The organism is Nocardiopsis sp. B62 (genome assembly GCF_018070675.1).
Taxonomy (GTDB): domain Bacteria; phylum Actinomycetota; class Actinomycetes; order Streptosporangiales; family Streptosporangiaceae; genus Nocardiopsis; species Nocardiopsis prasina.
The window spans coordinates 1-98,975 of record NZ_JAGPXK010000021.1 but is presented as its reverse complement, the minus strand read 5'-3'; the positions used below and the strand labels follow the sequence as shown (position 1 = coordinate 98,975).

The 98,975-nt window shown below is 68.7% G+C and carries 84 protein-coding genes, 1 pseudogene and 1 CRISPR repeat array; of the genes and pseudogenes, 40 read left to right on the top strand and 45 right to left on the bottom strand.

Features of this window, described 5'->3' with window-relative positions; genetic code table 11:
* Together KBX21_RS20270 and KBX21_RS20265 are read right to left on the bottom strand one after the other, a co-directional pair.
* Nucleotides 1–1,516, bottom strand: a 1,516-nt coding sequence (locus KBX21_RS20270; protein ID WP_307869242.1) for a trehalase-like domain-containing protein, incomplete at its 3' end; no start/stop codon positions are given.
* A 410-nt stretch (nt 1,517–1,926) separates the two neighbouring features.
* Nucleotides 1,927–2,643, bottom strand: coding sequence for a class I SAM-dependent methyltransferase (locus KBX21_RS20265; RefSeq protein ID WP_049570986.1), 717 nt, complete (start codon nt 2,641–2,643; stop codon nt 1,927–1,929).
* Between the two features lie 172 nt (nt 2,644–2,815).
* Here KBX21_RS20265 and KBX21_RS20260 point away from each other — a divergent pair, with 172 nt between their 5' ends.
* The 5 genes from KBX21_RS20260 (at nt 2,816) to KBX21_RS20240 (ending at nt 7,562) form a co-directional block, all read left to right on the top strand.
* Complete coding sequence (locus KBX21_RS20260) at nt 2,816–3,646, top strand: SDR family oxidoreductase (RefSeq protein ID WP_210843072.1); 831 nt, start codon at nt 2,816–2,818, stop codon at nt 3,644–3,646.
* A gap of 99 nt (nt 3,647–3,745) precedes the next feature.
* Complete coding sequence (locus KBX21_RS20255) at nt 3,746–4,009, top strand: phosphoribosyl-ATP diphosphatase (protein ID WP_017546893.1); 264 nt, start codon at nt 3,746–3,748, stop codon at nt 4,007–4,009.
* An 87-nt stretch (nt 4,010–4,096) separates the two neighbouring features.
* Complete coding sequence (gene hisG, locus KBX21_RS20250; protein ID WP_210843064.1) at nt 4,097–4,951, top strand: ATP phosphoribosyltransferase; 855 nt, start codon at nt 4,097–4,099, stop codon at nt 4,949–4,951.
* A gap of 70 nt (nt 4,952–5,021) precedes the next feature.
* Nucleotides 5,022–6,857: a PQQ-binding-like beta-propeller repeat protein gene (locus tag KBX21_RS20245; RefSeq protein WP_210843062.1), complete on the top strand. Its 1,836-nt coding sequence runs from the start codon at nt 5,022–5,024 to the stop codon at nt 6,855–6,857.
* A 192-nt stretch (nt 6,858–7,049) separates the two neighbouring features.
* A complete protein-coding gene (locus KBX21_RS20240) occupies nt 7,050–7,562 on the top strand; it encodes a hypothetical protein (RefSeq protein WP_049571002.1) in 513 nt (170 codons plus the stop codon).
* A 59-nt stretch (nt 7,563–7,621) separates the two neighbouring features.
* Here KBX21_RS20240 and KBX21_RS20235 read toward each other — a convergent pair whose 3' ends face one another.
* Nucleotides 7,622–8,029 (bottom strand): DoxX family protein, encoded by a 408-nt coding sequence (locus KBX21_RS20235; RefSeq protein ID WP_049571006.1) that lies wholly within the window; start codon nt 8,027–8,029, stop codon nt 7,622–7,624.
* A 95-nt stretch (nt 8,030–8,124) separates the two neighbouring features.
* Here KBX21_RS20235 and KBX21_RS20230 point away from each other — a divergent pair, with 95 nt between their 5' ends.
* Complete coding sequence (locus tag KBX21_RS20230) at nt 8,125–8,844, top strand: spermidine synthase (protein ID WP_234003908.1); 720 nt, start codon at nt 8,125–8,127, stop codon at nt 8,842–8,844.
* A gap of 2 nt (nt 8,845–8,846) precedes the next feature.
* On the opposite strand, the gene KBX21_RS20225 is transcribed toward KBX21_RS20230, so the two are convergent.
* From KBX21_RS20225 to trxA, 7 genes are all read right to left on the bottom strand, one after another.
* Nucleotides 8,847–9,065: an EF-hand domain-containing protein gene (locus KBX21_RS20225; protein WP_049571013.1), complete on the bottom strand. Its 219-nt coding sequence runs from the start codon at nt 9,063–9,065 to the stop codon at nt 8,847–8,849.
* Between the two features lie 309 nt (nt 9,066–9,374).
* Nucleotides 9,375–10,283: a phosphate ABC transporter permease PstA gene (gene pstA / locus KBX21_RS20220; RefSeq protein WP_210843060.1), complete on the bottom strand. Its 909-nt coding sequence runs from the start codon at nt 10,281–10,283 to the stop codon at nt 9,375–9,377.
* Complete coding sequence (gene pstC, locus KBX21_RS20215) at nt 10,280–11,290, bottom strand: phosphate ABC transporter permease subunit PstC (protein WP_049571018.1); 1,011 nt, start codon at nt 11,288–11,290, stop codon at nt 10,280–10,282. Before pstC ends, pstA begins: the two co-directional genes overlap by 4 nt.
* A gap of 105 nt (nt 11,291–11,395) precedes the next feature.
* Nucleotides 11,396–12,541: a phosphate ABC transporter substrate-binding protein PstS gene (pstS, locus tag KBX21_RS20210; RefSeq protein ID WP_049571020.1), complete on the bottom strand. Its 1,146-nt coding sequence runs from the start codon at nt 12,539–12,541 to the stop codon at nt 11,396–11,398.
* Nucleotides 12,542–12,942: 401 nt separating this feature from the next.
* Nucleotides 12,943–13,728, bottom strand: a complete 786-nt coding sequence (locus KBX21_RS20205) for a response regulator transcription factor (protein WP_210843058.1) — start codon at nt 13,726–13,728, stop codon at nt 12,943–12,945.
* Nucleotides 13,729–13,784: 56 nt separating this feature from the next.
* Nucleotides 13,785–14,657, bottom strand: coding sequence for a phosphate ABC transporter ATP-binding protein PstB (gene pstB, locus KBX21_RS20200; protein ID WP_049571031.1), 873 nt, complete (start codon nt 14,655–14,657; stop codon nt 13,785–13,787).
* 304 nt (nt 14,658–14,961) lie between these two features.
* A complete protein-coding gene (gene trxA, locus KBX21_RS20195) occupies nt 14,962–15,336 on the bottom strand; it encodes a thioredoxin (protein ID WP_049571034.1) in 375 nt (124 codons plus the stop codon).
* A 273-nt stretch (nt 15,337–15,609) separates the two neighbouring features.
* Between trxA and KBX21_RS20190 the strand changes: the two genes are divergently transcribed.
* Together KBX21_RS20190 and KBX21_RS20185 are read left to right on the top strand one after the other, a co-directional pair.
* Nucleotides 15,610–15,957, top strand: a complete 348-nt coding sequence (locus KBX21_RS20190) for a YidH family protein (RefSeq protein ID WP_049571037.1) — start codon at nt 15,610–15,612, stop codon at nt 15,955–15,957.
* A complete protein-coding gene (locus KBX21_RS20185; RefSeq protein ID WP_049571040.1) occupies nt 15,954–16,325 on the top strand; it encodes a DUF202 domain-containing protein in 372 nt (123 codons plus the stop codon). The genes KBX21_RS20190 and KBX21_RS20185 overlap by 4 nt, the downstream gene beginning before the upstream one ends.
* Nucleotides 16,326–16,424: 99 nt before the next feature.
* On the opposite strand, the gene KBX21_RS20180 is transcribed toward KBX21_RS20185, so the two are convergent.
* From KBX21_RS20180 to KBX21_RS20170, 3 genes are all read right to left on the bottom strand, one after another.
* A complete protein-coding gene (locus KBX21_RS20180; RefSeq protein WP_049571043.1) occupies nt 16,425–17,408 on the bottom strand; it encodes an NAD(P)-dependent oxidoreductase in 984 nt (327 codons plus the stop codon).
* A gap of 107 nt (nt 17,409–17,515) precedes the next feature.
* Entirely contained in the window at nt 17,516–18,229 is a 714-nt protein-coding gene (locus KBX21_RS20175; RefSeq protein WP_210843056.1) for a PIG-L deacetylase family protein, read from the bottom strand.
* A gap of 105 nt (nt 18,230–18,334) precedes the next feature.
* Nucleotides 18,335–19,045, bottom strand: a complete 711-nt coding sequence (locus tag KBX21_RS20170; protein ID WP_049571179.1) for a WbqC family protein — start codon at nt 19,043–19,045, stop codon at nt 18,335–18,337.
* Nucleotides 19,046–19,421: 376 nt separating this feature from the next.
* Between KBX21_RS20170 and KBX21_RS20165 the strand changes: the two genes are divergently transcribed.
* Together KBX21_RS20165 and KBX21_RS20160 are read left to right on the top strand one after the other, a co-directional pair.
* Complete coding sequence (locus KBX21_RS20165; protein WP_210843054.1) at nt 19,422–20,966, top strand: glycosyltransferase; 1,545 nt, start codon at nt 19,422–19,424, stop codon at nt 20,964–20,966.
* A 119-nt stretch (nt 20,967–21,085) separates the two neighbouring features.
* Nucleotides 21,086–21,520 carry a DUF3817 domain-containing protein gene (locus tag KBX21_RS20160; protein WP_199776542.1) on the top strand — a complete coding sequence of 145 codons (435 nt, stop codon included), beginning with the start codon at nt 21,086–21,088 and terminating at the stop codon, nt 21,518–21,520.
* Here KBX21_RS20160 and KBX21_RS20155 read toward each other — a convergent pair.
* From KBX21_RS20155 to KBX21_RS20145, 3 genes are all read right to left on the bottom strand, one after another.
* Nucleotides 21,496–22,266: an SURF1 family protein gene (locus tag KBX21_RS20155; RefSeq protein WP_049571055.1), complete on the bottom strand. Its 771-nt coding sequence runs from the start codon at nt 22,264–22,266 to the stop codon at nt 21,496–21,498. The genes KBX21_RS20160 and KBX21_RS20155 overlap by 25 nt on opposite strands.
* 442 nt (nt 22,267–22,708) lie before the next feature.
* On the bottom strand, nt 22,709–22,906 hold the full coding sequence (locus tag KBX21_RS26970; protein ID WP_049571059.1) for a type II toxin-antitoxin system VapB family antitoxin: 198 nt from the start codon (nt 22,904–22,906) through the stop codon (nt 22,709–22,711).
* Between the two features lie 91 nt (nt 22,907–22,997).
* Nucleotides 22,998–23,528 carry a DinB family protein gene (locus KBX21_RS20145; RefSeq protein ID WP_049571062.1) on the bottom strand — a complete coding sequence of 177 codons (531 nt, stop codon included), beginning with the start codon at nt 23,526–23,528 and terminating at the stop codon, nt 22,998–23,000.
* A gap of 147 nt (nt 23,529–23,675) precedes the next feature.
* On the opposite strand from KBX21_RS20145, the gene KBX21_RS20140 reads away from it, so the two are divergent.
* Entirely contained in the window at nt 23,676–24,443 is a 768-nt protein-coding gene (locus tag KBX21_RS20140) for an alpha/beta fold hydrolase (protein WP_210843053.1), read from the top strand.
* A gap of 1 nt (nt 24,444) precedes the next feature.
* On the opposite strand, the gene KBX21_RS20135 is transcribed toward KBX21_RS20140, so the two are convergent.
* Nucleotides 24,445–24,855: a VOC family protein gene (locus tag KBX21_RS20135; RefSeq protein ID WP_049571066.1), complete on the bottom strand. Its 411-nt coding sequence runs from the start codon at nt 24,853–24,855 to the stop codon at nt 24,445–24,447.
* Between the two features lie 276 nt (nt 24,856–25,131).
* Here KBX21_RS20135 and KBX21_RS20130 point away from each other — a divergent pair, with 276 nt between their 5' ends.
* From KBX21_RS20130 to KBX21_RS20120, 3 genes are read left to right on the top strand one after another with little or no spacing between them, the layout of a single operon-like run.
* On the top strand, nt 25,132–26,097 hold the full coding sequence (locus KBX21_RS20130; RefSeq protein ID WP_210843083.1) for an ABC transporter ATP-binding protein: 966 nt from the start codon (nt 25,132–25,134) through the stop codon (nt 26,095–26,097).
* Nucleotides 26,094–26,948, top strand: coding sequence for an ABC transporter permease (locus KBX21_RS20125; RefSeq protein ID WP_210843051.1), 855 nt, complete (start codon nt 26,094–26,096; stop codon nt 26,946–26,948). Before KBX21_RS20130 ends, KBX21_RS20125 begins: the two co-directional genes overlap by 4 nt.
* Nucleotides 26,938–27,204 carry a helix-turn-helix transcriptional regulator gene (locus tag KBX21_RS20120; protein WP_049571074.1) on the top strand — a complete coding sequence of 89 codons (267 nt, stop codon included), beginning with the start codon at nt 26,938–26,940 and terminating at the stop codon, nt 27,202–27,204. The genes KBX21_RS20125 and KBX21_RS20120 overlap by 11 nt, the downstream gene beginning before the upstream one ends.
* 55 nt (nt 27,205–27,259) lie before the next feature.
* Here the strand turns inward: KBX21_RS20120 and KBX21_RS20115 are convergent, their stop codons facing one another.
* The 3 genes from KBX21_RS20115 to KBX21_RS20105 form a co-directional block, all read right to left on the bottom strand.
* Nucleotides 27,260–27,925 carry a class II aldolase/adducin family protein gene (locus KBX21_RS20115; RefSeq protein ID WP_049571079.1) on the bottom strand — a complete coding sequence of 222 codons (666 nt, stop codon included), beginning with the start codon at nt 27,923–27,925 and terminating at the stop codon, nt 27,260–27,262.
* 103 nt (nt 27,926–28,028) lie between these two features.
* Nucleotides 28,029–28,682 carry a response regulator transcription factor gene (locus KBX21_RS20110; protein ID WP_210843049.1) on the bottom strand — a complete coding sequence of 218 codons (654 nt, stop codon included), beginning with the start codon at nt 28,680–28,682 and terminating at the stop codon, nt 28,029–28,031.
* Nucleotides 28,679–29,815, bottom strand: a complete 1,137-nt coding sequence (locus KBX21_RS20105; RefSeq protein ID WP_049571184.1) for a sensor histidine kinase — start codon at nt 29,813–29,815, stop codon at nt 28,679–28,681. The genes KBX21_RS20110 and KBX21_RS20105 overlap by 4 nt, the downstream gene beginning before the upstream one ends.
* A 178-nt stretch (nt 29,816–29,993) precedes the next feature.
* Between KBX21_RS20105 and KBX21_RS20100 the strand changes: the two genes are divergently transcribed.
* The 7 genes from KBX21_RS20100 (at nt 29,994) to KBX21_RS20070 (ending at nt 40,639) form a co-directional block, all read left to right on the top strand.
* Nucleotides 29,994–30,932, top strand: coding sequence for an alpha/beta fold hydrolase (locus KBX21_RS20100; protein WP_210843047.1), 939 nt, complete (start codon nt 29,994–29,996; stop codon nt 30,930–30,932).
* 281 nt (nt 30,933–31,213) lie between these two features.
* Nucleotides 31,214–32,740 carry an aldehyde dehydrogenase family protein gene (locus tag KBX21_RS20095; RefSeq protein ID WP_049571087.1) on the top strand — a complete coding sequence of 509 codons (1,527 nt, stop codon included), beginning with the start codon at nt 31,214–31,216 and terminating at the stop codon, nt 32,738–32,740.
* A 208-nt stretch (nt 32,741–32,948) separates the two neighbouring features.
* On the top strand, nt 32,949–34,526 hold the full coding sequence (locus KBX21_RS20090) for a GMC family oxidoreductase (RefSeq protein WP_210843045.1): 1,578 nt from the start codon (nt 32,949–32,951) through the stop codon (nt 34,524–34,526).
* A complete protein-coding gene (locus KBX21_RS20085; protein ID WP_049571093.1) occupies nt 34,523–35,695 on the top strand; it encodes a glycine betaine/L-proline ABC transporter ATP-binding protein in 1,173 nt (390 codons plus the stop codon). The genes KBX21_RS20090 and KBX21_RS20085 overlap by 4 nt, the downstream gene beginning before the upstream one ends.
* A 1-nt stretch (nt 35,696) precedes the next feature.
* Nucleotides 35,697–37,658 carry a proline/glycine betaine ABC transporter permease gene (locus KBX21_RS20080; protein ID WP_210843043.1) on the top strand — a complete coding sequence of 654 codons (1,962 nt, stop codon included), beginning with the start codon at nt 35,697–35,699 and terminating at the stop codon, nt 37,656–37,658.
* Complete coding sequence (locus KBX21_RS20075) at nt 37,651–38,622, top strand: glycine betaine ABC transporter substrate-binding protein (RefSeq protein WP_210843041.1); 972 nt, start codon at nt 37,651–37,653, stop codon at nt 38,620–38,622. Before KBX21_RS20080 ends, KBX21_RS20075 begins: the two co-directional genes overlap by 8 nt.
* A gap of 112 nt (nt 38,623–38,734) precedes the next feature.
* On the top strand, nt 38,735–40,639 hold the full coding sequence (locus KBX21_RS20070) for an endonuclease/exonuclease/phosphatase family protein (RefSeq protein WP_210843039.1): 1,905 nt from the start codon (nt 38,735–38,737) through the stop codon (nt 40,637–40,639).
* Nucleotides 40,640–40,670: 31 nt separating this feature from the next.
* On the opposite strand, the gene KBX21_RS20065 is transcribed toward KBX21_RS20070, so the two are convergent.
* The 3 genes from KBX21_RS20065 to KBX21_RS20055 are packed head-to-tail and all read right to left on the bottom strand — an operon-like array spanning nt 40,671 to nt 43,248.
* Entirely contained in the window at nt 40,671–41,675 is a 1,005-nt protein-coding gene (locus KBX21_RS20065) for a GNAT family N-acetyltransferase (protein WP_210843032.1), read from the bottom strand.
* A gap of 20 nt (nt 41,676–41,695) precedes the next feature.
* The gene (gene tdh, locus KBX21_RS20060) at nt 41,696–42,742 is read right to left on the bottom strand and encodes an L-threonine 3-dehydrogenase (RefSeq protein ID WP_247666042.1); all 1,047 of its coding nucleotides are present in this window, start codon (nt 42,740–42,742) and stop codon (nt 41,696–41,698) included.
* Nucleotides 42,739–43,248, bottom strand: a complete 510-nt coding sequence (locus KBX21_RS20055) for a pyridoxamine 5'-phosphate oxidase family protein (RefSeq protein WP_049571108.1) — start codon at nt 43,246–43,248, stop codon at nt 42,739–42,741. Before KBX21_RS20055 ends, tdh begins: the two co-directional genes overlap by 4 nt.
* Before the next feature lie 280 nt (nt 43,249–43,528).
* On the opposite strand from KBX21_RS20055, the gene KBX21_RS20050 reads away from it, so the two are divergent.
* Nucleotides 43,529–44,257, top strand: coding sequence for a class I SAM-dependent methyltransferase (locus KBX21_RS20050; RefSeq protein ID WP_210843030.1), 729 nt, complete (start codon nt 43,529–43,531; stop codon nt 44,255–44,257).
* 110 nt (nt 44,258–44,367) lie between these two features.
* Here the strand turns inward: KBX21_RS20050 and KBX21_RS20045 are convergent, their stop codons facing one another.
* Entirely contained in the window at nt 44,368–44,613 is a 246-nt protein-coding gene (locus KBX21_RS20045) for a hypothetical protein (protein WP_049571120.1), read from the bottom strand.
* Between the two features lie 131 nt (nt 44,614–44,744).
* Between KBX21_RS20045 and KBX21_RS20040 the strand changes: the two genes are divergently transcribed.
* Nucleotides 44,745–45,254, top strand: coding sequence for a hypothetical protein (locus KBX21_RS20040; protein ID WP_210843028.1), 510 nt, complete (start codon nt 44,745–44,747; stop codon nt 45,252–45,254).
* Nucleotides 45,255–45,334: 80 nt separating this feature from the next.
* Here the strand turns inward: KBX21_RS20040 and purL are convergent, their stop codons facing one another.
* From purL to purS, 5 genes are all read right to left on the bottom strand, one after another.
* Nucleotides 45,335–47,629, bottom strand: a complete 2,295-nt coding sequence (gene purL / locus KBX21_RS20035) for a phosphoribosylformylglycinamidine synthase subunit PurL (protein ID WP_210843026.1) — start codon at nt 47,627–47,629, stop codon at nt 45,335–45,337.
* An 81-nt stretch (nt 47,630–47,710) separates the two neighbouring features.
* Entirely contained in the window at nt 47,711–48,238 is a 528-nt protein-coding gene (locus KBX21_RS20030) for a hypothetical protein (protein WP_210843024.1), read from the bottom strand.
* 43 nt (nt 48,239–48,281) lie between these two features.
* On the bottom strand, nt 48,282–48,971 hold the full coding sequence (purQ, locus tag KBX21_RS20025; protein ID WP_210843023.1) for a phosphoribosylformylglycinamidine synthase subunit PurQ: 690 nt from the start codon (nt 48,969–48,971) through the stop codon (nt 48,282–48,284).
* A 346-nt stretch (nt 48,972–49,317) separates the two neighbouring features.
* A complete protein-coding gene (locus KBX21_RS20020) occupies nt 49,318–49,797 on the bottom strand; it encodes an ATP-binding protein (RefSeq protein ID WP_049571136.1) in 480 nt (159 codons plus the stop codon).
* Between the two features lie 224 nt (nt 49,798–50,021).
* Nucleotides 50,022–50,264, bottom strand: coding sequence for a phosphoribosylformylglycinamidine synthase subunit PurS (gene purS / locus KBX21_RS20015; protein ID WP_017546939.1), 243 nt, complete (start codon nt 50,262–50,264; stop codon nt 50,022–50,024).
* Between the two features lie 277 nt (nt 50,265–50,541).
* On the opposite strand from purS, the gene KBX21_RS20010 reads away from it, so the two are divergent.
* The gene (locus KBX21_RS20010; protein WP_049571140.1) at nt 50,542–51,177 is read left to right on the top strand and encodes a sigma-70 family RNA polymerase sigma factor; all 636 of its coding nucleotides are present in this window, start codon (nt 50,542–50,544) and stop codon (nt 51,175–51,177) included.
* A gap of 268 nt (nt 51,178–51,445) precedes the next feature.
* Here the strand turns inward: KBX21_RS20010 and KBX21_RS20005 are convergent, their stop codons facing one another.
* Nucleotides 51,446–52,543 (bottom strand): CPBP family intramembrane glutamic endopeptidase, encoded by a 1,098-nt coding sequence (locus KBX21_RS20005; RefSeq protein WP_210843021.1) that lies wholly within the window; start codon nt 52,541–52,543, stop codon nt 51,446–51,448.
* 399 nt (nt 52,544–52,942) lie between these two features.
* Here KBX21_RS20005 and pdhA point away from each other — a divergent pair, with 399 nt between their 5' ends.
* Genes pdhA through KBX21_RS19990 form a run of 3 tightly spaced genes read left to right on the top strand, consistent with a single transcriptional unit; the run spans nt 52,943 to nt 56,486 of the window.
* Nucleotides 52,943–54,058 carry a pyruvate dehydrogenase (acetyl-transferring) E1 component subunit alpha gene (gene pdhA / locus KBX21_RS20000; protein ID WP_210843019.1) on the top strand — a complete coding sequence of 372 codons (1,116 nt, stop codon included), beginning with the start codon at nt 52,943–52,945 and terminating at the stop codon, nt 54,056–54,058.
* A gap of 3 nt (nt 54,059–54,061) precedes the next feature.
* Nucleotides 54,062–55,042: an alpha-ketoacid dehydrogenase subunit beta gene (locus KBX21_RS19995; protein ID WP_049571150.1), complete on the top strand. Its 981-nt coding sequence runs from the start codon at nt 54,062–54,064 to the stop codon at nt 55,040–55,042.
* 19 nt (nt 55,043–55,061) lie between these two features.
* Entirely contained in the window at nt 55,062–56,486 is a 1,425-nt protein-coding gene (locus KBX21_RS19990) for a dihydrolipoamide acetyltransferase family protein (protein ID WP_210843017.1), read from the top strand.
* Nucleotides 56,487–56,676: 190 nt separating this feature from the next.
* Here KBX21_RS19990 and KBX21_RS19985 read toward each other — a convergent pair whose 3' ends face one another.
* Nucleotides 56,677–58,605 (bottom strand): serine hydrolase domain-containing protein, encoded by a 1,929-nt coding sequence (locus tag KBX21_RS19985; RefSeq protein WP_307869241.1) that lies wholly within the window; start codon nt 58,603–58,605, stop codon nt 56,677–56,679.
* Nucleotides 58,606–58,782: 177 nt separating this feature from the next.
* Here KBX21_RS19985 and KBX21_RS19980 point away from each other — a divergent pair, with 177 nt between their 5' ends.
* Nucleotides 58,783–58,965, top strand: a complete 183-nt coding sequence (locus KBX21_RS19980) for a hypothetical protein (RefSeq protein ID WP_210843014.1) — start codon at nt 58,783–58,785, stop codon at nt 58,963–58,965.
* Between the two features lie 30 nt (nt 58,966–58,995).
* Here the strand turns inward: KBX21_RS19980 and KBX21_RS19975 are convergent, their stop codons facing one another.
* The 3 genes from KBX21_RS19975 to KBX21_RS19965 all read right to left on the bottom strand — a co-directional run bounded on the left by KBX21_RS19975 (nt 58,996) and on the right by KBX21_RS19965 (nt 62,154).
* The gene (locus tag KBX21_RS19975) at nt 58,996–59,928 is read right to left on the bottom strand and encodes an AEC family transporter (protein WP_210843012.1); all 933 of its coding nucleotides are present in this window, start codon (nt 59,926–59,928) and stop codon (nt 58,996–58,998) included.
* Nucleotides 59,929–60,027: 99 nt separating this feature from the next.
* Nucleotides 60,028–60,462, bottom strand: a complete 435-nt coding sequence (locus KBX21_RS19970; RefSeq protein WP_049571163.1) for a GerW family sporulation protein — start codon at nt 60,460–60,462, stop codon at nt 60,028–60,030.
* 258 nt (nt 60,463–60,720) lie between these two features.
* Complete coding sequence (locus KBX21_RS19965; RefSeq protein ID WP_210843011.1) at nt 60,721–62,154, bottom strand: PQQ-binding-like beta-propeller repeat protein; 1,434 nt, start codon at nt 62,152–62,154, stop codon at nt 60,721–60,723.
* A gap of 567 nt (nt 62,155–62,721) precedes the next feature.
* Here KBX21_RS19965 and KBX21_RS19960 point away from each other — a divergent pair.
* The 3 genes from KBX21_RS19960 to KBX21_RS19950 are packed head-to-tail and all read left to right on the top strand — an operon-like array spanning nt 62,722 to nt 66,768.
* Nucleotides 62,722–63,999, top strand: coding sequence for a PQQ-binding-like beta-propeller repeat protein (locus KBX21_RS19960; RefSeq protein ID WP_210843009.1), 1,278 nt, complete (start codon nt 62,722–62,724; stop codon nt 63,997–63,999).
* Nucleotides 64,000–64,046: 47 nt separating this feature from the next.
* Nucleotides 64,047–65,402: a PQQ-binding-like beta-propeller repeat protein gene (locus KBX21_RS19955; RefSeq protein WP_247666040.1), complete on the top strand. Its 1,356-nt coding sequence runs from the start codon at nt 64,047–64,049 to the stop codon at nt 65,400–65,402.
* A gap of 40 nt (nt 65,403–65,442) precedes the next feature.
* Nucleotides 65,443–66,768, top strand: coding sequence for a PQQ-binding-like beta-propeller repeat protein (locus KBX21_RS19950; protein WP_234003907.1), 1,326 nt, complete (start codon nt 65,443–65,445; stop codon nt 66,766–66,768).
* Between the two features lie 460 nt (nt 66,769–67,228).
* Here KBX21_RS19950 and KBX21_RS19940 read toward each other — a convergent pair whose 3' ends face one another.
* From KBX21_RS19940 to KBX21_RS26715, 3 genes and pseudogenes are all read right to left on the bottom strand, one after another.
* Entirely contained in the window at nt 67,229–68,335 is a 1,107-nt protein-coding gene (locus tag KBX21_RS19940) for a hypothetical protein (protein WP_210843007.1), read from the bottom strand.
* Between the two features lie 117 nt (nt 68,336–68,452).
* Nucleotides 68,453–69,022, bottom strand: coding sequence for a hypothetical protein (locus KBX21_RS26720; RefSeq protein WP_247666060.1), 570 nt, complete (start codon nt 69,020–69,022; stop codon nt 68,453–68,455).
* A 537-nt stretch (nt 69,023–69,559) separates the two neighbouring features.
* A pseudogene (locus tag KBX21_RS26715) lies at nt 69,560–70,321 on the bottom strand (protein kinase); the annotation flags it as partial.
* Between the two features lie 804 nt (nt 70,322–71,125).
* Here KBX21_RS26715 and eccD point away from each other — a divergent pair.
* From eccD to KBX21_RS19915, 4 genes are all read left to right on the top strand, one after another.
* The gene (gene eccD / locus KBX21_RS19930; protein ID WP_210843079.1) at nt 71,126–72,463 is read left to right on the top strand and encodes a type VII secretion integral membrane protein EccD; all 1,338 of its coding nucleotides are present in this window, start codon (nt 71,126–71,128) and stop codon (nt 72,461–72,463) included.
* A 139-nt stretch (nt 72,464–72,602) separates the two neighbouring features.
* On the top strand, nt 72,603–76,577 hold the full coding sequence (gene eccCa, locus KBX21_RS19925; protein WP_374225737.1) for a type VII secretion protein EccCa: 3,975 nt from the start codon (nt 72,603–72,605) through the stop codon (nt 76,575–76,577).
* A 121-nt stretch (nt 76,578–76,698) separates the two neighbouring features.
* A complete protein-coding gene (locus KBX21_RS19920; RefSeq protein WP_210842997.1) occupies nt 76,699–79,395 on the top strand; it encodes a hypothetical protein in 2,697 nt (898 codons plus the stop codon).
* The gene (locus tag KBX21_RS19915) at nt 79,346–80,845 is read left to right on the top strand and encodes a hypothetical protein (RefSeq protein ID WP_210842994.1); all 1,500 of its coding nucleotides are present in this window, start codon (nt 79,346–79,348) and stop codon (nt 80,843–80,845) included. The genes KBX21_RS19920 and KBX21_RS19915 overlap by 50 nt, the downstream gene beginning before the upstream one ends.
* Before the next feature lie 120 nt (nt 80,846–80,965).
* On the opposite strand, the gene KBX21_RS19910 is transcribed toward KBX21_RS19915, so the two are convergent.
* The gene (locus tag KBX21_RS19910; RefSeq protein WP_210842992.1) at nt 80,966–81,289 is read right to left on the bottom strand and encodes a hypothetical protein; all 324 of its coding nucleotides are present in this window, start codon (nt 81,287–81,289) and stop codon (nt 80,966–80,968) included.
* A 250-nt stretch (nt 81,290–81,539) separates the two neighbouring features.
* Between KBX21_RS19910 and KBX21_RS19905 the strand changes: the two genes are divergently transcribed.
* The 3 genes from KBX21_RS19905 (at nt 81,540) to KBX21_RS19895 (ending at nt 82,545) form a co-directional block, all read left to right on the top strand.
* Nucleotides 81,540–81,878: a hypothetical protein gene (locus tag KBX21_RS19905; protein ID WP_210842990.1), complete on the top strand. Its 339-nt coding sequence runs from the start codon at nt 81,540–81,542 to the stop codon at nt 81,876–81,878.
* A 25-nt stretch (nt 81,879–81,903) separates the two neighbouring features.
* Complete coding sequence (locus KBX21_RS19900) at nt 81,904–82,191, top strand: WXG100 family type VII secretion target (RefSeq protein WP_210842989.1); 288 nt, start codon at nt 81,904–81,906, stop codon at nt 82,189–82,191.
* Nucleotides 82,192–82,263: 72 nt separating this feature from the next.
* Nucleotides 82,264–82,545, top strand: coding sequence for a hypothetical protein (locus tag KBX21_RS19895; RefSeq protein ID WP_210843074.1), 282 nt, complete (start codon nt 82,264–82,266; stop codon nt 82,543–82,545).
* A gap of 182 nt (nt 82,546–82,727) precedes the next feature.
* Here the strand turns inward: KBX21_RS19895 and KBX21_RS19890 are convergent, their stop codons facing one another.
* From KBX21_RS19890 to KBX21_RS19860, 7 genes are all read right to left on the bottom strand, one after another.
* A complete protein-coding gene (locus KBX21_RS19890; RefSeq protein WP_210842987.1) occupies nt 82,728–84,716 on the bottom strand; it encodes a protein kinase family protein in 1,989 nt (662 codons plus the stop codon).
* Nucleotides 84,717–84,852: 136 nt separating this feature from the next.
* A complete protein-coding gene (locus tag KBX21_RS19885) occupies nt 84,853–86,931 on the bottom strand; it encodes a WD40 repeat domain-containing serine/threonine protein kinase (protein ID WP_210842985.1) in 2,079 nt (692 codons plus the stop codon).
* A 40-nt stretch (nt 86,932–86,971) separates the two neighbouring features.
* On the bottom strand, nt 86,972–89,011 hold the full coding sequence (locus KBX21_RS19880) for a WD40 repeat domain-containing serine/threonine protein kinase (protein WP_210842977.1): 2,040 nt from the start codon (nt 89,009–89,011) through the stop codon (nt 86,972–86,974).
* Nucleotides 89,012–89,091: 80 nt separating this feature from the next.
* Nucleotides 89,092–91,113 carry a protein kinase gene (locus KBX21_RS19875; protein ID WP_210842970.1) on the bottom strand — a complete coding sequence of 674 codons (2,022 nt, stop codon included), beginning with the start codon at nt 91,111–91,113 and terminating at the stop codon, nt 89,092–89,094.
* A gap of 55 nt (nt 91,114–91,168) precedes the next feature.
* Complete coding sequence (locus tag KBX21_RS19870; protein WP_210842962.1) at nt 91,169–93,226, bottom strand: serine/threonine-protein kinase; 2,058 nt, start codon at nt 93,224–93,226, stop codon at nt 91,169–91,171.
* Between the two features lie 15 nt (nt 93,227–93,241).
* Nucleotides 93,242–95,278 (bottom strand): WD40 repeat domain-containing serine/threonine protein kinase, encoded by a 2,037-nt coding sequence (locus KBX21_RS19865; protein WP_210842955.1) that lies wholly within the window; start codon nt 95,276–95,278, stop codon nt 93,242–93,244.
* Nucleotides 95,279–95,592: 314 nt separating this feature from the next.
* Nucleotides 95,593–95,964, bottom strand: coding sequence for a hypothetical protein (locus KBX21_RS19860; RefSeq protein ID WP_049579525.1), 372 nt, complete (start codon nt 95,962–95,964; stop codon nt 95,593–95,595).
* Nucleotides 95,965–96,540: 576 nt separating this feature from the next.
* On the opposite strand from KBX21_RS19860, the gene KBX21_RS19855 reads away from it, so the two are divergent.
* Together KBX21_RS19855 and KBX21_RS19850 are read left to right on the top strand one after the other, a co-directional pair.
* Nucleotides 96,541–97,836, top strand: coding sequence for an MFS transporter (locus KBX21_RS19855; RefSeq protein WP_210842949.1), 1,296 nt, complete (start codon nt 96,541–96,543; stop codon nt 97,834–97,836).
* A 2-nt stretch (nt 97,837–97,838) separates the two neighbouring features.
* Nucleotides 97,839–98,479: a CRISPR direct-repeat array (repeat unit 29 nt; unit sequence GGGTCCATCCCCGCGTGCGCGGGGAGCAG).
* Nucleotides 98,480–98,794: 315 nt separating this feature from the next.
* Nucleotides 98,795–98,975 (top strand): hypothetical protein (locus KBX21_RS19850; RefSeq protein WP_210842941.1); only part of this gene is annotated, 181 nt, incomplete at its 3' end.

The window sequence follows — 98,975 nt, the reverse complement described above, 5'->3', positions numbered from 1 at the left end:
GCAGGGAGTCCACGACGCGGTGGACCCAGTCCAGGAAGGCTTCGGCTTCGGTGGTGGAGCCCAGGGTGACCAGGGCCTGGACGGTGAGTGCGCCGTCGCGGAGCCAGCAGTAGCGGTAGTCCCAGTTGCGGACGCCGCCGATCTCCTCGGGCAGGGAGGTGGTCGCGGCGGCCATGACACCGCCGGTGGGGGTGCACAGACCCCGCAGAGTCAGGGCGGAGCGCGCGGCGAGGACGTTCTCGGTGCGCGGCAGGTCCAGGTCCCGCACCCAGGAGGACCAGTGGAGGGCGGCCTGTTCCTGGCGCTGCGCCTCGGTGGCCTCCTCGGCGGTCAGGGAGTCGGTGCCGCAGCGCAGCTCCAGCACCACGGGGCGCTCGGACCTCGGGTGGACGGTCGCGCGGGCGACGTCGTCGGTGCCGTCGTGGTCCACTCGCCACTCCACGCCGGGGGAGCGCAGGACCATTGGGAAGTCGGCGCCCTGGACGCGCAGGCCCTCGGGCTCGACGGTGATGCGGATGGGGGCGCGGCCGAAGTCGGGACGCGGGGCGAACTCGACGGTGGCGGGGGTGACGCCGCCGATCACCCGGACGAGGTCGGTGCGTCCGGGCTCGGTGTCGTGGGCGAGGTAGTCGGTGACCTCCAGGCGGGACCAGCGGGTGCGCACGGTCATCGTGCCCGGTAGGTAGCGCTGGCCGAGGGGGAGGCCGCCGTGGGCGGGCGAGATCGCGAAGACCCCGGCCTGACGGCCACCCAGGACCTCGGCGAACAGGGCGTTGGAGTCCGGCTCGGGGTGGCAGAACCAGGACAGGCGCGCGTCCGGGCCCAGCAGTGCCACGGAGGCCTGGTTGGAGAGCATCGACATGCGCTCGATGGGGGTGGGGCGCTCCCCGAAGACCCAGGAGCGGCGTTCGGTGGCCAGGAGGGTGAGCAGGGCCGCGGCGGTGGGGGTGTCGGGGACGCTGTGCGCGGCCACCGTGTGCTCCTCGCCGACCCGCACGCCCGCGTCGGCCCCGGCGTTCAGGTTCGCGAACACCGGCTCCTCGCCCTCGCCGCCGCCGATGTAGAGGATCGCGGTGGCCTCGACCTGCTCGCGCAGGAGTTCGAGCGCGGCGGACTTGTCGGCGGGCGGGGCGTCGGGGCCGGTGCCGGGGTGACGGGGGTCGATCGTGAGATCGGTGTCGAACTCGGTGCCGTAGGCGCCCACGAGGCGGACCTCCGAGGGCAGCCTGGAGAGGGCGGCCAGGTCACGCAGGGCCCTGGCGGAGATGACCGCGCACACGGTGCCGGGCAGGTCCGCGAGGTCGCGCAGGGCCCTGACGGCCTCGGGGAGGGGACCCCGGTGGTCGGATGCCACCGGTGCGAGAGCACCGTCGTAGTCGCAGGCCACGAGCAGGCGCGAGGTGCGGGCCAGCGCGGAGACGCGCTGCCGGACGTCGAGGGGCATGGTCTCCAGGGTCGTGTCCGTTGGTCCCTGCGGGACCGCCGGAGTCGCCTTGACCACCTGGGTGAGCGTCACGTTGCCTCCTCCACTGGTCCATTACCGACCTGGGAAATAGGTGAGATGTAGGACTCCGCGCGCATGTGTCTGGATCACATGGATCTCGTAGGGAAAACGTAGACCCAGGGACGTATGGCGCGGGATGAACTTCGCGGGCCTTTGAGTAGACCTAAAGAACATTTGGCATTCAAACGGATAAACCGGGCATCCGTGCTGTTCTGTAAAAGGTCAGGTGCCTCAGAAGTCAACGCGAGACTACCCGCGCCGCGCACGTGCGCGTGCACGAGAAGCAAGTGATGCAGATCACTCATACGGAACGGGTCCGTATGTGCCAGACCCCGCCCGCGGGCCGTGGAAGGGAGTCCACGGCCTGTGGACGGGGTGAGCGGAACCGGGGAGGTGTGGGGGGTGCGCGCCGAAGCGCCGGGTCAGGAGCTCGACGACTCCCATTCCGGCTTGCGCAGATGGTGCACCCACGCGGGCGGGAGGTTGGCGAACACCTTCTCCGAGCCGATCCCGTAACGGTCCAGCCAGTCCTGCACCACCCAACTGGTCCGCGCCTGGCGCAGGTAGTCCTCGCGGCGGGCGATCACCGCCTTGACCTCCTTCGTGTACAGGTAGCCGTAGAAGGAGAGCGTCCCGCCCGGGCGGAGCACGGTGAAGTAGTAGTCGAGGATGCCGCGCACGGTGTCGGCGGTGAAGTTGGCGAACGGCAGGCCGGAGACGATCACGTCGTAGGTGCGGTCGGTGCCCATCTCGTCGACCAGACAGGCGTGCACCTCCGCACTGTCCGCGATCGGCGACATCTGGGGGTCGGTCTCCAACAGGTGCTCGACGTAGGCCGCGAACTCCGGGTTGGCCTCCACGAGGTCCACGGTGTCACCGGGGCGCATCGCGTCGGCGATCCCGCGGCTGATGGCGCCGGTTCCGGCGCCCGCCTCCAGAATGCGCAGCGGTTCGTCGGGATCGGGTCGGTGGCGGATGTGCTCGGCCATGGCGTGCGCCAGGGCACTGCTGCTGGGCACGATGGAACCCGTCGCATGGAAGGTGCGCAGCGCCTGGCTGAAGAAGAGTCTGGTGTCACGCAGACGTTCCTCCAGCCTGAGGGCGGCCAGGGGTCCGGTGGGGCTCTGGGTCTCGGACATGACTGAACGCTAACGCGTCGGTGTGCCCCTGGGGAGACCGCGCGGCCCTTTGTCCCGGAAACACCGCGTGGCCATGAACACCGCCGGGACGGGAACCCCGGCGCCGGGCCCGCGCCCCGAGGGGCGCTCCCGCCCCCGGACGGCCACGGCGCCACGCCCTACTCTGAGGGGCATGAGTGACGCCGACGCCACCCCCGAGACCCCCGCCCACACCCGCACCGCGCTGGTCACCGGGGCCTCCGGCGGGATCGGGGAGGAGTACGCCCGGCGCCTCGCCCAGCGCGGGTACGCCCTCGTCGTGGTCGCGCGCCGCCACGACCTCCTGGCCGACCTCGCTGACGACGTCCGTGAGCGGTACGGGACCGCGGTCGAGGTCCTGCGCGCGGACCTCGGCACATCCGAGGGCGTCGCCGCCGTCGCCGCGCGGCTGGCCGAGGACGGCACCGGCGAGCTCGCGCCCGTGGACCTGCTCGTCAACAACGCCGGGCGCGGCGACGGGGGCACCTTCGCCGAGCAGGACCCCGCCGAGATCGACGCGATGATCGACCTCAACGTCCGCGCCGTCCTCAAGCTGGCCCGCGCCGTCCTGCCCGTGCAGATCGCCCGTCGCGCGAACGGGTACAAGGAGGGGCTGGGCGTGGTCAACGTCGCCTCGATGGCCGGGGAGATCCCCGTCAACCCGGGGGGTTCCGTGTACGGCGCGGGCAAGAAGTTCGTGACCCTGTGGAGCGAGAGCGTCGCCGCCGAGGTGCGCGGACACGGCGTCCACGTCACCGTGGTCCTGCCCGGATTCGTGCGCACCGACATGACCCGCGGCGTCCAGGAACAGGGGATGCCCGCCTTCGCGTTCGTGCCCAAGGAGCACATCGTCCGCGACTCCCTCATCGCCTGGTCCGCCGGGCGTTCGGCGGTCGTCTCCGGACCCCAGTACAGGGCCGCCGACGGCCTCCTGCGCCTCCTGCCCCGCCCGCTGATCCGCGCAGTCGCCCGCCGCATGGCCTGACCTGGCCCTCTCACATACTGGGACATTCGGTCCCCGGTTGGTCACCGGGCGTCGGTTGCGCCTACCCTGGTAGCGCACTGTCGGTCGAGGAAAGAGACCATGAAGACCTTCGAAGAGCTGTTCGCCGAGCTGTCCGAGAAGGCACGCTCCCGCCCCGAGGGGTCCGGGACCGTCGCCCAACTCGACGCCGGCGTCCATGCCATCGGCAAGAAGGTCGTCGAGGAGGCCGCTGAGGTCTGGATGGCCGCCGAGTACGAGTCGGACGAAGACGCCGCCGAAGAGATCTCGCAGCTCCTCTACCACCTCCAGGTCCTGATGCTGGCCCGTGGCCTGCGGCTCGAGGACGTCTACAAGCATCTGTAGGCCGGTACCGCGCGCCCCTCGCCGGGCGCGTGCGCGGACCGGCCCACCGACGTCCCCGAACCACGCCAGAGCTGACAAGGAATCCCAATGCCCGACATGCTCCGCATCGCCGTGCCCAACAAGGGCCAGCTGTCCGAACCCGCCGTCCAGATGCTCCGCGAGGCCGGGTACCGGCAGCGCAAGAGCAGCCGCGACCTCGTGCTGGTCGACCCGGACAACAACACCGAGTTCTTCTTCCTCCGCCCGAAGGACATCGCCGTCTACGTCGGCGAGGGCATCCTCCAAGCCGGGATCACCGGCCGCGACATGCTGCTGGACTCCGGAGCCCCGGTCGACGAGGTCCTCGCACTGGGCTTCGGCGGCTCCACCTTCCGCTTCGCCGCGCCCGGCGGCGGCGGGATGGACGTCTCCGACCTCAACGGCAAGCGCATCGCCACGTCCTTCGACGAGCTGCTCCGCGCGTACCTGGAGGAGCGCGGCATCGACGCGCGCGTCATCCACCTGGACGGGGCCGTGGAGAGCTCGGTACAGCTCGGCGTGGCCGACGCGGTGGCCGACGTCGTCTCCACCGGCACCACGCTGCGCAACGCGGGGATGGAGACCTTCGGCGACCCGATCCTGATCTCGGAGGCCGTGGTCATCCGGCCCACGGACGCCCCCGAGGACCGGCAGATCGACCAGCTGCTGCGCCGCCTGCGCGGCGTCCTCGTGGCCCGCGACTACGTGATGATGGACTACGACGTGCACGCCGAGAACCTGGAGGCGGCTGTCGCCCTCACTCCCGGCATGGAGGGGCCCACGGTCTCCCCGCTGCACCGTGAGGGCTGGGTCGCGGTCCGCTCGATGGTGCCCCGCAAGGAGGCCCAACGGATCATGGACGACCTCTGGCAGCTCGGCGCCCGCGCCATCTTGGTCACCGACATCTACGCCTGCCGCCTGTAGCCACGGCGGCCCCGTTACGGAATCCGGCCCCGGCCAGAACCTTCTCCCCTTGACTGCCGTCAGAGGACGTATGCGTGCCAAGGGAAGTGTGTGGTTCGGGTCGGGGCTCTTCGTCGTCGGATCCGTCATCGCGGTATCCGGCCAGGTGGCCCAGATCGTGCAGGCGGTCCAGGCGGGCCGAGACGCTGCCTGGGCGGGCCTCGCGGTTCTGGGCCTGGTCCTTCTGCTGGTTCTGGGGTTCGTGGTCAACCGTGTTCGGGACCGGAGGTACCCGGAACTGCTGGCGGAGTTGGCGGACCGAGAGAAGATGCGCGGTCACTACGTGGACGCGAGGAAGCGCGCCGATCGGTCCGCGCGGGTGCAGGTGTGGACGGCGGTGCTGGTCGCGTCGGCTCTCACCGTCCTCGCGTGGCGGCGCACCGTCGACCTGTTCCAGGGCGGGGTACCCGACCACATCCACACCGCCCAGACCGCCGGAATCACCTTGCAGTTAGTGGGGGCGCTGCTGTTCGCCACGGCGCTGTGGTCCCGGCCGTGGCCGCGCGTGCGCGGAGGCGGACCAGCCGGAGCGGTGGCGGCCAGTACGGGGGCTCTCGCCCTGGCCTTGGTTCATGCCGCCGTCACGGTGTTGCCGGTGGACGCCACCACCACCACGGAGCGCCGGGTCGACCCACCGCCGGTGCCCGATTCGGTGAGCGGTATCGGTTGGGTCTGGGAGGCACCGGAGGGAGACCACGTGAGCCGCGCCGCGACCGCTGGTGAGGGGCTGGTGGTACTGATCGGTGACGGGGTGGTGGCCCTGAATGGGGAGACCGGCGAGGAACTCTGGCACCACCGCAGGCCCGGTTCGGTGACTGCGCAGCTGTTCACCTCGGCGGACGGAGCGACCGTCATGCTCTCCTTCCTGCCAGGGGCCGGTTCCTTGGACGGTGGGGCCCTCTTCGTGGCGCTGGACGCCCACACCGGGCAGGTACGCGCCCAGGACGTGCTCCCGGTGAACATCTTCGGCCGGGTGCCCCGGATCGACCTCTTCGACGACGGTTACGTGGCACACGCGGCGGGCGGAGCCCTGACCGGCATGGACCCCGAGTCATTCGCGCGAACGTGGCGGTTCCAGGCCCCCGAGGAATGCAGAACGGAGGATTTCACCAGCTCGGCGGGCGGACGCGACGTGGTCGCGACCCTTTACGAGTGCGTGGAGCCAGAGGTCGAGGGAAGCGAGATCGTGATCCTCGGTCTGGACCCCGCGGACGGTTCTGAGGTGTGGCGGCACGAGTCGAGCACGAGCCGGACCTACGAAGAGGTCCATGGCTACCACGCTGAAGTGGCGCTCCGGACCGGCACGGACGGAGCGGTGATGGCTCTGCACTGGAACTCCTTCGAGAACGAGGCCCAGGAGTCGGTCGTCCTGGACCAGGCGGACGGGACCGTGATCGCAGAAGGGATCGAGGAGGTACTGCCGAGACTGGACCAGGGAGGGGACACCGAGGCCCGCCAGCCGAACGCCGCGTTCGACGCACGGGGGTACCTGACGGCGACGAGTCTGTTCGAACCGACGGTCGAGTACACCTGGCACCCCTTCGGCGGTGGTGAACCACGACGGACGGCTCCGCTTGTGGCCAGGGAGGACGAGTTCAGGTTCGAACAGGGTGTCGCTCTGACGGACATGCTGGTGACCAGCCAGCTGCTGGTGCCGGAGGACCGGGACAGCTACGTCGGCCCCGCCCACCTCACGGTCCACGGGGCACCGTGGGACGGCGGGGAGCCCTGGGAGCTGGAGGTGGAGTTCGAGGCGGTCGATAGCGACCTCATCCGGATGTGGCCCGAGTCGACCCCGCTGTTGCGCGTCCCCGGAGCCCTGGCGATCGTGCACGGAGGAACGACCAGCGTGGTCGGCCTGGTCTGATCCGGCCGGGGGCCGGGAACCCGGTACGGCTCCCGCCCCTCCGACCACCGGGGCCCGGAACCATCGGGAGCGCACTCCTCGGAGTCCGTGGACCACCGGGGCCGCGCCGTCCCCCCGGGCCCCGGGGGGACGGTTCGACCGCGTCCTCCGGGGGATCAACCCCACTCGCCCCCCACAGGAAGCAGGTCTTCGGTGGACACTGATCCGAGCATCCTTCCCACCTGGACCCCCTGGGTCCTCGTCGTGGCGACCACGGTCCTGGTGACGTTCGCCGTCCGCATGCGGGTCACCCCCGAGCGCGGATACACCCGGGGCCAGGTCCACCGCGAACGCCTGATCGACCGGGCCCCGTACTTCTCGCGGCTTCGCCGCAGGGCCGCGCGCGTGATCCGTGCGGGCGAACGGGTGAGCGATCCGGAGCTGGGCCGGGTGGTCTACCTGCTGGCGTGGGAACGCCACTGGTACACGTTCAACCCCTGGCAGCCGCGTGGAATCGGGTCCCTGACCATCGCGATGCTGGCCCTGTCCCTGGTCGGCGCCGGGTTCGCGACCGATCCCGCGTACGGGACGCTCGCGGCGGTCCCAGCCCTGCTCCTGGCGGCGTACGCGGTCTACGAGATGGCGGTCCCCCGACGACGGGCCGCCGAGTCGATGGCCGCCCACCGGGGACACGCCACGGCCGAGGATCCGGAGCCCGGGGTCTGAGGTGCACCCTCCCGGACCACCGGACCGCTCGCCACAGGTGCCCTAAGGGTCCTCAGCGGTCAGCCACCGGGGTTGTCCCGCTTGGGGCGGGACTGGAGGGCGGCCCAGATCAGGGGGGCCTGGAGCGGGACGCGGCCCCAGGCGACCGCCTTGTTGTCGGCCACCGACGGCAGCCGTCCCGACCCCGAGTCCAGCGCCATCTGGACGTTGGCGGGCCACACGGCCAGCAGCAGTGCGGCGCTGGCCGGTCCGGCCCACCTCCGGCGGGTCAGCAGGCCCACGCCGCAGGCCAGTTCGGCCGCGCCGCTCCCGTAGACGAACGCCCGGTGAGCGGGCAGCCGACGCGGCATGATCGACTCGAACGGCCTCGGGGCCACGAAGTGCAGCACCCCCGAACCCACGAACATCGCCCCCAGCGCGAGCGGGGCCGCTCCGCGCAGCCTGTCCAGGCGTTTTCCCATGGTCATGCACTCCTCTCGTGACGCGCCGGAACCCAACCTACTGATGAGTCAACAAGTGGTACTTCACCGGCCCGCCGCGCGGGGACATGATCGGGGGCACAATGTGGTGCATGAACCAGCCAACGCGAGACCCCGAAGTCGAGGGTGAATCCGTCACCGTCGCCAGAGTGACGGGTGAGACCGGCGGTGACCTGGTACTTCGCCAGGTGGGTGCCCACTACGAGATCTATTCCAACGGCCTTTTCCTCATGGACACCCGCGACGGCACCTCCGAGCGCGAGATGGTGCGCCTGAGCCTGGCCGAGCTTCCCCCGGGGCGCTCACACGCCCGCGTGCTGGTCGGCGGGCTGGGCGTGGGCTTCTCCGCCCGCGAGGCGCTCGACAACCCCCGGGTGTCCCGCGTGGACGTGGTGGAGCTCGAACCCCAGGTGATCGCCTGGCACGAGGGCGAGCTCGGTGAGGCCGCCGAGTACGTCCACCGCGACCCCCGCTGCCGAGTGCACAACGCCGACATCGTCGCCTGGATCGCCGAGGCCTCGGCCGCCGACCAGCCCGGCCGCTTCGACGTCATCTGCCTGGACACCGACAACGGCCCGGACTGGACCGTGGTCGAGAACAACAACCGTCTGTACGAGGCGGCCGGGCTCGAACAGCTGACCCGGCTGCTCACCCCCGGCGGGGTGCTCTCCTTCTGGAGCGCCAACAGCGTGGACAGCTTCGAGGCCCTGCTGCGGACCCGCTTCGGCACGGTGGAGGTCGCGGAGGTGGTGGTGGCCCGGGGCATCCCGGACGTGGTCTACCTGGCCTCGAACCCCCTCTGAGATCAGCCCTGGTCGCGGGACATGTAGCGGGCGAACTCCTCCAGGGAGATCCGCTCGTCGCCGTCGCTGTCCATCGCGCGCACGACCTCGGCGGCCTGCTCGTCGGTGGTCTGGTCGCCGAGGTTGCGCATCAGCGAGGCCAGCTCCTGGGCGGAGATGAGGCCGTCGTTGTCTGTGTCCACGAGGGTGAAGGTGGCGGCGTACTCGGTGGTGTCGGCCATCGGGGGCTCTCCGGATCTGCTGGGGAACGAACTCGCGCCAGGCTATCGAGGCGCGCCCCGCCGGGGCCACCGGGAGGCCCCGGTCGCCGGGCGGTTGGCCGTCCCATGCCTTCCGGGTGACGGTGCCGACGTGCGGGTTCGGGGGCGGTCGTGTGTCGGAGACGGCACGAAGAGAGCCCGGGTCGCAGGGAGCCGGGCCTGTGACCGCGTACCGCGGCAGGAACGCGCGAGAGGGGCCGTGCCCCGTCCGGTGGACGGTGGCGGCGGCCCCTCCGGGGGAGACGTGCCCTGACAGCGGGTCAGTGGGGGTCAGTGCGTGTTCGTGGAGGCCTTCGAGCCGACCCAGCGGGCGACCACCGTGAAGGCCAGCACCAGGATGAACAGGCACAGCGCGGCGCCCCAAGCGCGGTCGATACCGGACTCGAAGGGCTGCGTGGCGCCCCGGTACAGCTGCATCGGGACGGCGCCCTGCGGGCTGCCCTGGAAGCTCGTCACGATCAGACCCGTACCGAAGGCCGTCAGCAGCAGCGGCGCGGTCTCACCGATCCCGCGCGCGATCGCCAGCATCGAACCCGTGGTCAGACCGGGCGCGGCGGCGGGCAGCACCGTGTGCACGATGGTCTGCCACTTGCGCGCCCCCAGACCGTAGCTGGCGTTGCGCATCTCGTTCGGAACCAGCCGCAGCATCTCCTCGGAGGACCGCGTCACGATCGGCAGCATCATCACCGCGATGGCCACCGCGCCGACGAAGGTACCGAAGCCCATGCCGCCCCAGCCGATCACCAGCAGGCCGTACACGAACAGACCCACGAAGATCGACGGGATGCCGGTCATCACGTCGGTGAAGAAGCGGATCGCGGAGGTGAGCCGGTTGGGCCCGTACTCCACGATGTACACGGCCGTGGCGATGCCGAAGGGGATCGACATCAGGACGGCCAGCGCCATGATGTACAGCGTCCCGAAGAACCCGGCCGCGTAGCCGCCGCCTTCGCGCCGGGGCGGCGGCTCGGTCTGGGTGACGAAGTCCAGGTTGACCACGCCGATGCCGCGACGGGTCACCTCGAAGACGATGAGGACCAACGGGATCATCGCGATGACCATCGCCGCGGTCAGCACCACCGTGGCGCCGCGGTCCTTCAGTCGCCGGAACGACGAACCCGGGGGCCGCTGGCTCAGGGGGGCGTGCCTGCTGGGGGGAGTCTCGGTCATGGTGCTCATACGGCGGCGTCTCCCGTCATGCGTCCCAGACGCCAGACGATGACGCGGGCGAGGATGTTGACGATCATCGTGACCAGGAAGAGGGCCACACCGATGGCCATCAGCGCGGTCCTGGACTCGGGGGTGGCCTCGCCGAAGGTCGCGGCGATGTGCGAGGCCATGCTGCTGCCGGTCCCGAAGAGGCTCGCGCCCCAGGACTGGGAGCCGCCGATCAGCATCAGGACCGCGATGGTCTCGCCCAGCGCGCGGCCCAGGCCGAGCATGGCGGCCGCGACGATGCCGGAGAAGCTGGCGGGCAGGACCACGTTGCGCAGGACCTCCCAGCGTGTGGAGCCCAGCGCGTAGGCGGCCATCCGCTGTTCGACCGGGTGCACCGCGATGACCTCGCGGATGATGGCGGTCATGATCGGCAGGATCATGATGGCCAGGACGATCCCGGCGGACAGGTAGCCGACCCCGCGGATCGGGCCCTCGAAGAGGAAGAACCAGCCGAGGACGCCCTCCAGGAACTCGAAGAACGGCCGCAGCACGTTCGGCAGGAACCAGTGCAGGCCCCACAGGCCGAAGATGACGCTGGGAACCGCCGCGAGGAGCTCCACCGTGTAGGAGAGCGGCTTCGCGATCCGTCGGGGCGCCAGGTGGGTGAGGTAGAAGGAGACCATGATCGCCAGCGGCAGCGCGATGACGATGGCGATGGTCGCGGTCACCAGGGTGCCGTAGATGAACGGCCAGGCGCCGTAGGTGCCGGTGATCTCGGTCCGGGAGTTGCCCGACTGCCACTGCTCGCCGGTGAGGAAGCCGAAGAAGCCCTCCTTGGCGAAGACGGGCCAGGCCTCGGTGGTGGTGCGCAGGACCATCAGGGCCAGGATGACCAGGACGATGGTGCCGCAGGACGCTACCGCCCACTTGAAGAGGGGGTCGGCCATCCTCCCCTTGCTCGACCTCAGCGTCGTGCCCCGCCGGGGTTCCTCCGGGGCCGGGGCGGCCTCTGGGGCCTCAGTGGACATGGAGCTTCTCCTCTTGATGGCTTTCGTGGGAGTGGGAGACGCGGTGGCGCCCCGGTCGGGGCAGGGAGCGGGGCCGGGGCGCTCCGGCCCCGGCCCCTGTGAGGGCTAGCCCTCGGAACCGTCCTCGGTGTCGGCGTCAGCGTCGGCCTCCGCGTCGTCACCGCCCTCGTTCTCGGAGTTGGTGCGCTCGATCTCGGCGAGCACGCGCTCCTTCAGCTCGTCACCCAGGGGGGCGTAGCCCAGCTCGGCGACGATCTCGTTGGCGCCCTCGTCGGTCAGGGCCCAGGTCCAGAAGTCGATGATCGCGTCGGCCTCGGCCTGCTCGTAGCCGCAGGTGTAGGTGAAGATCCAGTTGGTACCGGCGATCGGGTAGCCCGCGCCGCCGATGCCGTCGATGCTGAAGCGGAAGTCCTCGGGGATCTCCGCCTCCTCGGAGGCGGCCGTGGTGGACTCCAGGGTCGGCGCGATGGGCTCGCCGTCCGCGTTGATCACCTGGGCGGAGGCCAGACCGGCCTCCTGCGCGAAGGCCTGGTTCACGTAGCCCACACCGCCCGGGTTCTGGCTGATGCCCTGGGCGACACCGTCGTTGCCCTGGCCGCCGACCAGGCCGGGGGCCCAGTCGATCTCGCCGCCGGAGCCGTACTCGTCGGCCCACGACTCCACCTCGGTGGAGAGGTAGTGGGTGAAGACCTCGGTGGTACCGGAGCTGTCGGAACGGTGGACCGGGATGATCTCGTCGTCCGGCAGGTCCACGTCCGGGTTGAGGTCGGCGATGGCCGGGTCCGTGTACGAGGTGATGTCACCGGAGTAGATGCCGGCGATGGTCTCGGCGTCCAGGACCAGACCGTCGAGGTCGGGGTTGTCGAAGGCGATGACGACCGAGCCGAACACGACCGGGAACTGGATGGCCTCGCAGCCGCGGCCGTCGGCGGCGGTGGCCAGGTCCTCGTCGGTCAGGTAGCGCTCGGAGGAACCGAAGTTGACCGTCTGCTCAAGGAACTGCTCGATACCGGCACCGGAGCCCACGCTCTGGTAGTTGATGCTGACGCCGGGCTGCACGTCCTGACTGTAGGTGTGCATCCAGTCCTGGAAGAGCGGGTCGGGGAAGCTGGCCCCGGCACCGGTCAGCGAGGCGCTGAGATCGGCACCGTCGGCGGAGCCGTTGTCCGCGCCGTCGGAGCCGCTGCCGCACGCCGTGGCGAGCAGGGGGATGGCCGCCAGGACGGCGAGCTTGGAACGCCCGTTGCGCATGTCGTGGTTCTCCTCGTTGAATGACCGCTGTCGGGGCTGACGTAAAACGACACTAGGCGCGTAGAAAGTCGCGGTGTCATCGAAATAGAGGCGGTTGGGTAGAAGAACAGTGAATGGCAGGTGAATGGGGGTCACTTTTTGATAACGGCCATGGTGTGCGATGGTGTGCGCTCGGGCGGGTGGCTGCGGTCGCGTCGCGGAGGTGTGCGCTCTGACCTGCTGTGATGATCACGTGTCCGAGCGTGCTGCCGGGGGGTGTGGTTCAGGGGGATGACAACTTCGCATTCCCGGGGAGTCACCCTTCCGTGGGAATCCGAAAAAGGTGACGCGCACATGAATGGCGGGCCGGTCCCGTGTCAGGCGGACGGCCCTCGAAAAAGTACGCGATTTCCCTTGTCCGCCTACCCGCCGCTCACCGTGTCCAGCCGGTAGCCGATGCCCCGGACCGTGTGGATGAACCGGGGCTGGGCCTCGGAGTCACCCAGCTTGTGCCGCAGGCGCCGTATGTGCACGGCGATCGTGTTGTTCACCGGCGGAAGCGGCTTGCGCCAGACCTCGGTCCACAGCTCCTCCCGGCTCACCACCCGGCCGCTGTGCCGGAGCAGGAAGTCCATGATCCCGAACTCCCGCAGGGCCAGGTTGACCGGCTGCCCGTCCACGAACAGCCGGTGCCCCAGGGCGTCCAGCTCCAGGTCGCCCGAGCGCAGCGCCACCGGACCGCCCGGGTTCGGCGGCGGGGCGACCTCGTTCCCGGGAAGCGAACCGCGCAACAGCGCCGCGAGCTCCGGGATGCGGTAGGGGCGGTTCACACAGGCGGTGGCCCCCGCGGAGAGGGCCCGCATCGCCCTCTGCGAGTCGCCCGCGCCCACCCCGATCAGGATCGGGATGTCCATGGCCCGGCGCGTCACCCGCACCAGCGTCTCCAGGTCCACCTCGGGCGGAGCGGCGTTGGTCAGCAGCGTGTCGGGCCGCACCATCCCCACCCGGAGCAGGGCCTCGGCACCGTCCACGCACACCGTGATGTCCACGTCGTGTCCGCTCAGCGAGAGCACCAGCTGGTGTGACTGCTCGGACTCGGGCTCCACCAGCAGGACCCTCAGCGGACCCTCCGCGCGCCGCGTTCTCACCTCGTCGTCCGGCGCGCCGGTGGGCGGGGGGACCGGGGCGGAGGAGGTGAGCGCGGGCATGGGCGGGTCCACTTCGTCGAGAACGGCGGGGGCGGGTGGAGCTCGACCGGGTCGGGTTACCCGAAGCGGCCCGAGATGTAGTCCTCCGTGCGCTGGTCGGAGGGCTTGCTGAAGATCGTCGCGGTCTCGTCGTACTCCACGAGGCTGCCGTAGCGGTCGCCCTCGCCGTCCACGCTCGCGGTGAAGAAGGCCGTGCGGTCCGAGACGCGCGCCGCCTGCTGCATGTTGTGGGTGACGATGACGATCGTGTACTCGGCCGCCAGCTCGTACATGAGGTCCTCGATCTTGAGGGTGGCGATCGGGTCGAGCGCCGAACAGGGCTCGTCCATGAGGATGACCTCGGGGTTCACCGCGATGGTGCGGGCGATGCACAGGCGCTGCTGCTGGCCGCCGGAGAGGGCGAAGGCGCTCTCCTTCAGCTTGTCCTTGACCTCGTCCCACAGGGCGGCCTTGGTCAGGGTCTCCTCGACCAGGTCGTCCATGTTGCCGCGCGTCCCGTTGATCCGGGGTCCGTAGGCGACGTTGTCGTAGATGGACTTGGGGAACGGGTTGGGCTTCTGGAAGACCATCCCGATCCGGCGGCGGACCTCGATCGGGTCCACGTCGGACGCGTACAGGTCCTCGCCGTGGTAGGTCACCCGACCCTCGATCCGCGCGCCCGGGATGAGGTCGTTCATCCGGTTGAGCGTGCGCAGGACCGTGCTCTTGCCGCAGCCGGACGGGCCGATCATCGCGGTGATCTGGCGCGGGCCCACCTGCATGTTCACGTCACGCACGGCCTTGTTGGACCCGTAGTGGATCGACAGGTCGCTGATGTCGAAGACGGGGTCGCCCAGGCCGGGAACCTCGCGGTTGTACCGGACGGTGTCGGGGGCGATGCCGCGGCCGGACTCGGTGCCTCGCGGGGTCGCGGTGTTGCTGACAGACATGGGGCCACTTCCGGGTCGGACGGAGCTCGGTGTGCACGAGGGGATGAAACCCGCGGAGTGCGGTCGACTCCCATGCAAATATGTCCGTGTGAAGCCCGGGTGAACGAACCCCGTGGCCAAGATGAACGTGCGCGGTGGAGTGGGAAGCCCCCGGTGACCTCCCGGTGTCCTTCCCGGTCAGGGTGGCGACCGCCGGCGACGATCGGGTGTCCTCCGCCGTGGCGCACACGACCGCCCCGACGGTTCCGTGCCGGTCGTGGCACGGTCGTCGGGGCGGTCGGTGAAACGGGGGCGGTGGGGCGCCCTACTCCTTGGCGTCCGCGCCCTGCTCGGAGATCTTCTGCTTGACCTCGTCCATGTCCAGTTCCCGGGCCTGGGTGATCAGGCTCTCCAGGGCCTCGGAGGGGAGGGCACCCGGCTCGTTGTAGATCACCGTCTGGTCGCGCACGATCATCAGGGTCGGAATGGACTGGATCTTGAACTCGAAGGCGAGCTCTCGCTGGGCCTCGGTGTCGACCTTGGCGTGCACGATGTCCGAGTGCTTCTCCGAGGACTTGTCGAACACGGGGGCGAACTGGCGGCAGGGACCGCACCAGTCAGCCCAGAAGTCGATCAGGACGAAGCTGTTGTCCTTCAGCGTTTCCGCGAAGTTGTCTTTGGTGAGTTCGACGGTGGACACGTGGTCTCCTGCTCTTCGTTCGTTGTTGGTGTCGACCGGTGGCCAACTGCCATCCTCTTGGGTGCTACAGCGGTAGTGCCCACTCGTTTGTTCCACATGCCTCGGAGGTGGTCCACGCACGTCCGCCGGACCGGTGGTTTCCGACACAACACGTGTTGCATACCTGTTTGGGAGGAAAGAGCGAACACGGTTAGTGTCGGCCTGCGGGGCACGGGTTCATTGTCGTGACCGGAGCTTCCGTTGTGGGCCGAACGCCGAAAACCGGGGGGACCGATGAGCTCCGAGGCGCCGGAGGACGAGCAGGGCGTGGACTACCGCTTCACCCTCGCCAACGAACGTACCTTCCTCGCGTGGATCCGGACCGCCCTGGCACTGCTCGCGGGCGCGGTCGCCGTCCTCCACCTGCTTCCGCTGGGCTGGGACGAGACGCCGCGCACCCTGGTGGGGCTGCTGCTGGCCGTGCTCGCCGGTGTCGTCACCGTGTACGCGCCGCTGCGCTGGTATCGCGTGCAGCGCGTGATGCGCCTGGGCCAGCCCCTCCCGATGAGTCTGCTGCCGCTGATCACCACGTTCGCGGTGGGCGTGGTCTGCCTCATGGTGCTCTTGGGGAACCTGCTGTGAATCCGGGGGAGGTGCGCCGCGACCCGGGGCTCCAGCCCGAGCGCACACTGCTCTCCTGGCAGCGCGTGCTCATCCTGCTCACCGTGGTGGGCCTGGTCTACCTGCGGGGGCCGCTCGACCCCGGCTCCACCGTCGTGCCCGAGGTGTCGCCCGCGCTCCGGGCGGGAGTCATGGCCTTCACCCTGCTGTTGGGCGCCGGACTCGGGCTGCACCTGTGGCTGCGGTGGCGTCACACCCGGCACGGACTCCGCGAGCCGGGCACGGGGCGGCCACCGCTGAGCGTGGCCCGGCCCTGGGCGATGGTCCTGCTCAGCGCTGGCGTGCTCGCCCTGACCCTGTTCGTGGTGGCGACGGTGCTGCTGCCGTGAGGCGGGGGCCGGGCCTCGTGACGTCCCCGTGCCAGGGCCGGGGCCGTCGCCGCCGCGCGGGCGGACGACGGGTGGGAGGAATGATCCAAAAAACAGGGCCTAGGCGGGTGCCGGGACCGAGCGGGCCGAGCGGCGGTGCTCGACGATCGACCCGATGATGGCGTTGAGGTCGAGTGTCGGCTCGTATCCGATCAGGCGCCCGGCCAGGGAGGTGTCCGGGTAGCGGCGCTGCATGTCCTCGTACCCCTCGCCGTAGGCCTCCTCGTAGTCCAGGAAGGTGATCGAGCTGCCCGACCCCGTCAGCTCGACGATCCTGTCCGCCAGGCCCCTGATCGACACCTCCTCGTGCCCGCCCAGGTTGACCGCCTGGTTGTACGCCTCGGGGGTGTCCATCAGCCGGGTCATCGCGGGCACCACGTCGAACACCGAACCGAAGCAGCGGCGCTGGGTGCCCGTGCCGTAGACGGTGATGGGCTCGTCGGACAGGGCCTGGTCGACGAACCGGGGCACGACCATGCCGTATCTCCCGGTCTGCCTGGGCCCCACCACGTTGAAGAAGCGGGTGATGACGCAGGGCACGCCGGACTCCACACCGTGGACGTAGGCGACCAGTTCGTCCAGCCCCTTCGCGGCGGCGTAGGACCAGCGGCTCTTGGTGGCCGATCCGTAGATCCGGTCGTCACCCTCCTTGAGGCCGTCCGCGTCGTTCTTGCCGTAGACCTCGCTGGTCGAGGCGATCATGTACGGGACACGGTGCCGCACCGCGGCCTCCACGACGTTCTCGGTGCCGTGCAGGTTGATCCGCAGTGAACGGAGCGGGTTGTCGACGATGTTGTAGACCCCCACGGCGGCGGCGAGGTGGAACACGGTGTCCGCCTCCGCGACGAGTCGGTCCACGAGTTCCCGGTCCAGGATGTCCCCCTGGACGAACCGGAAAGCGGGAGAACCCTTCAACTGGGACAGGTTGGACAGTGAACCTGTCGAGAGGTCGTCCAGGACGGTGACCTCGTGTCCCCGCGCGACCAGGTGGTCGCACAGGTGGGAGCCGATGAACCCGGCTCCACCGGTGATGACGGCCTTCATGGTTTTCCCTCCACTACGGGTGGTGTAGGTGATCCGTACTTCACGGGGGTGGGCTTCGTGTGACAGGTGAGGGAGCAGATGGGGGAGTCGGCGAGTCGTCGCTCCGGTCAGGCCAGGTGGCGCAGGACGTGGTAGCCCTCGCCGAGGGCCACCCCGGCCTGCATGCCCCTGAGGACGGCGAGGCTGCGCAGGGTGAGTTCCGAACGGGTGTGGGGGTGTTCGTGACTCTGGGAGCCGTACAGCTCCATGGCCTGGAGCTTGGCCTCCAGGTCCTGCTCGCCGAGCTCGACGATGAGGTTGGGGGAGCCCACGGGTTCGAACCGCCACTGGTCGGCGGCCTCCTCGTAGGACAGCACCATGCGGGGATGGTGGCGCAGACCGTTGTTCGAGGGCCGCAGCGCGGTGTGCACGGCCTCCGCCACGGCCTGGTGGTCCTGGTTGTAGCTCGTGTGGTGCGGCACGAGCACCACGGTGGGCCGCAGGGCAGCGACGGAGAGCGGGCTGTCCCGCTCGATCAGCCGTGTCAGGTCCACCCGGGGGACCGAGTCCAGCCTCAGGTGGTGCTCGTCGCCCGGGAGCGCCATGTGCCAGTCGTCCCAGCGGAAGTGCTCCGAGACCTTCTTGATCTCGGTGTGGCGCTCCTCGGCCGTGGAGAAGCCCTTCGCGGACTGGTCGGCGGTGTCGCCGACCGTCAGGAACTGGACGAAGACCTCCGCGCCAGCGCGCTTGGCCTTGTGCATCAGGCCGCCGCAGCCGAGGGTCTCGTCGTCGGGGTGGGGGGAGTAGACCAGGAGGCGCTCCTGTGACCAGTCCGTCGTCATGCCTGTTTCCCGTTCTTTGCCGAAGTGGGGCGATCGGTCGTCACCCGGGCCGCCGGGGCCACCGCCCGTTGGCTCGGGCGGACGGTGCCCGCTCGCTGATCGGTGTCAGCCGCGCGTTCTCGCCTGACGGAGCACGCGCGGCGCGTCCGGTCCGGCGTTGAGCAGGAGGTCGATCGCCGACAGGCGGGGCACGAAGTCGTCGGCGGGTCCCCGCGTGTGCTGGCGGTACACCGGGTGGCGGAAGTCCTGCCACTCGATGGCCACCCCGTAGCGGTTCAGCACCTCGGGGTCGAGGTAGTCCCTCGCGCCGTCGCCCGAGAGCATCGTGTCCGCTCCCGCCTTGGCGCAGATCTGGGCCAACAGCTCACTCTTGTGCCCGGGGAAGTCCCCGAGCTCGCTCGCGCGCAGGACGGGTGTGTCGACACCGAACGCGCGTGTCAGCAGGCGGGTGGTGGCGATGGCCAGGTCCGCGAGGCCCTCCCACTCCGTTTCGTACAGTTGGGCGATTTCTTCCCGGTAAACGTCCCAGTAAGGCGCTTTGCGGTAACAGTGTTCAGAGAGTGCCCTGAAGTGCTTGTTGCGCCATTTCTGTGTGTTGTCAATCTTCTTGTCCAGGATGCGTTCGTCGCGACTCGCCTGGGTGACGGGCACGGAGAGAAGGACCGGATCGCCCTGTCCGGCAACGTAGTTTCGGTTCTGCCAACCCCGACGTTCGAACTGAACCGTGTCAAGCATGATGAATCGGTCAGAACGGTCGATCTTGTCGATCAGTCCCAGCCAGGGCCAATAGTGCGGCTGATGGACGGCCACGCGCAGGCGCGCGCCGTCCGGGCTGTTCGGGAGGGGGCTCCCGAGGTCAGGACCCGGGCCGCCGTGCGCGGGATCTGGCGCGGGGGATCGTGGCTCGCCGATCACTCCGGGCGTTCTCCTTAACTCGTCGGTCGGCCGCGAGGGGGATTTACCGGGGACCCATGAGGCCTCGTATAAACCGGGGGTGGTGGCCCCTCCGGCACCTCGCCGCAAATATCTTCTAATGGGTACCACCTCACGCAAGCCCGTGTATACGATTTGCGTGGCCTACATAGGACGCGAACCCGGGTGAACCCACCAGTCGTGTAGGACGTCAACCTATCGCCGACTTTGCGGGTTAATGTCGGTCCGAAACCGATAACATTCGGAGGTTCGCAGGGCTGTGCGTATCGTGCGTTTCATCGGTGGGCTACTGACCGGGCTGATCGCCCTGGTGCTGGCCGTCGCGCTGTTCGTCTACTGGTTCGACTTCGCGTCGACCATGGCCGCCGCCGCGGGGATCGGCGCCCTCGGGTACGTCTTCCTGTGGATGGCCTTTGGCCTCAACCTGCTGCTGTGGACCGTGGTCGGCCTGATCAGGCTGGCCGAGGGCGGGGCGCGTGCCGCCCTGCGCCGACGTCCCGAGGACCAGCGGCGGAGCGTCACCAGGGGCCGCGAACGGCAGCGGCTGCTCGTGGGTGCGGGCGCGCCCGGGGGCGCTGCTTCGCCGGCCGAGGGAACGGGGCACGCGGGGAGGCGCGCCGTCGACACCGTGGCCCCGGGAGGGGCGTTGGTGGCGGAGGACCCCGAGGACATCACCCTCGCCGTCATCATCCCGGCCCACAACGAGGAGCCGGTGATCGACACCGCGATCTCCTCCGCCCTCGGCCTGTTCGCCCGCTGGGACGTCTACGTCGTCTCGGACTCGTCCCGGGACGCGACCGCCGACATCGCTGCCAGGACCGGCGTGAACGTCCTCGAACTCCTCACCAACCGGGGCAAGGCCGGGGCCATCGAGGCGGTCATCGAGGAATTCTCACTGACCGAAAACTACGACGGTGTCCTGATTCTGGACGCCGACACGGAACTCGACGCAGGGTACGTGGAGGGCGCCAAACGTCAACTCCAGGACCCCGGTGTGGCCGCCGTCGCGGGCTTCGTCGTCTCGGAGTGGAAGCCCGGGGAGCGCGGCCTGGTCGGGCGGATCATCTCGGCCTACCGGGACCGCCTCTACTTCATGCTCCAGTACTTCATGCGCTTCGGGCAGACCTGGAAGCGGGCCAACGTCGCCTTCATCGTGCCGGGGTTCGCGAGCGTGTACCGAAGCCGCGCCCTGAGGGAGATCACCGTCAACCCCCCGGGGCTGGTGATCGAGGACTTCAACATGACCTTCGAGGTGCACCACAAGCGCCTCGGCCGGGTCTCGATGCGGCCGGACACCAAGGCCTACAGCCAGGACCCGTTCACGTTCCGGGACTACCGCAAGCAGGTGGGCCGCTGGACCCTCGGCTTCTGGCAGACGGTGCGCAGGCACAAGGTGTGGCCGAGTCTCTTCTGGGTGGCCCTGGCCCTGTACATCGTGGAGGTCGTGCTGGTCTCGGTGCTGTTCCTGGTGACGGTGGCGATCGCCCTGTTCGTGCTGCTGGGCACGTTCGGCGGCGAGGTGCTGGCGGGGGTGCCGTTCCTCTCCGACGGGTTCACGGCGGTGACCGCGTTCCTGCCGCTGACGGCCCTGGCCATCGGCCTGCTCGTCCCGGACTACGTGCTCACCTGCGTCATGACCATGGTCCGACGGCGGCCCTCGTACCTCTTCTACGGCCTGTTCTTCTTCCCGATCCGGATCGTGGACTCCTACCTGGCCCTGCGGATGATCCCCAAGGCCTGGACCGCCGAGTCCGACGGCCGGTGGAGCAGTCCCACCCGGGTCTCCCAGAAGGGCCCCAGGTAGCCCTCGCTACCTGCGCAAATGTGAGATTCTCCGAGCATGCCCACCCCAGGGGCCCACTGTGCGGGACACCGCTTAGCCTCGTTGGAGGGGACCCGACCTCCTCGGGGCGCAGTCGTTGAATGGGTGAGATCGCAGTGGACAAGAGGCGTGTGTCGTTCGCGTTGTACCGGGTGCTCGCGTACATCACGGGAGTCTTCCTGTTGGGTCTGACCTTCCTGGCCATGCCCGCGAAGTACCTGGTGGGTGAGGACTCGATGTTCCACCTGGTCGGAGCCCCCCAGGGATGGGAGCACTGGTTCGGCCCCGAGTCGCCGCTGATGCTCTACATCGTCATGCCGCACGGCTACATCTACATGGCGTACGTGCTGGTCGTGCTGTGGGTGGCCCTGGACCGCCGCTGGGGCGCGGGCCGCACCCTGGGCGTCGTGCTCGCGGGCACCATCCCGGTCCTCGGCTTCGTGGTCGAGCACCGGGTGGTCAGGTCCGAGCAGGCCAGGGACCTGGCCGCCGGAAGGCAGACCGGGCAGGCTCAGGAGCCCGCGACCACGGGCTGATCCCCGGTCTTCCGGGTGCGTCCCTCCGCCAGTTCGCGGCGCATCAGGATGATCCAGAAGACCACGGCGGAGACGCCGAACATGGCCCACTGCACGGCGTAGCTGAGGCTGCGCCAGTTGACCGTGAACTCCGTGGGCGGCTCGGGCGGAGGCACCGGGGTGAGCCCGTCGACGGCGGGCTCGCTCTCGGGCAGGGTGACGTAGGCCGCGTAGAGGCGCTGGTCCCACTCTCCGACCAGCACGGACGGGGCGATCCGCTCGACCGTCCCCACCTCGGGTGAGCCCATGGGGACGACCCCCTCCGCCGCGTCCTGCGGAGGCTGGAGCCAACCGGTGACGGTGACGTCCCCCTCGGGGACGGGCGGGAGCCCGGTGCCGTCCTCCGTCCAGCCACGGCTGACGGTCATGGCCACCCCGTCCTCGGTGACGAGGGGAAGAACGAGCACGTAGCCCTCGACCCCGTCCAGGCGCCGGGGCACGAGGAGCTGGGACTCCGCGTCGAAGTGCCCGGACACCTCGACCGCCGTGTTGGTCGTGAGGTTGGGGTGCAGGAACTCGCCGGGTTCACCCAGGTCGGAGACGGGGATGGCGTCGGCCAGGTCCTCGACCGGGTTGGTGATGACGTCGCGGTCGGGTTCGAAGGCGCGGGTGCCCTGCCAGTAGGTGCCGGCGACGCACACGACGACCACGAGGACGGCCAGCAGGTGCAGGCCGACCCAGCGCGGGCTCAAGAGCGGAGATCTCACCCGACCAGGCTATGTCCGCCCTCCGAGCGGCCGCTCATGACCCCGTGTTGACGATGCCCACACCCCGCTTGGTCGGGCCACGCCCCAGGAATGACGATCACTTTAAGTAGTTTCTCGTGACACAGGGTTGTTATTCGTGGGTGTGGTGGGTAGTGTCTCTAACAACGCGGAACGACAAGATCGCTTCCACGTGGCAGACCTTTCAGGCCGCGACTCCAGGGGGGAGGAGTCGCAGGCCGCTTCCCAGAGCGAGGGTTGCCTCCGTACTTTGAGGGGGGATGCGGAGGCGACCCTCGCCACCTCGTAGACGGGGACGTTTCCACTGTTTCAGTGGGAACGTCCCCGTTCTCCTGTGCCCCACCAGAGTGCGTCCGGATCCCGGGCTCCGGTTGGTTCCGCGCTGACCAGAAGGGGGCGGGGCCACCGATCGGTGACCCCGCTCTCAGGCCTGCTTCCCCCGGCGGGCCCCGGGCGCGGGCTCACTCCGTTTGCGCTCCCGGAGGGTCTCCGTCCGGCTCCGGTGGCGCGCCGCGTACACCCGCAGTGCCAGGTTGACCGCGTCGTCCCGGGTGCGGGCTCCGGAGAAACGCATGGTCTCCCGGAGTGCCTCGTCGTCGATGTCGATCCAGGTCGCGCTCACGCCGCGCTCCTCGCCGCTCGGGGATGGGGTCAGCCCATCGTCCCGCACGCGGAGCGTGACCCGTGCACTACTGGACGTGTCGTGTTGCTCGTCAGCCCATGGTCTTCTGACCGTCCAGGGACTCCCGGATGACGTCGGCGTGGCCGCAGTGCTGCGCGGTCTCCCGGATGAGGTGGATCAGCACGTCACGGGCGGTCCAGGAGGCGTCCTCCGGGAACCACGGCGCGGGCGGGAGCTTCTGGCTGATCTCCAGGTGGGGCAGGGAGCGGAAGTAGGCGTCGGTCTCCTCGGCGCCCCTTTCGTAGGCGGTGAGGGTCCCCTCAAGGGTCTCCTCGCCGATCAGGCGGAAGCTGTTCTCGTGGAACTCCTGTGTCTCCTGGGACTCGTAGTCGACCTCCTGCGGGCCCTCCTTGACGAAGGTCCGCCACCCGTTCTCCACCGAGCTCAGGTGTTTCACGATCCCCGCGAGGGTGAGCTCGCTCGCGGTGGTGCGCCGTGTGGCCTGCTCCTCGGTCAGCCCCTGGAGGGTGGTGAGCAGGAAGGCCCGCTGCTGGGCCAGGAAGGCCAGCAGCGCCTCCCGCTCGACCTCGACCTGGTTCTTCTTCTCGCTGACCTCAACCATGGGAACTCCTCCGTGTCCGTCTCGTCGCCTCGACTCTAGGAAGCGTGGCGGTCAGGCACTGGCCTCCATTGGCTGGGCATGACCGGGTTTTCTGGCCTCATTGAAAGCACTGTGGATAACCTGGCGGTCTGGCGACCCGGAGGTTCCATGGCCCTGATTCCGCTCCAGTACCGGCTCGACGGCCCCAGGCACGCGCCCGTCGTGCTGCTCGTGCCGCCGTTCGGAACGAAGATGTCGGTCTGGGAACCCCAGATGCCCGAGCTGACCCGAAGCCGCCAGGTGCTGCGGATCAACCACAGAGGTCACGGGTTCTCCCCGGCGCCCGAGGGACCCTACTCGGTGGAGGACCTGGCGCTGGACGTCCTCGGGATCCTGGAGGACCGCGGGTTCACGCGGGTCTCGGCTGTCGGCGGGGGCATGGGCGGCTCCCTGCTGCTGTGGATCGCCGCCAACTCACCGCGCACCCTGGAGCGGCTCGCCCTGCTGGCCGGAACCTCCCGCACCCCTCCCACACACCGCTGGGACCGCATCGCCGCCCAGGTGCGTGAGAGCGGGATGGACTCGGTCACCGCCGACGTGGTCCTGCCCTGGTTCACCCCCGACCTCACCGAGGACCGCCCGGAGGTGGCGGGTCGGTTCACGGAGGACTTCGGCACCGTCGATCCGGGCGCCTACGCGTCGATCTGCGACGCCCTCGCCGGGATGGACCAGCGCAACCTGGTCTCCGGTGTGCGCGTGCCGACCCTGGTCGCCTCCGCCGCGCACGACCCCCTGCTGCCTCCCGGGCACGGGCGCCGCCTGGCCGACGGCATCTCCGAGGCGCGGTTCGAGGTGGTCTCCGGCGCCGCGCATCTGCTGGGGGTGGAGCGCGCCGACCGGGTCAACGAGCTGCTCATGGAGCACGTCGCGGCCTGAGTCAGACCCCTTCGGGCAGCGGGATCAGGGGGCTGTTGACCTCCAGGAGGTAGCCGTCCGGGTCGCGGAAGTGCGCGGCGCGGATGCCCCACGCCGTCCAGTCGCGCGGCTCCATCACCTGACGGGCGCCGTCCGCGACCAGCCCTGCGGCGGTCTCGTCCACGTCGTCCACCTCGAAGATCACCGCGAGCCGGTCCTGGTGGGGCAGGGCCGGATCCGCGGTGTCGGTCTCCAGCGCCTCGGCCATCACCTCGCGCTGGTTGAGGGCCAGCCGCGTGCCCGACCGCACGTCGAACTCGGCGTAACGGCTCTGTTCGTCGCCCCACAGCACGGGGAGTTTGAGGGTGTCGGCGTAGAAGCGGAAGCAGGCCTCGTAGTCGTTCACGAGGAGCCTGATGAAGCTACAGCGCATGGGGGCCTCCTGCCGTGCGGGTTGGGTAGTCGGCACCATTCTCAGGTTCGAGCATGCCGCATGCCTGAGTATCCGTACCCGGATGCGGCATGGCCGGATGCGGTCACCCCGTTTTCGTCCCCGGCGTTGACCTGCGTCGCCACGGGTCGGACCCACCCCTGCTCCTCCTCGCGGTCCTGTCGCCCCGGTGATATTCACCATGCTCTCTTATGTAGTACATGTACTATCAAAGATCCAAGGAAGGCGACGAAGAGGAGGATTTCCATGACAGGCCACATGGCACCGGGTCTGGCCAGGGCCGCGGCCCTGGCCTCCGGAAGCCGGGGCGAGGCCGTGGTACGGGTCAGCGGGCTGCGCATGGACTACGGCGACAACCGGGTCCTGCGCGGGGTCGACCTCACCGCCCGGCGCGGCGAGATCCTCGCGCTCCTGGGACCCAACGGCGCGGGCAAGACCACCACCATCGAGATCCTGGAGGGCTTCCGCCGCCGCTCCGCCGGGGAGGTCGACGTCCTCGGCTCGGACCCCGACCACGGCGACGAGGAGTGGCGTGCGCGGATCGGCGTGGTCCTCCAGTCCTGGCGCGACCACGGTTCCTGGAGGGTGCGCGACCTCCTCCACCACTTCGGCCGGTTCTACGCCCCCCACTCCTCGGCCGAACGGGTCCGCCCCCACGACACCGACGCCCTCCTGGAGCTCGTCGGCCTCAGCGAACACGCCGCCAAGCGAGTTCGGAACCTCTCGGGAGGGCAGCGCCGCCGCCTCGACGTCGCCATCGGTATCGTCGGCCGCCCCGAACTCCTCTTCCTCGACGAACCCACCGCCGGATTCGACCCCCGGGCCCGCCGCGACTTCCACGACCTCGTGTTCCGGCTCGCCGACGAGGAGGACACCACCATCGTGCTCACCACCCACGACCTCGACGAGGCGGCCAGGATCGCGGACCGCATCCTGCTCCTCGCCGGGGGCCGGATCGTCGCGGACGGCAGTCCCGACCAACTGGCCTCCCTCGTCGAACAGGACAGTGAGGTCACCTGGACGGTCGACGGACAGCGCCACCTGCACAGCACCGACAGCCCCGCCCGGCACATAGCGGAGCTGTACGCCGTCCACGGGGAAGGGATCACAGAACTGAGAGTCACCCGACCGTCCCTGGAGGACGTCTACCTGGCCATGGTCCAACGCCATGAGGCCGGGGAGGCCAGCCGGCCCGCCGAAGAGTTCGCCAAGGAGATCCGATGAACGCCCGACTCAACGCGGTCCGCGCCGGTCTCTCCCGGGGCCGGATCGAGTTCAGGCAGTCCTTCCGCAGCGGCCAGGAGATGTTCAGCTACCTGTACGTGCCGGTCCTGTTCGTGGGCATGGCCGTGGTCTTCGACTCCTTGGGCGTGGAGGGCGACGCCTCACCGATCGGAGCGGTGGTACTCAGCGGGGCCGTCGCCTTCACCCTGGTCATGCTCGGTGTCACCGCCGTCCTCCAGGTCCTGGCCACCGAACGCGAGGACGGCACACTGCTGCGGGCCAAGGCGGTCCCCCGCGGACTGGTGGGATACACGGTCGCCAAGGTCGTGCACATGACGGCGATGTCGGTCACGGCCATCGCCCTCATGGTCGTTCCGGGGGTCCTGTTCGTCGAGGGCTTCGGGTTCCGGAGCAGTGCCGACGGGGCCACCCTGCTCTGGGTGTGCGTGCTGGGCATGTTCGCCCTGGCACCGGTCGGGGCGATCCTCGGGTCGCTCATCGACAACCCGCGTCTGGGGGCCTCCCTCGCGATCGTCCCCTCGATCGCCGTCGTCATGGTCTCCGGAGTGATGTTCCCCCTCGGGATCCTGCCTGACTGGGTCCAGGCCCTCGGCCTGCTGCTGCCCGTGTACTGGCTCGGCCTGGGAATTCGTGCCGCGGTTCTTCCGGACTCCCATGCCGCCTACGAACTCGCCGGTTCCTGGCAGTTGCCCCAGGTCGCCGGGGTTCTGGCAGTCTGGGCGCTGGTCGGGTTCGCGGTGGCGCTGTGGCTGCTGCCGCGGATGGCCCGGCGTACGTCGGGGTCGCGGGTACAGGCGGCCCGAGAGGAAGCGATGAAGCGTGCCCACTGAGAAGACCAACGGACGCTCCGCCAGGGCGCCTGGATCCGAGACGATCCACAACCGGATCGCGATGCTGCGAGCCGAGCGCGGCGTCTCCCGTCGGGAGCTGGCCGAGGCCCTCGGGGTCCACTACCAGACCGTCGGCTACCTGGAACGGGGCGAGTACAGCCCCAGCCTCCACCTGGCGCTGCGCATCGCGCGGTACTTCGAGGTCCCGGTCGAGGTCGTCTTCTCCACCGAACCCTTCCCGCGCATCGGCCAGTGACCGGCTGACGGCTGACCGGCCCTCCGACTGACGGACCGGGGCCGTGCCCTTCGGCCTAGAGGAACGGGTCGGGGCCCGCCCAGCCGAAGGTGTCGCGCTGACGGGCCTCGGCGAGTTCGTCCTCGCTCAGGACCCGGGGCTGGCCGAGCTGGCGGGCGCGCAGGTAGGTGGCGCAGAGCCAGTCGAGCAGCCGCAGGTTGTCCAGGGCGTGCTCCAGACCGCGCCCCAGGGCCACCCCGCCGTGGTTGGCGAGCAGAGCGGCGTCGCGGCCCTTGAGGGCCTTGACCGCCTGGTCGGCGATGTCGCCGGTGCCGTAGGGCATGTACGGGGTCACGCTCACGGCGCCGCCCAGCCCTGCGGCGCGGTGGTGGATCGGGGGAAGCTCGGGGAGCACCGAGGACACCGCGGCGGTGTCGGCGGTGAACGCGTTGACCACCGCGAGGGCCTCGCGTCCGTGCTCGGCGGCGTGGCGGTGCACGGCCAGGTGGAGCGTGGTCTCGGCGGCGGGGTCGCGCCGACCCTCCAGCATCCGGTCGTCCAGGGACATCACCGGGCAGTCGATCGGCTGGAGCTGGTCCAGGGGGACACCGTGGGGGGTGACGACCACAAGGTCGCCGCTGCGGACGCTGACGGTACCGGCCTCGCCGGGGGCCGCGCCCGGGTGCTGGGCGATGGCGCGTGCGGTCAGGCAGACGTCGCGGCGTTCCTGTTCAAGCAGCATGAAATCCTCGGTTGGTGCGCGGGCGGCGGTCCCTAGGGGAGCCGGAGCAGCCGACTTAGGTACACCTAATGTACGTCACGTCGTCCGATTTGTATGCCCCCCGTCAGGCGACGAGACCGTGCCGGTAGGCGTACACCACCGCCTGGACGCGGTCGCGCAGGTCGAGTTTGGTCAGGATGCGCGAGACGAAGGTCTTCACGGTCTCCTGGCTGATGAACAGACTCGTGGCGATCTCGCCGTTGGACAGCCCGTTCGCGATCAGCCCCAGCACCTCCCGCTCGCGGGGGGTGAGGGGCAGGTGCGTCTCCGGAGCGTGGGTGGGCCGGATGCGGGCGGCGAACCGGCCCACCAGCTGGCGGGTGACCTCGGGGGCCAGCAGGGCCGCGCCGGAGGCGACGGTACGGATACCGTTCAGCAGTTGGTCCGGGGGAGCGTCCTTGAGCAGGAATCCGCTGGCACCCGCGCGCAGCGCCTCGTAGACGTACTCGTCGAGGTTGAACGTGGTGACCACCAGGACCTTCACGGGGTGCTCCACCCCCGAACCGGCCAGCCGTCGGGTGGCCTCGATCCCGTCGAGTTCGGGCATCCGCACGTCCATCACCACGACGTCGGGGCGCAGCCGTCCGGCGAGCTCGACGGCGGTCCGACCGTCACCGCACTCACCGACGACCTCCATGTCCGGTTGGGCGCCGATGATGGTCACCAGCCCGGTACGGATCAGCATCTGGTCGTCGCAGACCAGGACCCTGGTGCTCATCGCCGCGCGGGGATGCGCGCGTGCACGGTGAAACCGTCACCGTGCGGGCCGGCGGAGAAGTCGCCGCCCATGACCTCGACGCGTTCGCGCAGTCCGACCAGGCCCCGCCCGCTGCCCCCGGGGGAGACCCCCTCGGGTCCGGGGCGCTCGGTGTCGACGTTCACTGTGATCTCCTCGGGGCGGTGGCGCACACGCACCGTGGTGGGGCTGCCGTGCGCGTACTTGAGTGCGTTGGTCAGCGCCTCCCGCACGACGCGCTGCGCGACGAGGTCGGCGCCGTCGAGGGTCCCGGTCGGCGCCCCCTCCTCGCTGAACCGCACCGGCTGACCGGCCCGGCGGGTGCGCTCCACCACGTCGAGCATCCTCTCGCCGTTGGCTGGGGCGGGATGGGCGGGGTCGAGCACGTCGAGGAGCTGCCGCAGGTCGGTGATGGCCTGGCGTCCGGTGTCGGAGACCGTGCCCAGGGTCTGGTCGAGGCGTTCGGGCGCGGCGGTCAGGTAGCGCGCGGCCTCGGTCTGCACGACCATCGCGGTCACGTGGTGGGTGACGACGTCGTGGAGTTCGCGGGCGATGCGGGCGCGTTCGGCGGCCAGGGTGTCCGCGGCCAGGCGGCGGCGGCGTTCGGCCTCGGCCACGCGGGTGGAGCGCAGCCACGATCCGATGCCCCAGGCCAGACCGTGCGCGAAGTAGAAGATCACCCATTCGGCCGGGGTCTCGCCCTCACCCAACCGGGTGAGCGCCAAGGCCAGCGCCACGAACGCCACCGTGCCGACCAGCAGGGTGGTGCGCCGGTACCGGTCGAGGTGGACGCCCGCGCTCATGAGCGCGATGGGCATCGCGGTCCCGGCGATCAGGTGGTACCCGCTCAGCTGGTCGAGTGCGAAGCCCGCCGCCACCAGGGCCAGGGTCAGCGCGGGCCACCGCCGCCGACCGGCCAGGGGCAGGCACTGGAGGGTGAGCGCGAGCACGCCCAGGGCGTCGAGGGGGCGGTCCGGCACGCCGCCGACCTGGGTGCCGTATCCGTGCAGCGCCGGAACGCAGGAGACGGACAGGAGGATCAGGGCCAGGGGCAGGTCTCGGACGGTGACGTCGAGCCGCCGCCACAGCAGGGGAGGACGTCGGAGCCAGGTCACGGACGAATTGTAGTGGCGCAGGGCCACGGCCCCGCTCCCTTTGTCCCCCATGCGAGCTACGAGCAGGTGTCCACTCAGAGGTGACGACCCGGGGCCCCGGTTTCCGTAGCGTTCTGCACGTACCGACTTCCCCTTCCGACCGCCCCACGCGGTCGGCCCCGCCGCCTGGAGGCACCCCATGTTCCGCACCATCCGGACGACCGCCCTGTCCGCCCTGTGCTGCGCCGCGGCGATTCCCGGGCTGGTCGGGTGCGGTGTGCTCTCCGAGGTGGGCAGCGAGCTGGGCTCGGCCGCCGACGAGGTGCGGTCGGACCTGGAGGACGCCGCCTCGGAGGTGCTGACCGAGGGGCAGCTGTTCACCGGGAGCAAGGCGCTCGACATCGACGGCGTCTCCGTCAACGTCTCCTGCTCCGGGACGCCGTCTGACGGCAGGCCGGTCATCGTGCTGATGGCGGGGATGGGCGACGGTCTGGACACCCTGGCCGGGGTGCAGGAGACCCTGGCCGAGGACGAGCGGGTCTGCTCCTACGACCGCCTCGGCGAGGGGGAGAGCGACCAGCCGGAGGGGCAGCAGAGCATCGACGACGCCGGGGAGACGCTGACGGCCGTCCTGGAGGACGTCGCCGGTGACGGCCCCGTGGTCCTGGCCGGTCACTCGCTGGGCGGGCTCATCGCCGCCCGCTACGCCCCGGACCACCCGGACAGGGTCGGCGGGTTGGTGCTCCTGGACGCCACGTCGCCGACGATGATCGACGACATCACCGGGGTGATCCCCGAGTCGGCCACCGGTGAGGGCGCCGAGGTGCGCGCGCAGAACCTCGCCATCTTCCAGGGCGAGAACCCGGAGAACATCGTGATCGACAGCGACCCGCGGGTCGGCTCGGCCGGTGACGTCCCGGTGGAGGTCATCCAGCACGGGGTCCCCTACCTCGGTGAGATCGCCGAGTACGGCGACGACCTGGAGCGGGTGTGGACCGAGGGCCAGGAGCAGTGGCTGGCGCTCTCGGACCGCAGCCGGCTCAGCACCGCGCAGGAGAGCGGTCACCACATCCACGTGGACCAGCCCGACGTCGCCGTCGAGGCCATCCGGCGCGTCACCGAAGAGGCCGCAGCCTGACCCTTCCCGCGGGGGCCGTGCCGAAAGTCCGGAACCGTCGGAGTTCCACACAAACACACGTCAAAGAGTCGTCCCGGTCTTGCCCACGGTGGTGTGTCCACTCACCCGAGGGGAGGGCCGGGGCGTAGGTCTGTCCAGACGGGCTGGTGATATGAGCCACGGCCGAGACGTGCCGTAACGCGCTGTTCCGCCTGGCCAGCGAGGGTTATGGGAACGTTGTGGCGTATGTGACCTACGAGACGAGGCTGTTTGTGACAAGCGATCCTGGGCAGAGAGGGTCCGTGAACCAGACCCATGTAACCCTGCCGACCGTGCCGTACCTGTCCGAACCGGGAGCGGCCACCGCCACCAGCCTGTATGTCGACGGCGAGTGGCGGGCGGCGCAGAACGGACGCGTTCGGGAGATCCTGGACCCGGCCGACGCCTCGGTCCTGACCATCGTCAGCGAGGGCGGCAGGGCCGACACGGAGGCCGCCATCGCCGCCGCGCGCCGCGCCTTCGACCACGGTGAGTGGCGCCGCACCTCCGCCGACGAGCGCGGCCGCGTCCTCGAACGGATCGCCGACCTGCTCCAGCGCGACCGCGAGGAGATCGCGGTCATGGAGTCGCTGGACACCGGCAAGACCATCGAGGAGGGCGGGATCGACGTCGACGACGTCACCAACGTCTTCCGCTACTACGCCGGGCTGGCCGACAAGGACGCGGGCCGCCTCGTGTCCGCGCCCGAGGGCGTGCACAGCAAGGTCGTCTACGAGCCCGTCGGCGTCTGCGGCATGATCACCCCCTGGAACTACCCGCTGCTCCAGCTGGCCTGGAAGATGGCCCCGGCGATCGCGGCGGGCAACACCATGGTGATCAAGCCCAGCGAGGTCACCCCGGTGACCACCGCCAAGCTGGTCGAGCTCACCACCGAGGCGGGCGTACCCGCCGGAGTGGTCAACCTCGTCCTTGGCAGCGGCCCCGACGCGGGCGCGCCCCTGTCCGAGCACCCCGACGTCGACCTCGTCTCCTTCACCGGCGGCCTGGTCACCGGGCGGCGGATCATGGCGTCGGCCGCCGAGACGGTCAAGAAGGTCGCCCTGGAACTGGGCGGCAAGAACCCCAACATCATCTTCCCCGACGTGGACCTGGACACGGCCGTGGACTACGCGCTCAGCGCCGCGTTCTTCCACTCCGGCCAGGTGTGCTCGGCGGGTGCGCGCCTCATCGTGCACAACGACATCCACGACGCCTTCACCACCGAGCTCGCCCGCCGGGCCGAGGCCATCCGGATCGGCCGGGGCCAGGAGGAGGGCGTGCGCTGCGGTCCCCTGGTCTCCGCCGAGCACCGCGCCAAGGTCGAGAAGGCCGTGGCGCGCGGCGTCGAGGAGGGCGCTCGGATCATCGCGGGCGGCAGGCGCCCCGACGAGGCCGACCTCCAGGACGGCTACTTCTACCGGCCCACCGTGTTCGTGGACTGCGACCGCTCCATGGACATCGTGCAGACCGAGGTGTTCGGCCCGGTCGTGACCGTCGAGCGCTTCGAGACCGAGGCCCAGGCCGTCGAGCTGGGAAACGACACCGACTACGGGCTCTCCGGCGGCGTGTGGACCAACGACACCGCCCGTGGCGAGCGCGTGGCCGCGGGCCTGCGCCACGGCACCGTGTGGATCAACGACTACGGCCCCTACTTCCCCGGCGCCGAGTGGGGCGGCTTCGGCCGCAGCGGGGTCGGCCGCGAGCTCGGCCTGGCCGGTCTGGACGAGTACCGCGAGGCCAAGCACGTCTACCGGAACCTTTCGCCCGAGCCGCAGCGGTGGTTCGGCTAACGCCTCTCTCCGGGTTCCGGGCGTAGGGGGCGCCCGGGACCCGCAGGCCACCCGTCGGCGCGGGTCCGTCCTCCGCGTCGGCGGGTGCCCTCCCTCAGCTCGTGTGCCACGAAGGCCGTGGCACCCGGAACGCACATGCCAACCGAGAACACGCAGGTCGGTTCCCCCCGGCATCCCCCAGAGCCACACGAACGAGAGGATTCGGCCCGTGTCCACGAACGAAACCACCTACGACTACGTCATCGTCGGCGGCGGTACGGCGGGGTCGGTGATCGCCAACCGGCTCACCGAGGACCCCGGCACCAGCGTCTGCGTCATCGAGGGCGGGCCGGACGACCGGGACCTGGAGCACGTGCTCCGGCTCCGCGACTGGCTGAGTGTCCTCGACAGCGACCTCGACTACGGCTACACCACCACCGAGCAGCCCAACGGCAACTCGCACATCCTGCACTCGCGCGCCCGGGTGCTGGGCGGCTGCTCCTCGCACAACACGCTCATCAGCTTCCGGCCGTTCGCCGAGGACCTGGACGACTGGGTGGCCGCGGGCGCGGAGGGCTGGGACAACGCCACCGTGCAGTCCTACGCCGACCGCATCAAGTGCAACATCATCCCCATCGCGGAGAAGGACCGGAACGCGATGGTCAGGGACTGGGTGTCCTCGGCCTCCGAGGCGGCGAACGTCCCGGTCATCGAGGACTTCAACGCCCTGACCTCCCACGGCGGCGGCTTCTCCGAGGGCGCGGGCTTCCTGTCCATCGCCTACGACCCCTACACCGGCTACCGCTCCTCGGCCTCGGTGGCCTACCTGCACCCGGTCATGGACGTGCGGAAGAACCTCACCGTGCTGCTGGAGACCTGGGTCGGCCGGATCCTGTTCGACGGGGACCGCGCCACCGGCGTCAGCGCCACCACGAAGGACGGCGAGCGGATCACGGTCAACGCCCGCCAGGAGGTCGTCGTCGCGGCGGGCGCCGTGGACAGTCCCCGCCTGCTGATGCTGTCCGGCGTCGGCAACGCGGAGGAACTGGGCGCCGTCGGCATCCAGAGCCACCACCACCTGCCCGGTGTGGGCGAGAACCTCCAGGACCACCCCGAGTCGATCATCATGTGGGAGACCAGCCAGCGGGTCCCCGAGAACACCGTGATGGACTCCGACGCGGCCCTGTTCGTACGGCGCGAGGACGGTGACGACCCCCGCCCGGACCTGATGTTCCACATCTACCAGATCCCCTTCGACGACAACACGAAGCGGCTGGGCTACGACTCGCCCGAGGACGGCAGGGCGGTCTGCATGACCCCGAACATCCCGCGCTCGCGCTCGCGCGGCAAGCTCTACCTCACCAGCAGTGACCCGGCGGCCAAGCCCGCCCTGGACTTCCGGTACTTCACCGACCCCGACGGATACGACGAGAGGACCATCGTGGACGGGCTGAGGATCGCTCGCGACGTCGCCGCCACCGAGCCGTTCCGATCGTGGATCAAGCGCGAGGTCGCGCCCGGTCCGCAGGTCCGGACCGACGAGGAGCTGTCCGAGTACGGGCGCCGCGCAGCACACACCGTGTACCACCCGGCGGGCACGTGCAGGATGGGCGCCGCGGACGACGAGACCGCCGTGGTCGACCCCCGCCTGCGGGTGCGCGGACTGCGCGGACTCAGGGTCGCCGACGCCTCCGTCTTCCCGACCCTGCCCACCCCCAACCCCATGGTGATGGTGCTCGCCCTGGGCGAGCGCGCCGCCGACCTCATCCGCGAGGATCGGTCCGCCACCGCGGGGGAGGCCCGATGAGCGCCCCGGCCGCCGAGGCGGTCCCCACCCCGGGCTCCACCGACGTCACCTTCTCCGTCCGCAACCTGTGGAAGATCTTCGGCAGGAACGCCGACGACATCATCGGCACCGAACTCGAACGGGCCGACCGTGACCGCATCAAGGACGAGACCGGCTGCACCGTCGCGGTCCGCGACGTCTCCTTCGACGTGCGTCCCGGTGAGACCTTCGTGGTCATGGGACTGTCCGGGTCCGGGAAGTCGACGCTCATCCGCTGCCTCACCCGCCTGATCGAGCCCACCTCGGGCTCGGTCACGCTCGACGGCGAGGACATCGGGGACGCCACGGAACAGCGCCTGCGCGAACTGCGACGCCACAAGATGGCGATGGTCTTCCAGCACTTCGGACTCCTGCCCCACCGCAGGATCATCGACAACGTCGCCTACGGGCTGGAGGTGCGCGGGATGCCGCGCGCCGAACGCTACGAACGGGCCCAGGAGATGATCGAGATGGTGGGCCTGGCCGGTTACGAGCGGTCCCGCCCCGGTGAGCTGTCCGGCGGCATGCAGCAGCGTGTGGGCCTGGCCCGCGCCCTCGCCGTCGACCCGCAGGTGCTGCTGTTCGACGAACCGTTCAGCGCCCTGGACCCGCTGATCCGCCGCGACATGCAGAACGAGGTCGCGCGGCTCCAGCGGGAACTGAACAAGACCTCGGTCTTCATCACCCACGACCTCCAGGAAGCCCTCAAGCTGGGCGACCGCATCGCGATCATGCGCGACGGCGAGCTCGTCCAGGTGGGTACCCCGGAGGAGGTCGTGGGCCGCCCGGTCAACTCCTACGTCGCCGATTTCACCTCCGACGTGGCCCGCACGACCGTGCTCACCGCCCGGTGGCTGGTCCGCGACGCCTACCCGGACGAGCGCACCGACGGCCCGACCACCGAACCCGGCACCGTCCTGGCCGAGGTCCTGCCGATGCTCGCCGCCAGCACCGCGCCGGTCCGGGTCGTGGAGGGCGACACCCTCCTCGGCTACGTGGGCCGCGACGACGTGCTGCGCGCCATCGCCGAGGACCAGTTGGAGGGCGCCGAGCAGGTCGACGCGATGGTCGAGGAGGCGGTGGAGGAGATCCCCGACGACGCCGTCGACCACGGCGGCACGGACACCGACCCCACCGGGAACGGTGGGTGACATGGCCACGGTGACCGAACCAGCCGGGGCGAGCGCCTCCGGCAAGGAAGGCACGAGGGACACCGACGGCGGACTGCTCCGCAGGAGCTGGTTCCAGGCCCTGCTGGTCGTCGTGGTCCTCGTCGCGGGCTACCAGCTGACCCGCCTGGCGGGCTCCCCGTCCTGGGCGGGCGGCTTCCCCACGAGCATCGGCAACGGCTTCATGGCCTGGCTCGACGGGGTCTACGCGTGGATCGTCGCCAACCGCAACGACAGCCCGCTGTTCCTGTACTTCTTCAACTACATCTCCGTGGGGCTGGGGTCGGCCGTCGTGCTGATCAACCAGCTCCTGAACTCGCTGACCTGGCTCGGCGTGACCGTGATCGGGGTGGTCGCCTCCTGGCGCGTCGCCGGATGGCGGGTGGCGCTGCTGGTCCTGGCCACGTTCGCCGTGTTCGCGCTGACGGGGCTGTGGAACGAGTCGATGACGACGCTGTCGCTCATCATCACCTCGGTGTTCATCGCCCTGCTGTTCGGTATCCCGCTCGGCGTCCTCGCCGGGCGCAGCGAGGGGTTCTACCGGTCCATTCGCCCGGTCCTGGACTTCATGCAGATCATGCCGGCCTTCGCGTACCTGCTGCCGTTCGTGCTGCTGTTCGGCATCGGCAACGCGTCGGCCGCGGTGGTGACGGCGGTGTACGCGCTCCCACCGGTCGTACGGATCACCGCCCTGGGCATCCGTGAGGTCAACAAGGCCGCGATCGAGGCGACCACCTCGCTGGGCTCCACCCCGTGGCAGATCCTCACGAAGGTGCAGCTGCCGCTGGCCAAGCGCACCATCCTGCTCGGCGTCAACCAGACCATCATGCTCGCGGTCTCCATGGTCGTCATCGCGTCGGTGATCGGCGCTGGCGGACTCGGCGACGCCATCTACCAGGCCCTGTCCAAGATCAACGTCGGCCAGGCGTTCCAGGCCGGTCTGGCGATCGTCATGCTGGCGATCGCGATGGACCGGGTCACGGGCGCCGTCGGCCACGGTTCGCGCACGCCCCGGGTTGAGGAACGGTACCGGTTGCCGCTCCTGGGGCTCATGCTCGCCCTGGCTGTCGGGGCGACGGCCGTGGGACGCCTCTTCGGACTGGGAGGCTGGCCGCGCGACCTTTCGCTCCGCGTCGACATCCCGGTCAACGCGGTCGACAAGGCGGTCGAGTCGGCGATCGGGCCGGCCACCGCCGCGCTGGGTTCGTGGACACAGAGCTGGGTCCTCGGTCCGCTCGACAACCTGCTCAGCGGATCGCCGTGGTGGCTGGTGACACTCGCCGCGGCCGCACTCGGCCTGATCTTCGCGGGGAAGCGGGTCGCGGTGGTCTCCGCGCTGTGCTTCCTCGTGATCGGTCTGCTGGGCGTGTGGGACAACGCCATGGACACGCTCTCCCAGGTGCTGGTGGCCACGGTGGTCACCATCGCGCTGGGCGTGGTCGTCGGTGTGCTGATGTCACGCAGCGACGTGTTCGCGCTGCTGCTCCGGCCGGTGCTCGACTTCATGCAGACCCTGCCGCCGTTCGTGTACCTGATCCCGGCGGTGGCTCTGCTGGGGCTGGGCCCCGTACCCGCCCTGGCGGCCGCGGTCATCTTCGCCCTGCCGCCGGTGATCAGGCTGGTCAACGACGGTATCCGAGGGGTCCCACCGGGCACCGTCGAGGCCGCGGCCTCGCAGGGTTCCACCAAGTGGCAGCTGCTCACCAAGGTGGAGCTGCCCATGGCGCGCGGTTCCCTGCTGCTGGCGGTCAACCAGGGGATCATCCTGGTGCTCTCGATGGTGGTCATGGGCGCGCTGGTGGGCGCGGGCGCGCTGGGCAACGACGTGGTGCTCGGCCTGGCCCAGAACGAGCTGGGGCTGGGTATCGCCTCGGGTCTGGCGATCGTGTCCCTGGGCCTGTTCCTGGACCGGGTGACGCAGGGAAGGAGGGCACCCCGTGCCTAGGTTTGTGAGGAGGAGCGCCCTGCTCCGGTTGTTCGCGGCGGGGCTGGCCCTGGTGATGGTGAGCTCGTGCGCGGTGCGCACCGACCAGATCGCCCGCGACCCCAACACCGTGCGGATCGCCGTCAACGGGTGGGTGGGCTACGAGGCCAGCGCCGAGGTGCTGGCCAGCATCCTGCGCGAGGAGATGGGCTACGAGGTCCAGCTCATCCGCGTGGACGAGCAGCCCTCCTGGCAGGCGCTCGACCAGGGCGTCATGGACGTGATCGTGGAGAACTGGGGCCACGAGGACCTCTACGAGCTGTACGGTCCCGACGGCAACGGCACCGCGGTCGACGGCGGTCCCAACGGCAACGAGGGGGAGATCGGCTGGTACGTCCCCGCCTACCTTGCGGAGGAGATCCCGGAGATCACCACCCTGGAGGGGCTGAAGGCGAACACCGATCTGTTCCGCACCGCCCAGACGGGTGACAGGGGCGAGTTCCTCGCGGGGGCCCCGGGGTTCGTCAGCCAGGACCAGGGGATGATCAACGCCTTCGACCTGGACCTGGAGATCGTCTACGCCGGTTCGGAGGCCGCGCAGATCACCGAGGTGCGGCGCCGGTACGCGAACGAGGAGCCGGTGCTCTTCTACTTCTACGATCCGCAGTGGTTCCAGGAGGAGGTGGATCTGGTCAAGGTCGAGTTCCCCGAGTACCACGCCGGTTGTGACGCCAACCTGGACGACGTGCCCTGCGACTACCCGGTCTACGACCTGAACAAGATCTTCCGGACCGGTTTCGTGGAGGAGGACGACTACGCGTACCGCTTCCTCAAGAACTGGAAGTGGAGCAACTCCGACCAGAACGCCGTGGCGCAGAAGATCGCCGACGAGGGGGTCTCCCCGCCCGAGGCCGCGGAGGCCTGGGTCGACGCGAACCGTGACGTCTGGGAGAAGTGGCTGCCGGAGGGCTACGAGAACCGCTGACGGTAGAGGGGGGCGGGGCCTGCGAGGGCCTCGCCCCTTTCGCGTCCCGCCCTTGCGCCGCGCCGCCGGAAAAGGTGAGAATCGTTCACTTACCCCCGACGGCTGGAGCGACATGCACCAGGGACGACTGGTCACGGCGTTCGGAACGGTCCTCCTCCTGGACGTGCTCGGAGTGTTCCTGCCCTCCCTGATCACCCTCTTCGGGCAGGCGGGTGCGACCAGCCCGGAACTCATGGGTGCCTACGCGCTCGCCTGGTTCCTGGTCCCCCTCCCGTTCGTGGCGCTGGCCCGGCGCCTGCCCCCGCTCGGTGTCGCCCTGGCCGCCGGTGCGGCGCTCGCGGTCGGCCGGGTCGGGCTCCAGTTCACCGACGGCGGCGACCCCCAGCTGTACCTGGCCTCCGCGCTCGTCGGCCTGGGCGCCGTGTGGCTGGTGTGCACGGCCATGGCCACGGCCGTGGACGGCCGGGCGACCGGCCACGGGGTCATGGTCGGACTCGTGGCCGGGATGGCGGCCTCCACCGCCGTGCACACCGCCCTGGGCACGGTGGACCTGGTCTGGCGTGAGGGCCCCGCCACCTGGGTCGCCGTGTTCGTGGCCCCGCTGGGTCTGCTCCTCACGGCGGCCCGGACCTGGAGGGCGACCCCCGGCGACCCGGCCCCGATCCGCCCCCGCGGCTGGCTCGCGCTGGGACCCCTGCTCTTCCTGGCCGGGCTGTACACCGCCAACCCCGCCGTGGCCCAGACCATCGGCGGTACCCCCTTCGCGGCCGCCGCGCTCAGCGTGGTGGCCGTCCTGTCCGTGCTGGTCGCCGCGGACCCACGGCGCTACACACCCAACCCGCTCCTGCCGCTGGCCGTGCTGTTCGCGATCCTCACCACGCTGTGGCTGGCGCCGCTGCTGCCCGGGGAGGCGCAGGGGACCCTGCCCGCGTGGTCGCTCGCGGCGCTCCTGCTGGGCCAGCCCGCCCTGGCCGCCTGCGCCGGATGGGCGGCCGCGGCGGGGCCGAGCGCACCCGCCCGGACCGGTCTCCTCGCCGCGTCGGGCCTCCTCCTCTTCGTGGTGCTGGTGTTCGCCTTCTACGCCGCCTACGACCTGCACGCCCCCAACGACCATGTGCCCTTCGTCGCGCTGGCCGTGCTCGCCGCCGCGATCCTGCCCCGCGCGACCGCCGCGCGACCCGCACCCGGGGGAGGGCGAACGCTCCTGCGGCCCACCACGGCGGCCGCCGCGCTCACGCTGGCCGCCACGGTCGTCGCGCCGATCGCACGCACGGACGCGCCCGCCGCCGGATCCGGGGCGGAAGGGCTGAGGGTGGCCGCCTACAACGTGCGCATGGGCTTCGGGATGGACGGGCGCCTCTCCGTGGCGGAGCAGGCGGAGGCGCTGCGCGCCCTGGACGCCGACGTCGTCGCCCTGAGCGAGGTCGATCGGGGCTGGCTGCTCAACGGGGGCCATGACGGCCTGTCCATGCTCGCCGAACGGCTCGGCATGACCGCGTACTGGGGCCCCGCCGACGGCCCGTTCTGGGGGGACGCCGTGCTCACCAGCCTGCCGGTCACGGAGGTGCGCGGTCACGCGCTCCCCGCCAGCGGCCCCACCGGGGCGCAGGCGCTGGCGGTCACCATGGAGTGGGCGGACACCGAGGTGAGCGTGATCGCGACCCACCTCCAGCCCGAGGGGTACGACCTGGGGAACCCGAGCGCCAGCGATCAGATGAGCGAGCTGATGCTCCTCGCCGAAGAGACGAGGTGGACGACCGGCGCCCCCGTGGTGATCGCCGGGGACCTCAACTTCGAACCGGAGGAACTCCCCTTGGAGGGCTGGTCCGGGGGCGACTACCAGGACGCCTTCGCGCAGGTGCGGCCCTTCCCCACGATGGTGGCGGACGCCCGCTCCGACCAGCAGATCGACCACATCCTGACGAGTGACGACCTGGTTCCGAGCGATCCCGCCAACCCCGACGTGCCCCACTCGGACCACCGCCCGATCGCGGTCACCCTCAGCCTCGCCGAGTAGGGGCGTCCCTTGCCCGCGCAGTCCCGGGCTCCTAAGAGAGGAAGACCTGGAGTTCGGTGGAGTGGAAACCGTAGCGGGCCTTGAACCAGCCGTTGCGCCTGCCCGCTGACACGGTCGGCCGACCTTCGGCGAACGCGAACCTGAGGGACTGGGCGAGCAGGACGTAGGTCGGGCTGAACCCGTCGCAGGCGCCGTCGTCCACGCCCAGACACCACAGGTGGTACCGGGTGTTGTCCACCAAAGACGCCATGGCCGCGACCAGCCGCTCGTCGACGCGCAGTTCGATGACGCTCGCGCAGCTCCCCAACGCGCCCAGGAACCCCTGGAACACCCCGGGCAGGTAGTAGTCGGCGTTGTCGTGCTTGCTTCCCGCGGTGGCGCGCGCCAGCCGGACGAACCCGTCCAGGTCCGCCTCGTCCACCCCGAGCTCCCGGGCCCGGACACCGGCCTCCTCGGCCCTGCGGAGTTGCCGACGCATCTCCCTGCGGGGCTTGCCCCCCAGGCTCTCGAGGTAGGCGTCGAACCCGTCCAGACCGGAGACGTCCATGCTCCACATCCGGTCGAGGGGGGTTCCGGACAGCCCCGCGGCGCCGAGCAGACGCGCCGCGTCGCTGTCCGCCCCGACGTTGGCCGCCCCGTACAGCGACGCGCCCCACTCCCCGGCGAGGTCACCCATCGCGTCGACCGCCATACGTGCCGCCTCGGGGCTCAGGGCAGGGATCGTCGTCTCGTAGCAGTGCCAGACGTGGGAGAGCAGGACGGGGTGGTCCAGCGACCCCGGCCGGTTGGCCGCCAGCGCCCCCATCGGATCCACGCCCCGCTGGAGGTAGACCGGCAGAACCGCGTGCGCCCTTCCCGCCCCGTCGTGGACGAGGATGTGGGCGCCGCGTTCGACGGAGTGCAGGGGGAAGGCCTCGAACGCCCGTAGGAAGGCCGGTGAGTAGAACACCGGCGCACCGGTCTCCCTGACCAGCCGCTCACAGGCACGGGTGTCCAAAGTGCCGGTGTCGGGTTCGATGGCCACGTGTAACGGCATGGTGTGGTCTCCTCGCGGACCTAGGTCCAGTCCAGCAGCACCTTGCCGGCTCTCCCGCTGGCCGCGGTGGCGAAGGCCTCGGCGTACTGGTCGTAGCGGAACGTGTGGGTGATGACGAAGGAGGGGTCGAGCCCGTTGGCGACCAGCGCGGCGACGCTGCGCCACGTCTCGGGGATGCGCCGACCGCTCACGCCCTGGATGCTGAGCATCCGGGTGGAGATGTCGGCCCAGTCCACGGAGGTCTCCCGGGACGGCAGGCCCAGCGCCACGATCCTGCCGCCCGGGCTGACGGCGTCGAGCATGGTCTGCAGGGCCTCGGGCGCCCCCGACATCTCCAGCCCGATGTCGAAGCCCAGCGGGGTGTCACCCGCCTCGCGCAGCTCCTCGGAACCCGATTCGGGCGCGGCGGCGGGGACCACGTCGATGTTCTCGGCGAGCAGCAGGCGAAAGGAGCTGACGTCGGTGACGACCACCGACCGCGCCCCCATGCGCGCGCAGATCTGGGCCGCCATCAGCCCGATCGGACCAGCGCCGGTGATCAGGACGGACAGTCCGCTGACGGGGTGGGTCGTGGCCGCGTGCACGGCGTTGCCCAGGGGGTCGAAGATCGAGGCGACCTCCAACGGCACCCCCTCCCCGTGCACCCACACGTTGGCGGCGGGGACCACCACGTAGCGGGCGAAGACGCCGTCGGTGTGCACGCCGAGGTTGATGTTGTTCAGGCACAGGTGGCGGGCCCCGGAACGGCACTGCGCGCACCGGCCGCAGGTCAGGTGTCCCTCGACACCGACGGTCTGTCCCTCGCGCAGTCCCCTGACACCGCTCCCGGTCTCGACGATCCGCCCGACGCACTCGTGCCCGGGGATGAGGGGTGTGCGGACCGAGCCTTGGGCCCAGTCGTCCCACTGGAGGATGTGCAGGTCCGTTCCGCAGATCCCCGTCAGCAGGACGCGGATGAGCACCTCGTCCGCTCCGGGCCGCGGAACGGGAGCCTCGACCAGCTCCAGGCCCGCCCCGGGGCCGGACTTGTACAGGGCGGGCATCGTCTCGTCGCGCGTCCCGTTCATTTCCGTCCCAGCGGTGCGAGCGGGACGGCGACGCGCTGGTCGTTCATGTCCACGAGCCACTGGTCGAGGTCGAGCAGCCACCAGGAGTCGATCTCGACCACATAGAAACGACGGTGCCCGTCCCCGTGGAATTCGGATAGGGGGAGGCGCCATTTCTGGCGGGTCTCGTCGTCGGGAAAGTTTCTTTGGTAATAGAACTCCGCGACGTGCTCGAGGTCGTCTCCGGTCACCGGGGAGGCCCTTCCGGTGAACTGGGCGCCGTCCAGGCCGAGGCCGGGAAGTCCGGTCACGAAAATCGATCCGGAGACCGTCGGGCGGGCGTGGATGTTCTGTGAATGTCGCGCCTCGCGAAGCGAGTACCAGAGGAGACGCAGAGGCTCGCGCAGGGGGACGTAGTTGACGGTCGACGCCCAGGCGCCGTCGGGCGACTGCGTCGCGAGCGTGACGAAACGCCCGTTCTCGATGAGGAAATTGCTTCGGTCGATCAGTTTTCTGGAAACCTGCATTGCTCTCTCCGTGGGGTGCCGACGACCATGCCCGAAGCATAGGAGGGCAAACAGGATGTCCTATGAATCTTTTGGTGTGTCCGGAGAATTCACCACTTCCCCAACAAGGGAAAACAATGGCCCCACGCTTCGCAGGAGTTTGGTTACCTTCCGGAATGGATGCCGTATTCTCCGTGTCCGACGTAGGGGATTCGGCCCACGCGTACAGTCGGTGGTGAGGGGACGAACAGCACGCCCCGCCTCCGGTCGTGGGGCGGACGGAGGGACGGAGGCGGCCACGATGGCCCAGTTCGACGCACTAGGCGACATCTACGACGACTTCGCCCAGACCGCGTTCCGCAGACACCTCGAACTCCCCAGCATCGTCCGTGCTCTGGGGGACGTGACGGGGCTTCACGCGCTCGACCTGGGCTGTGGAACCGGCCCGCACAGCCGGACGCTGGCGAGGCTGGGCGCGGAGGGCGTGGTCGGAGCCGATGTCGCGGAGGGGATGCTGGAGCACGCCCGCCAGGCCGAGCGAGAACACCCCCTGGGGGTCCGCTACGAACGGGCGCCCCTCACCGACGGGTTCGCCGGACGCTTCGACCTCGTCCTGTCCGTCTACGTCATGCCCTACGCAGCGGACAGGGACCAACTCGACACCCTGTGCGCCCAGGCGTTCGCCGCCCTGAAACCGGGTGGCCGACTGATCGCCCTCCCGGCCAACCCGGACCTGAGCACCGTCCCCGGCTACTACCGGCCGTACGGTTTCGACCTGGTGGTGCCCGAACCCCTGGCCGACGGCTCCCGGATCACCCTGCTCATGGGCGAGGAGCAGATCGCCGCCCGGTACTGGACCAGAGACGCGCTCGACCAGGCGCTCACCCGCGCGGGCTTCACGGCAATCCGGGGCCTCGGACACCACGTCTCACCCAAGGGCGAGCGCGAGTTCGGTCCCGGTTTCTGGCGGGACTACCTGGACCGGCCGCACGCGCTCATTCTGGAGGCCCGGCGCCCCGCGCAGGGCTGACGGGCAGACGCCGCACGCTCCTGATCGGGGTCGCTCCTCACAGGGCCTCGCCCCGGGGCGCGGTTGCGCCCCGTGAGCCGAGGTGTTCCCTCGCTCCGAGCGGTGGTCGTCTACGCGGGCCGTTCGTAGTGGAGACGGCGGCTCACCCAGTACACGTTCACGCAGGCGGCGACGAACCCGACCCCCAGGACGACGACCAACCACGTCTGGTTGGTCAGCACGATGGCCGCCACCGTCCCCAGCAGCAGGACCAACGCCCCGAACACCGCCAGGACCAGCCGGAAACCCAGTGCGCTCGCCGGGCGGTCGTGGGTCCCCAGGGCCCCCTTCAACCTGCCGCGTCTGGCACGTTCCATGTCGTTGACACCTCCCTGTGAACAGTCCTACCCCAACGGGGCCGCACGCACGTTCCAGGGTGCCTTTCCGGTGGTCCCCGCGGCCGGGAGAATGAGGCCGAGCGCTCCGCCCCGTCGTCCGAAGGAGAAGGTTGTCCCACCGCGAGGGCCGTGTGCCCGGTCCCCTGATCCTCGCCCTGCCGCTCGTCCTGATCCTGACCGGCTGTTCCACCCCCGACACCGGGGCCGGAGCCGAGCCGGAGGTGACCACGCCCCACGTCTCGGTGTTCTGGGTGGAACGTGAGGTGCGGATGCGCACGCTGGACCGCATGTTCACCGAGGGCGACTCCGACGCGGTCATCGCGAACACCGGCCGCACCAGGGACGTGTTGTTCGACGCCGGGGTCGTCCACGAGGAGGGCGACGGGTACCGCGTCGAACTCGACACGGACACGTGGGACACCTCGCTCAACCTGAGCCGGATCGACGGTGCCCTGGGCAACGCCATGCGTCAGAACGAGGTCACCTGGTGCGGCGACGCCGTGGAGGCCGAGGATTTCGTCGAGGACTACATGGGCGAGTTCTGGGAGACCCTCGACACCTTCGACGCCTACGAGGCGAGCGTCATCGACTACGTCGACTGCGGCACCGGGAGGGTCTGACCCCGCCTCGGGCCCGCGAGGCGGCGCCCCGGGTACACGAAAGGGGGCGCCCACCGGGCGCCCCCTCGTCGTTCGGGTGGCTACACGCCGTTCATCAGGGCGGGCAGCGTCTGCTCGTAGGTGGTGCGGAGCTCGTCCAGGCCGATCTCCACCACGCCGCCCGAGTGGCTCACCGACAGGCTCTCGCCGCCGACGGTGCCGATCTGCGTGACGGGAACGCCGTGCTGGGCGGCCAAGGCCACGAAGGCCTCCTCCTGGCCGGGCCGCACGGCGACGATCGCGCGGGCGGCGGACTCGCTGAACAGCGCCGTGAAGGCGTCGCCGTCCACCTCGACCCGCAGCCCCCGGAGGCCGCGCAGGGCCGCCTCGGCGAGGGCGACGGCCAGGCCGCCGTCGGACAGGTCGTGCGCCGCTGCGGCCAGACCCTGCTCGGCGGAGCTGGCCAGCACCTCGCCGAGGGCGGCCTCGGCGGGCAGGTCCACCAGCGGCGGGAGCCCGCCCAGGTGACCGTGCACGACGTCGGCCCAGGCGGACCCGCCGAACTCGGCGCGGGTCTCTCCCAGCAGGAAGACGCGGGTGCCGTCGTCCTCGAAGGCGGAGCGCAGCCGGGTGTTGACGTCGTCGATCACCCCGAGGACGCCGATCACCGGGGTCGGGTTGATCGCCACGTCGCCGGTCTGGTTGTAGAAGCTGACGTTTCCACCGGTCACTGGGGTGCCGAGCTGCTGGCAGGCGTCGGCCAGACCTCGGGTGGTCTCCGCGAACTGCCACATGACGCCGGGGTCCTCCGGCGAACCGAAGTTGAGGCAGTTGGTGACCGCCAACGGGCGGGCGCCGGTGGCGGACACGTTCCGGAAGGCCTCGGCGAACGCCAGCTGCGTTCCCGCGTACGGGTCCAGGAGGGTGTACCGGCCGTTGCCGTCGGTGGACAGGGCCACGCCGCGGTCGGAGTCGTCGGAGATCCGGATCATGCCGGAGTCGTGCGGGGCGGACACGACCGTGTCGCCGCGCACGTAGCTGTCGTACTGCTGCGTGACCCAGGTCGGGTCGCCCACGCCGGGGGCGCCGAGCACCTTCAGGAGCTGGGCGCGCAGCTCGGCGTCGCCCTCGGGGCGGGCCAGCTTCGCGGCGTCGTCGGCCTGGAGCGCGTCCTGGAACTCCGGGCGGGCGTAGGGGCGTTCGTAGACCGGGCCCTCGTCAGAGGCGGTTCGCGGCGGCATGTCCACCACGGTCTCGCCGTGCCAGGTCATCACCAGGCGGCCGCCGCGCTCGGCCTCCTCGGGGGTGACCTCGGTGACCTCGCCGATCTCGGCGGCGAGGATGCCCCACTTGTCGCAGACCGCGAGGAAGTCGGGCATCTTGGCGGGTTCCACGATCGCCATCATGCGCTCCTGCGACTCGCTCATGAGGATCTCCTCAGGCGTGAGCCGGTGGTCGCGCAGCGGTACCCGGTCCAGCTGGATGCTCATGCCGCCGGTGCCGCCGGCGGCGAGCTCGGTGGTGGCACAGGAGACACCCGCGGCGCCGAGGTCCTGGATGCCGACGACCATGTCCTGGGCGTACAGCTCCAGGCTGCACTCGATGAGGAGCTTCTCCATGAACGGGTCGCCGACCTGGACGCTGGGCCGCTTGGACTCCAGTTCCTCGTCGAAGGAGGCGCTGGCCAGAACGGAGGCGCCGCCGATGCCGTCGGGGCCGGTGGTGGAACCGAACAGGACCACCTTGTTGCCCGGGCCGGGTGCCTGGGCGAGCTTGATGTCCTCGTGTTTGAGCACGCCCACGCACAGGGCGTTCACCAACGGGTTGCCGAGGTAGCTGCGGTCGAAGCCGATCTCGCCGCCGATGTTGGGCAGACCGAGGCAGTTGCCGTAGAAGGAGATGCCGGAGGTCACGCCGGGCAGCATCCGCTTGGTGTCGTCGGCGTCGGCGGGGCCGAAGCGCAGGGCGTCCATCACGGCCACGGGGCGGGCGCCCATGGTCAGGATGTCGCGGACGATGCCGCCCACACCGGTGGCCGCGCCCTGGTGGGGCTCGACGAAGGAGGGGCTGTTGTGCGACTCGATCTTGAACGTGACCGCGTTGCCGTCGCCGACGTCCACCACACCCGCGTTCTCGCCCATGCCCACGAGCAGGGCGTCGTTCTCCGGGGCCTTCTCACCGAACTGGCGCAGGTGCACCTTGGAGGACTTGTAGGAGCAGTGCTCGCTCCACATCACCGAGTAGATGGCCAGCTCGGCGGCGGTGGGGCGGCGGCCCAGGATCTCGCAGACCCGCTCGTACTCGTCCCTGGGCATACCCAGTTCGGCGTACGGCTGGGGTGTGTCCGGACTGGCGGTCGCGGTGGCGACGGTGTCGAGACCGGGTGCTTCAGACATGCGGTGCTTCCGTTCGGGTGTCGCGGAGTTGCGCGGAGGGTGGAGGCCGAGCCTTGGCTGTGTCCGCCGCCCGGCACCGGATCAGTTGGCGGGATTTCCCGCGTTGCCGAGCATGAGCACCGGCAGGGCACCGGGTTCGGAGGCGGTGGAGTCGGCCACCAGGGTCGTGTCGTCGGTGAGGACGCTGTCCACGAGTTCGACGTCCTCCTCGGACTCGGCGTCCGGCGGGATCTCCTGGCGCCAGCCGTTGGAGACGAGGTGCTCGTACACCGCCCGGACCGCCTCCTCGGGTTCGCCGTCGAGCTCCTCGCCCTCCTCACCCGCGATCACGATGAGGCGGAAGCACTGCCCCTGGGAGCAGTGGGCCTCGTCCTGGTCGACGTAGGTGAAGCCGGACGGAGGGCTGCCCAGAGCCCCGACATCGGGCGGGGGAGTGCCCTGCTCGCCCTGCTGCCCGGGGCCCTGCTGCCCCTGGCCGTCGCCGGGGGTGGCCATGGGGGGCGAGTTGAACGACTGGAAGAGGCCGATGGCCCCGGAGACCACGAGGCCGACCACGACCAGCCCCACGAGCACGTACAGCAGTTTCCGGGAGCGCAGCAGCGCCATCATCGCGAGGATCGTCTCCCTGTCGGGTGAGTCGGGGCGGGATGTGTCAGACCTGGGCCGGGGCGGCCAGGTGGCCGAGGATCGAGGTGAAGAACCCCAGCCCCTCGGTGGAGGGTCCGGTCAGGGCCTCGACGGCGTGCTCGGGGTGCGGCATCAGCCCGACCACGTTGCCGTGTTCGTTGGTGACGCCCGCGATGTCACGCCGCGAACCGTTGGGGTTGCCCCCGACGTAGCGTGCGACGACCCGGCCCTCGGACTCCAGCTGGTCCAGGGTCTCCACGTCGGCGACGTAACTGCCCTCGCCGCTCTTGAGGACGACCAGGATCTCCTGGCCCTCGTCGTAGCCGTTGGTCCACGCGGTCCGGGTGTTCTCCATCCGCAGGACCTGGTCGCGGTTGACGAACCGCAGCGAGGAGTTGCGGGTGAGGGCACCCGGGAGCAGGTGGCTCTCGCACAGGATCTGGAAGCCGTTGCAGATGCCCAGGACCGGCAGCGCGCCCGAACGCGCGGCCGGGACCAGCTCGGACATCAGCGGGGCGAACTGGGCGATGGCGCCGCAGCGGAGGTAGTCCCCGTAGGAGAAGCCGCCGGGCAGTACCACCGCGTCGACCCCCTTGAGGTCGTTGTCCGCGTGCCAGAGCGCGACGGGTTCGGCACCCGCCAGGGAGACCGCGCGAGCGGCGTCCTTGTCGTCAAGGGAGCCTGGGAAGGTGACGACGCCCACACGGGCTGTCATGAGCACACTCCGAGTTGGTTGTTCGACGGGGAGGAGTCGGCGGCAGGCCCGTCGCCGGGACGGCGGGAGGTGGCAGCCTGGCGACGCGAGCGCGGAGGATTCCACGGAACACGCCCCACATCCGCAGCGTACCCGCTCACCTGTGCTCGGGTACGACCGTCACCCCCATTGAGGGGGCCCGGGCTGTGTGATCCTCCCAAGGAAGGCCCGTCTGGGAGGGGTGCGGGTGTGTGACTCGACAGTTCACGAGGCGTACGTCACTGGCGCGGGTGGCCGGATGCGCGCACGCCGCACCCCGCGCGGACGGTGCGCGGGGCGCGCGGACCCTGGGGTCCGGGCGGTCGGTCTACAGGAGCGCGAAGCGCGTCGACGGCTGGCCCCGTTCGGAGGCCCCCCGATGGGCGGGGTCGCAGGTCGTCACGCGTTTGCGCAGGACGACGGTGGTGTGGGGTTCGGGATGCAGGTCGACCTCGTCCATGAGGTAGCGCATCAGAGAGATGCCCCTGCCCGATTCTGACGTGAGACCCGGGAGGGGCGTGTGTTCCGAGGCGAATCTGCGCGCGAGCGCCCCGGTGTCGGGCGCCTTACCCGGCTGTGAGATCTGGAGCTCGCACCAGTTGGCGGCGAGCTCGACCCCGACCTCGTAGTCGGGGGACCTCTCCCCGTGTTCGACGGCGTTGGAACAGGCCTCCGAGGCGGCCAGGAGTATGTCGTCGACACATCCGGCACACAGGCCCGATCGGCGAAGCAGCGCGCCGAGGACGTCGCGTACGACGGCGACCGTGTACGCCTGCCTTGGGAGGGAGATCGAGAAAACGGTGTCCATCCGTGTACCTCTCGTGCTCCGTGTCGGTTACCAGCTCGGCACGTTAGGAACCCTTCCCGAGGCCGCTGCAGGTAAAACGAACAGCCGCGCCCCCAAGGGGACGCGGCTGAACATTCGGGACACTTCCGACACTCAGGGGGCCTGGTGGCGCGGTTGGCGCCGACCGTTTCCCGGCCGAGTGCCGTTCCTCACCCGTGGCCTCCGGTGCCGGTGGTGACCGGGGATCAGGCGGGGCGAACCTCGAAGTCCTCGATCACGGTGTTGGCGAGCAGGGTCTCGGCCAGACGGCGGACGTCGGCGAGCTTGGCCTCGTCCACCTCGCCCTCGACCTCGACCTCGAAGCGCTTGCCCTGGCGGACCTGTTCGATCCCCTCGAAACCGAGGCGGGGGCAGGCACCGGCGATGGCCTGGCCCTGCGGGTCCAGGATCTCGGGCTTGAGCATGACGTCAACCACGACGCGGGCCACAGGTCCTCCACAGGAAAAATGGGTATGCCACTGGTCCGCCGTTCTGTAGGGCGCCTCGTCCGGACGCGCCTGGCGGGCGTCGCCAGCGTATGACACCCGGAGGCGCACACGGGTCCTGGCCAGGTGCCACGCGGGCTCTTTGCCGCGTCGTTGCCGGGACAGGTGACGGACTCGACGAGTCCGTGACCCGTATCACCACAATTGATGTCATCATTGGGAGCGTGTGGCTGCGTCTTACAGGGTGGAAGAGATCATTCGGTCGTCCCGAGGGGGAATCTTGACGACTCTCGAAAAGGATCAGATCTCCACGACCGGTGGGGCCCGTGACGAGGCACAGACGCTGGACTTCGCCACCGAGGTGACACCGTTCGCCGACCAGTTGTACCCGACGGCCCTGCGGATGACCCGCAATCCGGCCGACGCCGAGGACCTGGTCCAGGAGACGTTCGCCAAGGCCTTCGCGAATTTTCACCAGTTCCGTGCCGGAACCAACCTGCGGGCCTGGCTTTACCGGATCCTCACCAACACGTTTATCAACAGCTATCGGAAGAAGCAGCGGGAACCGCGTCAGGAGACCACTGACGAGATCAAGGACTGGCAGCTGGCCGCGGCCGAGACCCACACCTCGTCCGGGATGCGTTCGGCCGAGACCGAGGTCCTCGACCACCTGCCCGACTCCGACATCAAGCAGGCCCTGGCCCGCCTCCCCGAGGAGTTCCAGGAGGTCATCTACCTCGTGGACATCGAGGGGTACGCCTACAAGGAGGTGGCCGAGCGCATGGGCACGCCCCTGGGCACGGTGATGTCGCGTCTGCACCGGGCACGCCGTCAGCTCCGCGAGATGCTCGCCGACTACGGCCGTGAGCGCGGAATGCGGGTCCCCGCACAGGAGGCGCGGACCGCGTCCGAGTAACCGCCCGCCGACCGGTCGCGACCGTGGTCGGAACGGGGACCCGAAAGCGCCCGGAGGTCATGCCGCCGGGGCGTTCGGCGGGCCGCCAACGGCGCCCGAGAACGCGCCGAGAAGCGCTCCCGGTGAGATCGGAAGAGCCCAGGGCCAAGCGCGGGAACGGGTGGGACCGTCCGCCTTCGGCCACTCACCGGACTTCTGACGGAAAACGCACCGGCAGCGACCCGGAGTCGGCACCGGTGCATTCTCCGTGTTCGGAACCAGCGACGGTTCAGGGGCCCCAGGGGCCGTTTTCCTCCGCCCGCCCGGATTCCCCGTCCCCCGCCGTTCCTGAGGTATCCGCCGGGCCAGCCGTGACCCGGGGGTGCTCCGTCGGGGTCAGCTCCGGCCCCGTCCGCCTGGTGCGGAACCAGACCACGGCCGTGATCGCCACCAGCAGCACGCACGGAACCAGCATCGCCGCCGACCCGGCCCCCGTGGAGCGGTCGAAACCCTCGGCGAAGTCGCTGCGCAGGACGACCGACAACAGGAAGGCGACCGTGTTGTTCACCGCGTGGATGACCACCGCGATCTCCAGGCCGCCCGTGCGCCACGTGATCAGGCTCAGGGCCACGCCCATCGTGAAGTAGTACAGGTTGAGCCACGGGTCGAGCGCCAGGTGCGCCGACGTGAACAGCAGGCTCGACACCACGACGCCCAGCGCCAGCGCCGTGCGCGGCCCCCGGCCCCAGCTCGCGGCCACCCGGAAGGCCAGACCGCGGAACCCGTACTCCTCACCGGCCGACTGGAGCGGCGCCAGCAGCAGGGTGAGGGCGAAGATCGCGACGATGTCCCGGAACGCCCAGTCCGCCTCGGGGACGGACGGACCCACCACGGTGAAGACGGCCATGTAGAGCGTCCAGAGCGGCAGGATCACCAGGAGCGCCCGGCCGAAGACCTCCATGCGGAAGAGCGACAGCACGGAGTGCAGCGAGGCTCCGCGAACGCCGTAGAGCCACCGCTGGATCAGCATGCTCCACGGGAGGAGCAGGGCGAGGCCGAGCAGGGTCGCGCCGTGGAGCACCGGCGTGTACTCGTCGCCGCCGGTCATCAGGCTGTCCCGGCCGATCAGCAGGTCGACGACCATGCCCAGGATCGCGAACCCGAAGGAGAAGACCAGCATTCCGCCCATGAGGAGCGCGAGCGCTGCGATCCCCCGCCAGATCTGACGCTTCTCGGTGGACAGGACCCGGTGGTACTCCCGCCCCGGGGGAACCGGGCGTGGTCCGCGACGCTTCCTCCGGCCCGCCGGAGTCGCGGCTGGGTGGGGCCCGGGCGGGGGCGGGACCGGTGCGGGGCGCGGGGGTGTGTGGTCGTCTTCGGGGTGCATACTCCGAACCTAGGTCCGCGGCCCCCGCGCGGGGCAGTCTCCGGAATCACGCGTTTTCGCTGCGGATCACACTGCCCGCCGTATGACAGGTGTCATCCCGCGCGCCGGATCGAGGCCCTGGCGGAGGCGAATCGCCCTGTTGAGGACAAGTTGCCACAAAGTAGTTGGAAGACCTTGTAAAAGCTAGGAAGCCCTGGTAGTTGCGCTGTGGCCAGGGTTCGGGATCATGGGTCGGGCAGGGGAAAAGGTGTCGCTGGGGGCTTGCGCTCTCCATAGTGAGTTCTGTCACGATATGGGGAGGGCTGTCCGCACCCGCCCAACACCCCGGGTGGACGGACCGTGATCCGGCCGATCAGCGTTCACCCACGCGAAGTCGGCCCCGAGAACCCGAGGAGCGACGTGTCGCACATCGCCGCGCACGAGGAACCGGAGCTCATTCAGCTCCTGACACCGGAAGGGGAGCTGACCCAGCACCCCGACTACCCCCTGGACATCAGCGCGGAGGAGATCCGCGCGCTCTACCGTGATCTGGTCCTGGTCCGCCGGGTCGACAGCGAGGCGATCACCCTCCAGCGCCAGGGCGAACTGGGCCTGTGGGTCTCGCTGCTGGGTCAGGAGGCCGCGCAGATCGGCTCCGGACGCGCACTCCGCGAGGGCGACATGGCCTTCCCCTCCTACCGTGAGCACGGCGTCGCCTGGTGCCGCGGGATCCAGCCCAGGGAACTGCTCAGCATGTTCCGCGGGGCCAGCAACGGAGGCTGGGACCCGCACGAGCACGGCTTCCACCTGTACACGATCGTCATCGGCAGCCAGGCGCTGCACGCCACCGGCTACGCCATGGGCGTCCAGCGCGACGGCGCGGTCGGTGAGGACGGCACGGCCGTCATCTCCTACTTCGGGGACGGGGCCACCAGCCAGGGCGACACCAACGAGGCGTTCAACTTCGCGTCGGTGAACAACGCCCCCGTGGTCTTCTTCTGCCAGAACAACCAGTGGGCCATCTCCGAGCCGCTGGAGCGCCAGTCCCGCGTGCCGATCTACCGGCGCGCCGCGGGCTTCGGCTTCCCGGGCATGCGCGTGGACGGCAACGACGTCCTCGCCTGCCTCGCGGTCACCCGCGCCGCCCTGGACAACGCGCGGACCGGGAACGGACCCACGCTGGTCGAGGCGTTCACCTACCGGATGGGCGCCCACACGACCAACGACGACCCCAACCGCTACCGGGACAAGGCCGAGCTCGACGAGTGGAAGGCCAAGGACCCGATCCTGCGCGTCCGCCGCTACCTGGAGCTCAACGGCCTCGCCGACGACGCCTTCTTCGCCTCGATCGAGGAGGAGGCCGACAGCGTCGGCGAGACGGTGCGCGCCCAGTGCCGCACCATGCCCGACCCCGAGCCGCTGGACATCTTCCACGAGGTCTACGCCGAGCCCAACGTCCACATCGACCAGCAGCGGTCCGAGTTCGCCGACTACCTGTCCTCCTTCGAGGGTGCGGGCGCGGAAGGGGGCCGCTAGGCCATGGGAACCAACCTCACCATCGGCAAGGCCATCAACGCCGGCCTGCGCGCCGCCATGGAGCACGACCCCAAGGTCCTCATGATGGGCGAGGACGTCGGCAAGCTCGGCGGCGTCTTCCGGGTCACCGACGGCCTCCACAAGGACTTCGGCGCCGACCGGGTCATCGACACCCCGCTGGCCGAGTCCGGCATCGTCGGCACCGCGATCGGCATGGCCATGCGCGGCTACCGGCCAGTGGTGGAGATCCAGTTCGACGGGTTCTTCTTCCCCGCCGCGAACCAGACCTTCACCCAGCTCGCCAAGATGCGCCGCCGCTCGGCGGGCAAGCTCGCCATGCCCGTCGTCATGCGCATCCCCTACGGCGGCGGGATCGGCGCGGTGGAGCACCACAGCGAGTCCCCCGAGGCCTACTTCCAGCACACCGCCGGTCTGCGCGTGGTCACCGTCGCCAACCCGGAGGACGCCTACTGGATGATCCAGCAGGCCATCCGCTCCGACGACCCGGTCATCTTCCTGGAGCCCAAGCGGCGCTACTACGAGAAGACCGAGGTCGACACCGAGGCCTCCATCGAGGAGGTCACGCCGATGGGCGCGGCCCGGATCGCGCGCCCCGGCACCGACTGCACGCTGCTGGCGTACGGCCCCATGGTCAAGACCGCACTCCAGGCGGCCGAGGCCGACACCGAGCACTCCATCGAGGTCGTCGACGTGCGCTCGCTCGCGCCGGTCGACTACGCGACCATCACCGAGTCGGTGAAGCGCACCGGCCGACTGGTCGTGGCGCACGAGGCCACGCTCACCGGCGGCCCCGGCGCGGAGATCGCCGCCCGGGTCACGGAGGAGTGCTTCTACCACCTGGAGTCGCCGGTCATCCGCGTGGCCGCGTTCGACACCCCCTACCCGCAGTCCAGGCTGGAGGAGCACTACCTGCCGGACCTGGACCGGGTCCTGGACGGCGTCGACCGGGCGTTCGCGTACTAGATCGGGGATACCGCAAGACATGGCGATTCAGAAGAGCACGCCCGCGGTTGACGGCGTGCACGCGTTCAAACTGCCCGACGTCGGTGAGGGCCTGGTCGAGGCCGAGCTCCTGACCTGGTACGTCAAGCAGGGCGACACGGTGGCCGACGGCCAGATGGTCTGTGAGATCGAGACGGCCAAGGCCGTGGTGGAGCTGCCCTGCCCGTTCTCCGGGACGGTCCGGGAACTGCTGGCCGCCGAGGGCGAGACGGTGGAGGTCGGCTCGGTGATCATCACCGTGGACGACGGCACCGGAGGCTCCGGCTCCGGCTCCGGCGCGGGCTCCGACTCCCGCTCCGGCGACGCCGCCGACACCGCGGAGGAGGCCGCCCCCGAGGCGGCCGAGACCGAGGCCCGTGAGAAGCCCCTGGTGGGCTACGGCGAGAAGGCCGCCGCCACGCAGCGCCGAGCCCGCCGACGTCCGACCCCCTCGGGCCCGGTGTCGCCGCCCGCGCCCAGGCCCACCGAGCCCGCACCGACGGCTGTTCCCGCGTCCGGGCGGCCGTTGGCCAAGCCGCCGATCCGCAAGCTGGCCAAGGACCTCGGGGTGGACCTCGGCGCGGTCGCGCCCACCGGCAGGGACGGGATCGTGACCCGTGATGACGTGCGCGCCGCCGCTGGCGGCGAGGCCACGGCCGCTCCGGTCTCCTCCGAAGAGACGGCCGTCGTCCCGCAGCCCGCGTCCACGACGGACCGGTCCGCCCGCGAGCGGCGCGTCCCGGTCAAGGGCGTGCGCAAGCACACCGCCGCGGCCATGGTGAACAGCGCGTTCACCGCGCCGCACGTGACCGAGTTCCTCCAGGTGGACGTCACCAGGACGATGAGGGCGGTGGCCCGGCTGCGCGAGCGCCGCGACTTCGCCGACGTCCGGGTGTCCCCGCTCCTGCTGGTGGCCAAGGCCCTGCTCATGGCGGTCCGCCGCCACCCGGAGGTCAACTCCTCCTGGGACGAGGAGGCCCAGGAGATCGTGGTCAAGGACTACGTGAACCTGGGGATCGCGGCCGCCACCGAGCGCGGTCTGGTGGTGCCCAACATCAAGGACGCCGACGCCCAGACCCTCCCGGAGCTGGCGGCGTCACTCAAGGCGCTCACCGACACGGCGAGGTCGGGGAAGACGAGCCCGGCCGACATGTCCGGCGGCACCATCACCATCACCAACGTCGGTGTGTTCGGGGTGGACGCCGGAACGCCGATCATCAACCCCGGTGAGGCCGCCATCCTCGCCTTCGGGCAGATCCGCGACATGCCGTGGGTCCACAAGGGCGAACTGAAGATCCGCAAGGTGACGACCCTGTCGCTCTCCTTCGACCACCGGCTGGTCGACGGGGAACTGGGCTCCAAGTTGCTGCGCGACGTCGGCACCGCGTTGGAGGACCCGGAGCTGACCGCCCTGGCCTGGGGGTAGTCGAAGAACGAGAGGCCGGTGCGGCCGGGGGAGACTCCCCGGCCGCACCGGCCTTCGCGTGCGTGCCGTCGCCGCGTCCGTGGACGGGCCCGCCCCCAAGGGGGTGGGGGCGGGCCCTACACAGAGGTGTTCCCGCCACGGGGGCGTGACCAACCCTTGACCCCCGCTTTTTCCGAGGCCGGGGCGGGCCTCAGGCGAAGGGCCAGACCAGACCGTACTGGGCGCCCACCGCGACGACCACCAGCGCGGCCACCGGCAGCAGCGAGTAGTGGACCCGGCGCACCGGGCCCCACCAGCCCCGTACCCAGGCGGTGACCGCGAACCCGGCGGTGACCAGGGTCAGCGGGACGGCCAGCCCCAGTGGGAGGGAGAGCGCGGTCGAGTCGCCGAGCAGCCACTCCTGGAGCCGGTTCAGGTCCACGACCGCGTAGACCACCAACCCGACCCCGACCAGGCACGCGAGGGCCGTGAGCCCGGCGGAGACGGCGGCGGCGATCCGCGCCGCCCCTTCCGGGCGACGGAGCCGGACGGCGCCGCTGAGCAGGAGCAGCAGGGAGACCGCCACGGCGACCAGGTGCACGCCGGGGCCGCCCCACGCGGGGGCGCGGTCGTAACCGCTGGTGGGGTTGGCCTCCAGGTACACGGCCACGGCCCGGCCCTCCTCGACCACGAACGCGAGCCGCTCCCCGCCGTCCGCTGTCTCGAACACGTCGTTCCCCACGGGAAGCCAGTGCTCCTCCGGCATGATGGCTCCCCGCACCCTCAGGGCGCCGTCGCCCGCGTCCCGCACCGTGACGTTGTCGAAGAGCGTGACGATGCGCCCGCTCCCCGTGTTGGGGCGTCGCGTGGTCACGTAGCTGCCGGTGTAGACGCTCGTGTCCGGCGCGGCCGTGTCGGGCGCGTTCGTGCGCTCGGCGCCGGTCCCGTCGCCCCCGGCCGGGGCGAAGGTGTCGGCGAATTCGTTCAGGACGGCGAAGCGCAGGTCGTGGAGGGGGTTGTCCCCGGCGTCGGGGCCCGCGTCGTCACCGTTGACGGCCACGAAGACCCCGGCGTCGGTCCCGGGCACGATCAGGTAGCCGGTGTGCAGGCCGTCCAGGTCACCGCCGTGGCCCACGCTGCGGGGCGGTCCGGTCCGGTACTCGTAGGTCCCGTAGCCCATGGCCGTGGTGTCCGGGTGGACCTCGAACTGGCGGTCGAGCATGGCCTCGGTCCAGTCGGGGCCGAGCACGCGCTCGCCGTCCAGCTCCCCGCCGCCGAGCAGCGCCAGCATGAACCGCGCCATGTCGTCGTCGGTGGTCACCGCGGCACCGGCGGGGACCAGCGGGATGTGGGGGTAGGGCACCGGAGAGCCGTCGGGCCGGTGCCCTGTGACGAGGTCGGTCTCGTCGTGGAGCTGGCCGAACCGGGTGCCGTCCATGCCCAGCGGCGCGAACACGTTCCGTTCCACGTACTCCTCGAACGGAACGCCGCTGACCTCCTGGACCACGAACCCGGCGAGCCCGGTCCCGTAGTTGGAGTAGGCGGTGAACCGGCCGGGCCGGAAGACGCGGTCGGGGGTGTTGTCCCGCAGGAACTCCGCCAGGCCGCGCTGGTTCCCGGTGTCCTCGGGGTCGTCCATCTCGGTGCGCTCGTCGAACCCGGGGCTGTGGGTGAGCAGGTGGTGGAGGGTGACGGGCTGGCCCTCGTGGGTGTCCGGGACCCGCAGGTCCTCGGGCAGGTACGTGTTCACGTCCTCGTGCAGGTCCACCTCGCCCCGTTCGGCCAGCTGGAGGACGGCCACGGCGGTGAAGGACTTCGCGACGGACGCGGTGGGGATGCCGTGTACCTCCGGGTCCAGGGGCGTTCCGGTGGAGAGGTCGGCGACCCCGTGCGCGGCGGAGGCCAGCGGTGCGCCGTCCCCGACCACGGAGACCACCACGCCGGGGGCTCCGTGCCGTTCCAGGAGCTCGGGGACACGTTGGTCGACGAACTCCTCGGCGGACTCCCTGGTGAGTTCGCGAGAAGGGGGCGGGGGCGCGGCTGGCTCCGCGCTCGCGACGGCGGCCGGGGCCAGGGCCAGGGTCGCGGCTGCGGCGAGGCAGAGCGGGACGGAGAGGAAACGGGAGACGGATACGGGCACGGAGGGCTCCAAGCGGGCTGTTCGGTGTCAGCACCAACGCTAGGAATTCGGCCCGTCAGAGGCACTGGCGCTCGTGACCCTCCTCCCGGTACGGCCAGCTGTAGTACGGCTCCCGGTTGACGACGACAGCCCGTCAGCTTCCAACTCCTGGAACCAGACCCTGCCCTGACCCGTTACGTGACCCCGCCGGGCTTCGGCGGACAGAGCCACGCCGAAACGCGGGAGGGGGTCCACGAGATCCAGCCCGGCGACGATCACCAGCGCATCGCGGTCCTCGACGTCCCACCCGTCGAGGTGGAGGCGCTGACCCCGCGAGCGGGCTCGTCCGGCGGGATCGAGGGCGTCCCCCTCACCGGGTGAGCCCGCACCGTTCGTGCTCCCGGCGCAGGCTCAGCCCAGCAGGAAGGTGATGGCGAACAGGACCGGCACCGTGAGGAAGGTGGTCAGCAGGATCACCTCACGCGTGAGGGTCTCACCGGTCCGGTACAGGGTGGCGTAGTTGTACACGTTCTGAGCCGTCGGCAGGGCCGCCAGGACCACCACCGAGAACAGGGCGGCGCCCTCCAGCCCGAACGCCAGGGAGCCCAGCGCCCAGGCGGTCAACGGCAGCCCGATCGACTTCAGAGCCACCGCCAACAGGACGGGGACCTGGTCGGGCCCGGCACGGCCCGGCAGGGAGCTGCCGTGCAAGGAGATCCCGAAGGCCAGGAGCATCGCCGGGACGGCCATGCCGCCGATCAGCTCGAACGGCTCCATCAGGGGAGCGGGTGGATCCCAGCCCGAGGCGGAGAGCGCGACCCCGGCGATGGAGGCGATCACCACGGGGTTGCGCACGGGGGTGCCCAGGGAGCGCCGGAGCACCGGCCAGAAACCCCGCACACTCCCGTTGGCCAGGTCCAGCACGGTCAGGGAGACCGGGGCCAGCACCAGCAGCTGGAAGAGCAGGATCGGGGCGACCAGCGAGGCGTCCCCGAGTACGTAGACGGAGATCGGGATGCCCAGGTTGCCCGCGTTCACGTACGAGGCGCCCAGCACACCCACGGTGGTGCGGCCGACGCCCCAGCGCCGGATGACCCCCAGCACGAGGAAGGCGAGCGCGACGATCACCACGCTGAGCACGCTCACCAGGACCGGACCCGAAACCAGGATGGACAGGTCGGTCCGCGCGAGGATCGTGAACAACAGAGCAGGGCTGGCGATGAAGAACGCCAGCTTGCTGAGGACCTCCCTGGCCCCCGGACCGAGCAGGGGTATTCGCCCGAGCATGTAGCCGATGACGACAATGCTGGCGATGACGCCGAACCCGACGATGACCCCGGACAAGGAACGCCCTCCGAACAACCGTGCGGCCGCGACCCGCCGAGGCTAACGGAGTCCGCTCGGAAGCGAAACGGTCCACGTCACACCACGGAAAGTGACCGTTCAGTGCTCCTGGCAGCACTCCTGCCGGGTCTGGAGGGCGGCCACCATCCTGCGGCGGCGGGACTCCCTGACCGAGACGGAGACGATGCGGGTGACCGCGACGGCGGTGATCACGGCCAGCGGGATGGCCAGCGCGGTGGCCGGTTGGCGGATGGGGCGGAAACCGGCGCCCTCGGGGCCCACCACCAGGAAGCCCGAGGGGCGCACCCGCGTGAAGCCCACGCCGCCTGCGCCGTCACCGCCGAAGAACGGGAGGTTGCCGGTGCCGCCGCCCATGGTGCTCAGGCTGCTGACCCGGGCGACGGGGACCACCGTGGTCGCGCCCGAGGTCACCGGGGCACCGAAGGCCGTGGCGGACCCGGCCACGGCGCGGGTGTTGTCGAGCAGCGACGTCAGCGTGGCCATGGTGCCGCGCTGTTTCCTTGTCCTGGGCATCCGAGGTGTCCTCTCCCTGGGGTCGCGGGATTTCACGCTATATGCGGCACCCTCCGAACGCGGTAAGGATGGCGCCAATGGTGTGTCCGCGTCAGGAGGTGGGGCTCTGCGAGGCCCGGGCGCGTGATGTCGGATCGCGCTCCCAGACTCATCGAACGTGCCGAGGGAGACCAACCCCTGATCTCCGTACTCGCACCTTGCGATTCGAAGTCGCCTGTGAACAGGGGTGTACGAAGCGGGAGCCGGTCGGAACAGCCACTACGGAACCACACCCACGAGACGACGCGGGCTGCCCGTCACCTTCTCCTGCACCACCAGTGCGCCCGGGGCGACGGTCATGTCGGGCGGACCGGGAAGCGAGGAGCGCTGAAGTTCGCTCCCGTCTTGGCTGTAGTCCCGTTCGACCCGGATACCGAGGTCGATGACTCGGGACTCGCCGTCCTCGTCCACCACCAGGCGTGCCTCGTCCCAGGCGGCTTCGTCGGGGTCGAACGAAGTGTTGGTCTGGTTCACGTCGAGCCAGACGATCGCCTTCTCGAGAGGCAGGACGAATACGCCTCCTAGGCGCGCCCCTTGGCCTGGGGTATGAAGCGTCGTGTGGGTGTTGCCGGAGAAGTCGGTGTAGGAGTACTCGAACTCGTCGTCCTCGACCAGCCACTGCTCGGTCACGACGGCGTTCTCCAGGGCACCGATGACATTGCCCTCTCGCCCTGAGAAGAACTTCTCCTCAGCCAGCTGCTCTCCGGAGGCGGGGTCGAGGATCCACTCCTGCACGCCCTGCGGACCGCTGGCCACCGCGACCACTGCGCCGGAGGGCCGCTGAACGCCCAGCTCGACCGGGTGGGAGTTGATGGGAGCGCCTCTTTCGATCTCATGGCGCCAGAGCTCCTCTCCTGAGTTGGCGTCGAGTCCCAGGAGAACGACCGTGTGCGTCTGCTCCTCTGCGGTCTCGTCGGGGGACTCGATGTCCTCGTCCATGAAGTTGCCGGAAAGGATGATTGTGTCGCCCGAGGCGACCACTCCCTTGGGATGAAAGTCCCGCCCCTGCTGGCCTTCTTCTCGGAGGTTGGTGAGACTCCATGACTCGTCTCCGGTCTCCAGGTCGAGTGAGAACACGCCGGTTCTCTGGTCATCCAGCTTTCGATAGACGATCCGGGACGAGTCGGAGAGCAGACCCAGATGCTCTGGCTTGGGGGACAGCGTCGTGATGTTCCCGGGAACCTGTTCCTCAGCGGTGAAGTCCTCCACGTGGGCGCCGAGTTCCTCGCCCGTGTCGGAGTCTAAAAGCACGACGTCGTGCGGGACGGCCGCGGCTTCGGAATCCTCGCCGACGGGGTAGGCGAGCGCGACACGGTCTCCGCTCGCCGTGACGTTCGCGTCCGTCACCGCCTCGCCGACTCGTCGGTATCGCCAGAGCTCCTCCCCGGTGTCGCCCTGCAGGGCGATGACCCCGTCCGAGACGGTCACGACAACACCGAGAGGGAAGGGACGTACGTCGACGATGTCGGTTTCCTCAGGAGCCTCCCAATCCCATCCCACGGAAGACAGGCTTCTGGGGAGGTCAAGCGGGTCTGCGATCCCTTGGAACACCGAATGGTCGATCTCGCTCTCCTCCCAGGCCCCGGGCATCAGCGAACACGATGAGAGCAGAAGAGTCAGCGCCGTCACGGACAGAATTCTGGTCGATTCCATATCCGCTCCTCAGAGGTCGTGTGGGAGTCGAGGTTGGGTGTGTCGAGACCGATGGAGGCCGAATGTGGGGCCGGTCGGGGTGTGGTGAGGTACCGGCCGAACGTGACTTCACCGATGCCTACTATGGGATTCCCTGAGGGGAATCTGCGTCTGAACAGGTGTGCATGGCGAGGATATGGCCCCGGGGGAGGCGAACGCGGAGTTCCTTTCCTGGGAGAAGGGCGGGCCGCGTCGGGGCTCGTCTCCCAGCTGAGCACGTCGTGGTCTCGGGACATGAGAACCCGCACGGACGTGCGGGGCGGGATCGACCAACTCCTGGCCGGTGTGGGCGACGGGAGGGGCACTGAGCTCTTCGAGGGATGACACCGGTGCTGAGAAGGCGGAGGCGGACGTGGAAGGACCCGACGGCGAGAACGAATGATGGGGTCGTGGTTGCGCTCTTGGTGGTTCCGGGGCGGAGTGCTGCTGGCGGTAGTGGCTCTGTTTGGAGCCTGGTTGTTGCCGAGGGAGGACGCGCGAGTTCGGAACGAGACCCTGGCGGGTGATTGGGCTCACGGGGAGGTTCCGTTGACGGTCTCGGAACTGGCCTGGGAGTGGACCGTCGAGGAAGCTACAGGTGTGCCGAGGTTGTCCCGTCTTCCTGGCGGTGTACTGGTGGCTATGGAGGACGGCGTCGTCGCGTTGGACGGTGCCTCGGGTCGGGAGATGTGGAGCTACCTGGTGGAGGGGACCCGGGTGTGGACGGACGTGTCCCCGTCGGGAAACCGAGTTCACGTGCTCTTTCCGGACCAGCCACAGGAGCGTCCTGAAGGGGACGACAGGTCCGCCGAAGGTCCGAACGGTGAGGACGAGAGTGAGCCGGTGCCGGGCCGCCGTGTGGTTCTGGACGGGGAGACCGGCGAGGTCGTCGGTGACCGCGAGGAGGAGTTGGCGGGGGACGTCGAGGAACTGCGTGGTGTCTTCGATATCGGTGTCGCGACGGACACCGGAGCCCTGAGGGTGACACCTGAGCCGCAGTTGGGTGCGGAGATGCGTTCGGATACGCACGGCGAAGTCCTCTGGCGCACCGAAGAGTTGTTCTCCTGCGGTGACGCGAAGGTCGGCTCGGCCAGCACTCCGACGGTGTTCGAGGATGTCGTGGTGGTGCGAGCCGTGTGCGGTTCAGGGGAAGTGCAGGTGACCGCCCTCGATTTGGGGGAAGGGTCGCGGCTGTGGTCCAGGACGGGGTCCGAGAGCGATTTCCTCGCGCCGGACGGTGGTGTCCGTCGGGTGGGGGGTCTGTTGGCCGTTCACGAGGGGGACACGGTTCCCAGTCCTGAGGGCGGAACACGTCATCAGGAACGTGTGGTCCTGGACCCAGCCAGCGGCGAGGTTGTGGGGAACGGGCCTGATCTGGGAGATGACCAGGCCTTGGTCAAGACCCTGGAGGACGGCTATCTGGTGGCTACCAGGGGGACCGGCGAACGCGTCTACGACTACGAGAAGCGGGGTTTCGACGGACAGACTCTGGCTGCTACTGACGGAGCGGCGATCCACACCTGGGCGATGAGTGTCTACCTTCTGCCCTTGGAGGAGAGCCTGGTCAAGTTGGAGCCCCGTTCTCCCCTGACGCGCGGGACCGACGTGGTTCGCAGCGGACTGACTGTGAGCGAGTGGGGGAGCGGTAGGGAAGCCGACGAGATCGCTTTGCCGAGGCCGTTGGACGGGGGACTCAGCACCCAGGAGTCCTCCCGTGCCCATGACTTGCTGGGCGATGACCGGTTCCTTGCGGTCCCCGGGGCCGTGACGCTTGTCGAGCGACCCGAGGGAGACGGCACCGGGGCCACGGTGCTGGGTTTCCGATGAATGATCGCCATGTGTCCTGAGCCGGGCAGCGCAAGGAGTGGGAGAGCATGACGAGAAGCTGGCCATCCCTCCGGTGGGCGAGCGCTGGAGTGGCCGTGGTGTTCCTGGTCCCCCTCGGGGCCTGTTCGGTGCTGGGGTTCGGGGGTGTCTCGGTGAGCCACCAGGAGTTGGACGGTGAGTGGTCGGACGCCGCCGTGCCCGGAACTGTGTCGGAGCTGGCGTGGGAGTGGACCGCCGAGGGGTACACGGGTGATCTGGGGGTGACCGCGCTGCCCGGGGGCGTGCTCCTGCGCATGTCGCACGGTGTCGTCGCGCTGGACGGTGTGACCGGTGAGGAGCAGTGGAGCTTCGTCGTGCAGGACGAGGACGTCCCCGTACGGACGGACGTGCCCTCGTCCGGTGAGCGGGTCCACGTGCTCTACCCGGAGGAGGCCCCGGGCGAGGAGTCCGGGGGCACCGACGGAGACGACTCGGCGGGGGTACCCGGTCGCAGGGTCGTTCTCGACGGAGTGACCGGCGAGATCGTCGGCGACCTGGAGGAGGAGTTCACCGGTGACATCGAGGAGCTGGGGGCCTTCGACCTCGGGACCGCTACGGACGCCGGCCTCTTCGAACTGGGTTCCGAGCCGCTGCTGAGCGGTCGCATGCTCTCGGACGAGGACGGTTCGGAGCTGTGGCGGACCGAGGACCTGTTCACGTGTGACGGTGGGAGTGTGGACCGGGCCGATCGGCCGGCGGTCTTCCCCGAGGCGCTGGTCGTGCGCGCGGAGTGCGGCACGGACGTGACCGAGCTGGTCGCCCTGGACCCCGAGGACGGAGAGGTTCTCTGGAATCTCGAGGGCGCGGGAGCGCGCCCCTCCGCCGATTCGGTGCGTGCAGTGGGAGACCTGCTCGCCCTGGACCAGGGCGGGGACGGTTACTGGGGCGAGGAGTTCGCCGAGGCGGTCGTGCTCGACCCGGTCACGGGCGAGGTCGTGGGCGACGCCGCGGGGACCGGCGAGGACTGGTACCCGGCGCGCACGTTCGGGAACGGGTTCCTCGTGTCGCGGCGCGAGTCCGGGGCGGACGCTGTCGGTTACGAGCTGCGCCGGTTCGACGGCCAGGTCTCGGGCACCGCGGCACAGGCGGTGGAGACGTCGTCGCCCGGGGCGTACGTGATCGCCCTCGAAGACGCGGTGGTCAAGTTCGCGGATTCGGGAGACGGCGGGCCGATGGTCAGCGTCGCTCCTTGGGACGGAGGCGAACCGTTCGATGTGGATGTGCCCGAATCCACCGATGTCGCTCTGCCTTCGGGGACCAGGCAGCCGGAGGGCCGGTTCGAGGCTGTCCCCGGCGTCGTGGTTCTGGTCGACCTGAGCGGCGCCGAGGGCGAGGGGGTCAAGGTGCTCGGCTTTGGTGAGTAGGCCCCGACCGTTTCTCCGGTGGGCGAGCGCTGGAGTGGCCGTGGTGTTCCTGGTCCCCCTCGGGGCCTGTTCGGTGCTGGGCTTCGGGGGTGTCTCGGTCAGCCACCAGGAGTTGGACGGTGAGTGGTCGGACGCCGCCGTGCCGGGGTCGATCTCCGAGGTGGCGTGGGAGTGGACCGCTGAAGGTCACTGGGGGGATGTGGAGGTGACCCCCCTCCCGCGCGGTGCCCTGGTGCGTACGGCTCGGGGAGTGGTGGCCCTGGACGGGGTGACCGGTGAGGAGCGGTGGAGTTTCACCGTGGACGACGAGGGTGTCCGTGCGTTGACGGACGTGTCCTCCTCCGGGGAGCGGGTTCACGTGATGTACCCGAAGGAAGCACCGGACGAGGAGTTCGGGGCGGCCGACGACGAGGAGGGGTCCGTCCCTCCGGTCGAGTGGCGGCGTGTGGTCCTGGACGGAGTCAGCGGTGAGGTCGTCGGCGACTTCGCGGAGCCGATCGCCCCCGACGTCGAGAAGCCAGGGCCCTTCAACGTGGGTGTCGCTGGCGACGGGGGTGTCTTCCACTTGGAGGCCAGTGACGGGCTCTCGGGGGCGATGCTCTCGGACGAGGACGGATCCGAGCTGTGGCGGACCGAGGACCTGTTCACGTGTGAGGGATCTAAGGTGCACCGGGCTGACCGGCCGGTGGTGTTCTCCGACGCGGTGGTCGTACGAGCGGGCTGCGGTTCGCTCGACGCCGAGCTGATCGCTCTGGACCCTGGGGACGGGTCGGTTCTGTGGCAGCTGGAGGGTGAGGAAGCAGCGTTCCTGATCTCCGAACGCCGTTCCGTGCGTGGGGCGGGTGAGGTGCTTCCCGTGTACCACGACCAGGGGTCGTCGTATCAGGACGAACAGTTCAGCGAGAGGTACGTGTTCGATCCGGTCACGGGTGGGGTCGTGGGTGACGCGACAGGGCTCGAGGAAGAAGAGCACCATTACCTGGTTCGCACGCTTGAAGACGGGTTCCTCGTCGCCCAGCGCGCTCCTTCTGTCAAGGCCGCCGGTTACGAGTTGCGCCGGTTCGACGGCCGGACCCTGGCCACCGAGGAGCGGGCGGTGCCCACGGCGTCGATCAGTAGCTACGTGCTGGCTCTGGAGGACGCGGTGGTCAAGCTCGAGTCGGAGGACCCGGAGACTCCGGTCAACGTCGCTCCCTGGGGTGGCGGCGAGGTGCACCGGATCGATCTCCCGGAGCCGGTCAAGGCGGCCGGTTACTTCCAGGCCAGGCAGCCGGAGGGGCAGTTCGAGGCCGTTCCCGGGGCCGTGGTGCTGGTCGACCTGGCTGACTCCCAGGGCCAGGGGGTCAGGGTCATCGGATTCCGCTGACCGGATCCGCGCCCCCGGCCGGCCTCCGGCTGCTGAGGGACCTGTCCGGCGCGATCCGCCTGTGGCGGCGGGCCTCCTTCACCGACACGGCGACGGTGTCGGCCGCCGCGACCGCAGTGACGCCGAACAGCGGGATCGACAGGACTGCGGCGGGCAGGCTGATGTGGCGAAGGGGCGTGGGTCAGGGCTTATGACCAGGAACCCGACGGGCGCGCCCAGGCGGGGCTGATCCCTCTGGCCCCTGTCTCCGTCGGAGTACGGTGATCCCCGTGTGTCGCCTCCTACGTGGCGGAGGCGGCTGCTGCGAGGGTGTTGTCGAGCAGCGACGTCAGCGTGGCCATGGCGCCGCGCTGTTTCCTTGTCCTGGGCATCCGAGGTGTCCTCTCCTGGGGTCGCGGGATTTCACGCATGTGCGGCACCCTCCGAACGCGGTAAGGACGGCGCCCGTGGTGTGTCCGCGTCAGGAGGTGGGGCTCTCCGAGGGGGCGTCCGGCTCGGTGGGCGGTTCCTGGGACCACCGCACCGCGAGGGGCCAGCCGTCCATGGAGGTGTCGTGGTAGCGAGGGAACGCCTCCTCGGTCTCCGTCACCGCCCCCTCCTCCACGTCCACCCGGAACCACGCCTCCTCGGTCTGGAGCAGGATCGCGTCCCGCTCGGGTGCCAGCGTGTACTGCACAACGGGACTCGAGACGTCCTCCAGCAGCCGAGTGACGCTGTGGCCCTGGCCCTCGACCTCCAGCAGGTAGGCGCCCTGAGGGCCCTCCCCGTCGCCGTCCGGCTGGAGCAGGGCCTGTTCACCGCCCCAGACCGGTGCGTCGTCGAAGGTCTGCCACTGCTCGCCCCCGGTGTTGAGGGTGGCGTTCACTACGGTGCCGTTGGTCGAACGCACCACGAGGCTGCCCTCGCCGCCCGCGATCTGCTGGGTGGGGACACTGTTACGGATGTGCAGGGAGCCATCCGGAGTGATCGTCCAGTCGCTGGGCCGCTGCCCCTCCCCGAGAGCGAGGCTGCCCTCCTGGTTGGGGGTGCCGCCGGGCGCCTCCAACGGGACCGACTTGACCTGCGGCGGCTGCCCCTGGCCCTGCGCGGAGACGTACCAGAGCCGGTCCCCGTGGATCACCGGGTCCGACAGCTCCTCCTCACCGGAAGCCTGGATCGTCTCGACGGGCTGGTAGGTGAACTCCTCACCCTCCTCGGCGTCCTGGGGGTCGGTCAGACCCGCCAGGTGCACGGCGTTGGGTTCGTTCGTGGCGAATGCGAAGTACTGCCAGTCCTCGGAGAACCGCTTGTGCACCGGAACCGCTGGCGCCATCGGGTCCACCGCCCCGTCGGGCAGGTCGATCCGCTGGAGGGGAGCGCCGGTCTCGGGATCGTGGAAGACCAGTACCTGCTCGGTCTCCGGGTCACCGCCCTCGAACCCCCGGTGCACCAGGGCGAGCCCCACCAGACCGTCCTCGGTGAGCGCCTCGACCGTCTCCGGCTCGCCGTCCGAGGACCCGGAGGAGGATTCGCACGCCGTCACGGCGAGGAGGCACACAGCAGAGGTCAAGGCGAGTGAACGCCGCATGGATCGCCTTTCGGGGGAGCGGAGCGGGGTGGTTCCAGGGTGTGGGATCACCGGAAACACGTCACGGTTCTCCCCGATCCTCACGTTATCCGGAGGACGCCGGGCGCGTGGGGCCGACTAGTCTCCGTCACCGGTCGCGGAGGGAGAGGGCTCCCTGACCAGATCAGAGTTGGGCGACGGCGAGGGAGAGGGCGACGGATCCGCCTCCTCTTCCTCTTCCTCCTCCTCGGCGGCTTCCTCCTCCGCCAGGCGGTCGGCCTCGGCCTGGCGTTCGGCCGCGCGGGTCGTGCACACCTCGTCCGAAGCCCCGGAACCGCCGTCGACAGCCACCACGGTGAAGCAGTACTCGGCCTGGGTGTCGTCGACGTTGATCTGAGCGGTCACCGCACCGGGGCCGGTCCGCGCCAGGGTCGTGGGATCGTGCCCCTGCCTGCCGCCGACGACGAAGTACGAACCGGTGCCCCCGGTGTGGTCGGTCCAGGAGACGGTGACGGCGCTGAGGGAGTCCTCCAGTGAGACCCCCGAGGGCGGGCTGACCTCAGGAAGCGGCGAAGGCTCGACCACGGGTTCGGGAGCCTCGGCGGCCTCTGGCACGGACTCTTCGGGATACTCCTCGCTAGCGAGTACGGGCGAACCAGATTGAGGTTGGAGGGTCGCGACGATCCCAGTCACGACCGTGAAGGTCATGATGCTGATCGCTGTGACACCGATGTTGAGGTGGCGTCGCCATCGCGGCTCAAGGTCGGGTCGGTCCCCATGGTTCCTGCCCTCGGGAGAGGAAGTTCTGGAGGAGGACTCGCCCGAAGAGGGCAGACTCGAGTCGACATCACCAGTCCACCCGACCAACCTCCCCCACTGGTTGGGAACGGCCGCGACGGCATTCTGCTTCGGCTGAACCCTTGGCTCGGGACTCGGAGCCGGTGACTTCCGAGTGTCCGGAGATTGCGGAGCTTCCCACCGTTGCTCAGATTCGGCCGGGGCTGTTGCCGTTGCGAGCGCCCGAGCTTGCGGCGGAAGCGGATCGCCGAGTTCGTTGTCGGACCCAGGCGAGGGAGAGACAGGGCCCTGAATGCCTGGCGCCTCGGATGGTTCACCTTGCACCCTGGCGTCGGATGAGGGAGACCGCTTCTGGTCGTCGCTGAAGGAGGGCTGCGCACCGGACCGGGTACCGGTTCTGGCCCTCTCCAGAGCCGTCGCCAGATCCACAGCTGACTGGTAGCGCTCCTCGGGATCCTTGGCCATGGACCGGGTGAGCACCCTGGAAAGGACCCGGGACACGTCTCTGCGTGGCACGGGCGGGGCGTTCATGCCGAGAACACGCTCGGCGTACATCTGGTCCGTGAGTGATTCACCCCGCTCGTGGGAGAAAGGGGTCCTTCCGGCGAGAAGGGTCCAGAGCGTCGAGGCCAACCGATAGACGTCCGAGGCAGGTGTCAACTGGTCGCCGCGGAGTGCTTCTGGCGGTGCGTGAAGAAACGACTCACGTCCACGAACCTTGATGCCTGAGGAACCGATACGGGTGGCCGCGCCGAAGCCGGTCAACAGGGAAGTGCTTCCCGCGAGAATGTTCTCCGGGGCGACCGCGTTGTGCACCAACTCGTGTCGGTGCAGGCTTGCCAGCGCAGGGCCGACACTTCTGCCCACGGCCACGGCCTGCTCTGGTGAGACAGGGCCGGATCGTCCCAGGACCTGACCGAAGGAGCCCTCCGGGTAGAGGGGCAGCACAGCGAAGGGCTGACCTGAAGCTGTTCGGCCGAGGTCGAGAAGAGGCACCACCCCCGGACCACCGCTGAGCTTCTGGAGGATCTCGATCTGAACGGGCGTCGTCACGGGGTCGAGCAGTACTTTGACCACAGACTCCATGCCGCTGTTCGCGCGTACCGCGACGTAGAGCTCGGATGAGCGAGCGCGGTGGATACGCCGGAGGGAGTGGTAACCGGGGATCCAGCCATTCGGCGGTGTCAGGCGTTCGTCTGGGGGATTCATCGTCGCACCGCCAAGGAGTAACCGCACCCGGGGCACCAATGGCACACGGGTGGCAATTCAACGGCAATTTGGGAAGCCTCGTCGCCAGGGCCCGCTCCGTAGCATGTCAGATCTGATTGACGCGGAGAACGAACCGCTCGCGTTACTGGAGCGTATCTCAATTGCCGAGCTACTGTTATTGGTAGAACGCGCATCCCTGCCCGGTGTGGTCCAAGTCCCGGTGCAGCGTGATTTGAGTATCGCGCACGGTCACGCCCGCCCGTGTCGCAGCCGAGGTCGCCAGAGCGCGGTGACGAGGCGTTCTCGGCTGCCCCCTCACGGAGGGCAAGGAGTCGCGAGGTGGTGAGGCTCACAGGAGCTCCTATGCCGTAGCCGAGCGCGAACTTCCCAGTCGTTTGGGGTGCACTGGGTCCAGGAGAGGCGGGTCCCAAGTGTGTTCTGGAGCCCATCTCCCCCCTTTCGTTGTCCTATTAGGGTCGATCCGTACCGCATCACGGGACCGATGAGTGCGAATGAGCTGGCCGATTGTGGCCTCAAGGCGGGGAGTTTTCGGTTGGGGAAGCATATTCCCAGCTCAAGCGATGCCCAGATCGAATCGTACGTGCTGGTGTACTGGTCTCTGAGTATCCCGTGTGCCAGTGCCTGAGGCGCTTCTCCACACCAATCGCCGTCCGCCGGATGCACGACGCTATGTAGTATCACCACGGTATAGCCTCACAAGGCTACATGAGATGATTGATCAGGGTTTTCCATCCAGGAGGACCAACTCGTCAAACACCATATCGACAGAAAGAATCATGCCGGGTGGGTGGGTACAGTCGCGTCACAGTTTCCGGCCCTCAACGATGGGTGGATCTCGCACTACCGGACACGGTTCCGGTAGCAGCACTCATGCCGAAGATCCTCGGCGTGTGTCTGCCAGAGGAGGAAGGCAACGAGGCCGCGGGTTGGGTCCTGACGACTCCAGAGGACCACGTCCTCCGGTTCGAGGACTCACTCGGTGCCGCGGGGATCGCCGATGGTGATGTCCTCATGCTGCGCCGTGAGACAGCCCCCTCGCGCCCCCAGTACGTGGACGACGTCCGTGGAGCGGTAGAGGACCGGGTCGACGAGTCCAGTGGATTCTGGAGCCACTCGACCACCTTCGCCTTCGGCCTGCTGTTCTCGGCGCTGGTGCCCCTGTTGGTGTTGGCCGTCATGAGCTGGCTGAGGCCCTCCGCTGTCTATCCGGGTGTGGCGGCGCTGGGGTTGATCCTCACCCTCCTCCAGGTGGTCGTCGCGCGTAGGCGTGCCATGCACGTCATCGCTGACATCCTGTTCGTCACGTCCGCCGGTTGGGGCGGCGCTGTGGGATCGCTGCTGGGGTTCGTCGTCACCGCCGAACCGCAGACCCAGAACATCCTGATCCTCGGGCTCGCCGGAGCGTTGATCGCCTCGGGAGTCGCGTGGACCGTCGACCAGGCCGGACTGCCGTGCCTCACGGCGCTCGCCTTCATCTGCCTCACAGGTGGCGCTCTGACCGCCGTCACCCTCTTCCTGGACATTCAGCAGGGTGCCAGGGCACTCGCGCTGGTCCTGGTGCTCTGCATCGGTGGATTGCCTCGTCTCGCACTGGTGATGGGAGGGCTCTCCGCCCTCGACTATCGAGTGGTCAACTCCGGAGGGGTACCCACCGAGCGGTTCGAGGAGACGCTGAACACCAGTGACCGCCTTCTTCTCGGGGTCGTGTTGGGGTCGGCGGTGAGCGCGACCGCCGTGGTGTCGCTCCTCCTGTGGTCTGGTGAGGGAACGCCAGACAGCTTGCTCGTGCTGACCCTGTCCTTCCTTCTCCTGCTCAGGTCTCGCTTGTTCGCGCGCATCCGACATGTCCTTCCTCTCCGCGTAGGTGGGGTCACAGGGGTGGTTCTCAGCCTCCTCCACCTCGTGCAGGTGGTACCGATGGTGGCGGTCTGGATCCCGATATTCACGTTGTCCGTTGGCGCCGTAACGGCAGCCGTGAGCTGGATCAAACTGGACGACGTTCCGCAGGCCTCGGTCAGTCGTGTCCTCAACTGGATCGAGCTCGGTCTGGTGATGGTGGCCTTCGCCACCACGGCCTGGGGCATGGGTCTTTTCTCCTACGTCGCGGACATGACTTCGTGACGTCGCTCTGCCCCTGAGTTCAGAACTCTTCTGAACAACCCCCGAACTGAAGTAAACGGGAGTGATCGTAGTGTCGATCAGACTGTTGGAACGGCCCGCACGGTACGTACCGGAGGACCCTGGGCGGGATCCCCTGGTCATCGCCGCGCCTCCCCAGTTGCCGGACAACCCACCCTCGGGCGCGTCGTCAGCGATGATCATCATGCCGATCATCACGGGGTCGGGGTCGCTGATGATGTCGATCACCATGGGTCACCGCCCTTTGATGGCAGCTATCGGGGCCATTGTGATGCTGGCGAGCGTGATCGTTGGGATTGCCATGTTCGTTGCCCAGCACAATGGTCCCCGTAGGCAGATCAGGGAACAAAGAGAAAGGTATATCGACTACCTGGATCAGATCCGGGACAAGGTCCGCGGCGTCGCCAACACACAGCGATCTGGAAATCTCCATTGCTACCCGTCTCCTCACCTGCTGACCGAAGCGGCCAGGCTCACGAGCCGGAGGTGGGAAAGGCGTGCTTCGGATCCGGATTTTCTTCACGTGCGGATCGGTGAGGGCACGCGTCCCCTCAAGCGCAGGCTCACACTGAAGATGGACACCTCTTCACCTCTCGTCGTGTACGACCCCCTGTGCCAGGGCATGGCGCAGCAGTTGATCGACCTGTATGCCGAGGTTCCGGAACAACCGTTGGTTCTCAATCTGCGAGAACTGGGAGTCGTGTCGATCACTGGGGACCGGGCCGGCGGGAGGGCACTGGCGAGAGCGATCGTGGGTCAGATCGCCACCTTCTCCGCACCTGAGGACGTCTGCGTGGGGGTTGTTCGCAACGACAGGCTGGTCGCTGAGTGGGACTGGCTGAAATGGCTCCCACACAACTCCGCGGAGGGCCTGGACGACAAGCCCACGGACGGACCGCTCGCGGCCAGGGTGGTAGCTGGCAACACCATCGAGATGCGGAAGATGATCGAAGCGGAGGTGGAGAAGCGCACCGTCGACATGCAGCGTCGCCGAGGTGCCCCACCAGGGCCGGGCACACAGCGGATCGTTGTCATCGTGGACGGGGAGTACCAGTCCACGATGTCGGGCTTGGCAGCAGAACCGCCAGTCGAGTCGCTCGCCCAACTGGGCATCCACGTGATCTTCCTTCTCGGAGACCGTCGGGAGGAGCCCGAAACCGTCAACATGAGGCTATCGGTCGTGTCCACGGCTGTGGCGGAGGACACGGAACATCCGGTCCGGAGCCCGGAAGGGCATGTTCGGGAAGTGCCCCTCAAGGGGCGGGCGGACTCATTGGATGTCGCCGGCATGACGGTTCTCTCGAGGATCCTCTCCCCTTACCGACTCTCTGCTTCGGACGGAGCGGACGCACTCCACAACAGTGTTGACCTTCCGGAGATCATCGGTGTCCCCGATGTGGCTCTGCTCGACACGGCACGCACCTGGCGCCCGAGAAGTGGTGGTGACTTCCTTCGGGTGCCGATCGGGATCGGCCCCTCTGGAAACCCTGTTCTCCTCGACCTCAAGGAGTCAGCATTCGGTGGAATGGGTCCGCACGGTCTGGTGGTGGGGGCCACGGGTTCCGGGAAGTCGGAAATGCTGCGCACGCTGGTCACTTCCTTGGCGATCGCTCACCCTCCGGACCGGCTCGCGCTTCTCTTGGTCGACTTCAAGGGTGGGGCGACCTTCGCCGATTCGGGACGCCTCCCTCACAGCGCTGGCATCATCACCAACCTCGCGGATGACGAAAGCATGGTCATCCGGTTCCGTGAGGCCATGTACGGGGAGCTGACCCGTAGGCAGCAGGTGCTCAAAGAGGCAGGAAACCTGCCGAACGTCCATGCCTACGAAGAACTGCGTGCCGAGGGTGAGTTGGAACCACTCCCGCACCTGTTGGTCATCATCGACGAGTTTTCGGAGCTTCTCACGGCTCATCCTGATTTCGCGGACCTGTTCCTGGCGATCGGCCGCATCGGGCGCTCCATCGGAGTGCACCTCATGCTCGCGACGCAGAAACTGGACACGGGAAAGATCAAGGGGCTGGAAAGCCACCTGTCGTTCCGTATCAGCCTTCGTACCTTCTCCGAGTCCGAGAGCAGGGAGGCGATCGGTGTCGGGGACGCCTACCACCTTCCCCCGGAACCGGGCTCCGGGTACCTGAAGGTCGACACGTCGGTCTTCGAGCGGTTCAAGGCCGCCATGGTCTCCTCGCCTTACGTACCGCTTCAGGAGACGACGGCACACGAGGACCCCGTGCTTCCCCTCATCTCCTACAACGGTGTGTCAGACCTGGACCCGAAGCTGGTCGTGGAACGGCTTCAGGAGGTGTTCGGTGCGAAGCCCTCGCCGAAGGCCCAAGGAACCAGGGAACGGAGTGTTCTGCAGGTCGCTGTGGACAGGCTCAACGAGTCAGGATCCGAGCCCGTGCGACCAGTGTGGCTGCAGCCCCTCGCAGAGGCGCTCACATTGGACACGGCTCTGCAATGGGGGACGGGGCCTGGGGACCACGATACGGAGCAGAGCACCGTCGAACCCCCTTCGGAGGAACTCAAGGCGGTCGTCGGGGTTCAGGATGTTCCGAGAGAACAGCGACAGGGACCGATCGAGCTCGACTTCACCGGAGCCCGAGGCAACATGGTCGTGTTGGGCGGCCCACGCACCGGAAAGTCAGTCTTCCTCCGGACCCTGACCGCGGCACTCGCCTGGCGCTATCCGCCCGGCCGTGTCGCGATCTACGCGATCGACTTCGGTGGTGGCGGTCTCGCTTCTCTGGAGGACTTGCCCCATGTGGCCGGAGTGGCGGGACGGACCAACACCGAACGGGTACAACGTGTGATCACGGATGTACGTGCTCAGCTGGATCGTAGGGAGAGGATCTTCAGGCGCTCGAAACTGGAGTCGCCGGAGGCCCTCAGACGGGCACGCGCCGAAGGAACGGTCTCCAAGGACATCGTGGGAGACATCTTCCTACTGATCGACGGCTGGTCACAGGTGAGGGAGGTCCTGGGGGACCGTGATGACGACCTGCTGGACATTCTGAACAGGGGATCCGCGCTCGGCGTTCACACCGTACTCACCGGAACCAACAACGCCCAGATCCGCTCCAAACTCCAGCCGCTCCTTGGAGGGAAGTTGGAGTTCAAGTTGACCGAGGCCCATGACTCGGGCATCGACCGGCATGCTGCGGGCGAACTCCCCAAGGAGATGCCAGGACGAGCTCTCCTCCAGAACCTGAACATGGCGCAGGTCGCACTCCCCCGATTGGATGGGGTCGCCAGCGACACGGACCTCCGCGAGGGCGTCAGGGATCTCGTCGAGAAGATCACTCAGCGATGGCCTGATCAGGCGGTCTCAGCGGTGCGTACCCTGCCCTCGAAGATCGGGCTGGAGGAACTGCTCACGGGGCAGGCGAAGAGCAAGGGCCTGGACCTCGTCCTTGGTCTTGGGGAGCGAGAGCTCGAGCCGGCCCTGCTACGCCCGGACCAGGAACCGCATCTACTGGTCCTGGGAGACCCGGAAACCGGGAAGTCGTCCTTCCTTCGCTCGCTTCTGCTTCAACTCTCCAGACATCCGGCCAAGAAGGTGGGGGTTGTTCTGGTGGACTTCCGGAGGACCCACCTCGGGCTTCTCGAAGAGGGCAGGGAACTGGCGTACTGCACGACGCCCGACCACACGAAGGCGATGGCGACGCAGCTGGCTGAGCAGCTCAAGGAACGGATTCCTGGACCTGAGGTGACCCCTCGCCAACTCAGAAGCAGGAGTTGGTGGAAGGGCATGGAGATCTTTGTCGTCGTCGACGATCTGGACTTGATGGGATCCCGAAACACGAACCCTCTTCTCCCCTTGGTCCCCCTCATTTCGCAAGGAAGAGATCTGGGCTTCCACATGATCATGGCGCGTCGCACAGGTGGAGCGGGTCGGGCCATGTTCGAACCCCCCTTGCAGACGTTGAGTGATTTGGCGACGCCCGCCGTGATGTTCTCCGGAGATCGGAGGGAGGGGCGCCTTGCCAATGGAGTCGCTTCCCAGCAGTTGCCTCCTGGGCGAGCCCTGCTCGTGCGGCGGGGGAAGACTCCGGAACAACTACAGGTGCCTTGGACCGATGAGCCCGTTTGAGACGCGAACCCTCTGACCGTGTAGAAGAAATTTCACCGATCCCTGCTCGCTGAATGACGGTGCTCCTCTGATCCATGCGCCGGGAAAATGCGTGGCAGGGTTTTGGAAGAAAGGAAGACCCATGACGTTCACCCCCCAGGTTCCAGGGGCGACTTCGGGCGAGGCCGCCGAGGTCGCGGGAGAATTTGAGACCCTGCTCGGAAACATCACCGGGCAGGGTGAGGACATCATGACGAGCTTCAAGAACACGTCGATGAAGTTCAATGATCTGCTCGCGGAGGATATTCGTGGGGCAGGGGCGATCAACCATGCGAACTGGGAAGAGGCCGCTCTGGCCTGTGTGGTGATCCAGGATGTGGCGACTCAGTGGTCCGAGGACCTGGAGGAGTACGAAAGCAGTATTGCGTCGCTGCAGTATCTGGTTGATAATGTCGCCCCCTATGTTTCCGCTACCCCGGAACCTCCGAAGGTCTCCCCGAGGGAACTCTACTACCAAAGTCTCCAGAGGATGGCGGACGAATACTGGGCCGACCTCACGAGCGCCGCTGAATGGTGCTCGGAGAGAATCGCGGGAGGGACCAGTCCCGCAAACGTTGCGGAGCTGGTCAAGGCTGGCCGCCTCGGATGGCTACCCTTCAATATCGGTGGTTCAGACATGCCGACACCGATCGAGGCGGAAGAGGGAATCGAGGATGGTGAAGACCTCGAAGAAATGCTTGCCAGTGGTGAGATCGATCAGGATCGCTACAACGAGATCATGTTCGTCGTCAATCTCCTGAACGAGCGAGCTGAGCGCGCGCAGCGCAACGGGGAGAAGTTGACAGACGATGAGATCGAATACCTCGAGAACATGTACGAGGCACTCGAACAGATAGGAGAAGTCGATGGAGTAGAAGGCTCTGGCGGAGCCATCTCGATACCGGAGATCATCGAACAGAACGTAGAGAACGAGCGAATCCGAAACGAACTCCTGAGGGAGTTGGGTGGAGGCATGCTCACACTCTCTGATGAAAGAATCGGAGGGGGATTCTCTAAACTTCCGGACAGTATTATCAACACTGTCCAAGGACCGATCATCTCCCCGAACGGTCTGGATATCACAGCCGATCACGAGCAGTTCGGTCAGGACCTGAAGAACCTTACTGCATTGCTGGGTAGCGCGTCTGACCACTTGGAGGCAGGAACCAGGTTCTCTCAGGACCTTTCCCTGCACATGGGTCTCATCCTCTCGGATGAATCAGGTGACATTGGGCCAACATTCGATGGCTCTCTGGTCAGTGTGCTCGGTGAGAGCAGTATGGAAATCCTTCTCGAAGTCTCAACAAGAAATATCGCAGCGAATCACGAACTCCTGACAGGGCAGTACGAGAACGGTTCGCTCGACGATGGAAGGCGGGATCAGGTAGTAAGGGATGCTCTTCTCGGGTTCCTTACTTATGGTGAAAAATTTGACTCCGAGGAAGCTGGAGAGACTGACTACTCAAAGGATGACTTTGAAAGAGGAGGCCTCACTGCTGTATTCGACTGGATTTCTGACGGGGAGGTGAACTTCGACCCCGAGACCCAGAAGCTTGCGGCTGAGTCGATGGCCGGTCTGGTGAACTTCATGTCGGATCCGGAGAATCACCAGTTCCTTATGGGTCATGCAGATTCGACCTATGAGGCTGGGGGTATCAGTCGAGACGCCGCCGACAGTCTGGCCGACGCTTTCACTTCACATATCTACAGTTTTGCCAATGGAGCGTCCATCAGCGACGGGAGCTCGATCGGTGAACCGTCGCCGGGACTGGCGGCCGAATTCGGATTTGATTCGGATTCGGGAACCGTGGTGATGTCTGCGGAGGATCGAGTTCGATTCCTGGAGGTCCTCATGACGGATGAAAGATCTGCGGTCAATGTCTATTCAGATACATCTCTGTTCGGTACCTCGCAAATTATTCGTTCTGTTGAGGATGGTAGTACCGAAAGCTATGCTAATGAATCCGCGATCCTTTCCTCCATAGTGAACGCTGCCTTGGACAACGAGGCATCCTACCGAGACATCGGGAACCAGGCCCTGCGCGCAGAGCGGGAGCAGATGTGGGATATGTCGACGAGCCTGATCTCAGCAGGCATCTCTGATTCGAAGGTCACGAGCATGATTCCGGGATACGGAACCTTCGAGAGTATGACATTGGGGGCAATCAAAGAACAGCTGATAGCCACTCCGACGCCAAGCTCCTCCCACGATGTGGAAACCGGATCAATCGAGAATGGTGCGATCGGAACCAGAATGGATCTCTACTTGGTGGAACGAATGATGGAGGAGTACAAGAGCGACCCCGAAAACTCACCGAATCCATTTTTGGCGACGAATGGTAATGTCCAGGAGGGTGATCTCGCAACTCTGTCTCAGTATGGAATTGTGGGTGGCGGATTCGAAGAGATGGAGTTGGATAGAGATGTGGCGAACGAGTATCTCGGCAGCAACAGGGCAGGAGAGAAGGATAGTATCAGCGAAGCTCTCAATAATGTCATGAAGGATACTCCAATGTCTTGGCTGGACAATGACGAACGGACGGGAGGGCTGCATTCTGTTGGCTACGAGCAGACCTATGAAGGGACCTATGGGACTCTCTATGGTGAGTTGAAAAATGATTCAGAATCTCTGAAGACCAGAGACGCGCAGTACAAGGATACGTGGGAGACCTGGGAGCAGGAGAGTTCCGAAAGGGGGATCGAGGAGAGGGAGTACTGGACGAACCGAAGGCAGGAAATCGACGAAGCGAATGAGAATTGGGAGAGGGAGCGAGAGGAAGTATGGGAGCTCAATGATTAGTGATCGGGTCAAAAGAAGCCGGAAGTGGCTCCTATTGCTGGTTGGCGTGGTGGTCTCGCTGGCAGTTGCTGCGGTGATCGTGTTTCCAGGGGACGGGCACTTCACTACATCGGATGGAGGTAGACCTGCTCCGTTGCCCTCACAAGTCAACGGCGTCGCCTGGCAATGGCAAGTGCCCGAGGACGCCTGGGGCGTGGAGGTCTTGTCTGGAAATAGAGGTCCGGTAGCAGTTCTGCATGACGGCGTCATCGCTCTGAATGGAGAAGACGGTGAAGAGATCTGGGGCCTTCGTGTTCAGGAAGGCGAGGACACTGTGAACGTCAGTGCGGGGGTCACTCCGGATGGAAACTACTCCATTGTCGGTCATGCTCGGGGCAAGAAAGATGACCTTTCTTTCCATGTCACCGTGATGGATACGATTACCGGAGAGGTTGAGAGCAAGTACTCAGAAACGATCTCAGATCTGGTTTCGCCCCAACTCGCGACTGAATCACGGGTCCCTGATCTTCGTAATCTCTCCAATCATACCTGGCTCGAGCCCAGCAGTGAGGGATTCGTTGCCCGAGAGATCTCCACAGGGGACATCGCCTGGGAATTCGAACCCGATCCGGGATGCAGAATGATCGCGGGTTCTGTGGAGACGAATCTTCTAGATGTCAGCGTTGGTAGTACTGGAGAAGCGTTCCTGGTCCCTCTTGAATGTGCCCAGCGCGGCTCATCCCCGGAAAATGGACCTGAGACGGCTGCGGGTGAAATCCTGGCATTGGATGCTTCCACAGGCGAAGCGAAATGGGCTTCTTCCAAGGAAATCGAGTTGAGACGCTCCTCCAGTTCTCTCCCCGGTGAGTTCACGATCAGATTTGATGTATCGCCTGATGGGCGCTCCTTTGTAGCAAGAACCAGTAATGGTCGTACGCTGTTTGATGTTGATACGGGTGAAGTCCTGTATGAGGATCTGACAGATTTCTTCCCGGCTGAATCAATAGAATACTATTTCTCTATTGGGCAGGATTTGCTTGCTGTCAACCGGAATTCCGTGAGGAATGAACGTCCGCTCAGGTTGGGAGTGGTCGAACTTCCCGGGGGTAGGATTGCCAGCGAAACCGAACTCCCCGAAGAATATTATGCGCGCACAGATCCCGCTTACTACAGTATACGGTCAGCCGACCTTGGGTCCGTGGGTGCAGTTCCGCTTGCCGAGGGTGTGCTCGTGCTTGGCTGTGATCATGATTGTTCGTCTGAATCTGTGAGCGACGCAGATTCCGAAGGAGTTCTCGCTCTTTTTGTTCCTTGGGGAGAGAGCGAGGTGGAGTCGGTAATCGAACTTCCGGGGTTCACTCCTGAAAGGCACTATCAGCATGATGGTCTCCTCCTGGTTCCAGGGGGAGTTGTCGCGTATCAGGAGACAGGTGCATCAGGCTTCTACGAGGAACTGATTGGTCTCAATTGAATTGAAGAGTGGCCATGTGCGCCGCTGTACTGCGATGGTTATAGTTCTTGAGTCGGATCTCTCCGACAGAACTGTGCGGTCCGTGTGAAGTACGGACCGCACAGCGCAGGGCGATGTTTCTCAGTAGATACTGATGTCCGGGAAGTCGGGGTGGGATCCAGCGAACTCGGAACGGTTGGTGTCGTCGGTGCCTCCGATCTCCGAAGCAGATGCGTGAATGTTGTCCGCGATGTCTGTGGCCTGGACCTGGACCTCGTTCATGAACCCGACATATTCACTTTCGAATTGTTCCATGCCGGTGACGGTGGGCTTTCCTTTAAACATGTTTGCAGCGGTATCGCAGGCAGTGCCAAAGTCGGAGGCTATTCCTTTGAGGCCGTCGGCGATGGCTAGTGCTTCGTCCGCTCCGGACTGTGCCCCTGGGACGTCAGCGCTGACAGTCATATGGACTCCGTTTCTGCTGCTCAGGTTCTGGGGATCTATTGGAGCAATGTGGGGCTCTGGTGTGCCTCGTCATTGACTGACTGGCGTAGATTCTTATAACCTAACTCTGGCTCGTCAAGCCCCTGCCTTGGAACAACTCGTGGCGATCAGGTCATGCAGTCTTCGCGGGTCAATGTCTTCCCTGGTGAGAGGCTTACTATCCTTATCTTGGCCGACTGGTGCCAAGTCTATTTGCAGTGAGGTGTATCACGTGGTTGACTTTGTGGGCCTGGGGCAATCAGATGCCTTGCAGGTCGGTGGTCGAGAGCTCGGTGAGGAGGCGGCAGCTCTTAATGGGCAAGCGAAGCAGTTGTTCGACGCAATGGAATCGGACGTCCGTGCGGCGATGGACGGCGGTGCGCCTGGTGAGTTCATGTCCGCCCACGGCCTCCTGAATGAGAAGTTCGGGGGCATGATGCTCTGGCTCGACCAGATGGGTATCAACCTCTCTGATGTCAACTTCGACATCGTGAACACGGATTCTGAGACGCAAGCGGACTTCGCTGCCTCCGGTGGTGGATTCAGCGGTCTCCCCCCGATCAACATCTGAAGTTCTCGATAGTTAGGCTGAGTAGATGGAAGTTTCTGGCAACAGCGGGAACATTTTTGATATCGCGGACACGGAGCGCAGCTACAAGGGGCAGATCGATACGGTGTTGAACCAGGTCGAAGCTGCGGTTGTCAAGTCTCTGGGAGAGTGGCATGGGGCGGGGTCAGATGACTTCGCCACTCTCTACGATGAGTTCAAGGTGCACAAGGAAGGTGTTTCTGATGCCTTCGATGACCTGATCCGGACCACTGAGACCGCAGCGGAGAACTGGGCTCTGACGAGCGCCAGTGTTCGTAACAGGTTCAATGTCTGATCGCGGAAGTCATTACAGGTGAGCCTCCCCGTAGGTGAGAAGGAGAACCAGGCTTCGGCTCAGAACGATCTGATGCCTGAGGCGTTCCGAGCCACCTCCAACGCTGAGAAGTACGTGCTCGAGGCGGATGCGCTCCGTCGCCGCCAGTTGAGGTCGGCTCTTCTCTATGGTTCAAGCCGGTTCTGGCGGCGAAAGCAGCGCGTGTGGCCGGCCATGATCTTCGGTGCGATCGTTGTCGCCGTGATCTGTGGTGTGATCGCGCTCATCGGCGCGTTCGACAAGCAGCAGGAGGTCAACGAACTGCGCGGCCGCGGGAATCCCCTGACGTCCCAGAGCGAGTCCGTCGGTCATTGATTCGCTGTCGGGAGCGTCTGGTGCCTATCGGGGGTGGGTGCACCCTGTCGGATCGGTCCCTGACCTGACCTGTCCGGAGCAGGGTTCTCAGGTGGTAGAGGATTGGCGGCGCCTCGTTTCCCTGGGGGCGATTGGGTCGAGTGGGCACAGGATCCGCACCCGGAGCTCATGGAGTGTTGGCCTCACTCGATCACGTCGACGACCTCCAGAGACTGTGGGTCGATGATGTCGACGTTCCCGTCCTGGTTGACCGCCGCGATCACCTCCGGGTGGAAGGCCACGGGGCGGGGCATGAGGCCGTCGTCGTCCTCCAGCAGGTTCTCGCCGGTCTCGATGTCCCACAGGTAGCCGTGGGTCTCGTTCTCCCGGTCGGTGCCCAGGTTGTCCGGTCCCTCCTCGGCCGCGAGACTCCAGCTGAAGTGGACCAGACCTCGTTCGGCGTCCATGCCCAGGTGGTTGACCCAGGCGTCGGGTGCGTCCGCGTAGTCGCCGGTCGGGAACGTGGCCGTCGCGGCGCCTCCGGCCAGGTCGTACAGGATGATCTCGTCGTTGCGGACGAACAGGATCAGGTCCTCGCCGGGAACTACCGCGAAGTGCAGTTCGGTGACGTTGCGGATGGTCTGGAGCGTCTCCCTGCTCTCCGTGTCCCAGATCTCGATGGAGTTCCGAGTGTGGGCGGCCAGACGGGTCTCGTCGAGAAAGGCCAACTGGGGGACCGGGCCCTCGCCCAGAGAGGCGACGGCCTCTCCCGACTCCAGGTCGACCACCCCGACCGGAGTCCCGGTGCCCACGCCCACCCGGTTGCTCAAGGCCATCCGCCCGCCGTCGGGGCTGAACGCCAGATCCGTGACGGACCAGTTCTTCTGGCCTCCGTCCGGGAGCGGCTCTGGCTGCGGGCCCGGGTGGTTCGTGGCCTCGCCCGAAGCGAGATCGAAGGTCGTGGTGAGTCGGTACGGGCGCTCCTGGCCCTCGACCTCCTGGAGGGAGGTGGCGGCGATCACGCAGCCGACCGGGGCGAACGACATCGGACCCAGGCCGTTCAGTTCCTCCGCGGGTCGGGCGAACTCGTCGCCCTCGCGCCAGTCCCACAGGGTGAGGCCGTGGTTGAAGCTGCCGACGGCCAGGACGTCGCCGTCGGGAGAGAACTCCAGCTGCATGGCGTCGAGGTCGGTCACCGGTTCAACCGGTTCGGGGAACGCTGACCCTTCCGAGCAGGTCGCATCGCTGCCCGAACCGTCAGCGGAGCCCCCAGCCGGGGTCGCGCGGTTGAGCCACCAACTGGAGCCGATGGCAGTGAACAGGGTCAGGGCCACAGCTCCCGCGGTAAGGGCGATCAACCGTCTCCGGTCTCGGGGACCAGGGGTTTCGGGCTCGGCGGGGAGCAACCCGCGCATGCGCGCGGCCTCGGCCTCGATCACCGAGGCCAGCTCCGGCGGCCAGGGTGAGGCGGAGGCCGCCCCGCCCAGCATGCTCACGAGGTCGACCGCGCTGGGCCGAAGGTCGGCGTTCTCGCGCAAGCAGTCGTCGACCACGGCTCGGAGCTGGAGCGGCACGTGGTCCAGCCCGTCGGGGCCCTCCACACCACTGGCGGCGAAGCACAGGACGGCCGCCCAGGCGAACACGTCGCCAGCCGGGGCGCCTCCGCCCTCCACCGGGTCGAACACACCCCGGGCCGAGCCGTCGCGATCGGCTGGTGGAACCAGACCGGGGTCGGCCAGCAGCGCGCGGTCGCTGGTCAGTAGGACGCCTTCGGGGGTCAGCGTTCCGTGGGAGCGGTCAGCGGAGTGCAGTGTGGCCAGCCCCTGGGCCGTGGCCAGGGCAAGAGTGTGCGCGGCGGCGGCCGGGAGCGGACCGTGCGCCCGGACCAGTCCGGCCAGGTCCGGGCCGAACGGCGTCTCGGTGGCCGCCCACGGCACGGGGGAGTCCAGGTCGGCGTCGAGTACGGCCGCCACGTGTGGGTCGCCCAGCCCGGACGCGCTCTCGACGCGGTGGAGGAAGTCGGCCCGTGTGGTCGGATCAGTGGCGTGCTCGGCGCGCAGGATGCGAACGCGGACCGGCGAACGCCCGGACGTCGAACCCAGGTAGGCGTGGGTGTGGGCGTCCTCGCCCAGTTGGGCCAGAAGCTGGTGGGGGCCCGCGGCGGGGGGATCATGGGGACTCAGGGGACGCATGCTGCCTCGTCAGTGCTGTTCGGTTCGGCAGAACGTGTTGATGGTTGGCGATGGGACGGCGCTCACGGTGTTGATCCCGTCAGACAGGCGCCGAACGGGTTCGGGGGATCAGGTCCAGGGCGGACATGTCCGATTCTCAGCCGATCTCGTTGATCACGTCGAGGGTCCCAGGGTCGAGAAGCAGCAGGGTGTCCCTGTCGAAGGCGGCGATGGCCTCGCCATAGGGGTGGACGGCCAGCCGGTCGATGAGCAGGGTGTCCCCGGACGTGATCTCCTCGCCTGTGGCCACATCCCAGGCACGACCGCCGGAAGGGCCCGTGGCGGTGGCGAACATCCCGGCGGAGTAGAGGGTCCCGCTGTCGCTGGAGAAGGCCAGGCCGGAGAAGCTGCGGTGGCCCTCGATCTCTTTGACGACCTCGCTCGCCTCGTAGTCGTACAGGGCGATGTCGCCGCCGCCCCGGTCCACCGCCATCAGGGGTTCGGTCGGGGAGAGGGCTGTCGCGTGCCATTCGGTGCCCTGCCCGGAGGTGCTCTCGGGAGCTTCCTCGACCAGTGCCGCCACCACCTCGCCCGTTGCCACGTCGTACAGCACGACCCGGGGGTAGCCCTCCTCGAAGTCGACCTTCAGGTGGGCGCCGTCGGAGCTGAACTCGGTGCTGGCGACGGGCGCGGAGAGTTCCAGGGTGTGCGTGATCGAGTCGTCCTCGCGGTCCCGCAGGTACAGGGTTCGCTGATGATCGCCGTGGGTGACCACCACCGCCACCAACGATCCGTCGGGGCTGATCGAGACGGCTCGGTAGTCGACGATGTCCTCCAGATCCCCATCCACGTCGAAGAGCCCCAGCCTCTCGTGCCCGGTGTCGAAGATCCCGACGGCGTCGGCGAAGGAGGCCGCCATGGTGCCGTCGTCTGCGAGATCGAAGGATATCGGCGTGGGGTCGACCCGGTACAGGAACCGGCCGCTCTCCCACTCCCAGAGGGTCATCGCGTCGGTGGCGCGGACGTACACCCCAGAACCGTCCGGAGTGAACTCCACGTCGCCCACGAAACCGTCGAAACCGGATTCCCCTTCCTGCTCCGGGGTCATTTCCTCCGGGCCGCCGGGAGCGTCGGATTCCTCGTTCCCGTTCGCACCGATCTCCTCCGGAGCACGCATGCTGCTGGAGTCCTCCTGGGACGACCCCGGTGCGAACGCGACCAGGGAGACACCGGCGACCAGAGCCAGCGTGACGGTGGCCGCGCCCGCGGCTATGAGTACGCCGTGCCCGGCCCTGCGCCGTGAGGACAGGGGCGCCGCAGCGCCCTGGAGAGGGCCGTCGGGAGCTGCCTCGTCGGCTTGGCGGACCTCCTGCTGGTGGCTGTTGAGGGACTCTTCGACCCGTGCGGGAAGCCAGCCGTGCTCGGCGGAGGGCAGAGGTCCCGCGGACAGCTCACGGACGATGGATTCGGCCGAGGGGCGCTCGTCCGGGTCCTTGGCCAGGCATCGTGCCAGGAGTGGCCGCAGGGCTTCCGGGACGCCGTCGAGGTTCGGGGCCTGACCGACCACACGGGGAAGGACGCTGATCGCGCGGCCGGTGCCGAAGGGAGGCCTGCCGGTGGCGGCGAAGGCCACCACCCCAGCCAGGGAGAAGATGTCGCTGGCCGGAGAGCTCTCCCGCCCCCTGACCTGTTCGGGTGAGGTGTACATGGGTGTGCCGAAGCTCTGCCCGGTCCGGGTGAGGACGGTGCCCTCGAGCGCTCGGGCGATTCCGAAATCGATCACCTGCGGTCCGCGCGGGGAGAGCAGGACGTTACTGGGTTTGAGGTCGCGGTGCATGAGCCCGGCGTCGTGGATCGCCCGGACCGCGCTGGCCAGGCCGAGGGCCAGGACACGCAGGGAACCCTCCGGGAAGGGACCGTTCTCCCGGACGGCCTCCTTGAGGGTGGGGCCGGGCACGTACTCGGTCGCCATCCAGGGCAGGTCCGCGTACGGGTCGGCGTCCACCACTCGGGGCGTGAAGGGGCGCACCACCATCTGGGCGGTACGGACTTCGCGCGCGAACCGGGCCCGGAAATCCCGGTTTCCGGCCAGGTCCGCCTTGACCACCTTGACCGCGGCCAGACGACCCTCAGGGGTGCGGGCCAGGTGAACCTCACCCATGCCGCCCGCGCCGAGACGGGCGAGGAGCCGATGGGGGCCGATGTGGGAGGGATCGGTGGAGGTCAGGGGCTTCACGAGTCCGAACTCCTCGGGTGGTGGGCGGCTGCTCCGGGTGCTACTCCGGGTACTCGTGCAGGACCTCGAAGGTCTCGGCGTCCACGATCAGGAGGCGCATCCGCTCGGAGGCCGGGGTGGTGGTCGCGATGACCGTCCCCTCCGGGTGGAAGTCCAGTTGGGAGTAGAGCGGCACCCCGTCCTCGGTCAGCAGGTCTCCGGTGGCGGTGTCCCACACCCGGCCTCCCCTGACCGCGGCGCCGTCGTCGCCGCTGGCGACCAGCCGGGTCCCGTCCGGGGAGAAATGGAGCTCGAACAGCGGGTGGCCGTTGGTCGGGGGAACCTCCAGGGGCGTGGTCTCGCCGGTGTCGAGGTCGTGGAGGATGTTGTCCTCGGGGCTGGTGGAGACGGCCAGCAAGGAGGGGTCCGTGGGGTGGAAGGCCAGGTGTTTCAGGTGGTGCCCCGCGTCGTCGCTGAGGGGCACCGCGGGGAAGTCCCCGTTGGGCAACTCCAGGACGGGCTCCTGTGCGGCCAGGTCCCACACGGCCGAGGCCCCCGTGCCCGAGTAGTCGCTGACGACGAGGAGTGAGGCGTCCGCGTTGAGGTGCAGGTCGCGGGCGTAGGAGTCCGTCTCGATCTCGAACTCCACCTCCTCGGTCTCCAGGTTCCACACCTGGACGAGGGGCTGATCCAGGGCGTCGTCGACCTCGCTGTCGCTCGAGGCGTTGACCGCGACCGCCAGGCGGGTGCCGTCGGGGCTGGGAACCGTCCGACCCCAGTCCAGGAGACCGGGATCCTCGAGGTAGCGCGGCTCCTCCTCACCGGGTTCCCAGAGCAGCACGGCATCGGCGAACGAGCCGACGACGGTGCCGTCGGCGCCGACCGTCAGGTGGCTGGGGCGCTGCTCGAAACGGCGGAGTTCCTCGCCGGTGCGCCAGTCGATCTCGACCAGGTGGTCCTGGCCGGAGACGTGGAGGCTCTCGCCATCGGGGGCGAAGCCGATCCCCAGGAGACGGGAACCGAGGACATCGGACGGCACCGGCTCCTCCCCGGGGTCTGATACCCCCGCGACGTCGTCGGACCGGGTGGTCAGAAGACCGATGGTCCCGGCGGCCACCACGACGGCCAGAGCGGCTGCCCCGATGAAGAGGGCGGTGCGGGCCCGGCCATCGGGGGGCGGACCGTCCGGGGACGGGGCGAGGGCGACCCCTGAGTCAGCGACCTCGCGGGTCCGCGCCAGGTGGGCGTTGAGCGAGTGGTTGACCCGGGCGGGGAGCCAGCCGTGTTCCGCTGGGGGCAGCGGACCGGTGGAGAGGACCCGGACGAGCTCGTCGGCGGTGGGGCGTCCGTCCGGGGCCTTGGCGAAACAGCGGGCGAGGAGCGAGCGCAGGGATTCCGGGACGGTGTCGAGGTCGGGTGCGCCCCCCACGACCCGGGCCAGGAGCTCGGCCGCCTTCCCGGTACCGAAGGGTGGTCGGCCGGTGGCGGCGTGGACCACCACCCCGGCCAGGGAGAACACGTCGCTGGAGGGCCCGACCCCCTTGCCCGTGATCTGCTCCGGGGAGGTGTAGGACGGGGTGCCGAAGCTCTGGCCGGTGCGGGTGAGGACGGTGCCCTCGACCGCTCGGGCGATCCCGAAGTCGATCACCTGGGGGCCGCGTGGGGAGAGCAGCACGTTGCTCGGCTTGAGGTCGCGGTGCATGAGCCCGGCTGCGTGGATCGCCTGGAGGGCGCTGGCCAGGCCCAACGCGAGGACGCGCAGGGAGGGTTCGGGGAAGGGTCCGTTTTCCCGGACGGCTTCCTTGAGGGTGGGCCCTGGGACGTACTCGGTCGCCATCCACGGCACGGCGGCCTCAGAGTCGGCACTGAGTACGGCCGGGGTGAACGGGCCGCGCACGCGTTGCGCGGTGCGGACCTCGCGGGCGAACCGGGCGCGGAACTCCTGGTCCCTGGCCAGTTCCTCCTTGCCCACCTTGACCGCGGCCAGCCCTCCCTCGGGGGTGCGGGCCAGGTAGACCTCCCCCATGCCGCCCTCGCCGAGCCTGGACAGCACCTGATGGGGGCCGAGGTGGGAGGGATCGGTGGAGGTCAGGGGAAGCACGGGTCAGCTCCTGGGGCACTGGTCGGGGTACCAGTCTGCCCGGGTTGGGGGGCCTTCCTCCTCCGGGCCCCGGAATCCGATCAGGTCAGCTCCCTGACCACCTCGAACGTGTCGGGGTCGATCAGGACCAGATCGCTTTCGACGGCGGTGACGGCGGCGAGGACCCCGCCGTCAGGGTGCGGCGCGACCACGCTGTAGGCGCCGGCCCTCTCTTCGCCCTCGACGAGGTTCTCGCCGCTGTTCAGGTCCCACACGTAGGTCTGGAACCGCCACGAGCCGGGCCCGGTGCCCACCTGCCAGGTCGCGTACACGCGGTCCCGTTCGGCGTCCACGAGGAGCCTGGTGAGCATGGGGTCGTCGTCCGTCTCGAACTCCTCGCGGGTGAAGGAGGCGACCGCCGCCCCGGTGGTGTAGTCCCGGACGACGACCTGGTCGCCGTCGAGGTGGGCCACCTGCGTCTCACCCGGAACCACCGCGAGGCGTGTGTTGGAGGCCCCCACCAGGGAGTGCACCTCCTCGCCGGTCTGCGCGTCCCAGACGTGGATCTCGCCGTTGCTGTTGGTGGCGAAGTGTCGCTCGTCCACGAACACGGTGCCGTAGTGCAGACCAGGTGCCATCGGCTCGCTCGTTTCACCGGTGGCCGTGTCGACCACAACGGTGCTGTCCTCGCGGCCGGAGCTGCTGAGGGTCACCGCCAGCAGGGCGCCGTCCGGCGAGAAGTCCATGGCCTCCACGTCCCTCGGCTTCAGCAGCCAGCGCCCGCTGTCGTCCGGTCCCTCCTGCGGTCCCAGGTGCTCGGTGGTGGTGCCGCCGGGCAGGTCGTAGGTGTGCCCCACCTTCACGGAGTGCTCTCGGCCTTCGTACTCGACGGACTCGGCGGTGCTCAGCGTGCATCCGACAGGGGAAAACCTCGTGGCGACTCCGTAGGACGAGTTCGTCGTCGGCAGTGCGATCAACTCACCGGTGTTCCAGTCCCACACGGTGAGCCCGGCGGAGGAAGCCGCGGTGAGCACGTCCCCGTCGGCGGAGAAGGCGGGGTCCCAGAAACTGGTGTCCTCGGGCAGGTCCTCCTCCGCGGCGGGATACCCCGGTCCGTCGAGGCAGCCGGACCCGGTGACCAGCCCCGCCCCGGCCCCGGCGCCGGAGGCCTCGGGGGCCGACGCCTGGTCACCGCCGAGGCGGTGGCGGGCGTACACCGCTCCCGTCCCCGCGAGCACCACCAGCGCCAGGACACCCGCGCCCACCGCGAGCAGTCGGCCCCGCTTCCGGGGGGAGGGGGCGGTCCCGGGGGTCGCGTCGGTTCTCAGCATCGACGCCTGGGCGTCGGCGACCGCGTCGATCGCCGCACGCACCTGGGGTGACCACGGGGTGGGTTCAGCCGGGCCGCCCAGCATCCGCACGAGGTCGTGGGAGCTGGGACGCAGCCGCGGGTCGCGCTTGAGGCAGGCGTCGATCAGGCCGCGCAGTTGCAGGGGTACTCGGGCCAGCCCGTCGGGGCCCTCCACTCCGCTGGCCGCGAAGCACAGGGTGGAGGCCCACGAGAACACGTCCGTGGCCGGGGTGGCCCCACCCTCGGGGGCGGCGAAGGCCGGGTGGGGCGCACGCTGCTGGGAGTCGCTGATCGCCCACTCCAGGCCGGGGTCGGCGAGCAGGGCGGTGTCGGCTGACATCAGCACACCGTCCGGCCACAGGGAGCCGTGCGCGCGGTTCGAGGAGTGCAGGCCGTCCAACCCCTGGGCGAGCGCCAGGGCGAGCGGGTGCAGGGCGCCCACCGGGAGCGGCCCGTTCCCGCTCACCAACTCGGCCAGGCTCGGGCCGAGGGGCCGGGACACCGCGACCCAGGGCACCGCGCCGCGCGGGTCGGCGCCGCGGACACCGCACACGTGCGGGACATCCAGCCCCCGCGCGGACTCCACCTGGTGGGCGAAGGAGGAGCGGAAGGCGGGGTCGGTGGCGTACTCCGGCCGGACCACCTTCACCGCGACGAGGTCCCGCGCGCGTGCGGCGCCCAGGTAGACGCGCGCGTAGGCGTCCTCGCCCAGGCGGGCGTGCAGACGGTGGGGACCGACGGAGGGCGGGTCGTGGGGGTGGAGAGGGAACATGGGGCTTTCCGGTTCGGGAGCTCGGGGTGAGGGTTTGGGGCCGCGCCGGGGTCGACTAGAAACGTTCGAGGATGCGCATCTCCCGGGCGTCCACGACCCACATCCCGTTGCCCGTGGCAGGGACGCCGATGATGACCTCACCCTGGGGGTGCACGCTGATCTCCCACAGGAAGCCCTCGTCGGCCTCCGCGGTGAGCTCCTCGCCGGTGGAGTACTCCCAGACCTTCATGATCCCCCCGGCGGGGTCGAAGTCGTCCGGGAGGAAGGTGGCGTACACGCGGTCCGCCGCCACGCTGTACTCGAAGTCGTGCAACACGAGGTCGTCGTCCAGGTCCTCGGTGACGAACGCGGTGCCCTGCTCGGGGTCGGAGACGACGTTCTGGGTCTGCACCCCCTCCGCGACCGGATAGACCAGGGTCTCCTCGTCCACGAAGCTCAGTGCCGTGGGGTTGGTGCTCGGGATCTCCTCGCCCGTGGCCACGCTCTCGCCGGTCTCGGTGTCCCAGACCGTCGAGTGCTCGAGAAGGTCCTGCGCGGCGAGGTGTCTGCCGTCCGGCGAGACGGCCACCGACAGGACGGTGCTCGCGCTGCCGGTGTAGGTGGTGACCAGTTCGCCGGTCTCCAGGTCGTACACGAACACGCCGGAGTCCACCTGGTGGTACTTGTTTCCGACCACGAGTTGTTCGCTGTCCGGGGTGAAGGCGACCGCGCCCACCTCCCACCCCTCGGAGAGGACCGTCACCTCCCCGCTCTCCAGCGAGTACACGTACGCGCCGTCGTCGGAGGCGTAGGCGAGCATGCAGTCGTCGGGGCTGAACACCGGGTGGCCGTACAGGGGCGCGATCTCGGTCTCGATGAGGGCGAGCTCCTCCTGCCCCCGCCAGTCCCACAGCGCCACGCCGCCGGTCCCCGCGACCGCGAGCACCTCACCGTCGTTGGAGAAGCCGGTGTAGAAGATGCCCGCCTCGTCCTGGGGGACGGTCGTCTCCTCGTTGGCCGCCTCCGTGTACTCGGGGGCCAGGTGCTCGGAGGGCGAACACACCTCCCGATCCGGGACTCCCAAGTCCTCTGCGGACGTGGTGTCCGGCCCGGACCCGATCAGGCCGGCGTCCCCCGCGGCCCACACCGCGAGTCCGCCGACCATGGTCAGGGCGACGGCGGCCGCTCCGACGATCAGCAGGCCCCGGCCGAACGTACCCCTGCCGTCGCCCGCCCCGGCCGAACGGACAGCGTTCTCGTACGCGTGCGCGACGCCGTCGATCCGCCCGGCGGCGGCAGGGGGCAGCCAGGCGGCGGATGAGCCCGCCGGAGCCGTGGGACCACCGAGGGCCTGGAGCACCTGGGCCGCGTTCGGCCTGCGGGTGGGGTCCTTCTCCAGGCAGGCCGTGATGATCCCGCGCAGCGAGGCGGGGACGCCGTCGAGGTCGGGCTCCAGGTTGCTGATCCGGTAGAGGACCGCCGAGGGGTGGCCGTCGCCGAAGGGACCGCCTCCGGTGAGGGCGTGGACCAGGACCCCTCCGAGCGCGAAGACGTCGGCGGCCGCGCCGCTCTCACGCCCATCCACGGTCTCGGGGGCCATGTACCCCGGGGTGCCGATGATCCGCTCCTCCTCGGACCCGCTCGCGTCCTCCAGCGCGCGGGCGATACCGAAGTCGATCACCTGGGGGCCGGCAGCGGAGACCATGACGTTGCCGGGCTTGAGGTCGCGGTGGACCAGACCGGTGGCGTGCACGCGTTCCAGGGCCTGGGCGATGCCGCGTCCCATGAAGCGCACCGCGTGTTCGGGCAGGGGTCCGGTGTCCTGGACCAGGTCCTGGAGGGAGGGACCCATGACGTACTCCGTGGCCAGCCACGGGGTCTGGCCCGACGTGTCGGCGGCGAGGACCCGAGGTGTGTAGTTGCCGTGCACGCGCTGGGCGAGTTCGAGTTCGCGGGCGAAACGCTCACGGAAACCGGGGTCGTAGGCGTACTCGGCCCGGACGACCTTCACCGCCGCGGGGGAACCGGAGGGGTCCAGCCCGAGGTAGACGCGTCCCATGCCACCGGAGCCCAGCAGGGCTACGACGCGGTAGTGGCCGACCCGCCCGGGGTCGTTGGGGGAGGGTTGCTCCATGGTGCCTTCCGGGGCTCAGCTCACCTCGGCGACGACGTTGAAGTCCGCGTCGAGGATGAGGATGGTGTGGACGCCACCCTCGGGGGAGGAGGAGGTGGCGATGTGCTCACCGTCGGGGTGGACCCCGATGGGAGGGCTGAGAGCCAGGTTGTCGGTGGTGACCAGATCACCGCTGCGCGCGTCCCAGACGTACCCCGGCTCGTCGCTGAATTCCGAGGTGGCGCCGTAGACCAGGGAGCCGTCGACGGAGATCTGGACCTCGGCCAACTCGTTGTGGTCGAGTCCGGGGTCCTCCAGGTCGCGGACCTCGCCGGTCTCGATGTCGGCGATCCGGGCCCGATCGCGGTCCGTGACCATGGCCAGGGTGCTGCCGTCACCGGCCAGGGAGACCTGGTAGTGGCTGGCGTCGTCGAAGCGCTGAAGCTCCTCGCCGGTCTCGGGGTCCCAGACGAACACACCGATGTAGTCGGTGTAGGTCCGGTCGGTGACCACACCGACCAGGGCAGAGTCGCCGGGGGTGTAGAAGAGATCCGTCAGCATGCCCTGGACCGGGAACTCGTTCAGGATCTCCCTGGTCTGGACGTCCCACACCTGGATGTGCGGATCGCCCTCGACCGTGCCGTCGTCGGAACCGAGCGTGGCCACCCGGCCGCCGTCGGAGGTGAGCGCGGGCATGTCGAACTGCCCGCGTACCTCGTCCTCGTCGTTGCCGAGCACGGCCACCCGGTTGTCGCTCCCGCCGTCCCACACCGCGACGTAGTCGGTGGTGGTCGCGGCCACGAACCCGTTCGGCGTGATCATGGCGCCGGTCGGGGTGGGGGAGTAGTGGTCGACCGCCACCCCGTCACGCCAGTTCCAGGTGGAGAGCGTGTTGGAACCGAAGACGTGCATCTGCTCGCCGTCCTCGGAGAAGTCGATCTTGTAGAGGAAACCCTCGAAGGCGAGCCCGTCGAGTTCGCCCGGCTCGCTCGCTTCCTCTCCCTCGCCGTCTCCGTCGGCCTGGGGCTCGGCGTCGGCGGTGTCGTCAGAGCCCAGGGGGAGGGCGTTCAGGGCCAGCGCACCGCCCCCGAGCAGGACCAGGGCCGCGGCAGCCGCTCCCACGACCAGGGCGGTCCGGCGATGCTTCCTCCCGCGCTTGGGAGGCGACGGTGGGCGCTCGGCCTCCTCCGCCCGCTGGGTCTCACTCGCCCTGGCGGTGATCTGCCGGTTGACCTGGGAGGGCAGCCAGCCGTGCTCGGCGGACGGCAGGGGGAGTGCGGAGACCTCCCGTTGGATGGTGTCGGCGTCCGGGCGGTCGGCCGGGTCCTTGACGAAGCAACGGGCGAGCAGGTCCCGCAGCGGCCCCTCGGGGACGGCCTCCAGGTGGGGCTCGCCCTTCATGACCCTGGTGAGGGTGCTGGCCGGGCTGCCGTCACCGAACGGCGGCCTCCCGCTGGCCGCGAACAGCACCGCGCCCGCCATGGAGAAGACGTCCGCGCGCGGTGACACGTCCTGGCCGGTGATCTGCTCCGGCGAGGTGTAGGCCGGGGTGCCGAAGGTCTGCCCGGTGCGGGTGAGGACGGTGCCCTCGACCGCACGGGCGATGCCGAAGTCGATCACCTGGGGACCGCGGGGCGACAGCAGGATGTTGCTGGGCTTGAGGTCGCGGTGCATGAGGCCCGCGGCGTGGATGGTGGACAGCGCGCGGGCCAGGCCGAGGGCCAGGACGTGCAGGGACCCCTCCGGGAAGGGGCCGTTCTCCCGGACCGCCTCCTTGAGGGTGGGGCCCGGAACGTACTCGGTGGCCATCCACGGAGCGGGGGCCTCGGGATCGGCGTCGACCACCGCCGGGGTGAAGGGGCCGCGCACGCGCTGCGCGGTACGTACCTCGCGGGCGAACCGGGCCCGGAACTGGGTGTCGTGCGCCAGGTCCTCCTTGACCACCTTCAGGGCACACAGGTGACCGTCGGGGGTGCGGGCCAGGTACACCCTGCCCATGCCACCGGCGCCGAGACGGGCGAGGAGCCTGTGGGGGCCGATGGAGTTCGGGTCGTCTGGGGCGAGCGGCTGCACGGCGGCGGGGTCCTAACTGCGTGCGACTGCCGTGCTGGAGCCAGTGTTACGGCAGGTCCGGAGGGAAACCGATGGGGTCGGTGTACCTCGCCAATGTAGCCGGTTCACGACAAACCGCCCAGGTGAGTGTCCTGATCCGGTCTGGTGCACGGTGAACCGCTGTGGCAGTGGGACGCGTTAGGGGTGGTGTGGGCGACGAAGTCGGGATGGCGGAGCGGGCACGCGTGTGCACGCTCCCGTCGTGGCGACGGGTCGCGGGAGAGAACGCGGTCGTCAGGCGCGTGGAAGGACGAGGGGTGCCGGAGCGGGCGGCGTCAGGCGGCGACCGGCTGGCGGTGCGTGTAGTAGTGCGCGGGCTCCGGGACCTGTGCGAACGGGTTCAGGAGGGCGGCGGCACCGGCGGGGTCGTTCGCGGGGTGCGAGATCGTGCCGCCCTGGAAGAGGTCGTTCCAGAAGAAGCGGCCGTCACGACACCAGACGTTGACGTCGCGCATCACGGAGGCGACGGCCATCTCGGAGGTGCCGGACCAGTAGAGCGGGCGCGAGGCGACCGAGGCAAGCTCGCCCAGCAGCGCCGTGATCGCGCGCTCGGCGCAGAACGCGTGGCGGGGCTTGTGCTTGATTCGTCTGGCGAGGGCCGACTTCGCCCGGGAGGCCCGGGGATTGTTCAGGCGCCAGTGACTCAAGGTCGTCTCCAGTGTGTGTCGGGATACCGCGGGTGTGTTGACCGTGTGTGCTTATGGCGGCCACGCCGCCGCGGCGTGAGTTCCGTTCACCGAGCCGTTGTCCGGTGTTGGTGACATCCCTCCGCGAAGTTGGCGAGGTCCGAACGGTGTCGTTACCTCGTAGTTATTCTTCGCGCTCCGGATGCTAGCAGTAACTGACCCCTCGTAGTCGAGGCTTCCCAGAGTGATGCACATCACAGTTAACAACTGAGTATGGACCTGTTTAAAGCAGAAACGTGCAGTTCAGATAGGGTTTTTCGGACAACTGTACCTGTGGTGATTTTGCCTTGAAGGGGCCGTAGTCCCGTCCTGGTTGTCGCGGGTCTCACCCACTTTGGGAACTCTTGGCGCATCCAGTATCACCGAGGGTGATTATGAGTGCGTTGCCGGGTCTTTGCCGTTCCTTGCCGGGATCGGCGTCCCAGGCGCCCAAGGCTGTTCCCGTCCGTGTTGCGTGCCTGGTCACCCTCGTGTGATGAGCGTTCAACGGCCTGGAGGACACTGGAAGGCGGTGCAAACAAGGGGAGAAGCGACGAAGTGACACAGACCCAGACATCCGGTGACAGGACATCCGTAACGGGACAAGTTTCCAAGGAGCCGGTGGGTGGCGCCCGGGCCTGGCTGATATGGGGTGTGGCGGTCGCTGCCTACTTCCTCGCCATGCTGCACCGCAACGGGCTGGGTGTGGCCGCTCTGGAGGCTCAGAGCCGGTTCGACGTCGGCCCGGCGCTCCTCTCCCTCCTGCCGATGCTCCAACTCATCGTGTACGTCCTTCTCCAGGTGCCCGCCGGACTCCTCGCCGACCGACTCGGCCCCCGATACACCCTGGGCATGGGCATGATCGCGATGGCCGTCGGCTCCTGCCTGTTCGCGCTGGCCCCGGGAATCGAGCTGGCCGTGGCCGGGCGCTTCCTCATCGGTCTCGGCGACGCACTCGTGTTCCTCAACGTCATTCGGCTCGCCGCCCTGTGGTTCCCGCGCTCGCGCTACGCACTGGTCAGTGGTCTGACCGGCGTGGTCGGCGGTACCGGCCAGGTGGCCAGCGCGGCTCCGCTGGCCTGGGCACTCGACGGCATCGGATGGGAGGCGGCCTTCCTCTCCACCACCGGGTTCACCGTGCTCATGGCGCTGATGGTCCTCCTGGTGGTGCGGGACCGCCCTGTCGGGGCCGCCGGACACTCAACGGTCGCTGACCCCATCTCCCTGTGGGAGGCGCTCAAGGAGGCGCTGAAGGCGGACGGACCCCGGATCGGGATGGCCCACCACGCGGCCGTCATGGCGCCGTTCACGATGATGATGGTGCTGTGGGGCTACCCCTACCTCGTGGGGGGCCTGGGGCTGGCCGAGGGCACCGCGGCCCTCACCCTCACCGGTCTGGCCGCTGGAGCTCTCTGGCTGGCCCCGGTCGCGGGTCTCCTCGTCGGCCGCTGGCCCGGGGTGCGGGTGTACTTCGCCCTCACCCTGAGCGGCATCCTGAGCCTGGGCTGGCTGCTCCTGGTGGCCTGGCCCGGCGGCGCCCCCGTGGCCGTGGGTGTGGCGGTGCTGGCGGTCAGCGCCCTCGGGCAGACCATGGCACCCACGGTCTCCTTCGACTTCGCCCGCGACGGCATCCCGGCCAGCCGGACCGGTGTCGCCTCCGGTCTGGTCAACATGAGCGGCTTCACCACAGCCGTGATCTGCACAGTGGCGGCCGGAGCCCTCCTCCAGGCCCTGCCAGAGGATCCGACCTCCTACCAATGGGCATTCACCCCGATGGCCGTCGCCACCTTCCTCTCCACCTGTGTGCTGGTGGTCTTCGTCCGTCGCCGAGCCCGCGCAGCCGTCGCTCAGTAATAGGAGGGCCCCGCGTGACTGCGGGGAGCAGGCTCTCGCCGCCTGGGCCGGAGTCATGGCCGCCGGGTCCATCCCCGCGTGCGCGGGGAGCAGGGAGGACGGTAGTGGCCCCGTACCGACGTTCGGGGTCCATCCCCGCGTGCGCGGGGAGCAGCGGCGGGGCTCTGTCACCAGCGTGACCAACCGGGGTCCATCCCCGCGTGCGCGGGGAGCAGCGGCGGGGCTCTGTCACCAGCGTGACCAACCGGGGTCCATCCCCGCGTGCGCGGGGAGCAGCCGGCCGTCGGCGACACCGACTTCATGGACGAGGGTCCATCCCCGCGTGCGCGGGGAGCAGGCGACGTTGCCCCACACCGAAAACTCTGCCTGGGGTCCATCCCCGCGTGCGCGGGGAGCAGGCCGCCTCGTCGTTCTGGGGCAACGGCTTCCTGGGTCCATCCCCGCGTGCGCGGGGAGCAGGCGGCGATGGTTTTCGAGCTTGTGCAGGAAGTCGGGTCCATCCCCGCGTGCGCGGGGAGCAGGTGACGAGCTGGGCGTTCTCGGCAGCCTTCGCGGGTCCATCCCCGCGTGCGCGGGGAGCAGTTCGACGGCCCGGATCTGGCCCATGATCCCGAGGGTCCATCCCCGCGTGCGCGGGGAGCAGACTTTTTCACCTGCGAACTTACCGGTGGCAAGTGCTCGTTTTTCCAACTTGTTGAGAAACAGACAAAACCGGCATCCGCCTTCGTTGTTGCTGTCACGGGCGAGCCTATAGCGGGAGAGATGTGTTCCTCCACGCCTGCGCTGAACAGGATGCGTGTCGCGGCTGGTCACACTTCCCGACGAAAGAGCGGCAGCAAAGGAGGGTGCGGGGCCAGGGCTGGTGTTCATCGTTTCGCGTGTCGTGGTGGCTGGGGTGGTGGGCGCAAAAGCGGCAGCGAAGGAGGGTAGGCCTTCCGGCCTGTGGGGAGCGGGTTGCGTGTCGCGGCTGGTCACGCGTGCCATCGAAACCACGGCGGCGAGGGCGGCCGGTGCGTGGGGGTGGGTGGCCTTCGCCTGGTGGGTGGGGGTGGAGGCCGACCCGGTCTCGGCGGTGGGAACGGGTGCCTGTGCGGTGGGGGGTGGGGTGGTGTTCATGGGTCGGACTCCCTTCTGGCGGT

Bases quoted from the DNA above. Each gene is read 5' to 3' on its own strand.
- KBX21_RS20125 (WP_210843051.1), top strand. From the start codon at position 26,094: ATGAACGCCCGACTCAACGCGGTCCGCGCCGGTCTCTCCCGGGGCCGG.
- KBX21_RS26720 (WP_247666060.1), bottom strand. From the start codon at position 69,022: ATGACCTTCACGGTCGTGACTGGGATCGTCGCGACCCTCCAACCTCAA.
- KBX21_RS20225 (WP_049571013.1), bottom strand. From the start codon at position 9,065: ATGGCCGACACCACCGAGTACGCCGCCACCTTCACCCTCGTGGACACA.
- KBX21_RS20055 (WP_049571108.1), bottom strand. From the start codon at position 43,248: ATGCAGGTTTCCAGAAAACTGATCGACCGAAGCAATTTCCTCATCGAG.
- KBX21_RS20260 (WP_210843072.1), top strand. From the start codon at position 2,816: ATGAGTGACGCCGACGCCACCCCCGAGACCCCCGCCCACACCCGCACC.
- KBX21_RS19920 (WP_210842997.1), top strand. From the start codon at position 76,699: ATGACGTTCACCCCCCAGGTTCCAGGGGCGACTTCGGGCGAGGCCGCC.
- KBX21_RS20180 (WP_049571043.1), bottom strand. From the start codon at position 17,408: ATGAAGGCCGTCATCACCGGTGGAGCCGGGTTCATCGGCTCCCACCTG.
- KBX21_RS20115 (WP_049571079.1), bottom strand. From the start codon at position 27,925: ATGCTGCTTGAACAGGAACGCCGCGACGTCTGCCTGACCGCACGCGCC.
- KBX21_RS20245 (WP_210843062.1), top strand. From the start codon at position 5,022: ATGCGTGCCAAGGGAAGTGTGTGGTTCGGGTCGGGGCTCTTCGTCGTC.
- KBX21_RS19890 (WP_210842987.1), bottom strand. From the start codon at position 84,716: ATGCGTCCCCTGAGTCCCCATGATCCCCCCGCCGCGGGCCCCCACCAG.
- KBX21_RS19910 (WP_210842992.1), bottom strand. From the start codon at position 81,289: ATGACTGTCAGCGCTGACGTCCCAGGGGCACAGTCCGGAGCGGACGAA.
- KBX21_RS20085 (WP_049571093.1), top strand. From the start codon at position 34,523: ATGAGCGCCCCGGCCGCCGAGGCGGTCCCCACCCCGGGCTCCACCGAC.
- KBX21_RS20080 (WP_210843043.1), top strand. From the start codon at position 35,697: ATGGCCACGGTGACCGAACCAGCCGGGGCGAGCGCCTCCGGCAAGGAA.
- KBX21_RS19870 (WP_210842962.1), bottom strand. From the start codon at position 93,226: ATGGAGCAACCCTCCCCCAACGACCCCGGGCGGGTCGGCCACTACCGC.
- KBX21_RS19955 (WP_247666040.1), top strand. From the start codon at position 64,047: ATGACGAGAAGCTGGCCATCCCTCCGGTGGGCGAGCGCTGGAGTGGCC.
- hisG (WP_210843064.1), top strand. From the start codon at position 4,097: ATGCCCGACATGCTCCGCATCGCCGTGCCCAACAAGGGCCAGCTGTCC.
- KBX21_RS20255 (WP_017546893.1), top strand. From the start codon at position 3,746: ATGAAGACCTTCGAAGAGCTGTTCGCCGAGCTGTCCGAGAAGGCACGC.
- KBX21_RS20265 (WP_049570986.1), bottom strand. From the start codon at position 2,643: ATGTCCGAGACCCAGAGCCCCACCGGACCCCTGGCCGCCCTCAGGCTG.
- KBX21_RS20110 (WP_210843049.1), bottom strand. From the start codon at position 28,682: ATGAGCACCAGGGTCCTGGTCTGCGACGACCAGATGCTGATCCGTACC.
- pstB (WP_049571031.1), bottom strand. From the start codon at position 14,657: ATGTCTGTCAGCAACACCGCGACCCCGCGAGGCACCGAGTCCGGCCGC.
- purL (WP_210843026.1), bottom strand. From the start codon at position 47,629: ATGTCTGAAGCACCCGGTCTCGACACCGTCGCCACCGCGACCGCCAGT.
- KBX21_RS20230 (WP_234003908.1), top strand. From the start codon at position 8,125: ATGTGGTGCATGAACCAGCCAACGCGAGACCCCGAAGTCGAGGGTGAA.
- KBX21_RS20235 (WP_049571006.1), bottom strand. From the start codon at position 8,029: ATGACCATGGGAAAACGCCTGGACAGGCTGCGCGGAGCGGCCCCGCTC.
- KBX21_RS19895 (WP_210843074.1), top strand. From the start codon at position 82,264: ATGCCTGAGGCGTTCCGAGCCACCTCCAACGCTGAGAAGTACGTGCTC.
- KBX21_RS20030 (WP_210843024.1), bottom strand. From the start codon at position 48,238: ATGATGGCGCTGCTGCGCTCCCGGAAACTGCTGTACGTGCTCGTGGGG.
- pstC (WP_049571018.1), bottom strand. From the start codon at position 11,290: ATGTCCACTGAGGCCCCAGAGGCCGCCCCGGCCCCGGAGGAACCCCGG.
- KBX21_RS19940 (WP_210843007.1), bottom strand. From the start codon at position 68,335: ATGCGGCGTTCACTCGCCTTGACCTCTGCTGTGTGCCTCCTCGCCGTG.
- pstA (WP_210843060.1), bottom strand. From the start codon at position 10,283: ATGAGCACCATGACCGAGACTCCCCCCAGCAGGCACGCCCCCCTGAGC.
- tdh (WP_247666042.1), bottom strand. From the start codon at position 42,742: ATGAACGGGACGCGCGACGAGACGATGCCCGCCCTGTACAAGTCCGGC.
- KBX21_RS20145 (WP_049571062.1), bottom strand. From the start codon at position 23,528: ATGGTTGAGGTCAGCGAGAAGAAGAACCAGGTCGAGGTCGAGCGGGAG.
- KBX21_RS20135 (WP_049571066.1), bottom strand. From the start codon at position 24,855: ATGCGCTGTAGCTTCATCAGGCTCCTCGTGAACGACTACGAGGCCTGC.
- KBX21_RS20160 (WP_199776542.1), top strand. From the start codon at position 21,086: ATGGGTGAGATCGCAGTGGACAAGAGGCGTGTGTCGTTCGCGTTGTAC.
- KBX21_RS20045 (WP_049571120.1), bottom strand. From the start codon at position 44,613: ATGGAACGTGCCAGACGCGGCAGGTTGAAGGGGGCCCTGGGGACCCAC.
- KBX21_RS20070 (WP_210843039.1), top strand. From the start codon at position 38,735: ATGCACCAGGGACGACTGGTCACGGCGTTCGGAACGGTCCTCCTCCTG.
- KBX21_RS19915 (WP_210842994.1), top strand. From the start codon at position 79,346: ATGAGAATTGGGAGAGGGAGCGAGAGGAAGTATGGGAGCTCAATGATT.
- pstS (WP_049571020.1), bottom strand. From the start codon at position 12,541: ATGCGCAACGGGCGTTCCAAGCTCGCCGTCCTGGCGGCCATCCCCCTG.
- KBX21_RS19875 (WP_210842970.1), bottom strand. From the start codon at position 91,113: ATGTTCCCTCTCCACCCCCACGACCCGCCCTCCGTCGGTCCCCACCGT.
- KBX21_RS20065 (WP_210843032.1), bottom strand. From the start codon at position 41,675: ATGCCGTTACACGTGGCCATCGAACCCGACACCGGCACTTTGGACACC.
- KBX21_RS19970 (WP_049571163.1), bottom strand. From the start codon at position 60,462: ATGCCCAGGACAAGGAAACAGCGCGGCACCATGGCCACGCTGACGTCG.
- KBX21_RS19900 (WP_210842989.1), top strand. From the start codon at position 81,904: ATGGAAGTTTCTGGCAACAGCGGGAACATTTTTGATATCGCGGACACG.
- KBX21_RS20140 (WP_210843053.1), top strand. From the start codon at position 23,676: ATGGCCCTGATTCCGCTCCAGTACCGGCTCGACGGCCCCAGGCACGCG.
- purQ (WP_210843023.1), bottom strand. From the start codon at position 48,971: ATGACAGCCCGTGTGGGCGTCGTCACCTTCCCAGGCTCCCTTGACGAC.
- KBX21_RS20190 (WP_049571037.1), top strand. From the start codon at position 15,610: ATGAGCTCCGAGGCGCCGGAGGACGAGCAGGGCGTGGACTACCGCTTC.
- KBX21_RS19965 (WP_210843011.1), bottom strand. From the start codon at position 62,154: ATGGAATCGACCAGAATTCTGTCCGTGACGGCGCTGACTCTTCTGCTC.
- KBX21_RS20020 (WP_049571136.1), bottom strand. From the start codon at position 49,797: ATGGACACCGTTTTCTCGATCTCCCTCCCAAGGCAGGCGTACACGGTC.
- KBX21_RS20130 (WP_210843083.1), top strand. From the start codon at position 25,132: ATGGCACCGGGTCTGGCCAGGGCCGCGGCCCTGGCCTCCGGAAGCCGG.
- KBX21_RS19990 (WP_210843017.1), top strand. From the start codon at position 55,062: ATGGCGATTCAGAAGAGCACGCCCGCGGTTGACGGCGTGCACGCGTTC.
- KBX21_RS20005 (WP_210843021.1), bottom strand. From the start codon at position 52,543: ATGCACCCCGAAGACGACCACACACCCCCGCGCCCCGCACCGGTCCCG.
- KBX21_RS20205 (WP_210843058.1), bottom strand. From the start codon at position 13,728: ATGCCCGCGCTCACCTCCTCCGCCCCGGTCCCCCCGCCCACCGGCGCG.
- KBX21_RS20175 (WP_210843056.1), bottom strand. From the start codon at position 18,229: ATGACGACGGACTGGTCACAGGAGCGCCTCCTGGTCTACTCCCCCCAC.
- KBX21_RS19995 (WP_049571150.1), top strand. From the start codon at position 54,062: ATGGGAACCAACCTCACCATCGGCAAGGCCATCAACGCCGGCCTGCGC.
- KBX21_RS20050 (WP_210843030.1), top strand. From the start codon at position 43,529: ATGGCCCAGTTCGACGCACTAGGCGACATCTACGACGACTTCGCCCAG.
- KBX21_RS20100 (WP_210843047.1), top strand. From the start codon at position 29,994: ATGTTCCGCACCATCCGGACGACCGCCCTGTCCGCCCTGTGCTGCGCC.